The organism is Sphingopyxis sp. (assembly GCF_051861155.1).
GTDB lineage: Bacteria > Pseudomonadota > Alphaproteobacteria > Sphingomonadales > Sphingomonadaceae > Sphingopyxis.
Genome location: NZ_JBHYDE010000002.1, coordinates 1 through 111408, shown reverse-complemented (window position 1 = coordinate 111408; position 111408 = coordinate 1). Strand labels below are relative to the sequence as shown.

Sequence of the window (111408 nt, the reverse complement as noted above, 5' to 3'; positions counted from 1 at the left end):
TGCGCAAGCTGACCGCGACCGCGGTCAACCTGGCGACGCTGTGTCAGCAGGCGACGGGCATCGCGCTGATCATCGGTGGCTTCTATCTGTTCAACGCCGGCACCATATCGATGGGCGCGATCATCGCGATCGTTATGCTTGCCAGCCGATCGCTGGCGCCGGTCGGGCAGCTCGCGTTCCTGATGACGCGCGGACGACAGGCCTTCGTCACCTTGAACAGCCTGCAACAGCTGATGGATCAGGACGATGAGCGCGACAAGGGCAGCCGATCGATCACCCCCGAGGTCCGCGACGGCCGCTTGCAGCTCGACCATGTCAGCTTCTGCTACCCGGACACCGACCGCGAATCGCTTGCCGATGTAAGCTTGAGCATCGAACCCGGCGAGCGCGTCGGGCTGATCGGCCGCGTCGCGTCGGGCAAATCGACGCTCGGGCGCGTGTTGTGCGGTCTTTATGACCCCACCAGCGGCAGTTACCGCATCGATGGCCTGGAAAGCCGGCAATATGATCCGCACGATTTGCGCTCGACCTTGCGCTTCGTCGGGCAAGATGCCGAACTGTTCAGCGGCACGGTGCGCGAAAACCTGCTGGTCGGTGCCAGCGATGCCGACGACGCCGGCATCATCGACGCGGCGCGGCGGTCGGGTGCGGACGAATTTCTCGGCCGTGACGCGACCGGTTTCGATTTTCATATCGGCGAGCGCGGGTCGCGCCTGTCGGGCGGGCAGCGCAGCTTTCTGGTTCTCGCGCGCGCGTTGATGACCCCGGCGCACCTGCTGTTCCTCGACGAGCCAACCGGCGCGATGGACAGCCAGACCGAAAAGCATTTCGTCGATCGACTGCAGGCGGCGATCCCCACCGGCCAGACGCTGGTCATCGCAACGCACCGGATGACCGTGCTCGGGCTCGTCGACCGGCTGATCGTCATGGACAATGGCCGGATCGTTGCCGACGGCCCGCGCGACGAAATCCTTGCGCAGCGAGCCGCATCATGACCGCCGCGACCGCCCGGCGATATGGCACGGTGGCCAGCGACGACAATCGTCGGACGATCCTGTGGCTGGCCGCAATGGCAGCGGTAGTGACGCTGCTCACGTCGCGCACAATGTGGGAGCAGCTAATCTTGCTTGTCGGCGGCGACGGCCCGGATACCGCCTATAGCAGCCCCGACGCGCCGGTCATCACCGACCCCGAAATGGTGCGGCTCATCAAGCTGACCGAAGACCCCGGCGCGGCGCCCCTCTATCCGCCCGAAACGGCGATGACGCGCAACCAGGCGATCCCCTTTGCGACCGGGCCGGTCGCATCGGCGCGGCCGTTCCATCCGGTCACCGCCGATCAAAGGGCGGTCCTGACCGCGCTGCGCTGCCTGACCCAGGCGGTCTATTATGAAGCGGCCTATGAGCCTATCGCCGGGCGGCGCGCGGTGGCGCAGGTCGTCATCAACCGTGCGCTGCACCCCGCCTTCCCCAAATCGATCTGCGGCGTCGTCTATCAGGGCGTCAACCGTCCCGTCTGCCAGTTCAGCTTCACCTGCGACGGATCGCTGAACCGGCGTCCCAATCCCGCCAAATGGCAAGAAGCCGAAGATGTCGCGCGCGCCGCGCTCGGTGGCTATGTCGAAACCTCGGTCGGTCACGCCACCCATTATCACGCCAACTATGTGTCACCCTATTGGGCACCCAAGCTGGTCAAGATCGCGCAGCTGGGCGCACACATCTTTTATCGCTGGCCGGGCAAATGGGGCACACCGGGGGCGTTTTCGGGCCGCTACAGCGGGATGGAAGCCATCCCGACGATATTGGCGCGCAGCGCGGTGGTGCGCCCGCGCGACGGGGCCGATGGGCAGGGTCTGATCCAGGCATCGGCCGGTCGCACGCTCGACGCGCTGCAGGAGCGCCGCGCCGACAACGACACCGGCGGCCGCATCGACCCGTCGATCGGGTGGGAGCTGGCAATTCCCGAACCCGAGGAAACCAGCCGCGCCTCGCGCATGATGGCGCGCCAACAGGCCGGCGAATTCGACGTCGCGGCAAAGGAGAGTGGTTCATGATCAGATCGCGGCCTTATGTCGGCACGCGCCGGATCATCCTGGCATCGGGGGTCGGGCTGTTCGTCTTTGTCAGCTGGGCCAGCTTTGCCCAGGTCGATGAGGTCACCCGCGGCCAAGGGCGTGTCATCCCGTCAAGCAAGGCGCAGATCGTCCAGTCGTCCGAACCCGCGACGATTTTGGACATCGTCGTCCGGTCGGGCCAACCAGTCCGCAAGGGCCAGCTGCTGGTGCGCCTCGACGACACCGAATCCTCGTCGCAGCTCGGCCAGATCGCGGCCGAGAACCGCTCACTCGCGGCGCGCGCCGCGCGGCTCGGGCGCGAAGGCGGCGGCGCAGCGAGCGTCGATTGCAGCACCGCGGCCAGCGGCGTCCGGCAGGCCGAATGCAATCAGGAGGCCGATCTGCAATCGGTCCGCGCCGCAACGCAGCGCAGCCGCCGCATGGCGCTCACGGCCGCGGTCGAGCAGCGGCGCCGTGACTATGGCGAGGCGCAGGCAACGATCGCGTCGCTGCGATCGAGCTTGGCGCTCGCGCAGAACCAGGTCGAATTGCTGGCGCCGCTCGCGGCCAAATCGATCGTTCCGCAAACCGAATTGCTCAACGCCCAGCGCGAGGCGACCGAGGTGCGCGGCAAGCTGGCCGCGGCCGAGCAGGCGGCCTCGCGCGCCGCAGCGGCGATCAGCGAAGCGCAGGCGCAGGTCGCCGCCGCGGGGCTGGAATTCCGGCAGGAAGCGCTGGACGAGCGCAACCAGATCGTCGCCAAGATGGCGGTGAATTCGGAATCGCTGCGCGGTGCCACCGGGCGCCAGCAGCGCAGCGAAATCCGCTCGCCCGCGAACGGCATCGTCAACGATGTCCAGGTCACCACCGTAGGCGGGTTCGTCCAGGCCGGGCAGAAAATCATGCAGGTGGTGCCGGTCGGCGACAAATTGCTGATCGAGGCGCGCGTCGCACCGCGCGACATAGCGTTCATCAAGGTCAACGACCGCGCCAATGTGAAAGTCACCGCTTATGATTTTGCGGTCTATGGCGGCCTGTCGGGGCGCGTCGTCCAGATTTCGCCCGACAGCCTGTATGACGAGGCGACCAAGGAAGCCTATTTCACCGTCGTTGTCGAAACCGACGTCGCCTATCTGAAGAGCGGCCGTCGGCAGCTGCCGATCACTCCGGGGATGGTTTGCGATGTCGAGGTGCTGACGGGCAAAAAAAGCGTGCTGAGCTATTTGTTCAAGCCGTTCCTGCGCGCCCGGTCAGAGGCATTCACCGAGCGCTGAAAACTCTGCGGCATAGCCCAGCGAAAGGGCGCCGGAGTCCCCCACAGCGCCCTGCTCAATCTAGTGGAAACCCGCGCGGTTTAGGCCGCGCGGCCCGACAGAGGCGGCGGTCTAATCGCCGCGCGGACGGGCCTTACCTCGCGAAGATTTAGCTGCACCGGCTCCCCCAGGCCATTCTTGACCCCCCAGGTTGCCGCTTGGGTGCGGTTTTCGACGCCCAGCTTGCGCAGGATCGCCTTCACATGGACCTTGACCGTGGCTTCGCAGATGCCGAACTGCCGTGCGATCACCTTGTTCGCCATCCCGGCCATGATGCTTTCGAGGATTTCGATCTCGCGGTCGGACAGTCCGACCGACGCGGCGCTACTTTTCCAGTCGCCGCCGAGCGCGGCGGGCACCCAGCTGGTCAGATTGTTGACGAGTTGCGAAGGAAAGACCTTCTCGCCCAGCGCCGCCAATTTGATCGATTCGACCAGCGGGGCGCACAGGATTTCCTTGATGATGACGGCATCGACGCCAATCTGAAACGCTTCGACCACGTCTTCAAAGACATAATGATCGAACAGCAAGGCGAGCTTTGCGTCGACCTTTTTCCCCGCGAGCCGCCGGCAGGCGTCGAGCCCGAAATCGCTGTCGCCGCCATCGACCACGATGACATGGCAATCGACGTCGTCCTCAATGTTCCCTTGCGGGTCAAAGAGCGCCGACGCATTCGAAACCGATGCGCGGATCTGAAAGCTTTCGCCGGAAAGGATGTTGCGTAACCCCTCCCTCGCGATTTCATATTTCGCCAAGAGCGAAATCTTGATCAACTGCGACATTTCCGCCTCCCCTGAATTCTCAGTCAAGGCGACCCAACTTGTCTGGACTTCGGTCTAAACCCCAAATACCCTTTGATCTCCATCGCGGCGGACCCCTCCCCACGTTGAATATGTTAACCTTTTAGTTTGGTTATCCAATAACTACCTATAAGGTTATACAACTTAATGACAGATTCTACGAGGATTTTGATACATACCCACTAAGGGGTAGGATCGATTCCGGCGCGTCGCAGCTTCGCGCGTCGATCAATCACCGCAGCGCCAATTTAATTGCAGCAAATGCGGCATGTTATTTTTCGGCGCGACATCGGCGGTCCGCCTAGCCTTTCGGGTAGGCGGGCGGGCAGGCGGCGGCCCGAATTGGGCCGCATTCGCTAATAATAATGGTTAATGCGCGGTCACCGATCGATAAAGTGCCGGTTCTGGACGGCGTTCGATCGTGCGAGTCGCGGCGCGCGCGATGCTGCCAATCTGGCGATACCCGCGATCCGGGCGCAACAATTTGAAAATGCCGCACAAGCGATCCGCGTGGCCGGGATATGCTGCCAATCCGGCGTTATCTGGTCCCGCGCGCCGCCAGGCGCCCGAACATCCTGGGCAGTTCGTTGACGATCGACCTATGCGCAAAGGCAAGCTTGGTTCCGGCCAGCATCGCGAGTGTGGTTTTGAACGACCGGCGTTCGGCCGCGGCGGGTGCCGCGCTGGCAAACACCGCCGACGATGCCTTCACCGCGGTCGATGCCGCCATGACTATCGGAACCGCACTGTTGCGATAGCCGTGCACCCAGCGCCGGTTGCCGCTGAACGACAGGATCGGGCGCACCGCATTGGCCTGACGCCCGTCATAGATGCGGTCGGTCATATTATCGAGCACGACCCACCCGGCGCTCGACCGCACCAACAGGAACGCATGGTCGGCGTTGATGGCCAGGTCGCGCAGCAGGACGAGCTTCATGCGATCGTCGTCGATGCCCGCCGCACGCAGCATGTGCATTTTTAGGATCGCTAAATCTTCGCAATCACCGCTGCCGCGCCCGACCGTTTCGTCGGCGGTCGCCCAGAAATCGCGCTGCCGGTAATTGCGGTCGTCCTCGACATAGGCGATCTGGCGATTGACCCACAGGTTGATGCGTTCGAGCGTGGCGGCTTCGCCAAGGCCGCGGGTCACCGCGGCGCGATCGAGCTGCGCCTGCATCAGCCGCGCCGCCGGCGCTCGGCGCACGCGCGCCCAGCGATCGTCGAAACGGGTCGTTTCAACCGGGATCGCCAGCGTCCCAAGTTCGCTGTCGTCATCCAGCGCGGGCGCCGCGATCGCCGCGACCTGGTCGGTACAATCGATCCGTCGCGGCGAAGCAATTGAGGTTAGCGCCTGGGCAGGTTTGAAGAGGCGATCGGCACCCGCCGCCATAGCGCGCGCAGCAACCGACGTACCGCGCGCCGGCGTGATTTCGACGATCGGCGCCGGCCGCTCCTGGCTCATCCGCATCCGCTCGAGCGCGCTCGGCATATCGGGAGCGACCGGGCGCGGAGCGGCAACCGACGGCACGGACGATGGCAACGCCGCGGCGACATGGCAGCTATCGCCAAAGGCAAAATGCTTGGCATTGGCGGCTTTTGCGGTGGGTGCGCCGATCGCCGCATGCGCGGTCGCAGGCAACATCACGGCGGCAGCGGCGACTGCAAGGGCGGCAAAGCCGGTGAAGGCCGGAGGAGACAGGCGCGCGATCATGTCGCGAGCCATGCCGGAGCAAGGTGAGAATATGCTTCAGCGACATGGTTAACAGCGCGTTGACCATGACAAGGCGTCGATGCCGTGGCGCCCCGTTTACGCAGCGCTTATGGCGCTGCGGTCGGCCCCTAGTCAGCCATCGCCACGACCAGCTTGTCGGGAAAGGTCAGCGTGAACGCGCCGCCGCCGTCGGGGTGATTGGCGGCTGCGATGCCGATCCCCAGCGCGTCGGCGAAACCCTTGGCAATCGCCAGCCCCAACCCGCTGCCGCCGTGCCGGTCGGTGCCTGCACCCTGCGCAAAGGTATCGAAAATTGCAGTTTCGCTTCCCGGTTCCAGCCCGGCGCCGCGATCGCGGACGGTCAGCAGCAGCGCGTCGGGGGTGCGGCGTCCGACGATCGAGATCGGCCCCGCGTTGCCGCCGTGCTGGACCGCATTGGCGACCAGGTTGAGCAGGATATGATGGAGCAGCCGCTCGTCGGTCTTGACGAACGGCAGGCTGGCAGGAACCTGAAAATCGATATGATGCCCGCGCAGCATGTCTTTCAGGTCATGGACGACCCCGGCGACCGCATCGGTCAGGTCGACCGACGCCAGGCTGAGATGGATGCCGCCCGCGTCGATCCGCACCAGTTCGATCAGATTGTCGAGAAAGCGGCGCAGCCGCGACAATTCGGCGCGCGCCGTCGGCAGCGAGCGGGCGCCCGGATGTTCGGCGCCGATCGCCTCGATCGCCGCGGTCACCCCAGTCAGCGGGGTGCGCAGATCGTGGCCGATCGACGACAGCAGCGCGGCGCGCAGCCGGTCGCGCTCTTCGAGCACCGACAGGCTGCGCATCTCGTCCTCGAGATACAGGCGCTCGTGCGCGAGCGCCGCCTGCCCGATCAGGGTCGAGAGCAAAGTTGCCTTGTCGGCGGCGACCGGCGCGCTGTCATCGTCGCGCGCGATGCCGAGCACCGCGAGGACGCCGAGGCTGGTCTTGAGCGGGTGGAATTGCCAGTCGGACGCGAGCAAGGTGCCGGTGCCGCGCCCGGCGGGTTCGCCGCTGCTCCACGCCCATTCGGCGGCGGCCTGATCGATCGGCGAGATCACCGCCTCGCGCGGGCGGGCAACGATCGGGCTGAGCACATTGTCCGCCTCGGCAAGCATGACACAGCGCACGCCAAGCAGGCGCGACACCTCGTCGCAGGTCGCGGCCGCGGTCGCCTCGCGGTCCGACGCGCGCGCCAGCATCTGTCCGAACGCCGCCAGCGAGGCATTTTCCTCGGCGCTGCGTACCCCGATGCGCGCGCGCGTCCGCAGCCGTCCGGCAAGGTTGCTGGTGACCGCCGCCACCCCGGTCAGCACCAGCATCGTCAACACGCTTTGCGGGTCGGCGATGGTGAAGGTGTGGATGGGGTCGAGGAAAAAGAAGTTGAACGCCAAAGCGGCGGCGATGCTGGCGAACAGCCCGGGACGCAGGCCATAAAGCGTCGCGGTGACGATGACCGGGACCAGGTAGAGCAGATCGATCGCGCCGCGTCCGATCATCGGCTCGGCAAATTTCGCGAGCAGCGTCGTCGCCGCAATGAGCAGCAGCGACGCCGCATAGGCCTGCGGCCGCCCCCAGCCCCGTATCCAGCCGCGCCACCAGCTTTCGGCGGTCGCGGTCTGCGGCGACGGAATGACGTGCACCGCCAGATCCTGCGTGCCGCGAATGAGGCTTTCGACCACCGATCCGTGGCGCAGTTCGAACCACCAGCTGCGCTGCGAGCGGCCGATGATCAGCTGCGTCGCGCGCTGCGCCTCGATCTGGCTGCGCAGCCCGGCGATGACATTTTCCGATGGGATAGTCGCAATCGTCGCGCCGAGCGTCGCGGCGAGCGACAGCGCCGCGGCAATCCGGCGCCTGGTCTCCTCGTCGAAATTTTCGCTGCGCGGGGTTTCGATATGCACTGCGGTCCACGGCGCGTTCAGCCCATCGGCAAGCCGTTTCGCGGTCCGCACCAGCGCGTCGACCCCCGGCTGCTCGCTAATCGCCACAAGAATACGCTCGCCCGCCGCATAGGTGCCTGCAACGCCGCTGGCATCAAGATCGTGCAGCATCTGGCGATCGACGCTGAGCGCCGCGCGGCGCAGCGCCATTTCGCGCAGTGCCGACAGGTTCGGTTTGGAAAAGAAATGGCCGAGCGCGCGTGATGCCTCTTGCGGCACATAGACTTTGCCGTCTTTCAACCGGTCGATCAGTTCGTCGGGCGGCAGGTCGACGAGCTTGATCTCGGCGCCCTCAAACACGCTGTCGGGCACCGTTTCACGCACGCGGACGCGGGTAAAGCTGGCAACAACGTCGTTGAGGCTTTCGACGTGCTGGATGTTGAGCGTCGTATAGACGTCGATCCCCGCGTCGAGCAGTTCGGCGACATCCTGCCAGCGCTTGGCGTGGCGGCTGCCTTCGACATTGGTGTGGGCATATTCATCGACCAGCGCGAGCGCGGGGGCGCGGCGGAGCACGGCGTCGAGGTCCATTTCGGTCAGCGTCCGGCCGCGATATTCGACCTCGCGCCGCGCGACGATTTCCTGCCCGTCGAGCAACGCCTGGGTTTCGGCACGGCCATGGGTTTCGACCACCGCGACGACAACATCAACCCCGTCGCGTTTGAGCGCGGCGCCCTCGGCCAGCATCGCATAGGTTTTGCCGACCCCCGGCGCGGCACCGAGGAAAATCTTGAGCTCGCCGCGGTCCTCGCGCCGCGCCTGGCGCAGCAACGCCTCGGGCGAAGGTCGTTTTTCCGGGGAAACAGGGGTCGGCATACGCCGGGCTTAGCCGAAGGCGGGCGCCAGCGCCAAGCGCGCGACGTCCCGGCTTTATGGAAACTTTATGCCGATCGTCGGATTCGCCCGCGAAACTTTACGGCGAAGGGGCGTAGCGGCGCCCACATCCTGACCGGCTCCCGCTGGAGTCCCCTTCGCCGGAGAATATCCATGTCCGACATTTTGTGGCTCGGCCTCATCGCCCTGCTCTTTGCAGCGACGCTCGGTTATGCGCGCCTTTGCGACGGAGCGTAACCGATGAACAGCTCGCTGATCCTCGCCGGCGTCACTGCCGCCGCCCTCCTCGTCTATCTGCTCGCCGTCCTGTTGCGGCCCGAGCGTTTCTGATCGGAACCTGACATGACCGTCGCTGGCTGGGGCTTGATCCTCCTCTTCGTCGCCATCACCCTCGCGCTCGCCAAGCCGATGGGGATGTGGCTGTTTGCGCTCTACGAAGGACGCATCACCCCGCTGCACCGGGTGTTCGGCCCGGTCGAGCGCGGTTTTTATCGCCTCGCGGGGATCGATCCCCATGAGGAGCAGGGCTGGCGGCGTTACGCGCTGCACATGCTGTTGTTCAACGTCGTGCTGCTGCTGTTCACTTACGCGATCCTGCGGTTGCAGGGCGTGCTGCCGGGCAATCCGCAAGGATTTGGCGCGGTCGGCGCCGATGGCGCATTCAACGCCGCAGTCAGCTTTACGACCAACACCAACTGGCAGTGGTTCGCGGGCGAGACGACGATGTCGAACCTGTCGCAGATGCTGGGCCTGACGATCCACAATTTCCTGTCGGCGGCGACCGGCATCGCGATCGCTTTCGCGCTGTTCCGTGGTTTCGCGCGGCGCGAGATGAAGACGATCGGCAATTTCTGGGCCGATACGACGCGCGTCACCCTCTATCTGCTGCTGCCGATCTGCATCGTCTATGCGATCTTTCTGATCGCGAGCGGGGTGCCGCAGACGCTGGCGGGTTCGATCGACGCGACCACGCTGGAGGGCGTCAAGCAAACGATCGCGCTCGGCCCGGTCGCGAGCCAGGAAGCGATCAAGATGCTCGGCACCAATGGTGGTGGCTTCTTTAACGCCAACAGCGCGCATCCGTTCGAAAACCCCACCGCGCTCACCAACCTGGTCCAGATGCTGTCGATCTTTGCAATCGGCGTCGGAATGACCTGGTGTTTCGGCAAGGCGGTCGGCGACACCCGCCAGGGCTGGGCAATCCTCGCCGCGATGGGCGTGCTGTTCATCGCAGGGGTCACCGTCACCTATTGGCAGGAAGCCGCGGGCAATCCGATGCTGCACCAGCTGGGGGTTGCGGGCGGCAATATGGAGGGCAAGGAGGTGCGCTTCGGCATCGCCGCCTCCGCGCTGTTCGCGGTCGTCACCACCGCCGCCTCGTGCGGCGCGGTCAATGCAATGCACGACAGCTTTACCGCGCTTGGCGGCATGATCCCGCTGTTCAACATGCAGCTCGGCGAAATCGTCGTCGGCGGCGTCGGCGCGGGCATCTATGGCTTCCTGTTATTTGCGATCCTGGCGGTATTCGTTGCCGGGCTGATGGTCGGGCGTACCCCCGAATATGTCGGGAAAAAGATCGAGGCGCGCGAGGTCAAGCTTGCGGTGCTCGCGATCGCGATCCTGCCGCTCGTCATCCTGGGCTTCACCGCGATCGCCAGTGTCGTGCCCGCGGGCCTCGCAGGTCCGCTCAACAAGGGACCGCATGGCTTTTCGGAGATCCTTTACGCCTTCACGTCGAGCGCCGGGAACAATGGGTCGGCTTTTGCCGGACTGACCGCGGGCACGCCCTTCTACAACGGGATGCTGGGCGTCGCGATGTGGCTCGGGCGCTTCTTCGTGATCGTCCCGGCGCTCGCCATCGCGGGCAGCCTGGCCGCCAAACGGCATGTCCCCGCGACCAGCGGCTCTTTCCCCACCACCGGCGGGCTGTGGGTCGGGCTGCTCGTCGGGGTCATCCTGATCCTTGGCGGTCTCACCTTCCTGCCCAGCCTCGCGCTCGGTCCCATCGCCGATCACCTCGCGGTGACCAGCGGCCAGCTTTTCTGACGGATATACAGCCATGAACGCTCCCACTTCGATGTTCAGCGCCGCCCTTGTCATTCCCGCGATGCGCGATGCGGTGCGCAAGCTCGACCCGCGGCAGTTGGTCCGCAACCCGGTGATGTTTGTCACCGCAGTCGTCGCGATGCTGCTGACCGTTTTGCTCGTCATCGGCGAACCCGGTTTGCCGATCGGCTTTGAAATCCAGCTTGTCGTCTGGCTGTGGCTCACCGTGCTGTTCGGCACCTTTGCCGAGGCGCTGGCCGAAGGACGCGGGCGGGCGCAGGCCGCCTCTCTCCGCGCGACTAAGGCGGAACTGAAGGCAAAGCTAATGCTGGGGGTCGGCGATACGTATGAGATCGTCGCCGCGAGCCAATTGGAAAAGGGCGAGATCGTGCTGGTGGAAACCGGCGACCTGATCCCCGCCGACGGCGAGGTGATCGAAGGTGTCGCATCGGTCAACGAAGCCGCGATCACCGGCGAAAGTGCGCCGGTGATCCGCGAGGCGGGCGGCGACCGCAGCGCGGTCACCGCGGGCACGCGGGTGATTTCGGACCGCATCAAGGTGCAGGTTACCGCCGAGCCCGGACAGGGATTCCTCGACCGCATGATCGCGCTCGTCGAAGGCGCCGAGCGCCGCAAGACCCCGAACGAGATCGCGCTGACCATCCTGCTCGTCGGGCTGACGATCATCTTTCTGATCGCAGTATCGACGATCCCCGGCTTTGCGTCCTATGCAGGCGGTTCGGTGCCGGTGGTGCTGCTCGCGGCGCTGCTGATCACGCTGATCCCGACCACTATCGCAGCCTTGTTGTCGGCGATCGGCATCGCGGGCATGGACCGGCTCGTGCGCTTCAACGTGCTCGCCAAATCGGGGCGCGCGGTCGAGGCGGCGGGCGACGTCGATGTGCTGCTGCTCGACAAGACCGGGACGATCACCATCGGCGACCGTCAGGCGAGCGAGTTTCGCCCGCTTGCCGGGATCGAAATCGACCGGCTGGCCGAAGCCGCGCTGCTGTCGAGCCTTGCCGACGAAACCCCCGAGGGGCGCTCGGTCGTCGCGCTGGCACGCGAACGCTATGCGATCCGCGTCGAAACGCTGCCCGCGGGGTCGGAAGTCATTCCCTTCACCGCGCAGACCCGCCTGTCGGGGGTCGTCGTCGCCGGTGTCACGATCCAGAAAGGCGCGGTGGACTCGGTGCTGAAAGCGCATCCGCAGGGCGAAAACGCCGCGGTGGTCGAACTGCGCAAGATCACCGAAGAAATCGCGCGCTCGGGCGGCACCCCGCTCGCCGTCGTCCGCGATGGCCGTCTGCTCGGCGCGATCCACCTGAAGGACGTCGTCAAGGCGGGGGTGCGCGAACGCTTCGGCGAGCTGCGCAAGATGGGCATCCGCACCGTGATGATCACCGGCGACAACCCGCTGACCGCCGCGGCCATCGCCGCCGAGGCCGGGGTCGACGATTTCCTGGCGCAGGCGACCCCCGAGGACAAGCTGGCATTGATCCGCCGCGAACAGAGCGAAGGCCGGTTGGTCGCGATGTGCGGCGACGGCACCAACGACGCCCCCGCCCTCGCCCAGGCCGACGTCGGCGTGGCGATGAACACGGGGACGCAGGCGGCGCGCGAGGCGGGCAATATGGTCGACCTCGACAGCGATCCGACCAAGCTGATCGAGGTGGTTGGCCTCGGCAAGCAATTGCTGATGACGCGCGGCGCGCTGACGACCTTCTCGGTCGCCAACGATGTCGCCAAATATTTCGCCATCATCCCCGCGATCTTCGTCGTCCTCTATCCGCAGCTCGGGGTGCTCAACGTGATGGGGCTGGCGACGCCCGAAAGCGCGGTGCTGTCGGCGATCATCTTCAACGCGCTGATCATCCCGTGCCTCGTCCCGCTCGCGCTCAAGGGCGTGCGCTACCGACCGATGCCCGCGGGCCAGCTGCTCGCGCGCAACCTGTCGGTCTTCGGTCTTGGCGGCCTCGTCGCGCCGTTCGTCGGCATCAAGCTGATCGACCTCGCCGTGTCCGGCCTCAACCTCGCTTAAGGACAAATCCATGTTCAACGACCTCAAATCCGCCGTCCGCCCCGCGCTGGTGCTGACCCTGCTGTTCGCCGCGCTGCTCGGCATCGCCTACCCGCTCGCGCTGACCGGGATCGGCCAGACTCTGTTCCCGTCGCAGGCCAACGGCAGCCTGATCCGCGACGGCGACACCGTCATCGGCTCCGAACTGATCGGCCAGAAATTTGCCGGGCCGACCTATTTTCGCGGCCGCCCCTCCGCCGCGGGCGCCGACGGCTATGACGCCGCTGCCTCGGCTGGATCGAACCTCGGCCCCGCCGCCCAGGCGCTCACAGACCGCGTCAAGGCCGACGTCGCCACCCTTTCCGAAACGACACCGGGCTCCAACGTCCCGCCTGACCTGGTGACGACCTCTGCCTCGGGGCTCGACCCCCATATCAGCCCCGAGGCGGCTTTTTCGCAGGTGAACCGGGTTGCCGCGGCCCGCGGTCTTCCCGCCGCGCAGGTCCGGGCGCTGGTCACGGCCGCCGTCGAGCATCCGGCGCTAGGCTTTTTTGGCGAGCCGCGGGTCAATGTCCTGCTGCTCAATCGCGCCCTCGACCGCGCCCGCCCGCAAAGCTAAAGCGGTGCGATGCCGGGCCCCGCGAAAATCCTGATCGTCGAGGACGACGCGCATATCCGGCGGCTGCTGCGCGCGACGATGCAGCGCGCCGGGCATGAGGTGGCCGAGGCGGCCGACGCGCGCGCGGCGCTGGCGCTGCTCGACATCGAAAAGCCCGATGTCGTGCTGCTCGACCTTGGCCTGCCCGACCGCGACGGGCTCGAGCTGATCGGCCCGGTTCGCCAGCGGTCGGCGGCAACAATCATCGTCGTTTCGGCGCGCGACGACAGCGCCGAAAAGGTCGCGGCGCTCGATCTGGGCGCCGACGATTATCTGACCAAGCCGTTCGACACCGACGAACTGCTGGCGCGGATCCGGGCAACGCTGCGCCATCAGCGGGCGAGCGCGGCGGGGGAAGCGGTTTCGGTGATCGAAACCGGCGACCTGCGCATCGATCTGGACCACCGCCGCGTCGAGCGCGGCGGCGGCGAAGTGCATCTGACGCCCAAAGAATATGGCGTGCTCGCCGAACTCGCGCAGCGCCCCGACCGCGTGCTGAGCCATGCGCAGCTGCTCAAGGCGGTGTGGGGACCGGCGCATGCCGAGCGCGTCGAATATCTGCGGATCGCGGTGCGCGGCCTGCGTCAGAAGCTCGAGGCCGATCCGGCACGCCCGCGGCTGATCGTCAACGAACTCGCGGTGGGTTATCGCCTGTCGCTGCGCAATGCCAAGCCTGATTGATCAGCGCGCCTGCTGCGCCGCCAGGATGCGCAGGATGTTGCCGCTCCACATTTTTTCGATATCGCCGTCCGAATAGCCCGCCGCTTTCAGCTGCTCGGTCACCTTGGGCAACGCCGAAATATCCTCGATCCCGGCCAGGCCGCCGCCGCCATCCCAGTCGGCGCCGAAGCAGATATGGTCCACCCCGCCGACCTCGATCGCGCGCAGCACCATCGTCATATATTGCTCGAAATCGGCCGCCCATAGCGGCTCGACCTTGTCGAGCGCGCGCCATTTACGGTTGAGTTCGGCCTGCTCGGCGGGTGCCAGGGTGCCGATTCGCTCATATTGTCCGAACAGCGCGCCGCGTGCCGGGGTCATGTTCATATCCGACATGAAGATCGTCGAAATGCACATTGCGCCGCCCTTCGCCGCGAGCGCCTTGAGCCGCGCTTCGTCGAGGTTGCGCGGATGATCGTTCGCCGAGCGCAGGCTGGAGTGCGACAGGATAATCGGGTAGGCAGACAGCGCCAGCAGCTGGTCGAAGGCCGCATCCGAGGCATGGCTGGCGTCGATGACGATCCCCAGCCGGTTCATCTCTGCCACCCACCGTTGGCCGAGCGGACTGAGGCCGTTCCAGCGCGCCTCGCCAGTCGCGCTGTCGGCGAACTGGTTGGTCCTGGAATGCACCGGCCCCGCCATGCGGACACCCTTTTGGTGGAATTCGGCGAGCAGCGCGACGTCGTCGCCAAGCGGATAGCTGTTTTCCATCGACTTGAAGGCGATGAGCTTGCCCGCCTTGGTTAGCGTCCGCGCATCGGCTACTGTGCGCGCGGCGCCGATCGCATCGCCATGCTTGGTGATCGTCGCGTCGATCAGGTCCGAGCGCGCCCGCGCAAAGGCAAGCGCGTCGGCATAGCCCTTTGCATCGAGCGCCCCCTGTTCGGTGTAGATGACGAAAAAGCCGCCATCGAGATTGCCGTCCTGCATCCGCGGAATGTCGAGTTGGACCATATCGTCGGTCGGGCCGTGGCGGTCGGCAAAGCTCCACCCCTGCCGCTCGAAATGCAGTGGGGTGTCGAGGTGGGTGTCGAGCACCAGCATCCGGCTGTGCAGCGGTGCCTCGGGCGCCTTCGCCGCCTCCTCGCCGGTCGAGCAAGCCGATAGTGCGGTGGCGGTCAGCAGGATCGCGAAAGGCCTCACTTCTTCTCCCCCACCGGCTTCAGGTCGAGATCGTGATAATCCCAGCTAAAGTCAGCGATCTTGCTCACCGCCTTCATCGTCACGCCGGTCACCTTGCCGTCGGCATCGAGCGCGAAGGTGACATAAGCGGGTTCGATCGCCGGGTCATCGAAATCGGTGACGAAGCTGTCATATTGCCAATGTTTGAGCCGCCCCGCCATCCGCGGCGTCGAGCTGAAATCGATCGTCAGCCCGGTCGCCGCCGAGCCGACCACCACATCGCCATACCAAGGATCGCGGTACCGCCCGGCATAACCCGGCAGCGCAAGCGACGGCCCCGATTTGACCGGTGCGGCTTGCGTCTGCTTCAGATATTCCACCCCGCCCGCGAGGCGCGATTGATACCAGCTCTCCCATTTGTCGATCCAGCCATAGTCGGGTTGATCGAGATAATGGTCGAGCAGGTCGAAATAGAGGCCGAGGAGCATCCCGCTGTCTTCGCTGTTTATCATGATCGCAAAGCCGACATTTTTGTCGGGGATCATCACGACGCGGGTAATCGACCCAAACACGCCGCCGCTGTGCTGGACGATACGGTGACCGCGATAATCCTGTACCTGCCAGCCAAGGGCATAGGCTTGCTGGTTCGGCTGCGCGGGCTTCAGGCTGTCGGGCAGCGGGGTGATCGGCATCGGGGTGACCGGCGCCCACATCTCTTTGGCCTGCGCTTCGCTGAACAGCCGCTTGCCGTTCGGCAGCACCCCGTAAGCCAGCTGGACCTTGAGCCACGCCGCCATGTCGTCGGCGCTCAGCGCAAGCCCACCGGCGGGCGCGCCATTGCGGCCAAGTTCGTCACGTTCATCCAGCGCCTGCTGCGGACCCAGCCCGCGCAAGGCGCCCGAGAGACGCGCATGCGGCCATGAGCGGTTGGGAATGCGAAAGCGGTCCTCGCTGTCGCTCGTCCCGTCCTTCAGGCCGCCGGGGCGCAGGACGCGATCGCGCATGAACACCTCCCACGTCTGGCCGGTGACCTCCTCGATCAACTGGCCGGCGACGGCGTAGAGGATATTGTCATAGGCATAGGCCGAGCGGAAACTGGTCTGCGGCTTGAGGTAAGCGACGCGCTCGACGGTCTGCTTGCGGGTCAGGTTGGTGCGCGGCACGAACATCAGATCGCCCTGCCCTAGCCCCAGCCCGCTGCGATGGACGAGCAGGTCGCGGATCGTGATCTCGCGGGTCACCCAGGCATCGTGCATGCGGAACCACGGCATATGTTTGATGACCGGATCGTCCCACGCGATCTTGCCTTCGTCGACCAGGATCGCGAGCGCCGCGGCGGTCATCGCCTTGCCGGTCGACCCGGTCTGGAACAAAGTCTGTTTGTCGACCGGCGCGCGCTCGCCGAGCTTGCGAACGCCCCAGCCGCGCGACAGCGTCGTCTTGCCATCCTCGACGATCGCGATCGACACGCCGGGCGCGCCGATTTTCTGGCGCAAGGATTCGACCGTTTCCGCGATGTCTTTGGGCGGTTCGGCCCAGACGGGCGCCGCGACCGACAGCATCAACGTCACGGCAAGCAGGCGGACGACTTTCATGGCAGAGTCTCCATTCGAACGGGAGCGGGGCGCAGCAGGCGCCAGACGCCGATGGTCAGCAGCGGCGCGACAAAGACGATCAGGAACAACCAGGCGAGGAAGCGATAGCCGCTGGCAATCAGGTCGACGAGCCCGATGCGACCCGCGACAAACATGCAGCCGGTCAGGATGATCGCACCGATGATCGCGCGCGCGGTCGGCGTCAACGCGGGCCGCCCGCGGCTTTCGACCGCGCCCGAAATCCGTTCGTTGATCGCGTGCACCGCCCCCGCCCCGCTTTCGAGCAACGCGGCAAAGATCATCACCTGGAACAGGATATGGAACCCCGGCACCGTCATCTGGCGGAGCAGGAAATCGGACGGCAGCGTTTCAGCGCCGATCGCCGGATAAAAGGCCATCATCGCAACGAAGAACAGGATCGCGGGCAGCATCGACAGCGGCCCCGCGATCAGCCCTGCAACCACCGCGTCGCGCTGGCTGGTCAGGTGGCGCAGCACCGGCAAGATCACCACCGCGCCGACGATGTTGTAGCTGGCATAGGTCAGCCCGCCCGCCATCCAGTTGCCCGACGGTGGCGGTGCATTGGCGAACCCCTGCCCGATCAGACCGCCGAAACTGGCGAGCGCGAGGATCAGGAACAGGCCGTACACCGCGTAGAGCAGGAACGAGACATATTTGAACAACTGCTCGACCGCGCCGGTACCCCACGCCACCACCGCCACAATCGCGACCGCGAGCAGCACCGACCCCGCCACTTCGGGCCAGCCAAAGGTCGCGGCGCCGATCGCCCCCGCTGCGGCGCCGAACACCGCGAGGATCAGGACGACGAAGATCAGATACGCGACCTCGAAAGCAATCCAGCCGGGACCGAGAAGTCCTTTGAAGAAACTGCGATAATCATAGGCACCGAGCGACCGCGCGAGTGCAAAGGTGATCGCCGCAACGATGCTCCACACCAAAGTTGCGAGCAGCATCGCGGCAAGCCCGCCCCATGGCCCCGACGGCACGAAATATTCGGCCAGTTCGCGCCCGGTCGCGTACCCGCCGCCGATGATGACCGCTTTCAGCGCAAAACCGGGCAGCAGGAAGCGCTGGAACCAGCTCGACCCGCCGCCCGTCTCGCCCACACTCACGCGAGAATATTTTCAACGAGCGCGTCGAAGGAAACGCCGCCGCGGATCGGGTCGGTGACGGGCAGGCCGAGCCGCTGGCGCTCCGCCGCCATCAGCGCTTCGGCGGCGTCGGGGTCATAGCTGGATGTGTTGAGGCTGACCCCGCCGCAGCGGATCGCCGGGTTGGTGCGGCTACCGAGGCGTATCGTCAGGTCGATCACCTCCTCGATCGAGGGTAGCGCGAAACTTTCCATGCCCAGGATCACCTTGCGCGTCGGATCGTGGCAGACGACGAAGACGTCGGGCTGGCTGCCGTGGAGCAGGCCGAGCGACACCGCGGCATAGGCGGGGTTAAAGATCGACCCCTGCCCCTCGATCAGATCCCAATGGCTATCGGGCGCGTCGGGGCTGAGAATCTCTGCCGCGCCCGCCTCGAAATCCGAAACCACCGCGTCCATCGGCATACCGCCGCCGGCGATCATGATGCCCGTCTGGCCGGTGGCGCGAAAATCCGCGTCGATCCCGCGCAGGGCAAACGCGCGGTGCAGCGCCAGCGCGGTATATTTCTTGCCGAGCGCACAGTCGGTCCCGACCGTCAGCAGCCGTTTGCCGCTGCGTTTGCGGCCGTTGCCGATCGGGATCGACGGCGGCGGCGTCCGCACGTCGATGAGCCGCTGGCCGGTGCGCTTCGCCGCCTCCGCCAACGCGGGCAGGCTGCCCAATCGGACGTGCAGCCCGCTGACGATGTCGAGCCCCGCCTCCATCGCCTCGACCAGCGCGGCGATCCAGCTGTCGCCGATGACCCCGCCCTGGTTCGCCACCCCGATCACCAGCGAGCGCGCGCCCGCCGCCCGCGCCTCGGCGGGTGACATCGGCGGCAGGCCGGTGGTGACGGTACAGCCGCCGATCGTAAGCTCGCCGACGCAGCGGTCGGCCGCCCAGTCGGCCAGACCAAAGGCGGTCTTGGCATAGCCCGCCTCGGTCGTGTCGCCGAGGAACAGCAGATAGGGCTGCGGCAGGATCAGGCTGCCCTCCAGCCTGCCGATGGGCGCGTTCATCGTTTCCAACTCCTATCCGTTCAAAAGGCCATGTCGAGCGCGACACCAACGGTCCGCGGCTGAAGCGGCGAAATGCCAAGGAAGCTAGGCTGGTTGAGCCCGTTGGCAAAGGTCGATCGCGCCATCTCACCGTGATTGTCGAGCAGGTTGCGGGCATAAGCACGCAAAGTCCAATGGTCGTTGAACGTGATCGAGGCGTTGAGATCGACCGACGTATAGGGTTTGGCGGTCGCGACCAGCGGGTCGCTTTCGACCAGCGACAGCCGGTTGCTGGCGTGGCGAATGCCGGCGCCGAAGCTGCCCTTGTTGCCGTTACCCAGTTCGAATTCATAATCGGCGCGCAGCGCGCCGCTGAATTTCGGCACCGCGGGCAAGCGGTCGCCGTCGACGCCGCTGATGTCAGGCACATCCTCGCTGAGCGTGGCGTCGGTGTAGCTGCCGGTGGCGCTGATCGTCAGCCCGGGGGTCGGACGCAGCGCGAAGCTACCCTCGATCCCCTTGCTGCGCGCCTTGCCGCCATTTGCCCCGCCCGACACGCCGCCGAACGAGCGCACGACCTGGATGTCGGTCCAGTCCATCAGGAACAGCGCGACATCGACCGAAACCAAACGATCGGCGAAGTCGGCCTTCAGTCCGATTTCATAGTTCTTCATGCGGTCGGCATCGACCGTCGGCGGGACGTTAGGCACGATGACGTTCGGTCCGCCGGGGCGATAACCGGTCGCAAGGCGCGCATAGAGCATCGCGTCGTCGTTGATGTGGAACTGCGGGCTGATCGAATAGGTGAACACGCTTTCGGCCGATTCGCCGGGATCATCGGCCTGTGGGACGATGGCGCCCGAGCTGATCTGGCGGAAGGTCTGCTTATTGCGCGCCCAACGCAGCCCGCCGGTGATTTCAAACTGCTCGCTCAGCTTGAACGTGGCGTTGCCGAAGATCGCATATTCCTTGTACGTCGCGGGCAGCCCGACAATCGCCAGCGGGTCGAGCCCGGGGACGGGATTGCCCGCCATGTCGAACGAGCGGACAAGCTGCGAATTGCTCGTCGTCTCGTCGGTGAAGAAGCCGCCGATCAGCCACTCGAAGCGACCGCCACTCGGCGAAGCAAGCCGCACCTCTTGCGTCCATTTTTTGAGGCCGAGATCGAGCAGGAACGGGGTAATCCCCGGCGCCACCGCCCCGCCGGTGAGGAGCGGGAACAGCACGCCAAAGGCGTAGCTGGCATCCTGAACCTGTGCGCTTTGCGTCTTGCTGAAGGTCGTCGCCGAGGTCAGCGTGGCGACGCCGAAATCATAGTCGAGCGTTGCCGAATAATAGTCGAGATCGACGTCGAAGGATTCCGGGACAAAATTGTTGAACGAGCGTCCGTCGCCAAGCCGCGCACCGGTCAGATCGGCGGCATAGAGCGCGTTGCCCTCGGAATCGAGCGACTGCCAGATGCCAGCCAGCTTCACGCTGAATTCGGGGGTTGGAGTCCACAGCAGCGCCGCGCGACCGCCCCGCTGTTCATAGTCATTCTGATCGGTCAGCGCGGCGTTGTTGACGCTATCCACCCAGCCCGGCGTGCTGCGCCATGCAAAGCTGCCGCTGACCGCGAGCCTGTCCTGCACGATCGGCACATTGACCATCACTTGCGCGCCCCAGCCCAGCCCGTCGCCGCCCTTGATCGCAAAGCCCTCAACCCCAGCCTTGACGCTGAACGCATTGGTGTTCGGCTGGACGGTGACATATTTCACCAGCCCGCCGATCGAGCTGGCGCCATAAAGCGTCCCTTGCGGTCCCTTCAGCACTTCGATCCGTTCCAGATCATAAGGCATCAGATCGATCGTGAACGCCCCGGCGCGGTTGTAGATCGCACTCGACCCCACCGGCGCATCGTCCAGATAGATGCCGACGGTCTGGCTGGAATTAAGCGGCGCGACGCCGCGCAGCGTGATCGTGGTCTGGCCGGGCGTCCCGCTGTTGCTGACGTTCATGCCGGGGACGTATCCCGCATAGTCGACCAGCGATGCCGAGCCCTGTTGCTGAAGCTCTTCACCATTCACGACGGCGATCGAAATCGGCACGTCCTGCACATTCTGGACGCGCTTTTGCGCGGTGACGACGATCTCGCCCGCCGCTTCGACCGCGCCCGCTTCCTGTGCTTGCGCCGGCATCGCGGCGATCAATGCGGCCATGCTTGCCGCGAAATACAGTCCCTTGTTCATTGTCTTACCCCCAGACTTGCGCGAGCAGGCGGCGGAAATTGCCCCCCAGCACGGCCGTGATATTTTCGTTGGAATAGCCCCGGCGGATCAGCTCCTCGGTCAGGTCAAAGACCTTCAAAGGATGATCGAAGCCGTCGATGTCGATCTTGTCGCGAAAGGCGTAGCTGCCTTTGTAGCTACCCTTGAGCAGCGCATATTCGTCGGGCTTCATGTCGTCATAGCCGTTGAGGTCGGCGTCCGATCCGATGCCGACATGATCGATCCCGACCAGCTTGGCGACATGGTCGATATGGTCGGCCATATGCCCGACATTGGTCGGATCGGTCGTGCGGACGAACATCCGCACCCCGGTGATCCCCATCACCCCGCCCTTGGCCGCCAGCGCCTTGATCGCCGTGTCGGTCTTGACGCGCGGATGATCGACGAGCGCGCGCGCGTTGCTGTGGGTGATCGCAATCGGTCCCTTCGCGATCTCGATCGCGTCCAGGGTCGTTTTGTCACCGCAATGCGAAACGTCGACCAGCATGCGCTGCTTTTCCATTTCGGCGATGATCGCGGCGCCATAGTCGCTGACCCCGCCGTCGATCCGTTCGGTGCTGCCCGATCCGATCAAATTCTGGCTGTTATAGGTGAGCTGCGCGCAGCGCAGGCCGAGGCGACGGAACAGCGCGACATCCTCGATCTTTTCAAAATGCTCTGCATTCTGGATGCCCATGATGACGGCGCATGTCTTGTTCGCCTTGGCGCGATCGAGATCCTGAACGGTGTCGACGAGCGTGAACACATGGCTGTTGCGCCCGGCAAAGCCCTGCCACCCCGCGAGGAAGGTCAGCGCCTGTTGCTTGGCATCGGGGCCGCCCAGGCCGTAAGCGTTGTGAAAGCCGGTGATGCCGCTGGCGCGAAACTCCGCCGCTTCGGCATCGGTCAGCCGGTGCGCGACATAATCCTCCGCCAGCGTGATCTTGAGCGGCGCGAGCATGTCGATGACGAGCGACGCGGCGACCACATCGACGGCGCGGCGCGAATAGCGGCGGCCCGGCGCCGCGGCAAACGCATATGCCCCCCTGTTCACCATCGGCGCAGACAAGCCGGCGCCGACCGCGCCCGCGATGACCGCGCGGCGCGTTACTGCGAATGACCCGGTCATTCCAGCCTCCCTCTCAACCAAATTTCAATATGACGATTATTGTCCTAATCAGAAAATTGTCAACCCATTTAGGACATAATTTTGTCATCATCCCCAAATTTCTGGCGCGCAGTGAATCATCCCGCCGCGATATTCGACACCCGGCACCCGATCGCGCGCCAGGAAGGTCGGCCCGTCGAGGTCGACGATGTCGCACTGCTGGCCCAGCACAAACGACGGCGCCATCGACAGGCTGGTTCCCATCATGTTGCCCACCATCACGTCGAGCCCCAGCAGCCGCGCCTGCTGCGCGATCGCCAGCCCCTCGGTCAGCCCGCCGCATTTATCGAGCTTGATATTGACGACGTCGAAGCGGCCGACGAGCGTCGCGGTATCGGCGAGCGTCACCGCACTTTCGTCGGCGACAAAGGGCAGCGGCCGTTTCAGCCCGTCGAGATCGGCCTCGCGCCCGCGTTTCAGCGGCTGTTCGAGCTGCGCGACGCGGGTCTGGACCAGCACCGGCAGCAGTTCCGCCAGGGTGCGAATATCATAACCCTGGTTAGCATCGACCCCGATCCACGCATGCGGGCGCGCGGTGCGGATCGCGACGACGCGGGCGATGTCGTCGCCCAGATCGCCGGTGAGCTTGACCTTGATCGGTGCCTCCGGATCGATCGCCAGCGCCGCCTTTGCCATATTGCCCGCGCTGTCGGCACCGAGCGTCAGCGTCGAGGGCAGCGCGCGCGGCGGTTTCAGTCCCGCCAGCTCCCACACCGGTCGCCCCGCCTGCTTTGCCCCCAGATCCCAGAACGCGCAGTCGAGCGCATTCCGTGCGCCGCCCGGCGGCAGCAATTGCTGCAAATCGGCGCGCGTTGCGCCGCGTTCGATCGCGCCGCGCACCCGCGTTGCTTCGGCCAGCATATGGTCGATGTCGTCGCCCAGATAATAGACCCCCGCCCCCTCGCCGCGCCCGACATGCGTGCCATCGGACAGTTCGGCGACGAGCAGCGCGGTTTCGGTGAAGACATGCCCCGAAATGCGGAACGGCTGGTGGTAAGGAAACCGCTCGACCCTGAGGTCGAGCGTCAGTTCTTGCGTCATTTGCGTCGCCATCAATAGACCATCCCGAAGCCATAGAGGTGAAACACCAGCGTTACCCACACCAGTGGCAGCGCCGCTAGCACGAGCAGCACCGCGCCGAGCTTCATCGTCCAGCGGCGCTTGTCCTTGATCGTCAGCCACAGATGCCAGCCGGCAGTAGCCAGCAGGCCGAACGCCGCCACCGGAGTCAGGATACGCAGCAGATGGATCAGCCAGTCGAGCGGGCCGCCGAGGCTGCCGATGTCCGCCGAGAAAGCCGCGATGAGTCCGAGCCAGCCCGCCAGCGCCGCCAGGACCAGCCAGGCAAATACCCGCGACAGGCGGTACGCCCGCCGCGATTTGCCCTCGAGCGCGAAATCGGCCTTGAAACTGCGCCGCACCAGCGCCCGCACCGGCCACGCCAGCGCGGCGAGCAGCACGATGCCGAGCGCAGCGATCAGCGCCGGGTTGAGCCAAGCGGCATTGACGCTCGCCGGGGCGGGTTCGAACACCATGAAGGGCGAACCGGCATCGACGCTGAAGCGCACGACGCGGCCATCCTTGACCTCGGCGGCGAGCCGCTCGCCGGTGCCGCGGTCGCGCCACACAAAGGGTTCGACCTCGACCCAATCGCGCGCGCCGGCGCCGAGGCCATCGAGCGCGGGGAAGGTGATCTTGCCATCTTCGGTCAGCGTGATGCTCGCCTGCCCCAGCAGGCCCAGCAGGCTCATGAAGTTGGTGAACGATCCGCGGCTGCTGACATAATTGCCCACCATCATCTGCGCATGCTGGGTAGCGGTCTTGGCGTCGACGATCCCCGCCTTGTCCTCGCCAGGCAAATAACGATCGGCGAATTTGTGGAACAGCGCGCTGCGCACCGCCCCCGCATCGCCCTGCGTCCCGGCGCTGTTCATCGACACATAGACGCCGATGTCGTCCGCGGGGAACAGCCACAGATAGGAGTGGAACCAGACGGTATCGCCGCCATGCGCGATCGCGCGCCGACCATTGACCCATTGTTCGTAGAAACCGAGCGCCATGCTGTTGAGCGGACCAACCCCGGGCGCCTTGAAATCATGCATCTGTTTCGTGGTTTCCGGTTTCATCAGCCCGGCGCCGTCGTTGAGGTGCGCGATCATGAACTTGCCCATGTCGGCGCCGCTCGCCGACAGGCTGCCCGCCGGACCGGGGATGACGATCTCGAACGGCTTCGCCTTTTGCGTGACGTCGGGATAGCCCTTGGCCATATGCGGCGCGAGGCGTGCCGGCAGCGGCTGGCGAAAGGTCGAATGCGTCATGCGGAGCGGCGTGAAGATGTGATTTTCGATATAATTGTCAAACGGTTCGCCGCTGACGCGCTCGACGATATAGCCCGCCAGCGCCGTCGCATAATTGGAGTAAGCGGGTGTCGTCCCCGGCGCGAACACCCGCTGCGGCAGCGCCAGCGGCATCTGCTGCTTCAACGTCATCACCGCTTTCGGATCGCTGCTGATCAGGTGGCGCACCGATTCCTCGAACCCCGGGGTATGGGTCATGATGTTGCGCATCGTGACGGGCTTGCCCTGATAGGGCGGAATTTTGAAATCGAGATAGGCGTTCACATCCTTGTCGAGGTCGATCTTGCCCGCCTCGACCTGCTGCATCACCGCGGTCCAGGTCAGCAGCTTCGACACCGATCCGGGACGGAACATCGTCGTTTCGGGAAGCACCGGCGCGCGCTTGGCGACATCGGCAAAGCCATAGCCCTTTTGCAGCACGACTTGATCGCCGCGCACCACCACCACGACCGCACCCGGAATGCGCGCACGTTCGAGCGCATAGGGCAGATAGCCGTCCATCCACGCCTCCAGGTCGGTAGCATCGAGCGTCACGGGCCGGGCGGACGCCGCTGGAGCGGGCGCCGCAGCGGTATCGACTTTCTTCGCGGTCGGTGCGGGCAGCGGCCCCTGCGCCGCCAGCGGCAGTGCCGCGAGCGCCGCCAGTCCGATCATCGCCTTGCGGATGAAACGCATCACTTTCCCCTTTTGTCTGGCACGTCCTGTCTGACCTTGCAGCAAGCCGCGCGACGCCTTACCAAGGGCTAACAACTGTTAGCCCAATAGGGACATAATGATCCTGATTAGAAAATTGTCAAATATGGAATGGAAAAATTGATGGCGGCTCGCGCAGCCCCGCCCACACTCGGCACCGTAATGAAGAGCATTCGCTCGCGAAACGGCTGGACGCTCAAGGAGATGAGCGCGAAATCGGGCATCCCGGTGTCGACCCTGTCAAAGGTCGAGCATGACCGGCTGACGCTGAGTTACGACAAGCTCCAACAGCTCAGCCAGCGACTCAGCATCCGCATGTCCGACCTGTTTGCCGAGGATGAGGGCGACAGCGCGCCGCGGGTTACCGGTCGTCGCAGCGTCGGGACGATCGATCAGGCGGTGCGCGTCACCACCGACAATTATGACTATCATTACCTCTGCACCGACCTGCGCCAGAAACGGATGATCCCGATCATCACCCGCATCCGCGCCCACAGTGCGCGCGAATTCGGCGAGCTTGTTCGCCATCAGGGCGAAGAATTCATCTACGTGCTGGAGGGCGAGATCGAGATTCACACCGAATTTTACGACCCCGTTACGCTCAAGACCGGTCAGGGCATCTATCTCGATTCGTCGATGGGCCACGCTTATGTCGTCGCCGATGGGTTCGACGAGGCGCTGGTGCTCGGCGTCTGTTCCAGCGCCGACGACGGGCTGATGGATTCGCTGATGAGCCTGCACGGCTGACCCTCTTTTCGGAGAAAATTTATGGCACCGCCCCGGCGCTTCGTTCCTGCCCTGTCGCTGCTGTGCAGTTCGATGTTGCTGTCGGCGTCGGTTGCCGCGCAGGCGCCTTCCTATGACCTGATCATTCGCGGCGGCACGATCTACGATGGATCGGGCCAGCCGCCCGTCGTCGGCGATGTCGCTATCAAGGATGACCGCATCGTCGCCGTGGGCAAGGTAGCCGGAACGGCGAAAAGCGAGGTGCAGGCCAATGGCATGGCGGTGGCGCCGGGGTTCATCAACATGCTGAGCTGGGCCACCGAATCGCTGATCGTCGATCCCAAAAGCCAGAGCGACATCCGGCAGGGCGTGACGCTGGAGGTCATGGGCGAAGGCTGGTCGATGGGACCGCTGAGCCCGGCGATGAAGCGCCAAGAAACCGAGCGTCAGGGCGACCTCAAATTCCCCATCGAATGGACCAGCCTCGGCGACTATCTCGGCTATCTGGAAAAACGCGGCGTTTCGACCAACGTCGCAAGCTTTGTCGGCGCGGCGACGGTGCGCGTGCATGAACTGGGCGAAGGCGATGTCGACCCAACCCCCGAGCAGCTCGAACGGATGCGCGCGCTGGTGCGGCAGGCGATGAACGAAGGTGCGATGGGGGTCGGCAGCTCGCTGATCTACGCGCCAGGCTCCTACGCCGAAACCGACGAACTGGTCGCGCTGACCAGCGCGGCCGCGAAATGCGGCGGCATGTATATCAGTCACATGCGCTCCGAAGGCGACCGGCTGGAGGAGGCCGTCGACGAACTGATCGAAATCTCGCGCCGATCGGGCGCTCCCGCCGAAATCTATCATCTCAAGATGGCGGGACGCAGCAACTGGGGCAAGCTCGACGCGGTGGTGAAGAAGATCGAGGCCGCGCGCGCCGCGGGGCAACGGATCACCACCGATATGTACACCTACACCGCGGGCGCCACCGGGCTCGATGCGGCGATGCCGACCTGGGTGCAGGCGGGCGGGCTGGAAGCGTGGATCGAGCGGCTGAAGGATCCCGCCACCCGCGCGCGCGTTGCGGCCGAGATGAAGCATCCGGGCAGCGACTGGGAAAATCTCTATATCGGGGCTGGCGCCGACAAGATGATCCTGTCGGGCTTCAAGAACGAAAAGCTCAAACCGCTGACCGGCAAGACGCTGGCCGAGGTCGCAGCGATGCGCGGCAAGTCGCCCGAGGAAACCGCAATGGACCTGGTGGTCGAGGACGGCTCGCGTGTCGGCACCGTCTATTTCCTGATGTCGGAGGATAATGTCCGCAAGCAGATCCAGTTGCCGTGGATGAGCTTCGGTTCGGACGGCGCGTCGCAGGCGGCCGAGGGCGATTTCCTGAAATCGGGCGCGCACCCGCGCACCTATGGCAATTTCGCCCGCCTGCTCGGCCGCTATGTCCGCGACGAGAAGCTGATCTCGCTGGAACAGGCGGTGTACCGCCTGACCACCCTCCCCGCCGCGAACCTTGGCATCAAGGACCGCGGCGCGCTCCAGCCCGGCTATTATGCCGATGTCGTAGTTTTCGATCCCGCAACGATCGCCGACCGCTCGACCTTCGAGGATCCGCACCAATATTCGGTCGGGATGCGCGACGTGTTCGTCAACGGCGTCGCGGTGCTGCGCGGCGGCGAACATAGCGGCGCGACACCCGGGCGGGCCGTGCGCGGCGCGGGCTGGAACCGCTGCGGCTAGCATGTTGGACTAACCGCCTGTTTTGACGTCGCTTTGGACGCACGCGTTCAAAAGCGATCGGATATGCGCGCAAATTACCCGAAATTCGGCTTAAATCCGCCGCGCGCGGCCCGTTAAATGTCGCATGACCACCAAAGCAACACCATCGAACGAGCCGGTAGGACGGCTTTTGGATTGGCTGGGGCTACGCCGAACCCACGGCGCGCCCCCTGCAGGACGGCCCGCGCCGCCCGACGGCGGCGGCGGCACGCGCGATCTGGCCCAGCTGGCGCGGCACCAGCTGATCGGCACGATCATGGCGTTTCTGGTCGACAATGATCTCGACGTGTCGCCGGGCAATCTGCTGCTCGCGCACGCCGCCTTTTCGGGCATGAACCCGCATCTGGCGCGCCAGATCACCACGCGGTCGCAATCGGCCGACGGAATCACCCAGCAATGGCTGAACGAACTGGGCGAACAGAATAGCGGCCAGGCCGACCATGCCGATCTCGACCGCCTGATGACGCGGCTCGAAACCAATCTTGAATCCTTTCACGTCCACGCCAAGGAAGCGCGGACCGTCACCAGCGATTATGGTACCGAACTCGAACAGCATGTCGACGATCTGGAGCAGCTGCAGAAAACCGGGCGGATCGTCTCCAGCCTGGCCGACCTGGCCAAGGTCATGCTCGAACGCACGCGCAAGGCCGAGGATCATATGCGCAAGAGCGAGGACGAGGCCAAGGCGCTGCGCCGCAGCCTCGAACGCGCCAAGCGCGACGCCGAACTCGATTTCCTCACCGGCCTGCCCAACCGCCGCGCCTTTGAAATCCTGCTCGACCGCCATTTCAAGGAAGCGCGCGCCGCGTGCGAACCGCTCAGTGTCGCCTTTTGCGACATCGACGAATTCAAGAAGGTCAACGACATCCACGGCCATGAAGCCGGCGACCGGGTGATCAAGGCGATCGCCGACACGCTGGCGCGCATCTCCGACGACCGCTGCCACGTCGCGCGGCACGGCGGCGAGGAATTTGTCATGCTGTTCCGCGGCCTGACCCCGACGCAGGCCGCCGAGCGGCTCGACGAAGCGCGCGAACAGCTCGCCGAACGCCGCTTGATCAACCGCAAGACCGACGAACCGTTCGGACAGATCACCTTCTCGGGCGGGGTGGCCGACGTCTTTGGCTATGGCGAAACGCGCGGCGCGCTGAAGGCCGCCGACGATGCGTTGTACAAGGCGAAGGCGGGCGGGCGAAACCGCATCGAACTCGCCGACCCGGCATAACCGGTCCAGCTTCCCGCGAGGGGGCGGGACGCCGCGGGACAGAGCGCACCAGAGCGCGCTGCCCCGCGGCGATTGCCGTCTCAGACGGCCGGGCGCCGGGCGTAGATGCCAAAGCCTGCGATGACCGCATAGCAAAGCGCCGGGAGCAACATCGCGGTGGCAAGGCTGCCCGTCAGATCGGCGATTGCGCCGGTCGCGAGCGGCACGACGGCGCCGCCGAAGATCGCGACGTTGATGATCCCTGAGCCGTCTGCAGCGCGGCTGCCGAGCTTTTCCGACGCCAGGCTGAAGATAGTCGGGAACATGATCGAGTTCATCAGCCCGACCGCGAGCAGGCTATAACCAGACACGACACCGCTGCTGTTAGTCGAGATCAGGATCAGCGCGATTGCTCCCGCAGCGACGAACGCCAGCAGCTTGCCGGGGCTGATCACCCGCATCAGCGCCGAACCGATAAAGCGCCCGACCATGGCGCCGCCCCAATATAGTCCGATCAGCTTGCCCGCGGCCTGTTCCTGCAACCCCATCACGCCGGGCTGCATCAGATAGTTGACAACCAGCGAGCCGATCGACACCTCCGCTCCGACGTACAGAAAGATGCACAGCGCGCCGTAGCCGAAGCGCGGGCGCTTCAGCAAATCGACGCCAGCCAGCCCGGCGCTCGCCTCGTGCCGCTCGCCCCGCAAGCGATTGCGAAACAGCCACACCGCGCCCGCGACGACGGCAAGCGCCACCGCGATGCCAAGGTAGCCGTTGACGATCGCCTGGCTTTCGGCGGTGCGATAGGCATCAAGTTCGGCCCCCGAAAGCTGGTCGGCGCTCATCGTCGCCAGACTGCCAAGGATCAGAATCGAGCCGACGATCGGGAATATGGTGGTGCCAAGCGAATTGAACGCCTGCGCAAAGGTCAGCCGACTGTGCGCCGTTTCGGGCTTGCCGAGCAGCGAGATCAGCGGATTGGCAACGACCTGGACGATCACCACCCCGCTCGCCAGCACGAACAGCGCGAACAGGAACAGTTCGTAAACCGCATTCTGCGAGGCGGGGATAAACAGCAGACAGCCGACCATCATCGTCAGCAATCCGGCGACCGCACCGCGCATATAACCGATCTTCTTGACCAGCTTCGCACCCGGAATGCCGATCACCAGATAGGCGGTAAAGAAGCAGAACTGCACCAGCATCGCTTGGGTATAATTCAGCGTAAACAGCTCTTTGAGCTTTGGAATGATCACGTCGTTGAGGCTGGTGATACCACCGAAAATGAAAAACAGCCCCATCACGAACAGGCGCAGTTCGGGGGCATCGACATGCGTCCCCTCGCCTTCGCTCGCGACCGGATCGCTGCTCGATGTGACATCCGGCATCAACGCCATCCAATCTCTCCCCGATATGTTTTTTGGGCTAACCCTTATACCGGGTCTCGTCATTTAACTGCCGGTGGGCAAGGCAGATTCGTCCCCACGGCTTCGACATTCGTATTCAGCAGCGTGGCGGCAAAGCCGTTGCCTGCCTGCACCGACAGCGCATAGTCGACGCGTTGCAGATTGGCCCCGGCATCGGCAAAGCAGCGCAGCGGCACCCGGATCGTCGAGACCTGTCCCTTTGGCGCCGCATTCACCAGCGCCGAAACATCGAACGCCTTGCCGCCCAGCGCGACCTGCACCGGAGCCGCACCAAGCGCGTCGATCCGCCATTCGATTCGCAGCGCGAAGCTGTTGTTCAGCTGGCGCGACAGGTCGGCATAGGGGCCCGACAGGTGCAGCGCGGCGGGGCCGGTCCATATGAACGCCTTGCCATCCTCCTGCGCGCGCACATCGACCGACCGCGCCGCGATCAGCCCGCCGGGGCTTGCCGTTGGCGGCGATTCGACCGGGCGCGAGCCCCCGGCGTCGGTGACCGTCAGCGCCCACGGCGCGCGGGCGCGGCCGCCCGAGAAGAAATTCTCGACGTTCAGCGCCCGGGCAATATCGACGCGGAGTTCCTCGGACAGCGTCGCCACCGCGCGCGTATCGCCATATTTCAGGCCATAGCCGACCGCGAAAAGCGGCTTTTCCACCGGCGATCGCGCGTCGGCGGGCCAGGCGAACGGCAAGGTGCCGGTAAAGCCGCGCGCCGTCTTGCCATCCTTGCCCGCGACCAGCACGTCGGCGACGCCCGCGCCCTGCGACCCGGGCAGCCAGCCCGCGACGAAAGCGTCTGCGGCGTTGATTTCGGGGCTGGTGAACATCGGCCGCCCTGACAGGAACAGCGCAACGACCGGGACGCCCGCGGCCTTCAGCTGTTTTAGCGTCGCCAGGTCGGTCGCACCGGTCGGCTGGTAATCGAGCGTCGGCACGTCGCCCTGAAATTCAGCATAGGGATCCTCGCCGAACACGACGATCGCGACGTCGGGTTTTTCCTTGAACGCGCCATCGGCCGATAGCGTCGCGGTGCCGCCCGCGTCGCGCACTGCTTTGTCGAGGGCCTCCCAGATCGTCTGGCCGTTCGGGAAGTCCGAACGGACCACATCGGTCCCCTGCCAGCTGATCGTCCAGCCGCCCGACTGGATCGCCATATTGTCGGCCGCCGGGCCGGTCACCAGCACCCGCGCGCCGGGTTTGACCGGCAGCACGCCGCCATTGTTTTTGAGCAGCACCAGCGATTTAGCGGCCGCTTCGCGCGCGATGGCGAGATGGTCCGGGGCGCCGACGGCGGCGAAATTGCCGCGGCTGACATGGCCTTCGGCGAACAGCCCGAGCTTGTATTTGACGCGCAGGATACGGCGCACCGCATCGTCGAGGCGTGCCTTGCCGATCCGGCCGTCCTTCGCCTGCGCCAGTGTCGCGTCGTACAGCCCCTTCCAGCTGTCGGGCGCCATGAACATGTCGAGCCCGGCGTTGATCGACTGCGCGCAGTCGGTGACGCTGCATCCCGCAACCTGCCCGTGCCCGTTCCAGTCACCGACGACAAAGCCCTCGAACCCCATCTTCTGCTTGAGCGCGTCGGTCAACAGCCCTTTGTTGCCGTGGTGCTTGACGCCATTCCAGCTGGAGAAACTGGCCATCACGGTCAGCGCCCCGGCGTCGATCGCCGCGGGATAGCCTTGTCCGTGTTTCGCGATCAGTTCCTTCTCATCGATCCGCGCGTCGCCCTGATCCTTGCCCTCGAACGTCCCGCCGTCGGCGAGGAAATGCTTGGCCGTCGCCGCCACCTTGCTGGCGCCGATCGACCGCCCGCTGGCGAGGTCGCCCTGCAAGCCCAGCACCATTGCTCTGGCGTATTCGGCGACGAGCGCCGGGTCGGCGGCATAGCCTTCATAGCTGCGGCCCCAGCGCAGATCCTGCGGCACCGCCAAGGTCGGGGCAAAGGTCCATTCGATGCCGCTGCCCGCAATTTCGGCGGCGGTCACCGCGCCAATGCGCTGGATCAGCTCGGGATCGCGCGCCGCGCCCAACCCGATATTGTGCGGAAACAGCGTCGCGCCGGGGATATTGTTATGGCCGTGAACGGCATCGACGCCAAAGATGATCGGGATGGCGACGCCATTGGCCTGCGGGCGCAGCGACACGGCGCGAAAATCGCCGACCAGCTTCGCCCAATCGGCGGCGGTCGAGCGTTCATTGCCGTTCGGGCCGCTGTTGCCGCCCGCCAGGATCGAGCCGAGCGGCCAGGTTTCGAGATCCTTCGGCGTGACCGTGCTGATGTCGGCCTGGATCAGTTGGCCGACCTTTTGTTCGACCGTCATGCGCGCAATCAGCGCATCGATGCGCGCCTCGGTCACGGGATCGGAAATCGTCGCCGGGCTTTTCGCCGTCGGCCATAGATCGCGATGCACGGCAGCGGCATCACCGTCCGCAGTTGGCGTCGTCGCTGCGGCGGTTCCTGCCCAAAGCAGCGCGGTCGCCATGACCAATGCCTGTCGGCGCATCGTCTCTCCCATCCCTTACCTGATCGTCATTATGTGAACGTTATCAAATTTCATGTCGCATAGCGCGCGGGCGAAATCAAGCGCTCTGTTTTCAGGGGTGCGGGCGGATCCGCGGCATCGTCGCGAGCAGGAACACTGCGATCGCGGTCAGCGCCGCGAGCAGCAGGAACAGCGCGTCGAAACCAAAGCCCGGGACGAGCGAAATCGTCAGCCATGGCATGATCAGCGACGGCACGGTGTTGGTCAGGTTGAAAATTCCCAGGTCGCGCCCACGGCGGTCGGAGCGCGGCAGGATGCGCAGCGTCTGCCCGGCGTGGAGCGACAGGAAGACCGTCGTCGCGATCGCGAACACCAGATAGCTCGCCTTGGCAATGTCCGGCACCCCGGCGATCGCCATGCCGATCATGCCCAGACCCGACACCGCGGCGCTGAACACGAGCGGGCGGAACGGCTGGTCGTGGTCGTCGGCCCAGCGGCCGCTGACCAGTGCGATCGGCACCGCCAGCGTCAGCGCGATGCTGAACAGCCCTGCCTTTTCGCTGTCGTGCATGCCAGGGTCGATCGATCGGAACCAGAAATAGAGATAGGCGAACAACGCTGCCTCGGCGATCTGGACGAGCAGCCGCGCCAGCCACATGCGGATCGCGGGGCCCGTCGGGTGCGGTGCCGGCTCGCCCGCGATGCGCTCGGGCGGGGGCGCCGTGAGGTCGGCGAAGGCGCGTGGTCGCCCGAGTAGCAGCACCGGCAGCACTGCGGCCGCCACTAGCGCCGCGATCACCAGCAGCCGCCCCTCGTTGGGGACCAATCCCGGCCACGTCACCAGCGCGCCCGACCAGGCGCCCAGCGCGGGCGAGAAGGCCAGCAATCCGCCGAGCAGTCCCTTTTGGTCGTCGGGAACGCAATCGCCCGCCCACGCCGCCAGCGGCCCCAGCATCATGTTGAGCGCCAGCTGCCACGCGACGATGATCGCAACGAGTGTCCAGATATCCTGCGCCAGCGGCACCGCGAGCAGCAAAGCGATGGTCAGTGCCAGCCCGGTCAGCACAAAGCCGCGCCGGTTGCCCGTCCGGTCGCTGAGCCAGCCGAAGCCGATCCCCCCGACGCTGGCGGCAATCGCGCCGAAAAAGGTGACATAGCCCAGCGCCTGTACATCCGCCGTACCCGCCAGCTGCGTCATCCGCCCGGGCAGCCAGATCGTCAGGAACGGGACATAGGCGATCGCGCCGCCGGCCGCGGCGAGCGCATAAAGCAGCAGAAAGCGAAGCGACTGGCGGCGAGACCCGCCGGGTTCATCCATGGGCGGCAGGCGGGGCGGCGGTCGATCCGCGTTCGACCAGCCCGCCTTGCACCCGGGTCGGCTCGATCGGACGCGGCGCACCGCGCTGGGCGGCGATGATCAGTTCGACCGCGCGCGAGGCGGTTTCGGCGACCGGCTGATCGACCGCGGTCAGCGGCGGCTGGGTGAAACGAACGATCGGGGTGTTGTCGAAACTGACGATCGACAATTGCCTGGGCACGTCAAGGTCCAGTTCGCGCGCCACCTCCAGCGTTGCGAGCGCCATCTGGTCGCTGCTGGCGATGATCGCGGTCGGCGGATCGGCGCGGCTGAGCAAATGGCGCGCCGCGGCGGCGCCCGAGGCATAGGTGAAATCACCCTCGGCGAGCAGGCCTTCGGTTGCCAGCCCCGCCGCCGCCATCTCGCCTTGCCAACCGTCGACGCGCCAGCGGCTCAAACTATATTCGGGCGAACCCGGGATGAACCCGATACGCCGGTGGCCGAGATCGATCAGATGGCGCGTGGCGCGCCGCGCCGACCCTTCGTCGTCCATGGTCAGCGCGATCCCCTTGTCGCCGCCGCGCGACCCGATGCGCGCGAAAGGAATCTTCTGCTGGTCGAGCAGCCCGACGATCAGCGGGTTGTCCGAATGCGGCGGGGTCAGGATGACGCCGTCGGGTTGCAGCGCCGCAATCGCGGCGCGCAGTTCGCGTTCGACATGATCATTGTGCGTGTCGACCAACTCGAAAATCATGCGATAGCCATATTCGGCGCATTTCAACATCCCGCCGAGCAGCATCTGGTCGACCCAGTCGACCCCCTGCCGCCCGCGCCAATCGGCGATCGTGCGTTCGCGGTCGTTGATCGCCAGGATCAGATACGAGCGCGACCCGCTCATCCGCTGCGCCGCGATCGACGGCACATAGCCGAGCTTGTCGATCGACGCCTGCACCCGTTCCTTCATCTCGGGGCGGACGTTGGGCTCGTTGTTGATGACGCGGCTCACCGTTTGCAGCGACACCCCGGCGTCGGCCGCAACATGCTTGATCGTGACCGACTGCCGCCGACGCCCCATTATTCTGCCCCGCCCCCGCTGGTCCCGCAACGCGCCCTGCTAGCTTCATCCTCGCCGCATTGCCAGACGCGGACCCAATCTATTTCCATCGCTTTGGGATAGCCGCGCATGTCGACCCCCTTGATCCCGCGCCCTTCGGCCAGCCCGCCGCCGACGGCAAGGTTCAGGATCAGATGAAAGGGACGGTCGAACGGCGCCGCCGGATCGGCCGATCCGCTGGTGTGCCAGTCGCCCACGACCTGCGTCGCATAGGGCCGACCATCGACGGTCCAGGTGATGCGGCCCTTTTCCCAGACGATGCCGAATATATGAAAATCGTCCAGCTTGCCGGGCAGCGCGATCTCGTTGCTCTTGTGTGCGTTCTTCGGCCAGACGCCGCCGAAATGCAGCGTGCCGAGGATGCGGTTCTCGATCCCGCCGACGCAGCTGTCGCAGCGCACCCCCAGGTTCACCGCCTCCAATATGTCGATCTCGCCCGACGCCGCCCAGGTGCCATAGGCATGCCCCTCGGGCAGCATCCAGATCGCGGGCCATGTCCCCTGCCCCTGCGGCAGTTTGGCGCGCACTTCGATCCGGCCATAGGTCCACGCCGCCTTGCCGCGCGTCACCAGCCGCGCCGAGGTGAAGTCGCGCGCCGCGCGGGCGTTCGCCTTCCCTGGCTCGCCGCGCTGGGCCAGCGGAAAGGCCGGACCGCTCGCCTTTTCCTGACGCGCCGTGATGACCAGCTTGCCGTCTGCCACCGCCGCGTTGCGGCGCTTGTCGGTATAGCATTGGCGTTCGTTGTTGCCGCCGCCCCAACAATCGACGTCGAAGTCCCATTTGCTGCGGTCGATCGCGGCGCCGTCGAACTCGTCGGACCAGGCGAGCCACCAGCCGTCCGCGGCCGGCTCGCCCGCCGGTTCGTTGGCCGCCGCCGCGCCGCCGCCCGTCAGCGCGGCGCCCAGCAACAACAGGGACGCGCCGCGCATCATGCCCGCTGCGGCATTTCGGCGCCGCAATATTGCGCAACATAGGCGTGATGCTCGGGCAGCGTCGCCACCGTCTGCGCAATATTGTCGCGGATCGTCTGGAACAGCCGCTCGACCTCGTCGTCGCGCAGCTTCGCGGCGATGGGGTGATAGCTTTGCGGGTCGATCCCCTGCCCCATCATCACCTGGACCCAGCTATTCTCGGCGAACAGCTCCTCATATTTGCGGAACACGCGGCCGGTTTCGCGGAACAATTCGATCTTTTGCTGCAATGAATCCGGGATCGGCATGTTCGCGACATGGCGCCAGAACGGGCTGTCGCGGCGGTTGGTCGCCTTGTAATGCAGCACCACGAAATCGCGGATCTGTTCGATGTCCAGCCGCTGCTGGTCGTTGAACTCGGCGGCATCGCGTTCGCTGACCCGTCCGTTCGGCATCATCCGGATAAAGCGCAGCACCGCGCGCTGGATCAGGTGCACCGTCGTCGCCTCGAGCGGCTCGACAAAGCCCCCCGCCAGCCCGACCGCCACGCAGTTGCGATACCATTGCTTGCGCCGCACCCCGCCCTTGAACTTGATGTCGAACGGCTCGATCAGCGGCTCGCCGACGCTGCTCATCAACCGGTCATAGGCGGCATCGCGCGACAGATAGCCGCTGGCATAGACGATCCCGGCGCCCATGCGATGCTGCAGCGGAATGCGCCATTGCCAGCCGGCATCATGTGCGATCGCCTGCGTGTAGGGTTGCGGCGCGCGTTGATGTTTCGCCTGCACCGCGATCGCGCTGTCGTTGGGCAACCAGTGGCTCCAGTCCTCGAACCCGGCGTGCAGCGCGCCGTCGATCAGCAGGCCGCGGAAACCAGTACAGTCGACGAACATATCGCCTTCGATCCGCCGGTCGCCATCAAGATGCAGCGCGGCGATGTCGCCGCTTTCGCCATCGAGCTCGACCCGCGCGATCTTGCCCTCGACGCGTTTGCAACCGTCGGCCTCGGCCAGTTGGCGCAGGTAACGCCCGTACAGTGTCGCATCGACATGATAGGCGTAGTTCATACGGTCTTCGGGCAGGTGCGCAAACTTGCCCTCCATCGCGGCCACCAGTTCGAGGCAATAGTCGCTATATGGCCGGTCATGTCCGCGCTCGCGGGCGTTGAGCCAGAAATGCTGGAACCCCGCCGACCAGTGATCTTTCCCCGACAGGCCAAAGCTGTGGAAATAGCTGTCGCCGTCATGCTTCCAGTTATCGAACAGGATGCCCAGTTTGAACGTCGCCTGCGTCGCGCGCATGAATTCGGGCTCGGGGATGCCGAGGATGCGGTTGAAATTGACCAGCGGCGGAATCGTCGATTCCCCGACCCCGATCGTCCCGATCGCTTCCGATTCCACCAGCGTCAGGTCGATGGTGTGACCCATTGTGCGCGCGATCGCCGCCGCCATCATCCAGCCCGCGGTGCCGCCGCCCGCGATCACGACCCGCTGGATCGGCTTGTCCTGGTTCATCGGTTCAATGCTCTCAACAAAAAGGCGCGCAGCCGTCCGGCACTCTCGACAGTGAGCGGGGCCAGCACGCTGCGCGCGGGTTCGGGAATATGGTCGGTCACCCGGCCGTCGTTGGCGAAAACATAATGGTCGAACATCTCGCGCCAGATCGCCTTGTCGGCGGGCGGCAGGTCGCGGATCGCCAGGATCGCATGGTTCAGCGCCTCCTGCGGCTGGCCCAGCCACGCGGGGCTGCTGCGCCACCAATAATTGACCAGGATGTTGAACGGCGCCAGCCCCTCGACATGGTGCCACCACATCGACGGGATGAAGATCGCGTCGCCGGGATCGAGTTCGACCGTCTGCGCTTCGGCCATCGCGGCGACGAAGCCCGGATGCGCCGCCAGGTCGGGCGCGTCGAAATCGACCATGCTGACCGCGCGCCCCGCCGGGGTGTTGTCGATCGGCCCCAGATACAGGTTGCGAAACTGGCTGGGCGGGAACAGCGTGAAACGGCGGCGTCCAGCAGCGCAGCAGGCCAGATTGTCGGGAAAATCATTGTGCGCCGCAATCCGCGTGCGGGTGCCGATCCAGATGCTTTTTAACGGATCGCGGTCGCCCAGGTCGACATGGTTCGTCTCGTGCAGGCCCTCGAAATGCGCCGGTATGTCGATTGACGCCAGATAGACGGTGCGCGGATCGCCCTCGGCCTCGCTGGCGTCGATGCCCGCGAAAATATCGCCGAGCTTGCCCGTCCCGGTGCGAAAATTCATCGCCATGTCGGCATCGTAGAATAGCCGCCCGTCATGCCCCGGCGGTCCGATCGACACGGTAAAGGGCCGGTCGCGCGCATGATCCAGCAGATAGCGCCGCGCCTCCGCCGCCGATCGCCGGCCGGCCTCGACCAGCGGCCAGTCGGCGACCAACCCGCGCACGACAAACGGGGTGCGCGCGCCGTCCAGCAGGGCGTCCAGTCCCGCCGCGCGGTCCCAGTCGCGCTCGGGCACCCGCATCAGGCGGTCGTAGATGGCGCCGTCCCGATCAGCCAAGCTTGCGGTTCTTGCGGTCGACCAGCGCCGATAATTGCGACAGCGACGCCATCGCCATGAACATCGGCATCAAATGCCCCGCCGCATGCAATGCGCCGAGCGTTGCGGCGTCCAGCGCGCGCACCCGCTCCTCGTCGATGATGTGAAAGCCGACCAGCGAATGTTTTGACCCGTCGTCCAGCGTCACTTCGAGGCTGAAGGGTTCGAGCAGGTCGTGCGCAATAAGGGCGTCATAGAAAGCGCCGCTGCCCCGATACCCCTCATCGAGGTCGCCGAGCCGTTCGGCGATCGTCTCCAGAAACGGCGTCGCCATGCCATCGCCGTCGAACAGGCGCACGCCGTCGCCGGCGCCGGCAATGCGCGGATGGTCGAGGTCGATATGCACCTGCCCCGGCCCGTCGCCGTCCGCGGGTCGGCCGACCAGGAACGGCTGGATCGCCATCGCCAGCGGGCGATAGCGCGCGCCCCAGCGATCGCCGTCCAGGAACAGGTTTTCGCCGGTCTCGAACCCGAACAGCGCCAGCGCGGTGAAATCTTCGCGCCCGGCTTCGCGGCGGAACAGGATCGGGAAATGCGCCTGCACGCGGCGAAACTCGCTCGGCACGGTCAGCACCGCCATCATGTCATCGCCCAGCGCCGCGCCCGCCTCGGTGCGGACCCGCAGGTCGCGGTGGCTATGTTTGTCGAGCACGGCGTGGCGGGGCATCAAAACTCTTTCCTATTGCGCGGCCAGCGCGCCGGTTGGGCGCTGGAGCGCATCGAGATAATCGCGATTGACGGGCAAGGCGGCGGCAAGCGCGCGGGCGCGTTGGCGGATTTCAGCGAGCGACGCGGTGGCATGATCGGCGGGCGCCAGATCGGTCGGCACCGGAAAGCCCATGCCATAGAGGATATATTGGTGGCTTTCGGCCGAGAAAATTTCGTCGACGCGCGGAAAGTCCCACGCCGACGGCGGCTGGTCGCGCCACAGCTGCAACTGCTCCACCAGCCGCGACGGCAGATGAGCGGGATCGCGCTGCGCCAGCCAATAGGGCTCGGGGCGCTGGCTCAGGGCATAATGGAGCTTGAGGAAATCGACGATGCGGTCCCAGCGATAGCGGAACAGTTCGTTGAAGCGTTCGGCGTGGATCGGCATCGCCGCGCGGCGCGCGGGGAAATTGTCGATCAGCGCGCGGAGCGACAGCTCGATCATCACGATTGCCGATGCCTCCAGCGGTTCGATGAACCCCGCCGACAGGCCGATCGCAACGCAATTGCCCTCCCAAAACCGCGCGCGGTGGCCCGTCGGAAAGCTCAGCCGCCGCGCCGGAACATCAGGCGCATCGGGCAAGACGCGGGCGATATAGGCGCGCAAAGTCGCCTCGGCGGCATCGTCGTCCATGAACCGGCTGGCATAGACGCAGCCGATGCCGCGCCGCCCCGGAAGTCCGATGTCCCAGATCCAGCCCGCGGCGTGCGCGGTCGCGACGGTCTGCGACGCGATCGGGCTGCCCGGCGCCACCGGCACCTGCGCCGCGAGCGCGCGGTCGTTGAATAAAATGTCGCTGCGGTCGATCCACTCAACGCCGAGATGGCCGCCGATCAACAGCGCCGCATGGCCGCTGCAATCGATGAACAGGTCGCCGCCGATGTCACCATGCTGCCGCGTCGTGATCGACGCGATGCCGCCATCGCCGTCGCGTTGGACGCCGGTGACATGGTCGGCGATATGCCGGACGCCCAGCCGCTGTAACGCGTGCGAGGCGAGCAGCGCGGCAAATTTCCCCGCATCGAGATGATAGGCATAATTGGCCGCGCCCTGATAATCGGGCATCGACCGCTGGCGCGGCGCAAGGTCGAGATCGCAGACATGCGCCTGCGCGCACATCGCCGCAGCGAACGGTAGATCGGGCGCGTCCGCCTGCCACGCCGCCAGCAGCTCGCGCGTCGGCATCGCTGGCGGCGGGGTGAATGGGTGGAGATAGCGGTCATCCGCGCCGCCGGTGACCCAGCCGTCGAAGCGCGAGCCCTGTTTGAACGACCCATCGCACGCGGCCAGAAACTCGGCCTCGCCGATCCCGATGCGCGCCAGCGTTTCCCGCATCGTCGGCCAGGTGCCTTCACCGACGCCGATCGTCGGGATGTCGGGCGCTTCGATCAGGGTCACGGACAATCGCCCCGACGCCGCGTGCCGCGAAGCAGCGAGCAGCGAGGCCGCCAGCCAGCCGGCGGTGCCGCCGCCGACGATGACTATCCTCTCGATCGCTTTATCCATTGCCGTCGATCCTAAGCGAGCATCCTGCCGTCGTCACGCAAAAGAGCCGCCGCGGGGAAGGTGCGGCTCTCCTGCCTGCGACCCGGCGGGCGAAGTCCGTCCGCGTCAGAAGCTGAACCGGACCCCCGCCGCGTAGCGGGCGTAGCCGGGCGATGCGAAGGCGACGTTATTTTCCGACCGCAGGTGACCGCGGCGGCTTTCGCCGGTCAGGTTGATCGCCTCGACAAAGGCGGTCAGGCCCGGGATGAACTCATAACTCGCGCTGGCATCGATCTGCCAATATTCCTCGACATAGAAAGGGTTCGGCCCTGTTCCCGCCAGGAATTTGTCGCGCCAGTTCCACGCGACGCGCGCCTGAAGCGGACCCTTGTCATAATAGGCGACCGCGTTGGCGCTGTCGCTGAGCCCGGTCAGCGCGAATTGCGGCACCGTCGACGGCTGGCTGTTGTCATAGGTCGCGTCGCCCTTGACGATCGTATAGTTCAGCAGCACGCCGAAACCCGTGTCCCAGAAACTGTGCTGGAGCGCGAATTCGAAACCGTGGATCTTCGCCGACTGATCGCTGTTGATCGGGGTCGTGATCTCGAAGTTCAGCGGCGCATCCTCGCCCAGCCCGAAAATGTCGCCGGTCCAGAAACCGCTGGCGTCGAGCACCGGGTTACCACTGGCATCACGGTTTACGCGCACCGATGTCGGGTAATTGCGCAGGATGAAGTCGCGCAGCGAATTGGCCCCGGCATTGGCGCCGCGCGCCGCCACCGCGGCGCGATACCGCGGGCCGTCGGCGGGGTTGGTCAGCCCGAACGCAGTGTCGTCGACCCGCGTCGTCGACAGGAAATTCGAGACACGCTTGTGGAAAAAGCCTGCCGACATATAGCTTTCACGGTCGTAATACCACTCGGCCGACAGGTCGATATTCTTTGATTTATAGGGCAACAGGCCGGGATTGCCCTGGCTGCCGGTGCCGCCGCCAATGCGGAACAGCTGGTCGATCGTCCGCCCGCCCTGCATGCTCGCATAGTCGGGGCGCGTGATCGTGTGGCTGTACGACGCGCGCAGCTTCACATTCTCGATCGGTTCGATGTCGAAATCGACCGCGGGCAGCCAATGATCATAGCTGCCCTTGAAGCGGGTGAAATCGCTCGTCGGGCCAAAGATCACCCCGAATTCGTTCGCGGCAACCCAGCGCGTGCCGGTCGGGATCGGCACCAGCGCCGAGGCATCGACGATGGTGTCCTCATAACGCACCCCGGCGGTCAGATGCGCTTCGCCAGCGCCGACGTCGAACTTGGTCGACACCTGCACATAGGGCGAGAGCGTCTTTTCGGTGATGCGCCGGTCGGTGGTGTAATTGGCAAGGCAGGTGTCCGCGGACCCCGCGTTGTTGCAGGTGCCATAGAGGCCGTCGATCAGCCCGACCATCCGTTCGAAATCGAACTTGTAGAAGCTCGGGATGATATTCGCCGCGCCGTCCAGCCCCTTGAACTTGTCCGGCAGCGTTTCGAGCGTGAAGATGTCGTCGGGGATGTCCGACGCTGGCCCGGCGCCACCCCAGCTGTCGTTCTGGATGAAGCCATAAGCCGACCGCACCTTGTTCTCGATGTACGAAACGCCGAAATCGATGCTGTCGAGGAGGTCGCCGTCATGGTCGTAACGCCCGCGGAACTGCGCCTGGTTGATCTCGTCCCGGAAATAGGCGTTGCGGAACGCATTGCCCGTCGGAGTGATCAGCGACGCGTTGAGCGGGTCGGTTCCCGGCCGCATCTGGTATGAAATGACGGGCAGATAGGAATCGAAGTCGATCCGCTGGTTGACGACCCCGAACACCGCGTTGCCGACGGCTACGCTGGTGCCATATTTGTTCGTGGGCTTCGATTCCGCGGTCGAGTGATGGAAATCGAGCTCCATCGTCATGCCGCCGGGCGCATCCCAGGTGAGATTGCCGCCGAGCGACTTATTCTCGGTCCGGTTCGCCACCAGCGAGCCGCCGTACGACAGATCCTTGTTCTCGCCCGGCGCAAAGGCTTCCGAGTAGAAGATCGGGCCGGCAACCGGCCCGTCGGTCCACGCGCTCGACGTGTTATTATGGTTGAACCACACGCCGACATTGCTGTTGCGCACCTCGACGGTGTTGCGCGAATAGGTGTAATCGACCGTCGCGGTCAGGCTGTCGATCGGGCGGAATTGCAGCACCGCCTGGCCGTTGATGCGCTCGCGGTCGATGTCGTTGAGGTCGTAGGACGCGTTCTGCGCCACCTGATAGACGTCGGTCGGCCCGGGGCGGTTGGTAATCTGGCCGAAGCGCGTATCGGCAGGATCCTGAGTCAGCGATCCCCAGTTGTTTTCATTGCCCAGATAACCGTCGCGCCAGCCGACATTCGCGACGTTGACGCTCGCCTTGCGCTTCTGCCACGAGCCGGCGATCATGATGCCGATGCGGTCGTCGGCGAAGGTCGTGGAAAGGATCCCCGACACTTCGGGGGTGATCGGATTGCCCTCGTTGCGCGAGCTGTCATAGACGCCCTTGACCGCGATGCTGCCCGACAGGCCCGGCTTGTCGAGCGGGCGCGGCGTCTTGATGTTGATCGACGAGCCAATCCCACCCGACGCGATTGCGGCGCGGCCGGTCTTGTAAACCTCGACCCCCGCGACGCCTTCGGACGCCAGATTGGCGAAATCGAACGAGCGCGACGACGGCGCGCTGGCGCCGTCACCCAGCGACGAGGTTGGCATCTGGCGGCCGTTCAGAGTCACCAGGTTGAATTCGGGACCGAAGCCGCGAACGGTGACCAGCGAGCCTTCGCCGTTCGAGCGGTCGATCGACACGCCGGTGATGCGCTGGAGCGATTCGGCCAGGTTGGTGTCAGGGAATTTGCCCATGTCTTCGGCTGAAATCGCATCGACGACGCCCTGCGCCTCGCGCTTGATGTCGGCCGACGCCGCCAGGCTGGCGCGGATTCCGGTCACGACGATCTCGTCGCCATCGACGGCACCTTCCGCGGGCGCATCCTGCGCCATAGCGGTTTGCGCCGCGCCCATCAGCGACAGCGCCGACGTGCCGACCAGAAATTTCGCGAGCCAACGCTTATGAGATGCCTGCACCCCTTAACCCTCCCAATTTAGCCGTTCTTTATGACGGCATTTCTCTAATGTGAACGTTATCTAAATGGGAACGTTCTCATTGTCAATCCGCCGCGGGCGCGAATTGTGACAAACCAGCGGCTTTTGACGCCGCAATCGTATGCAAGCCCCTGACCCGGGACAGAGCTGGATCAGCGGCTCCAGCGCGCGAAGATCGCGGTCGGTAGCAACAGCCCGCGCGCCTCTTCGCGTACCGCCAATTCGCCGCATTCGACTTTGCCGGGCAGGTCGGCGAACAGCTGGGCCAGCAGCTCGCCAATCGCCAGCGCCGACATGCGCACGGCATAGACGGTCAGGAACAGCGCCCGGCTGTCGGCATCGAGCAGCTGGCGGCAATCGGCGAGCAGCGGCGCCAGTCCCTCTTCGATCTGCCAACGTTCGCCGGTCGGGCCGCGGCCGAATTTGGGCGGGTCGAGCAGGATCGCGTCATAGCGTTTCTCGCGCCGCACTTCGCGCGCGGTGAACTTGCCCGCATCATCGAGGATCCAGCGCACCGGCTTTTCCGCCATTCCGGCGAGCGCGGCATTCTCACGCGCCTGTCCCACCGATTTCTTCGACGCGTCGACATGCGTCACCGCCGCCCCCACCGCCGCGAGCGCCTGGCTGCCCACCCCGGTATAGCCGAACAGGTTGAGGAACGCGGGATCGGGCTTGTCGGCGACTTGCGCGCGCAGCCAGTCCCACACCGGCGCCATGTCGGGAAAGAAGCCCAGATGCCGGAACGGCGTGCATTGCGCGGTGAAGCGCGTCTCGCGCCATGTCAGCGGCCAGCCTTCGGCCGGAACCGGCGTGTTATAATACCAGCGCCCGCCGCCATCGTCGTCCGATGCGGGGATGAATTCGCCGTCGGCGGCTTCCCATTCGCTGGCGGGCAGCGCGGGCGCCCACATCGCCTGCGGTTCGGGGCGGATGAAGCGGTAGCGGCCATAGCGTTCGAGCTTGCGCCCGCCGCCGCTATCGACCAGCCCATAATCGTCCCACGCCTCGCCGACGAGGGTGACGAGGGGCAGCAGGTCAGCCACGCGCCGCTTCCGCCAGGACAAAGGCCTTCACCGCGTCATAATCGCCCGGCAGGCGCGCATAACGTTCCTCGCGGTCGAACAGATTGCCGAGCCGCGCGGGCAACGCCGGACGGACGCCGGTCGCGCGCTCGACCGCTTCGCGGAACTTCGCCGGATGCGCGGTCGCCAGCGTGACGACGGGAATATCGGCATCGATCTCCAGCGCGCGCGCTGCAGCGAGACCGACGGCACTGTGCGGATCGATGACCTGCCCGCCATGTTCCTGCGCCCAGCGCAGCGCGAGCGCCATCGCGTCGCCGTCGATGCTCGCGCTCGAAAACAGTCCGCGCGCCCCCGCCAGCATGTCTTCGGGGATCGTCATCGCACGGTTCTGGTCGAAATCGCGCATCATCGCGGTGATCGCGCCGCCGTCGCGGCCCGACAGGTCGAACAGCAAGCGTTCGAAATTGCTGCTGACCTGAATGTCCATGCTGGGGGTCGCGGTCGCAGTGACCGTCCCGGCGCTATAGTCGCCGCGGGTCAGCGCGCGGTGGAGGATGTCGTTGACGTTGGTCGCGACGACGAGCTTTGCGATCGGCAGCCCCATCTGCGCCGCAACATAGCCCGCGAACACGTCGCCGAAATTGCCCGTCGGAACGCTGAACGCGATCGGGCGGTCGGGACCGCCAAGGCGCACCGCAGCGTAGAAATAATAGACGATCTGCGCCATCAGCCGCGCCCAGTTGATGCTGTTCACCGCCGACAGCGTGACCTGGCCGCGCGCCTCTTCGTCGCCGAACAGCCGCTTCACCATCGCCTGGGCATCGTCGAAACTGCCGTCGATCGCGATATTGTGGACGTTGGGCGCCAGCACCGTCGTCATCTGGCGGCGCTGGACGTCGCTGACCCGGCCTTCGGGATGGAGCATGAAGATGCGGATATGTTCGCGCCCCGCGACCGCCTCGATCGCCGCCGATCCGGTGTCGCCCGATGTCGCGCCGACGATGGTGATGTCGGCGTCGCCGCCGCTCAGGAATTTTTCGAACAATTGTCCGAGCAATTGCAGCGCGACGTCCTTGAACGCCAGCGTCGGGCCGTGAAACAGTTCGAGCAGCCAGTGGCGATGGTCGAGCTGGACCAGCGGGGTCACCGCGTCGTGGCTGAAACTGCCATAAGCGGCGCGGCACAGGCTGCGCAATTCGTCTTCGCTCAGCACGCCCGCGACGAACGGTCGCATCACGCGCACCGCGGTTTCGGCATAATCAAGACCCGCCAGCGCGCGGATCTCGTCCACCGGCATCTGCGGCCAGTGCGCGGGCAGATAAAGCCCGCCGTCGCTGGCAAGGCCCGCCAGCGTGGCGGCACGAAAGTCGAGGGTCGGCGCAGCGCCGCGGGTGCTGATATAATCCATGACGCCAAAGCGCCTAGCGGCGAGCGGTCAAGGCCGCAAGCGGCGACGGACCGCCAGAATATAGATGATCAGCGCCGCGGCGGCGAACAGGAACCATTGCCCCGCATAGGCCAGATGGTTGTTCGGGGTATCATCGGCCGAGGGGACCGCGCTGGCGCGCAGCCCGGCCGCCGGCGTGTCGGCGATCAGCATCGCCCGCGCCGGCACCGCCTTGCCCGTCGCACGCGCGATCACCGTCGGCTGTTCGGGGCCCGGAACGATCGTTCCCTGCACGATGCCGCCGGCCCATTTGGGCGGGGTAAAATCGTCGCCGATCCCGACATCGACCAGCACCCCCGGCCCCTCCGCGCCGGTGCGGCATTCGGCGATCATGCGGATGCCTGCCCGGCCCTTGCGATCGGTGCCGCTGCGCGGATCCCAGCCCACCGCCTCAAGGCAGACGACGCTGCTTTTGCGATACAGAAAGGCATCGGCCACCGGCGGCAGTTCGGGATAGGCGACCAGCGACGACATCGCCATGTTGCGTTGATAAAGCGCGACCAGCGCCTCTTTCTCGCTCTTGCGCTGCAGCTGCCACACCCCGAGCGCGATCATCACCAGGACCGCCGCGAGCACGATGATCGTCGGGATCAGCGGCCAGCGCCGCGACGGGGGCGTCACAGGGTCAGTCATGCGGTTCGTCGGCCTGCCGGCCCTCGGCGGCTTGCCGCTGATGCTCGCTCGCCAATAGCGCGCCCTTGGCGACGCGCAGGCCATAGACCACCGCCGCGGCGGTCAGCGGCACCCACAGCAGGACATGGACCCAAAGCGGTGGCTGCACCGCGGCATCGAGCGCCAGCGCCAGCACGACGAGCAGCGCACCGATGATCAGGGTCAGAAACGCCGCGGGGCCGTCGCCGACATTATAGCGACCATAATCGAGCCCACAGGCGCTGCATTTCGCCTGAAACTTTACCGGCCCGTCGAACAGGGTCGGCGCGCCGCATTCGGGGCAGAGGCCAAAAAGGGCAGCGCGCCAGACCGGCGGCTGCCCCTTTGGAATATAGGCTTCGTCCGGCAATTTAGTGCGCGGCGATCGGCGCGCCCCAGCCGCCCCAGACATAGACGATGATGAACAGGAACAGCCACACCACGTCGACGAAGTGCCAGTACCAGGCCGCAGCCTCGAAACCGAAATGCTGCTGAGGGGTGAAGTGACCCTTGTAGGTGCGCACGAGGCAGACGATCAGGAAGATCGTGCCGACGAGAACGTGGAAGCCGTGAAAACCGGTGGCCATGTAAAAGGCCGAGCTGAAATTGCTCTGGCCGAAAGCGAACGGCGCATGGGCATATTCATAGGCCTGGATCGCCGAGAAGATCGCGCCGAGGATGATCGTCGCCCACAGGCCCTTCTTCAGCCCCTCGCGGTCGCCGTGGATCAGCGAATGATGCGCCCAGGTGATCGTCGTGCCCGAACAGAGCAGGATCAGCGTATTGAGCAGCGGCAACGAGAAAGCGTCGATAACCTCGATGCCCTTCGGCGGCCACTGGGTGATCGCATCGGCGCCATCCTGCCCGAACAGCGAGGTGACCGCGCCGTCGACATATTCGATCGGCACCGGAAACAAAGTAAAGTCAAACCACGCCCAGAACCAGCCGACGAAGAACATGACTTCGGACGCGATGAACAGGATCATGCCGTAACGCAGATGGAGCTGGACAACCGGGGTGTGGTCGCCGGCATGCGCTTCGTTGATGACGTCCGACCACCAGCTGAAAAAGGTGGCAATCACGCCCATGAAGCCGAGGCCGAGCACCCATTTGCCGACGCCGCCGAAATAATCGTCGTGCATGAACATCACGAGCCCGAAGAACATCACCAGCGCCGCGATCGAACCGATCAGCGGCCAGACGCTGGGGTTTACCAGGTGATAGTCATGATGTTTGGCACCGGACATTGCGTTTTTCCCGTTTTGCAGCCCCGGCGTCGCGATTCCCCATCGCCCGCCGGTCCTTGATATAGACTCTGATCGCGGCCTTAGCTCGCCTTTTTACCCTCGTCTACAGGGTGGAAGGTGTAGCTGAGGGTGATTTCCTGGATGTCGCGCGCGTCGGGATCGTCCATGATCTTGGGATCGACGAAGAACAGCACCGGCATGCGCATCTGCTGCCCCGGCTCCAACCGTTGTTCGGTGAAGCAGAAGCACTGGATCTTGGTGAAATATTTGCCCGCCTGCGTCGGCGTGACGTTGAACCCGGCGGTACCGACGATGGGCTTCGACGAGTTATTTTCGGCGATGAAGATCGCCATGTCGCGCGCGCCGATGCTGACCGTATCGGTCGGATGCTCGGGATAGAATTTCCACGGCAGCCCCGGCGACACATTGGCGTCGAAACGGACCGAAATGGTGTTCTTCAAAATTTTCGGTTCGGCGGCCGCTGCGACCGGATCGAAACGCTGCGTCGTGCCGCCAAAGCCCGTCACGCGGCAGAACAGATCGTAGAGCGGCACCGCCGCAAAGCCGAGGCCCGTCATAGCAACGACTAGCATCGCACAGAGAAAGGCCGTCTTCTTCATGCGAATATCTGCATCTTGGCGATGGTGATGAAGAAGAACAGGATTGCAAGCCCACCCAGCATCCACGCCATCATATTGGCGCGGCTGCGCTGGCGGCGGCGATATTCGACCTCGTCAAAAGGCTCGAGATTCGGATTTTCGGTCATAAGGGCCACCAATGGTCGGCAACAACGGCGCCGAAGAGAATGAAAAGATAGGCGATCGAATAAGCGAACAGACGTTTTTCGGGCTGCATCAGATCGCCCTCGCCCGTCGTGCGCGTCCCGACCTGCACCGACAGCGCCACGAACAGCGCCGACAGGATCGTCGCGGTCCAGCCATAAAGCGCCCCGGTGTAGCCGAGCGGCCACGGTGCAACCGCCGCCGCCGCCATGATCAGCGCATAGAAGAGAATCTGGCGCCGGGTCGATTTCTCGCCTGCGACCACCGGCATCATCGGAATACCCGCGGCGGCATAATCCGATCGCACGAACAGCGCGAGCGCCCAGAAATGCGGTGGGGTCCACAAGAAGATCAGCAAGAACAGCATGACCGGCAGCGGCGCAACGCTGCCAGTCGCGGCGACCCAGCCGATCAGCGGCGGAAAGGCGCCCGCCGCGCCGCCGATCACGATATTCTGCGGCGTCCGCGGCTTCAGCCACATTGTATAGACAAAGACGTAGAACAGGATCGATACCGCCAGCAGCAGCGTCGCCTGCCAGTTCGACGCAAACAGCATCAGGAACAGCGAAAAGGCGGCAAGGCCGATACCGAATTGCAGCGCCGTCTGCGGGTCGAGCCGCCCCGCGGGCAGCGGCCGTCCGGCGGTGCGCTTCATCTTGGCGTCCAGCCCCGCCTCATACCATTGGTTGAGCGCGCCTGACGCCCCTGCCCCCAATGCGATCGCGAGGATCGACGAAAAGGCCAGGACGGGCGGGACGCTGACCGGCGCCGCGAGCAGCCCGCACAGCGCGGTGAACACCACCAGCGACATGACACGCGGCTTGGTCAGCGCGAACAGGTCGCGCCAATCGGCGGGGAGTGCCGTTTCGCCGTGGGTCAGGCTTTGCGCCATATTTACTCCGGCCCGAAAATCGTGCGCCCCCTGCCGCCGAACGGCAGGAGGCAACACAAATCAGGCGATACGCGGCAGTTCGTTGAACTGGTGGAACGGCGGCGGGCTCGACAACGTCCATTCGAGCGTCGTCGCGCCTTCGCCCCACGGATTGTCGGCGGCCTTCTTGCCCGCGAACAGCGCATAAAGGATGTTCACGAAGAAGAAGATCATGCCGACGGCCATGATCACATAACCGAACGAAGAGATATAATGCCAATAGGCATAGGCTTCCGCATAGTCGGGGTAACGGCGCGGCATGCCCTGCTGGCCCAGGAAATGCTGGGGGAAGAACATGACGTTCACGCCGATGAAGAAGATCCAGAAGTGCAGCTGGCCGAGGAATTCATTGTACATCCGGCCCGACATTTTCGGGAACCAGTAATAGAAACCCGCGAACAGCGAGAACACCGCGCCCAGCGACAGCACATAGTGGAAGTGGGCGACGACATAATAGGTGTCGTGGAGGTTGGTATCGACGCCGCCATTGGCGAGCACGACGCCGGTCACGCCGCCGACCGTGAACATGAAGATGAAGCCGAGCGACCAGACCATCGGGGTCTTGAAGCTCATCGACCCGCCCCACATCGTCGCGATCCAGCTGAAAATCTTGATGCCGGTGGGGACCGCGATGACCATCGTCGCGGCGGTGAAATACATCTTGAGGTTCACGCTCATGCCGACGGTGAACATGTGGTGCGCCCACACGATGAAGCCGACGACGCCGATCGCGACCATGGCATAGGCCATGCCGAGATAGCCGAACACCGGCTTGCGGCTGAAGGTCGACACGATCTGGCTGACGATGCCAAAGCCCGGCAGGATCATGATGTACACTTCGGGGTGGCCGAAGAACCAGAAGAGATGCTGGTAAAGGACGGGGTCGCCGCCGCCGGCCGCATCATAGAAGGTGGTGCCGAAGTTGCGGTCGGTCAGCAGCATGGTGATCGCGGCGGCGAGAACCGGCAGCGCGAGCAGCAGCAGGAAGGCGGTGACCAGCACCGACCACACGAACAGCGGCATCTTGTGGATCGTCATCCCCGGCGCGCGCATGTTGAAAATGGTGGTGATGAAGTTGATCGCGCCCAAAATCGACGCCGCGCCCGCCAGGTGCAGCGAGAAGATCGCCATGTCGACCGCCGGACCCGCCGACCCGCTGGTCGACAGCGGCGCGTAAACGGTCCAGCCGGTGCCGGCGCCAAGCCCGCTGCCGCCCGGAACGAACATCGACCCGACCAGCATGATGAAAGCGACGGCGGTGAGCCAGAAGCTGACATTGTTCATGCGCGGGAAGGCCATGTCGGGCGCGCCGATCATCAGCGGCACGAACCAGTTGCCGAAACCGCCGATCATGGCGGGCATCACCATGAAGAACACCATGATCAGGCCGTGCGCGGTGATCATCACATTCCAGAAATGCTTGCCCTGGACGTCGCCGGCGGCGCCGTCGAAAAACTGCGCCCAGCCGGTCAGATACTGGATGCCGGGTTCGGCGAGTTCGAGGCGCATCATGCCCGAAATCACCCCGCCGACGATGCCGGCGATGATCGCGAAGATCAGATAGAGGGTGCCGATGTCCTTGTGGTTCGTCGACATGAACCAGCGGACGAAAAAGCCCGGGGTATCGTGATCATGGTCGTCATGCGCATGATCGGCATGGCCATGGGCAGGTGCAGTTGCGGCAATATCGGTCATCTGTCGGACCCCTTAATTAATTTTTGGCGGCCGGGGCGGCGGCGGGCGCCGCTGCCGGGGCAGCTTCGGGTGCGGCGGTCGGGGCGGCGGCCGGCGTCGCAGCCGGCGTTGCCGCCGCGGCAGGAGCAGCGGTCACCGGACCGGCGGGGTTGCCGCCCTTCGAGCGGACCCAGGCTTCCCATTTGTCGACCGGCAGCACTTCGACCGCGATCGGCATATAGCCATGGTCGACGCCGCACAGTTCCGAACATTGGCCGTAATAGACGCCGACCTTGTTCGCGGTGAAGGTGGTTTCGTTGGCGCGGCCGGGGACCGCGTCCATCTTGGTCCAGAAGGCCGGTACCGCAAAGCTGTGGATGACGTCGGCGCCGGTGATGATCAGCTTGACCTGGCGGCCGACGGGGACGACCATGCGGTTGTCGACCGCGAGCTGATACGGTTCGCCGCCGGCCTTGGCCTGCGCCTCGGGCAACATTTTCGACACATATTCGCCAATGCCCTGATCGGGATAGGCATAGCCCCAATACCATTGGTATCCGGTGACCTTGATCGTCAGCGCTTCCTTTTTCGGCGGTTCATATTGCGCTGCGAGCAGGCGGATCGACGGCACCGCGATCACCGCGAGGATCAGCACCGGAATGGCGGTCCAGATGATTTCGATGAAGGTGTTGTGCGTCGTCTTCGACGGCACCGGGTTCGCCTTGGCGCGGAAGCGGAACATCGCCCACAGCATCAGGCCAAGGACGATCAGCGTGATGATCGTGATCACCGGCAACAGGATGACATGGTTGAACCAATAGGCCTGCTCGCCGATCGGGCTGACCTGCGGCTGAAAATCGATGCCCTTGGCGACCGGCTGGCCGATCCCGGGGGTCGGCTTCATCGGAACATAGGTGGCGTCGCCAGCCGGGACGGCGGCGGTGGCCGTCGCCGGAGCCGCGGCCGGTGCCGCCGCGTCGGCGGCGACCGGCGCCGGATTCGCGGTGGCCGGCGCCGCCGCGGCGGCGGGGGCTTCGGCCGGGGCCGCTGCCGGTGCCTGCGCATAGCCGACGCTCACCGCGCCCAGCGACAAAGCCGCCGCAATTACAAGGGTTTTCAAGCTCTTCATAAGGATAGTGCCGCCCGTTGCCTGTTGTTCTTTTCCGCTTCGTCCCACCTGCGGCAGCGACCGGACATGCGTCCGGCCAGCCGGCAGACGGGCTGAATCTCGCGGGCGCTATAGACCCGCTTGCCGCTTGCCTCAAGCATCTCTAACACTATTTTGCGGCTGGATAATCTTCGCCGCCAAAACCCGGTCGCCCGCCATGGGCGACGCACTGGACAAAAGAACAATTCTCCCATGACCGATGATGAAATCCTGGCCGAATTCCGCGCCGCCGACGCCTTGCTTCAGGGGCATTTCCTGCTCTCGTCGGGGCGCCACAGCGAATATTATCTGCAATGCGCGCGCGTGTTAATGGACACCGAACGGGCTGGACGGCTCGCGGTCGCCCTCGCCGCGAAGCTGCCCCGCGACCTTCGGCAGGCGATTGACGTCGTGGTGTCGCCCGCGATGGGCGGGGTGATCATCGGCCATGAAATGGGCCGCGCGCTGGGCAAGCCCGCAATTTTCGTCGAGCGGCCGACCGGGACGTTCGAACTGCGCCGCGGCTTCACGATCGAACCCGGCGCCAAGGTGCTGATGGTCGAGGATGTCGTCACCACTGGCCTGTCGTCGCGCGAGGCGATGGCGTGCGTCGCGGCGGCGGGCGGCGACGTCATCGCCGAAGCGGCGCTGGTCGACCGGTCGGCGGGCAATGTCGATCTGGGCGTGCCCTTCTATCCGCTCGTCGCGATCAACTTCCCGACCTATGCCGAGGACGAACTGCCGCCCGAACTCGCCGCGACCAAGGCGGTCAAACCCGGGAGCCGCGCGAATTGAGCAGTCGGCTGCGCCTTGGCGTCAACATCGACCATGTCGCGACGATCCGCAACGCGCGCGGCGGCGAGCATCCCGACCCGGTGCGCGCGGCGGAAATCGTCGCCGCGGTCGGTGGCGACGGCATCACCGCGCATCTGCGTGAGGATCGGCGGCACATCCGTGACGACGACCTCGCGCGTATTCAGGCGGCGACCGACCTGCCGCTGAACCTCGAAATGGCGGCCACCGACGAGATGGTCGAGATCGCGCTGCGCCACAATCCGCACGCCGCGTGCATCGTCCCCGAAAAGCGCGAGGAGCGCACGACCGAGGGCGGGCTCGACGCCGCAGGCCAGCACAACCACCTCGCCCCCATCGTCGCGCGGCTGAACGACGCGGGCATCCGCGTCAGCCTGTTCATCGAACCCGACCCGCGCCAGATCGAGGCGGCGATGCGGCTGCGCGCGCCGGTCGTCGAGTTCCACACCGGCCGCTATGCCCATTGCGAGGGCGAGGCGCGCGCCGTGGAACTTCGCCGTATCGCCGACGCCGCGGCGCTGGCGTGGAAGAATGGCATCGAACCGCATGCGGGCCACGGCCTCACCTATGACAATGTCGTCCCCGTCGCCGCGATCCCGCAGCTCGCCGAACTCAATATCGGCCACTATCTGATCGGCGAGGCGATCTTTACCGGACTGGAAGACGCCGTGCGCCGGATGCGCGCGCTGATGGACGAGGCGCGCGGGTGAGCGTGAAAAATATCCGTCGCCCCCGCGAAGGCGGGGGCCGCTGGCAGTCTAATACTGCGCGGGCGGGGCACGCCGCCAGCGACCCCCGCCTTCGCGGGGGTGACGACCTGTTGGGATCGTCATGATCATCGGCCTCGGCTCCGACCTCTGCAATATCGAGCGGATCCAGAATTCGCTCGACCGCTTCGGCGAACGGTTCGAAAACCGCGTCTTTACCGACGTCGAACGCGCCAAGGCGGCGCGCCGGCCCTTCACCCGCGCGGGCACCTACGCCAAACGCTTCGCCGCGAAGGAGGCCTTTTCGAAAGCGGTCGGCACCGGCTTCAAGCGCGGCGTGTTCATGAAGGACATCGGCGTCGTCAACGCACCGTCGGGCGCACCGACGCTGGCGTTGACCGGCGGCGCGGCCGAACGGCTGGCGCAGATGGTCCCTGCGGGTCACACGGCCCATATCCACCTGACATTGACCGACGATCATCCCTGGGCGCAGGCGTTCGTCATCATCGAAGCGATCAAGGACTGACCGGATAATGGCGAAAAACAAGACGAGGGACGACGGAAGCTGGGGCAAGCTGATCCGCGACATCGTCGTGATCCTGCTGCTGGTACTCGGCATTCACAGCTGCGTGGCCAAGCCCTTTTACATCCCGTCGGATTCGATGATGCCGGTGCTGCGCAACGGCGACCGGCTGATCGTCAGCAAATACCCCTATGGCTGGTCCTATTCGTCGGTCAGCTTTCACCTCGCGCCCAAGATGGCGGGCCGCTGGTTCGCCAAGCTGCCCGAACGCGGCGACATCGTCGTGCTCGAACATCCGGTGACCCGGATCGACTATATCAAGCGCGTGATCGGCCTGCCCGGCGATACGATCCAGCTCACCAACGGCGAACTCAGCATCAACGGCAAGCCGGTGAAACGCGAAGTCCAGCCGCTGCTGGCGATCCCCGTCGATCCCAATTTGCCCAGCAGCGACAGCAGCCTCGATCGGTTCATCACCCGCGGCGCCGACGGGCGCGAGGTGCTGGAACTGCCGATTGTGCGCGAAACGCTGCCCGGCGGCGCGACGTTCGACACCATCGACATGGGCCCCGGCTATACTACCGACGATTACGGGCCGATCAAAGTGCCCGCCGACCATCTGTTCCTCATGGGCGACAACCGCGACGGCAGCGCCGACAGCCGGGTCGCGACCGATCAGAAGGGGCTGGGCGGCCCCGTCCCGTTCGATACGATCGCCGGCCGCGCCGAGATCATCAGCTTTTCGACCGACGGTACCGCCATATGGTACAATCCGCTCAGCTGGTTCAATGCTCTGCGCCCCGACCGCGCGGGAACCGACTTGCGGCCCGAACGTAGCAGCACAGCAAAATAGGGAGCGAAGTCATGGTGGAGCGGGTCGAGCGGAAAGAGCGAGCCCAGGCACGCGCCAAAGCCACCGCCGACGCCCCCGGCCCGACCGAGATTCGCAGCCACCTCGTCCGCACCGAGTTGCTAAAGGCCAGCGTGTGGCTCGGCCTCGCGCTGCTCATCGCCGCGTGTATCGTCCTGATCCAGCCAATCCTGCTGATCTTTGCCGCGATTGTCATGGCGGCCATCCTCGACGGCGGTACCCGCCTGCTCGGCCGTATTCTGCCGATCGGGCGCGGCTGGCGCCTTTTGATCGTCTGCCTCTCGGTCCTTCTCTTCATGATCTGGACCGCGATGTTCGCCGGGTCGCAGATCGCGGCGCAGGCCGTAAGCTTGCAAAGCGTGGTGATGGCGCAGATCGAGCGCGTCGCCGCTTGGGCCAGCGATCACGGCATGGGCAACTTCCAGCTCGATACCAAAACCATCTCGGACAATTTCGCCGGTACTTTTGGCCGCGTCACCGCTGCGGTCGGCACCGTTGTCGGCGGGCTGACCAGCCTGGTGATGATCCTCGTCCTCGGCGTGTTTATCGCGATCGAACCGCGGTTGTACGAGCGCGGTGTCGCGTGGATGTTGCCGATGAAGAACCGCGAGAATTTCTACATTACCACCGCACGGATGGGGTTCACGCTGCGCCGGTTGATGGCAGGGCGTCTGCTCGGCATGCTGGTCGAGGGGATCGGGACATGGCTCGCCTGCATGGCGGTCGGCATCCCGATGGCGGCCTTGCTCGGCCTGCTCACCGGCTTGCTCGCCTTCATTCCCAATATCGGTGCGATCGTCTCGGGCGTGCTGCTCGTGCTCGTCGGCTTCTCGGCTGGGACCGACACCGGGCTGTGGGCGATCATCATCTATCTCGTCGTGCAGACGGTCGACGGCTATCTGATCGTGCCGATGGTGGCGAAAAAGACCGTCGACCTCGCCCCGGCGCTGGTGCTGGGCGCGCAGATCCTGTTCGGCGCGCTGCTCGGCATCATGGGGCTGTTCCTCGCCGACCCGATCGTCGCGATGATCAAGGTCGCGCTGGAACGCGAGGCCGAACGCAATGCGGGGACGGCGCCGAAGGAAATGAAAACGGCAGGATAACAAACCGCCGCCCCCGCGAAGGCGAGGACAGCGATCGGCGTAGCGCAAGCTTTGCTGGCCGCCCTCGCCTTCGCAGGGGCGACGAATATTACGGCTGCGGCGCACCCAGCGGCGGACCGTCCGGGCCAGCGCCGCCCGGCGCCCCCTGCATCATCTGTTGCTGCTGCATCTGCTGCATCTGTTGCTGCATCGCGCGAACTTCGGCCTCCGAACGGAAATCGAGCAACTCAACGTCGAAATAGAGCGTGCTGTTTGCCGGGATCGGTCCCTTTGCTTCGGCACCGTAACCTTTTTCAGGCGGGATTGTGATCTTGTATTTTCCACCCTTTTGCATCTTTTTCAGCGCTTCACTGAAGCCTGGCACAACGCCGTTGACGGGCATCGGCGCCTGCTCTTGCTGATCGAATACCATACCGTCACCCAACCGACCGGTATATTTGATCAGAACGACATCACCGTCGGTCGGGCTTGCGCCCTCACCGGCCTTCACCACTTCGAAGTTTTGGAGGCGAGTGTGCCACGCCAAAGCGGCACCCGCGACGAGCAGGGCCAGCAGGCCGAACCACATCAGCCACAGGCCGCTTTTGCTCACCGGGCGTAGGGGAACCGTCGTCACGCTCATTATCGCTGATCCTTCCGTTGCTCGGCAGAGCAATATTGTCGCGCCCGCCTATAGGCGGAGCAGCGCGGGGCGGTCCAGCGTGAAGTTACGAGGCATGTAAGCCCGTCGTCATTGCGACCCCGGCGAAGGCCGGGGGAAGCAATCCAGCGCGGTTTAAGCTACCCTTGGATTGCCGCGTCGCTTCGCTCCTCGCAATGACGTCGGAAAAACGAAAAAGGCGCCGCGGTTGCCCGCAGCGCCTGTTTCACGATCAGGATCCTTAAAGGAAGGACGGGTCTTACTTGATCCCGTCGCGTTCCATCCGCTTGCGCTCCATCTTGCGGGCGCGGCGAACGGCCGCGGCGTGCTCACGCGCGCGCTTTTCGCTGGGCTTCTCGTAATGACGGCGCAGCTTCATTTCGCGATACACGCCCTCACGCTGCAGCTTCTTCTTGAGCGCGCGAAGGGCCTGGTCGACATTATTGTCGCGAACGATGATCTGCATACGCCGTGTCGTCTCCTGTTCGTCAAAACGATTTGGGCACCGGGTGAACCGGTTCGCCATAAACCGCCGATATTCGGGCAATAAAAAGAGCGCCGCGGTCACGCGACGTTCCGATGTGGGGCCACTAAAAGGATTCGCGGCGAAATGCAAGCCCCTGCGCGGCAAAACGCCCCCGCCGAGCTGCCGAACCGCCCCGCTCGCCTGCGGGATTGTGCGCCCCCCTTGCCTTATGGCATAGGTAGCAGGACGAAACTCACATGACAAAGGGACAGGCGATGGCGACCCAGCTCAAGCGCAACAGCAAATATAGCGAAGCCGAATGGACGGCGCGGCAGGAACTGGCTGCATGCTACCGCATTTTCGCGATGATGGGCTGGGACGAGATGATCTTCAACCACATCACGGTCAAGCTGGACGATCAGGAAGGCGCCTTCCTGATCAACCCCTATGGCATGCACTTCAGCGAGGTCACCGCCTCCAGCCTGATCAAGATCGACATCGACGGCAACAAGCTGGACGAAGATAATCCGTGGCACGTCAACAAGGCGGGGTTCGTCCAGCACAGCCTGTTCCACCGTGTCCTGCCCGACGCGCATGCGATCATCCACACCCACACCACCGCGACGGTCGCGGTGTGCGGCCTCGAAGGCGGGCTGCAACCGGTGAATTTCTACGCCTGCAACTTCATGGGCCAGCTCGCCTATCATGATTTCGAGGGGGTGACGGTGCGCGAGGAAGAGGGCGCACGGCTGGTCGAGCATCTGGGCGACAAGCGTATCCTGATGCTGCGCAACCACGGCCCGGTGGTGATGGGCAAATCGCTCTCCGACGCTTTCATCAAATATTGGGCGCTGCAGCGCGCGTGCGAAATCCAACTGGCGACGATGAGCATGGGCAAGCCGATCCTGGTCGACGAGGACGTCATCAAGGTCCACCAGCGCGATCTGTATATGGCGGCGATCCCTGGCCAGTCGGGCAAGGCCGAGTTCGACGCGATGGTGCGCAAGGTCGACAAGATCGACACAAGCTGGCGTGACTAATCCCGCGGCGACGTTAAATCTTCGCCGATGACGCGATTCTCAGTCAACGACCGTCCGGTCGAATATCGGATGGAACCCGAAACGCCTTTGCTGTGGGCGCTGCGCGACGCATCGAACCTGACCGGGACCAAATATGGCTGCGGCACCGGCGAATGCGGCGCCTGCACCGTCGACATCGATGGCGAATCCATCCGCAGTTGCATGGTCACGATCGCCGAATGTGAGGGTCGCTTCGTCACCACGATCGAAGGCCTGTCGCGCGACCGCAGCCATCCGGTGCAGCAGGCGTGGGTCGCCGAACAGGTGCCGCAATGCGGGTTTTGCCAGTCGGGGATGATCATGGCAGCCGCCGCACTGCTGCGGTCGAACAGCAACCCCAGCGATGCCGAAATCGATGCCGCAATCACCAACATCTGCCGCTGCGGCACCTATCCGCGTATCCGCACCGCGATCCGCCGCGCCGGCCGCGTGCTGCGCGGCGAGGAACGGATCGCCGCCGCGCCGCCGCCCGGCATCCGTCCCGACGATGCGGCGCGCGCGGTCCCCGCGCTGCGCCTGCCCCCCGGCACCTGAGCTTTCCCGTTCATGTAGCTGAACCGCAGGCAACAGCACGGTTCAGCCGCCGATCATCTTGCCGCCGGTAACTAACGATTCATCATCCCGGCTGGCATCTCCAGCGATCGGGACATGAGTTGGAGAATGGCGAGATGAAAAAGATGTTTGGAGGGTTGCTGATCGCTGCAACGATCCTGACCCCCATTGCCCCGGCCGCCGCGCAGGCGTCGGGCGAGCGCATTCAGCTGGCGCAGCGCGGCGATGGCGAGCGAGGGAATCGGGGCGACCGCGGGCCGCGCGGCCCCGAGGCGCGCCGCGGCAATTGGGGCGGCGAAGGTCGCAGCGAGCGTCCGCAGCGGCAGCAGGCCGAACAGCCGCGCGCCGAGCGCCAGCAGCGCAGCGAAATGCGCCAGCAACAGCGCGGGAATGACGAACAGCGTCAGGCCCAACGTCAGCAGTGGCAGCAGCAGCGCGGCAATGATCAGCAGGGCCAGCGCCAGTGGCAACAGCGCGGCAACGATCAGCAGCGGCAGGCGCAGCGTCAGCAATGGCAGCAGCGCAGCGATCAGCAGCGCCAGCAGCAGCAGGCCCAGCGCCAGCGCGGCGGCACTTATGACCGCAACAACGATGGCCGTATCGACCGCCAGTGGGACCGCAACCGCAACGGCGAGGTCGATCGGCGCTATGATCGCAACGACAATGGCCGCGTCGACCGCCGCTACGACCGCAATCGCAACGGCGATCTCGACCGCCGCTGGGATCGCAACAACAACAATCGCATCGATCAGCGCGACCGGCGGTACGATCGCAATCGCGATGGCCAGATCGATCGGCGCTACGACCGCAACAACAATGACCGGGTCGATCGCCGCTATGGCGACCGCCGCGGCAACTGGAACCGCTCGTGGCGCGATGACCGCCGCTACAACTGGCGCGATTACCGCCAGCAGTACGGCAGCCGTTACCGCCTGGGCGCCTATTATTCGCCGTACCGCAACCATCGCTACACGCGGTTCAGCATCGGCTTCAGCCTGGGCTCGCTGTTCTACAGCAGCCGCTACTGGATCAACGATCCGTGGCAGTATCGCCTGCCCCCCGCCTACGACGGCTATCGCTGGGTTCGCTATTACAACGATGCGATCCTCGTCGACACGTACAGCGGCGAAGTGGTCGACGTGATTCACGATTTCTTCTGGTAAGTCCTTTCGATTACCCGAAGACAAACTTGAGGGGCCGGCCCAGCCGGCCCCTCTTTTTATGCGCGGCCGACCTCTCCCATTAAGTAGCGGGTCGCGGCCCAGCTTCGTCATCCAGGCGAAGGCCGGGATGACGGCAAGAAAGGGTGGCCACTCTTTGCCTTCAGCCGAATGTCCGATTTCCTCCATCTCCCTGTTTCCTGACTTGCCCTCCCACACTGGGCGCGCCACGGTGGCGCATCAGTCAGGGGAAACAGGATGCGCAAAATCGGACTCGTCGCCGCGGTAACGCTGGCATTGTTGGGAACCGCCGCGGCGAACGCCAAGACCACCGTCGTCTATGCTGGCCGCGTCATCACCGACGCCGACAAGCCCGCGCAGGGGCCGTCGACGATCGTCATCACCGACGACCGCATCACCTCGATCACCGCGGGCCGTAGCGCCGCCCCCGCCGATGCCGAAATCGTCGATCTGGGCGACAAGACGTTACTCCCCGGCCTCATCGACCTCCACGTCCACCTGACCGGCGATCCCGGCGGCGATTTCCGCAGCGCAGCGGTCGAGCCCGACGAATGGGGCGTCGTCGTTGGCGTGAAGAACGCCGGCATCACGCTGCGCGCCGGGTTCACCACGGTGCGCGAAGCAGGATCGGCGCAATATACCGCTTACTCGCTGCGCCGCGGCACCGCCGCGGGTTTCGTCACCGGGCCGCGGATCATCGCCGCCGGTCCAGCGCTGTCGATCATCGGCGGGCATGGCGACGTCACCGGCTTTCGCGAGGATGTCCACGACGTGCTCGATCAGGGCTATACCTGCACCGGCGCGCTCGAATGCGCGGAGAAGGTGCGCAAGGCGTCGCGCGCGGGTGCCGACATCATCAAGATCACCGCGACCGGCGGGGTGTTGTCACAGCAAGGTCGCGGGCTGGAGGGGCATTTCACCAGTCCCGAACTGCAAAGCATCGCCGACACCGCCCACTCGCTGGGGCTGAAGGTGATGGCGCACGCGCACGGCGCGCGCGGCATCGAAGCCGCCGCGGCGGCGGGCATCGACACGATCGACCATGGCACCTTTGCCGACGATGCGGCGCTGAAGGTGATGAAGGCCAAGGGTACCTATCTGGTCCCGACACTGATGGCGTTCGAGGGCATCCGCGAGCGGCTGGGCAAAGGCATCTACACCCCGACCGTCGAGGAAAAGGTCCGCATGACGCTGGGCAGCGTCGGCAAGGCGGTGACGCGCGCCAAGGCGCTCGGCGTGCCGGTCGCCTTTGGTACCGACGCCGGCGTGTTCGAGCATGGCCGCAACGGCGGCGAGTTCGCGCTGTTGGTCAAGGCCGGGCTGACCCCGCGCGAAGCGTTGGCCAGCGCCACGACGGTTGCGGCAAAGGCGCTGTCGATGGACGGCGAAATCGGCCGCCTGGCCCCCGGTATGTCGGCCGACATGATCGCAGTCAGCGGCGATCCGCTGGCCGATGTGGCGGCGCTGGAAAAGGTCGATTGGGTGATGGTGCGCGGCCGGATCGCGGACTGAAACCTGTGCCTTGGACGCCGTCCCGACCGGAAAGCCCCTCCCCTTCAGGGGAGGGGTTGGGGTGGGAGCTCGCAGCGTAGCGCAAGGCCGACGGGCCCCACCCGCTGCGACTAAGCCAGCAAGCTGGCAAGTCTCGCTGCCCTCCCCCGAAGGGGAGGGGCTGAAGAGGTGCAATTACGCCGCCCGCCGCACCCGCCCGCGCGCCGGGGTCGCCGTCTTCGGCCCGATCAGCGTGTCCATATCGATCGCCTCGGCAAATTTCACCCCGACGCGGTTGCCCGCCGACCAGCGCGCCTCGGCGCTGAACGCCTGATCGGCGCCGAACTCCAGCGTCAGCGCGGTTCCCGGCGGCACGTTCCACAACCCCTCGACCAGCGCGCCGCGCGGTGACATGTTGCGGACGATCGCTTCATATTGATAACCGCCGCTTGCCACCTGGATCGTGCGAAAAATGGTCAGTCGCGGTTCGCGCGCGCTCTTGTATCCCCGCGCCTCGGCCCGCCCGCCGCCTTCGCGCAGCAGCGCCAGCACCTCGGCCAAGTCCATCGGACGCCCATAGATATAGCCCTGGACATGGCTGCACCCGAGCCCGCGGATCAGCGCCAGATCGTCGTGTGTCTCCACCCCCTCGGCAGTTGTTTCCATGTTGAGCGCGGTGGCCAGACCGACGATCGACGAGATGATCGCGGCGTTCATGCTGCTGGGGTCGGCCGCGCCGAGGACAAAGCTCTGGTCGATCTTGATCTTGTCGAACGGTGCTTTCTTCAGATAGCCGAGCGCCGAATATCCGGTGCCGAAATCGTCGAGCGCCAGCCGCACCCCGGTGCGTTTCAATTTCTGGAACATCGCGAGATTTTCGGGGCTCTCGTCGAGGAACACCCCTTCGGTAATCTCCAGCTCAAGCTGTTCGGGGCGGATCCCCGCCGCCGACACCGCGCTCAGGATCGTCGCGGGCAGTTTTTCATTGGCGAACTGGCGCGGCGAGACGTTGACCGCGACGCGGTAACCGGGACCGAGCAGCGCGATGCTCGCGCAGGCGGTACGGATGATCCACTCGCCGATCGGCACGATCAGATTCGATTCCTCGGCGATCGGAATGAATTTCGACGGGCTGATCATCCCCTCGGTCGCGTGGTGCCAGCGGATCAGCGCCTCGAACCCGGTGATCCGTTCGCTGCCGACGTCGACGATCGGCTGATAGAGCAGCCGCAGCTCGTCCTTGACCAGCGCGTCGCGCAGCGCGTCCTCGATCGCCTTGCGCTCGCTCGCCTGGTTGTGCATCGCGTCGGCATAGAAACGATAGACGCCGCGCCCTGCATCTTTGGCGGCGTAGAGCGCGAGGTCGGCGTTGCGGACCAGCGCCGATGCCGACACCCCCTGCCCGTCCGACACCGCGATGCCGACCGAACAACCGATCCGCACTTGCTCGCCCTCGATCGAAAAGGGCTTGGCGAGGCTGAGGATGATCGCATTGGCGATCCCGGCGAGCTTTTCGGGCTGGCTGAGCTGCGGCACGACGATCTGGAACTCGTCGCCGCCCAGCCGCCCGACCTGCCCCTTGTCGCCGACGATCTGGGTCAGCCGCCCGGCGACCTGTTGCAGCAACTGGTCGCCCACCGGATGGCCCAGCGTGTCGTTCACCGCCTTGAACCGGTCGAGATCCATCAGCAGCAGCGCGCAGGGTTGCGGCTGGCCGATATGATTCTTGAGGGCGCGTTCGAGCAGGTCGGTGATATGACGCCGATTGGCGAGGCCGGTCAGCGTGTCGTAACGCGCCAACTGGTTGATCTCGCGCTCCGAGCGTTTCTTGTCGGTCAAATCGGTGCCGCTACCGCGAAACCCCTGAAAATTGCCGAGCGCATTGCTGATCGGCTGGCCCGAAATCGACCACCAGCGTTCCTCGCCCGCGACCGCGGCCTGCACCGTCAATTCCTTGAACGGCGTGCGCGACGACAGGCTGAAACCAAGCGTGCGCTCCTCATTCTCGTCGTTGCCGATGCGCTTGCGGATGATGTCGGTGAACGGTCGGCCGACCAGGTCGGACGGCGCCTGTCCCAGCCGCGCGGCGACGGTCGCCGAAATATAGACGAGCTGGCCGTGGCGGTCGGTTTCCCAGAACCAGCCGCGCCCGGCGCGTTCGAAATCGCGCATCAGGTTGAGCGCGCGCTGCTGATCGCTGATCGACAGCCGCCGCGCGCGCGTCGCCCGGCGCTGGTGGCGGATGTCCTCGCGCATCATCACGATCAGCAGGCCCAGGAAGACAAACCCCGCGACCGCGAACGGCCATGATGCGATGCCGATTGCGCCGCCCAATGCGGTCGCCCCGGCAAAGGCGAAAAAGGCGGGCCGGACGATCGCGACCGCCGATGCGGCGACCAGCAGCGACCCGATCTGGATCGCGGTAAAGGCATCAAAGGTGTGACGGCCGTCGGGCACTGCGATCGCCGCGAACATCGCAGCGGCATTGAGCAGGCTGCCGAGCGCGATCAGCCCGGTCCCCACCATCACGAGCGGGCGCAATCTTCGCTGCAACCATGGGCGCGGTCGGCGCATCGCCTGACCCAAAATCGTCAGCACCAGGTCGCAAAACAGGCCCGTCGCCATCACCAGCCATTGCGACGGGTGGGCCAGAAAACCGGCGACCCCCGGCACGAACGCAAAGGTGAGGAAGGTCAGAACGCGGCCGATCAGTACATAATGCCACAGCTGCGCCACGCGCAGCAGGCGCGTCACGAACTCGGGCGAATCGAACATCGATTCTCCCATCGTCAACTCGCCCGCCCCCGGCCGGATGATGTTACGCCGAACCCCCAATTTCCCGCTTGTCCTGCTCGTCTGGTCCACCCGGTTCAGTGGCCAAATAGGAGTTGCCAAATCCTTACCACGGCGCAGCCGTTAACCCCGTTCTTGTGCCATTATGGACGCTATTCCGTTTCGCATCGCAACTTGTTATAGCATGTCCATGCCTGCCGTCCGCCTGCTCCCACCCGATCGCTTTTTCGACCGCAGCCAATGGGCGGCGATCACCGCCGCGTCACGCTGGCGCGGAATCTGGCTGGTCGCGCATGCGTGGATCGTCAGCATCGCGCTGGTCGGGGTGGCGGCATGGTCGCAAAACCCCGCCGCCTGGGCCGTCGCGATCGTCTTTGTCGGCGGGCGCCAGCTCGGCCTCGCCATCCTGATGCACGATGCGGCGCACGGTCTGTTGCACCCGGTGCGCAAGACCAACAATTTCCTCGGCCAATGGCTGACCGGCGCCGCGGTCGGATCGGACCTGATCGCCTATCGCACCTACCATCTTCAGCATCACAAATTCACCCAACAGGCCGAAGACCCCGACCTGGCGCTGTCGAAGCCCTTTCCGACCACCCGCGCCAGCCTGGGCCGCAAGATACTGCGCGATCTGACCGGCCAGACCTTTTTCAAACAGCGCCTGGCACAATTCGGCTTCGCGATCGTCGGGCTGAAAGCGATGCTGCGCGGCGAACAGGCCGAAAAGGGCCGCGCCAGCACCACCGCCGGAACGCCGTTCAACAAGCAGTCTGACGACGGCATGACGTCACCCCCGGTCGATCTCGCAGGCGCGATGGCGGTGGCGCGTGCGGTCGGGCGGTTCCTACTCGTCCAGGCGGTGCTGCTCGCCGCCTCGCTCGCGCTTTATGGCTGGACGCCCTACCTGCTCTGGCTCGCGGGGCTGGCGACGACCTTCCAGCTATATCTCCGCATCCGCAACATCGCCGAACATGCGTGCACCACAACCGGCAGCGACGATCCGTTCACCCATGCCCGCACCACCCACGCCGGCTGGCTCGCCCGCGCGACGGTTGCGCCATATTGGGTGAATTATCACTCCGAGCACCATCTGTTCATGGGGGTGCCCTGTTATCGGCTGGCCGAGGTGCATGCGATGCTCGGCCGCGCCGGGCGGCACGACGCAATGACGATCGCGCCCGGCTATGCCGCGGTGCTGCGGCAGGTGACCGCCAGGGGTTAGCTGCGCTCCTGCGCGACGAAGCGCACCCCGGCGCGGTCCTTTACCGTCGTTTCCGGGTCAAAGATCATTCCGTTCATCGCGATATAGACCCCGGGTGGCAAGATCTGCGCCGCCGCCAGCGCAAAGCCGACGTTGAATTCGGCATCGCTGGCGCGCACCGACGCGGGCTGCATCGCGCCCGTCATCACGATCGTCTTGCCCGCAATCCCCGCCAGCGCGCGGCCGGTGACGACCATCGTGTCGGTGCCGTGGGTCACCAGGACATGCGCGGCTTCGCTGCTCTCGACCGCCGCGCGGATCGCCGCGCGGTCGGCATCGTCCAGCTCCAGACTGTCCTTGCGCATCAGCTGCGTCACCCGGTGCGGGACATGGACATTATTCTCGCGCAGCAGGTCGGGAATCGCGGCGGGACCGATCTGGAACTCGGACAAGGCGTCGAAATAGACTTTGTCGATCGTCCCGCCGGTGGTGAAAATTTCGATCATGCCGTTTAAGCCAAAGCCTCGGCAATCAACCGCCGCGTATTGTCGATCCCGAACAGCGCGATAAAGCTGCCCATCCGCGGCCCGGCGCTCGATCCCAGCAGCGTTTCGTACAGCGCCTTGAACCAATCGCGCAGATTTTCAAAGCCATAGGCTTCGTTCTTGCCAATCTCATACACGATGTTCTGGATGTCGTCGGCTCCGGCGTCGGCGGGCAGCGCCGCCAGCTTAGCGTCGAGTTCGGCCAGCGCCGCGCCCTCGCCGCCCACCGGCTTGCGGCGGTTCAGCGTCGGCGCGACATAATCGCGGTTATACGCCATCGCATTGTCGATCAGCCGGTCGAGCTCGGGGTAGGTCGCGGCATCGGCGCCGTCGACATATTGGCCCAGGTAGCGCCAGATCTGGTCCTTCGACGCGTCCGCCCCCATCACCCCGACCAGATTGAGCAGCAAGCCAAAGGTCACCGGCAAGTCGGTGGCCGGAACATCCTGCCCGCGCGCGACATGGACGTGATGCACCGGATTGCCGAGCTTCTTGTCGGCATCCTGCGCCGGGTAATTGCCACGCATCTGCAGATATTCATCGACCGCCTTGGGAATCACCCCGATATGCAACTGCTTCGCCGCCTTGGGCTCGCGATAGGCGAAGAAGGCCAGACTCTCTTCGCTGCCATAGTCGAGCCATTGCTCGAGACTGAGGCCATTGCCCTTCGACTTCGAGATCTTCTCGCCCTTTTCGTCGAGGAACATCTCGTAAATCAGCCCCTCCGGCTTGCGCCCGCCCAGCGCCTTGGCGATCTTGCCCGACTGGACCCCGCTGTCGGTCAGATCCTTGCCGTACATCTCGTAATCGACGCCGAGGGCGACCCAGCGCATTGCCCAGTCGACCTTCCACTGCAGCTTGGCACCGCCACCCAAAATGCTGTGCGTGATCGTCTGGCCGTCGTCCTCGAACGACACCAACCCGGCATCGGCATCGACGACGGTCACCGGCACCTGCAAGACGACGCCCGACGTCGGGCTGACCGGCAGGATCGGCGAATAGGTCGCGGCGCGCTCGGCACGCAGCGTCGGCAGCATGATGTCGAGAATATCCTGATTGTGGCGCAGGACATTCTTCAACGCGTCGTCGAATGCGCCCGACTTGTAGCGCTCGGTCGAGCTGACAAATTCATATTCAAAGTCAAACCGGTCGAGAAACTCGCGCAGCATCGCATTGTTATGATGTGCAAAACTTTCGAACCTTCCGAACGGATCGGGTACGTCGGTCAGCGGCTTGCCGAGATATTCGGTGAGCATCGCGTGGTTCGGCACATTGTCGGGCACCTTGCGCAGCCCGTCCATATCGTCGCTGAACGCGACGAGCCGCGTCGACGCGCCGGTCATTTGCTCATAGGCGCGGCGCACCATCGTCGTGCGCAGCACTTCGTTGAAGGTGCCGATATGCGGCAACCCGGAGGGACCATAGCCCGTTTCGAACAGCATCGGCGCGCCGCCGGGCTTGCCATCGGGATAGCGTTTGACCAGCTTGCGCGCTTCCTCAAAGGGCCAGGCCTTGGACGCGAGGGCGGCAGCACGAAATTCGGTCACGACAATCTTCCGGTACGCGGGTGGCAGGGGCTCCGCCCTTTCCCGCTTTTGCGCGTTTTTGCAAGCGCGCGATGCGCTGCGATCAGCGCTAGTCGCGCGCCGCCGGGTCGAGCAGGATCGCCACCGACCCGCGTTTGCGCCCGGTATCGACATAGGCGTGCGCCGCCGCGATCGCGTCGAACGCATAGGTGCCATCGACCACCGGACGCAGCACGCCGGACGCGGTCAGATCGGCCAGTTCCTGCACATGCTCAGGCTTTTCGGAGGCAGGACCGGCGATGACCCGCCGCCCTTCGCGCCCCGGCGCCCCGATCGTCGCCAGCATGTCGGGCAGCCCCGCCGCGATCGCCGCAAAGCGACCTTTGGGGCGCAGCAAGGGCAGCGCCTCGCGCGACATCATGCTGCCCGCGGTTTCGAAAATGACATCATAGGCGCCTGGCTCGCCGCGAAAATCGGTGGTCGCATAATCGATCACCGCCCCCGCCCCCAGATCGCGCACCAGATCGGCGTTGCGTGCGCTGCACACCGCGATGACATGCGCGCCGCGATGGCGCGCGAGCTGGACCAGCGCCGATCCCACCGCCCCCGAAGCGCCGACCACCAGCACCCGCTCGCCGGGCTCCACGGCGGCAACCGCGAGGAAATCGAGCGCGGTGCTGCCCCCGAAACACAGCGTCGCGGCCTTGGCAAAGCTGAGGCCCTCGGGCTTAGGCGCGATCGGCCCGGTCTCGGCAATGCAGCGATATTCGGCATGGCACCCCATTTTCCCGCCCGGAAACGCCATCACCGCATCGCCGGGGCGGTAGCGGGTTACGGCCGCGCCGACCGCATCGACGATTCCCGCCATTTCGGTGCCCAAAATCGGTTGCCGCGGGCCGCGAAAACCCAGCCACGGGCGCGCGATGATACCGAGACCGGGAGGAAAGCGCGCGGCGCGAACCCGGCTGTCGGCCGACGTCACCGATGTCGCCATCACCCTCACCCGCACCTCGTCCGCCGCAGGCTCGGGCATCGGGACATCGCGAAATTCCAGCACCTCGGGACCGCCGTAGCGGGGGCAGACAATGGCTTTCATCGGCGAATCCTGACCTTGGGGACGGGGCGGCGCCTTTCTGCATGTTTCGGCGCGCTGCACCAGCTGCCGCCATGTACCGGGGCATCGCCGCCGCGCCAAAACATCGTTACCGAAAAATTTACCATCCGGGGCTTAGCATTATCGCATGAACGATCCGCGCACCCCGCAGCCCCGCCGTCAGGCCCGCACTGCCGTCACCCTCGATGTGACGGTCAACGGTGTGCTCAACTTCGTCGAAGGCCAGATCACCGATCTGTCCGAAGGCGGCGCGCGGATCGATGGCGCCAGCATGCCGGCGCGCTCGCGCTGCGAAATCCATTATGGCGGCCAGGTCACCTATGCGGTGGTCATGTGGTCCGAGGTCGACCGCATGGGCGTGCGTTTCCCTTATGAACTCACCCACGGCCCACTCTACACCGCCCTGAAACGCGCCCGCACCGCGTCGCTGATCGAGCCGTCGCAGATATTCCAGAGCAGTCGGCCCGTCACGTTCGGACGTCGCGGCCTCAACTGATCGTCAGAAGGGCGCGATCGCCACGCCCTCGCGCTCATTGTCCCAGATCATCGCCATGATCCGCCAGCCGCGGTCGGGATCCTTGAACAGCTGGATCGAATTGATCCCGCGCCGTTCGGGGGCCGCATCGTCGAGCGATGCGCGCGCTTCATAGGCGCTCCAGACATGGGCGATATTGCCCAGCACGTCGATCCGCCGCCCGATCTCGATCTCGAAAAAATCATTGGCGGCGAAAAAGGGCGCCGTGTCGCGCACATAATCGGCCAGCCCCATGCTGCGAAACGTCGCCCGCCCGTCGGCGTCGACCCAGGTCCGGATTTGCCGGGCGTCGGGATGAAAGCAACTCGCCTGTCGCGACCAGTCGCGCGGTCCCTTCGGTCCCGAAATCATCGCATACATCTCGTCGACCGCGGCGCCGATCGCCCGTTCTTCGCTCATCTCAGACCATCCCTTCCGCGCCCGATTCCAGGCTTTTGAACCGCCGGTTCTTTTCTTCGCGCCGACACAAAGAAGCAAGCGGTGCTTCGCCTGCCTTGCCGCGTTCGCCTTTTGTCCCTAATCTGGCGCGGTGGCGCCCGATCCCCTCTCCCTTCCCGCAATCCATGCGAGTCATGTCGGCATCTGGATCGCCGACGCGCACGGGCGCGTGCAGCGGGTTGGGCGCGGCGAAGCGATCGCGGCGGTCGCGGCGACCCCGCACCTGCTGCTCAATTCAACGCTGACCGGCGACCGGCTCGGCTATCCCGAACTGTCGGGGCTCGACCTGCTCGAACTCTTCGCTTTCCTCTATCCCGCGCGCTTTGCGGTGCCGACCCCCGCCGGGATTGCCGCGGCGATCGGCGTCACCCCGCCAAAGGCGGAGGACGACATCGCCGCTTCTCTGCCGCAAGCGGCCGCGGCGATGCTGGCCGGGATCGACGATCCCGCGTGGGCGGAACGCGAGGGCGCATGGCACGGAATGCAGGCGCTCGCCCGCCAGCGCTGGCCGTGGGCGCCGCTGGTCCAGCCGCGGCTGACCACCCCCGACGCCAATGAGCGCTGGCTGTTCGCGCGCCTGCCCGAATGGGAGGAAGCGCCACCGCGCCCCGCGCCGCGGCAGGTGCGCATCAATCCCGACGACGTTACCGCGCGGCTGGACCGGCTGACCGGCGACGGTGCCGAACGGCGGCCGGGGCAGCAGGAATATGCCAAAGCGACCGCGACGATCTTCGAACCGCGCGAGCGCAAGGACGCGCCGCAGATGCTCGTCGCCGAGGCAGGAACCGGGATCGGCAAGACGCTCGGCTATCTCGCCCCCGCCAAACAATGGATCGACCAGTCGGCGGGCAACGTCTGCATCTCGACCTTTACCAAGGCGCTGCAACGCCAGCTGTCGCGCGAGACCGAGCGGCTGTACCCCGACGCCGCGACCCACCGCGAAAAGGTCGTCGTGCGCAAGGGGCGCGAAAATTATCTCTGCCTGCTCAATCTGGAGGATGCGTTGCAAGGCGGCTTTTCGGGCCGCGCCGCAATCCTCGCGCAACTGGTCGCGCGCTGGGCCGCCTATACGCGCGACGGCGACATGGTCGGCGGCGATTTGCCCGGCTGGCTGCCCGCGCTGTTCCGCCGCAACGGCACCACCGCGCTGACCGATCGCCGCGGCGAGTGCATCTATGCGGGCTGCCCGCATTTCCGCAAATGCTTCATCGAACGCTCGGCGCGCGCCGCGACGCAGGCCGACATCGTCATCGCCAACCATGCGCTGACGATGGTGCAGGCGGCGCGCCCGCGCGACGGTGGCGCCCCCGCGACGCGGCTGATCTTCGACGAGGGCCATCATCTGTGGGACGCCGCCGATTCGATGTTCGCCGCGGCGCTGACGGGTCAGGAAGCGGTCGAAATCCGCCGCTGGGTGCTCGGGCCAGAGGGCAAATCGCGCGGTCGGCGGCGCGGACTGGCGGCGCGGCTCGCCGATGTCGCAAGCTATGACGAGGCGGGCGAGCGCGCGATTCAGGCCGCGATCACCGCAGCCGCCGAACTGCCCGGCGATGGCTGGCTTGGCCGGCTGGCCGAGAATGATCCGTGGGGCGCGATCGAGCGATTGCTCGCCGCAGTGCGCGGACAGGTGTATGCGCGCGCGGTCGATACCCGCACCGCCGACGCGGGCTATGGCCTCGAAACCGAGCTTGCCGATCCCGACGCCGCGCTGGTCACCGCCGCCGCGGCGGCGAGCGACGCGGTCGAGGCGCTGCTGCGCCCGCTGCTGGCGCTGGGGAAACGGCTCGACGCGCTGGTCGACGATCCGCCCGACTGGCTCGACGGGCAAGCGCGAGCGCGCGTCGACGGCGCGCGCCACAGCCTCGGCACCCGTGTCGATACCCTCGGCGGCTGGCTGTCGCTGCTCGGCCGCGTCGGCGGCCCTGCCAATCCCGATTTTGTCGACTGGCTCGCGATCGACCGATACGACGGGCGCGAGTTCGACACCGGTCTGCACCGCCACTGGCTCGACCCCGCGCGGCCGATCGCCGAAATCGTCTATCGCCCCGCGCAGGGCGTGCTGGTGACGTCGGCGACCTTGCGCAGCGGGCATGGCAGCCAAAATGCGCGGGGGGGCGGCTGGACCGAGGCCGACATCCGCACCGGCGCGCGCCACATGGATGGCGGGGTGCAACATTTCGCCGTCCCCAGCCCGTTCGACTATGCCCGGCAGTCGGAGGTCATCATCGTCACCGACATCGCGCGCGGCGACCTGCCCGCGCTCGCCGGGGCGTACAGCCGGTTGATCGAGGCATCGGGCGGCGGCGCGCTCGGGCTGTTCAGCGCGATAAGGCGGCTGCGCATCGTCCACGCCCGCATCGCCGACCGCCTCGCGCGCGCCGGGTTGCCGCTCTACGCCCAGCATGTCGATCCGCTCGACACCGGCACCCTCGTCGACATCTTCCGCGCCGATCCACACGCCTCGCTGCTCGGCACCGATGCGCTGCGCGACGGGGTCGATGTGCCGGGGGAATCGCTGCGGCAGGTGATCATGGAGGGGGTGCCATGGCCGCGCCCGACGATCCTGCACGCGGCGCGGCGCGCCGCGCAGGGCGGCAGTACCTATGACGACATGGTCATTCGCGGCCGCATCGGCCAGGCGTTCGGCCGCCTGATCCGCCGCGCCGACGATTTCGGCCAGTTTGTCATGTTGTCACCCAGCTTCCCCTCGCGCCTGCTCAGCGCTTTTCCCGAAGGCACCCCGATCCGCCGCCTGCCGCTCGACGAGGCGGTCAATCATGTCGCGGCGGCGAATGTCGAGCGCAGAAAAAGCGCGTTTCCAGCCTTTTCACCGTCATAAGTTTGCGGCACAAGGCCCGTCTGTTCAGGGGACGGCGCAACGGCGCGGGGAGAGATTTTGAAGACTTTGACGATCCTGCGCCACGCCAAATCGGGTTGGGATGTTCAGGTCGAGCGCGATTTCGACCGCCCGATCAACAAGCGCGGTGCCCGCGGCGCCGAACTGATCGGGCAATGGCTGAAGCGTCAGAAGCTGGCCGTCGACCGCATCATCGCCTCGCCCGCGGTGCGCGTCACCGAAACGCTCGACATCTTCCAGCCCGCCGCCGATTTGGGCTCGATCGAACCGCATTGGGACCGCCGCATCTACCTCGCCTCGGCCGCGACCTTGATCGACGTCATCCGCGACACCGGCCGCGATGCCGAACATCTGCTGATTTCGGGGCATAATCCGGGACTTGAGGATCTGATCCTGATGCTCGTCCCGGAATCGGGCGACGACGAACTGCGCGCCGAGGTCGAGGAAAAACTGCCGACGTCGGCCCTCGCCCGGCTCGAACTCGACATCGCCGACTGGCATGAGTTGGACACTGGCATGGCGCGCTTCACCGCCTTCATCCGCCCCCGCGATCTCGACCCGACCTTGGCGCCCGCGATGGATCACGACTGACAGATCATCCTCCCTGTGGCGAAGCCATGGGGCGGATTTCTCTTCATCGTCATCCCGGACTCGATCCGGGAACCATAGCTGCACTGTCGTCATGGATCCCGGATCGAGTCCGGGATGACGAGGGTATCGAAACGACCAATTGCGGGCGCGATCTCTAGAAGCGATTGCTGGCCGTTTCGAAATGCTCGTCGCTCGTCGTCCCTGATCCGTCGTCGTAAAGATAAAGCGTGACGGGACATTTTTGCTGGCTAGCCCAGACTACGGCTTGATGGACCGATACGCCCTCTAATTGGTCGTAATCTACGGCAATCGATACATCGGCTTCAGGCGCTTGGTCGGCATCAGAACAACTATTGTCATGTTCTACGGCTTCGATAATCGCGTTTACAGCTTTCCAGCGATAAACCCGCGTCCTTCGATCAACGATGTTCCAGATCATGCCCGTCGGATAATCTAAACAGAACGCCGCCGCCAGCGATGTCCGCTACCCACCCAAAAAAGCAGACGCCCTTAACCCTGCCAGGAGCACGGCCCCTGCGTCAATCCAGCGCCGCCGCCAATCGCTGCCGCAGCGCGATAAGTGCCGCGACCGGTACGCCGTGCGCCTGCCCCATCGCGCCATTGCCGCTCGCGCGTTCGGTGCGAGTTTCGGCAGTCGGCGCCGCGGCGGCCTTCGTCCCCGGCTCGGACAGCGCCTTGCGCGCACCCTCGACCGTGAACCCCTGCACATGCAGCAGATCATGGATGCGTTCGGCCAGCGCGACATCTTCGGCGCGGTAATAGCGCCGCCGACCCGAACGCTGCAGCGGCTTCAACTGCGAAAAGCGCGTTTCCCAATAGCGCAGGACATGCGTCGGCACGCCGATCCGCTCCGCCAGTTCGCCGATCGCGAGCATTGCGGCGGGCGCCTTGCCTGCGTCCCCGGGCACGTCAAGCCCTGCCATGGCCGAGGTCCGGCGGGTTAACCGGCAACGCGGCCACGCATCGTCTGGCTGGCGCGAAAGGTCATCACGCGGCGCGGCAGGATCGGCACCTCGATGCCGGTCTTGGGGTTGCGCCCCACCCGCTGCGCCTTGTCGCGCAGGACAAAGGTGCCAAAGCCCGAGATTTTGACATTCTGCCCGCCCGCCAGCGCGTCGGACATATGGTCGAGAATCGATTCAACGATCGTCGCCGATTCGTTGCGCGACAGCCCGATCTGCTGGTTGATGCGCGTCGCAATATCGGCTCGCGTAAGCGTTCCTGCGGTCATGATGGTCCCTTCCCCCTCGTGAAGCGAAAATGTTCGAACCGGTCCCGGACAGCCCCCACCGTTACGAGTCCCGTGCCCCTATGTAACAAAAGCGAATTAATCCGCCAAACTGAAACGGATGGAGCGAGGAGTTAATGCGGTGAAGCTGGCGTCAGACGCGCAGGACCGCGGCGCCCCAGGTAAAGCCGCCGCCCATCGCTTCCAGCACCACCAGATCGCCGCGTTTGATCCGCCCGTCGCGCACCGCAAGGTCCAGCGCCAGCGGCACCGATGCGGCCGAGGTGTTGGCATGCTGGTCGACGGTCAGCACAACGCGTTCGACGGGCAGGCCCAGCTTTTTCGCGGTCGCGTCGATGATCCGCTTGTTCGCCTGATGCGGCACGACCCAGTCGATCTGGTCGGGCGACAGCCCGACATCGGCCATCACTTCGCCCAGCACCGACGCCAGATTGGTGACCGCATGGCGGAACACTTCGCGGCCCTGCATGCGGACATGGCCGACGGTGCCGGTGGTCGACGGCCCGCCGTCGACATAGAGCATGCCCGAATATTGGCCCTCGGCGTGGAGCCGTGTCGCCAGGATGCCGCGGTCGTCGTCGACGTCCTGCGCCGACAACACGACCGCCCCGGCGCCATCGCCGAACAACACGCAGGTCGTGCGGTCTTCCCAGTCAAGGATGCGGCTGAAGGTTTCGGACCCGATCACCAGCGCATGTTTGGCGGCGCCGGTGCGCAGCATCGCGTCGGCGACCGACACCGCGTAGAGGAAACCCGAGCAGACCGCGGCAACGTCGAACGCGATACAATCGGGCGCGCCGATCAGCGCCTGCACCTTGGTCGCGCTGGCCGGGAAGGTGTTGTCGGGGGTCGCGGTGGCGACGATGATCAGCCCGATATCCGACGCTTCAAGCCCCGCCGCCGCCAGCGCCTGCTGCGCCGCCGCCGCGCCCAGCGTCGCCGTCGTCTCGTCGGGTTCGGCGATATGGCGAAAGCGGATGCCGGTGCGCTCGACAATCCATTCGTCGCTGGTATCGACGCGCGCCGCCAGCTCGGCGTTCGACACCCGGGTGCGCGGCAGCGCCGAACCGGTGCCGGCCAGGATCGCGCGCAGCGTCATGCCGCGTCGCCGCGGCGGAAATTCGCCAGATCTTCGGTCACCTGTCGCGTGATGTCCTTTTCGATCAACTCGGCGCACAGGTGGACGCAATTGGCGACCCCTTTTGCGTCGGCGCTGCCATGGCTTTTGAGAACGACGCCATTCAGGCCGAGAAACACTGCGCCATTATGATTATTGGGGTCGAGATGGTGGCGCAGCAGCTCGGTCGCGGGGCGCGAGATCAGGAAGCCGATCTTCGAGCGCGTCGAACTGGTAAAGGCGCGGCGTAGCAGGTCGGTGACGAACCGCGCCGTTCCCTCGATCGTCTTGAGCGCAATATTGCCCGAAAATCCGTCGTGGACGATCACGTCGACATCGCCGCGCGACAATTTGTCGCCCTCGATGAAGCCCGCGAACTCCATCGGCAGCCCCTTCGCGGCACGCAGCAGCCCCGCGGCATCGCGAATCTCGTCGGTGCCCTTTAATTCTTCGGTGCCGATGTTGAGCAATGCGACGCGCGGGCGTTCCAGCCCCATCGCGGTGCGCGCATAGGCGGCGCCCATCACCGCAAACTGCGTCAGATTGGTCGCGTCGCATTCGGTGTTGGCGCCAAGGTCGAGCATGACGACATCGTTGTCGCCGAGCGTCGGCAGCAACGCCGCGAGCGCGGGTCGGTCGATCCCCGGCATCGTGCGCAGCGCCAGCTTCGCCATCGCCATCAGCGCGCCGGTATTGCCCGCCGACACCGCGCCGCCGGCATCGCCGCGTTTCACCGCGTCGATCGCCAGCCCCATCGAGGTCGTTTTCGCCTTGCGCAGCGCCTGGCTCGGCTTGTCCTCGCCCGACACCACGCCGTCGGTGTGGATGATGTCCGACGCCGCGCGCAGATTCGGGTGGTTTTCGAGCGCCGCCTTGATCTGCACCTCGTCGCCGACAAGGATGAACCGCAGACCGTCGTGCTTGTGGCGCGCCATCGCAGCGCCGGCGAGCATCATGCGCACGCCGACGTCACCGCCCATCGCATCAATCGCGATTCGCGGTGTCAGTGCCATGTATTTGCGCTCCGGCTAAGGGTCAGGCGCCGACCGACACCACTTCGCGGCCATTATAATGGCCGCAGGCGTTGCAAAGGTTGTGCGGGCGCTTCAGCTCGCCACAGTTGGGGCATTCCTGAAAGGCTTCAACCTTCAGGCTGTCGTGGCTGCGACGCATGCCGCGCTTCGAGGGCGAGGTTTTTCGCTTGGGAACGGCCATGATATTTCCTGCATTCTCAATAGTGTGTCACGAATCGGCTACCCGGATTTGTCATCGCCGTTACCGGAAATGACTGGCCCGCCCGCCGTGCGAAACGCTGTTCCTGCCATATTCTGGCCTGAAGATCGTCCGCCGAAGGGTGCCTCAACGCCAGAAGGTGTCGGGTGCCGGATCGGGCGGGGCTATAGCGTTTTTGCCCGCAAAGGCAAGCCCTGTGGACGACAATGCGGAAGCAAAAGCGTCGCCCTTGCCGATCGCACGGCGCGATGCCACACAACGGCGAGCGCCGGGCGACAACAGCCGTGGCCGAATAGGGGGACGCATATGATAATCTTGCCGATCAGCCTGACGATTGCCGCCGGAGCGGCGCTGCTCAACCTGTGGCTGGCGATCCGTGTTGGCCGCGTGCGCACAAAGGAAAAGATTCTCATCGGCGACGGCGGCAGCGAACTGGTGACGCGGCGGATGCGCGCGCACAGCAATTTTGTCGAAAACACCGCCTTTGTGCTGATCCTGCTCGCGCTCGTCGAACTCGGCCTGGGATCGTCGATGTGGCTGTGGGGCGTCGGCGCGCTCTATCTGGTCGGGCGCATCCTGCACGCGGTCGGCATGGACGGCATGATGTGGGGCCGCATGGCGGGCACCATCATCACCATGCTCACCCAGCTCGGCCTCGCGCTCGGCGCGCTGGCGATCGTCTATCTGACACCGACCCAAATCACGACGACCGAGATCGAGGAAACGATGGTGGTCACGCCGAAGTAAACGCTCCGTCATCCCGGTCTTCGCCGGGATGACAATTTTACTGGCCCAATGCCATATCCCCGACAAACGGGTTAGTCCGCCGCTCGTGCGCGAAATTGCTGTGCGCGCCGTGCCCGGGCAGAAAGGTCGTGTCGCCGCCAAGCGGCCACAATTTCTGGGTGATCGAATCGAGCAATTGCTGGTGGTTGCCGCGCGGAAAATCGGTGCGCCCGATCGATCCCTGAAAAATCACGTCGCCGACGATCGCCAGTTTCGACGGCGCATGATGAAACACGACATGGCCGGGCGTGTGGCCGGGGCAATGAATGACGTCGATGACGAGGTTGCCGACGGTGACCGCATCGCCATCGACCAGCCAGCGATCGGGCTCGAACACCTCGCCGACCATGCCGAACCGCGCGCCGTCTTCGGCAAAGGCTTCGATCCAGAACCGGTCGTCCTCATGCGGCCCCTCGATCGGCACGCCCAGCTCCTTCGCCAGCATTCCCGCCTGCCCGCAATGGTCCATATGGCCGTGGGTCACCAGGATCTTCTCGACCTCGACCCCGGCCTGGCGCACCGCCTCTTTCAGTTTGGGCAGGTCGCCGCCCGGATCGACGAAGGCGGCCTTGTTCGTTTCGGTGCACCAAAGGAGGGTGCAATTCTGCTGAAAGGCGGTGACCGGCACGATCGCCGCGCGCATCGGGGGGGTGGGAGCGTTCATGCCCGGTGATGTGGGGAAAAGCGGTGCAAATGGCAAGCCGCCCCCGCGCATCGGCGCCGGTTTGACCGGGCGGCGCGACCGCCCTATTCCTTGGTGCCATGACCGACGCTTTTCTTCACGGTACCGTGCATGTCGCAGACACGGATATGCAGGCTGCGCTAACATCCGATGCAGCGACGCTAGCGCTGTGGGAAAGCCTGACCGCGCTCGGCCGCAACGAATTCATCTGCTGGGTCGACGATGCCAAACAGGCGAAAACGCGCGCGCGCCGAATCGAACGGACGGTGGAGGAGCTGCACGAAGGGAAAAAGCGGCCGTGCTGCTGGGTCGGGTGCATCCACCGCACCGACAAGGCGCCGAGCCGCTGGCAACAGGCGGTGCTGATCGACAAGAAGGCGAAGTAGCGCGCCTCAGCGTGCTAAAGAGCCTCCGCCTCCCCAAGCGAAGATGAGGGGATGCGGGTTCATTTAGAAGTCGTGTGCCGGTCTCAGCGCAGCGTCATCGTGTCGCCTTCGACATTCACCGCATCCAGCTTCGACAAATAGCTTTGGCCGAGCAGCGACACGCCCATGTCGGCGTCGATGACCGCCGCCTGCACCTGCCGCACTTCCAGGCCGTCGACCTCGACGCTGTCGAGCATCACCGTGCGCATCGGAATGTCGCCGCCCGCGGTGCGCGCGGTGCCGCTGACCGGCAGGCTGTCGACGTCGATCCCGATCGCTTCGGCATCGCGCCGTGTCAACGCGATGATCGACGCGCCGCTGTCGACCATCATCCGGATATTGGTGCCGTCGATATTGGTGTCGGCGTAAAAATGCGAATCGCCCGATCGACCCAGCCGCACCTCGCCGCCCGCCGAACGCGGCTTGCTGTCCGAGGAATCCCAGCCGCCGCGGCTGCGCTGCGTCGTCCAGTTGCTGTGGTCGCCCGCCTCGGCAGCAGCGCGGGCGTCGCTGCCCGGCGCGCGGCTGGCGACGCCCGCCATGCCGATCGATACCACCGCGATGGCCGCGGCCAGACCAAGGAAACGCCCGAACATGGCGCCGCTTGTCGCAAAATTGGGTTGGGGATTGGTTAAGCAGGCGGCTGTTCGATGAACGCCCGCCACGTCGGGGTATCGCCGCGTATGCTGTAAGCGATCCGCGCACAAGCATAGGGGCGATCCGCCCGATTGTCGGCATCGGCCGCGGTCGCCGGCCATTGGCCGCCAGCGCCGCCCGCCGACCAGCATACAAGCGCCTCCGCCTCTTGCCCCGCCTCGATCGCGCTGCGCTCATCCGCGCTCAGCGACGCAGGCGCGCTCCAGCCCAGAATCGCGCGGTTTGCAAACCCCTTCGAAAAAAAGGCATGGCGGAAGGGGCTATCGCCGTCGCGGAGCAAGCCAGCGACCCGCGCGCGCTCTTCGGCAGCCAGCCATTGCCCGCCCAGCAAAGGCACCCAGCGCGCCTCATCGCGCGACCGCAGCGCCGCCGCCAGCTCGTCCGCGGCCGCGGCAAAGCGCGGTGTCCACGCCGAATCGGCAGCGAGTGGGACGAGCTGCGCGAGCGGCGCGGGCGCATCGGCCTCGACCGACAATAATGGCGCAGGGGCACCGGTCTCGGTCGCGAGAGCGGGTGTGGCGAGTGCGGCAACGAGCGCCGACGAAATCAGGAAAGCGCGCATGACCGGACTATAGCAGACATCGCGGCGTCTGTCAGGCGCTCGCCGGCACCAGTGCACCGCGCATCCATCGCGGCGCGGTGGCGGCGGCGATGCTCTCAACCCGGCGATGCTCGACCGACCAGCCGAGTTCGGGATAGGCGATCATCTGCCGCTTTTCGTCGGCTTCGGCGATCGGCACCACGACCAGCCGCCGATTGACCTTTTGCCGCCAGTTCATCCGCGCGGTGTTTTCCTGTCCGACGTAGCAGCCCTTGGTAAAGCTGACCCCATTCAATTCGGCGGCGTTGCATTCGAGCCACAAGGTCGCACCGTCGCCGAGTTCGGCGCGACCTTCGGTCACGCCCAGCGCGAGCCGGTGGGCGCGCCAGGCATCATCGGCTCCCGCTTCCCCCGCCGCCGGGGCCAGCCAGCGCTGGCCGAGTTCGGGCAGCCGCGGATCGACGACGCCGACGTCGCCGCCGGGTGCCCAATGAACGCACAAAACAGGCTCGCGTTCGATCGTAATCGCGCGGCGGAGGCGATAGAGGGTCAGGCGTTTGGCCAGATCGCCCGCGGCATCGCGCTCGCAGTCGATCAGGATGTCGTCACCGTCGGCCCAGATCAGGAAATCGAACAGCGCCTTGCCCTGCGCGGAGAGCAGCGCCGCCCACACCGGCAGGTCGCCCGACGTGTCGTTGGTGACCAGCCCTTGCAGGAAGCCGCGGACATCGTCGCCCGACAGGCGGATCAAAGCGCGGTTGATGAGGGTGGTATTGGCCATGGCGATAATCTAGGGACGCGGCAGCCAAAACCAAGCACCATTTCACCCGCGAGAACCGCATGACCGACCGCCTGACGATCCGCCGCCCCGACGACTGGCACGTTCACCTGCGCGACGGCGCGATGCTGACCCACGTCGCGCGCTACACAGCGCGCCAATTTGCCCGCGCGATCGTCATGCCCAATCTGTCGCCGCCGGTGACGACCGCTGAGGAAGGTCGCGCGTACCGCGACCGGATCAACGCCGCGGTCCCCGCCGATCTCGACTTCACCCCGCTGATCGTCGCCTATCTGACCGACGCCACCGACGCGGACGAGATCGCGCGCGGCCATGCCGAGGGGGTGTTCACCGCCGCCAAACTCTACCCCGCCCACGCCACCACCGGCAGCGCGCATGGGGTCACCGACGTCGCCAACATCATGGGGGTGCTCGAACGGATGCAGGCCATCGGCATGCCACTGCTGATCCACGGCGAGGTCACCGACCATGACGTCGACATTTTCGACCGCGAGGCGGTGTTCATCGAGCGCACCTTGGAGCCGCTCGTCCGCGCCCTGCCCGCGCTCAAGATCGTGTTCGAACATATTACGACGGCGGAGGCGGCGCAGTTCGTCGCCGACGCCCCGGCCAATGTCGCCGCGACGATCACCCCGCAGCATCTTCACATCAACCGCAACGCGATGCTCGTCGGCGGCATCCGCCCGCACGCCTATTGCCTGCCCGTCGCCAAGCGCGAACATCACCGCCTCGCGGTGCGCGCCGCCGCGACTTCGGGCTCGCCCAAATTTTTCCTCGGCACCGACAGCGCCCCGCACGCGGTGCACACCAAGGAAGCCTCATGCGGCTGCGCGGGCATCTTCAACGCCCCCTTCGCGCTCGAAAGCTATATCACCGCGTTCGATCAGGATGGCGCGCTCGACCATTTCGAAGGTTTCGCCAGCGAGCATGGACCGAATTTCTACGGCCTGCCGCTCAATGAGGGCATGGTGACGCTGGAACGTGCGCCGGTGACCGTGCCCGATCGTTGCGGCGAGGTGGTGCCGTTCCACGCAGGCGAGACGCTGGGCTGGCGGCTGGCAACTTAACCCGTCGCCCCCGCGAAGGGCGTTTCAGAGTCACGTGCCTCTAAACGCGGCCGCTAGCGCCCGCAGCCAAAGAAGATGCGAAGACCTCTTGCAGCCCCCGCCTTCGCGGGGGCGACGAGATTTAGGCCACCGCCACCATCCGCTCCGCGCGCATCTTGCGCCACATATCGAAGCTGAACACCGCGATGCTGATCCAGATCAGCAGGAAACAGAACAGCTGCGCGGGCTTCAGCGGTTCGTTGAATACGAACAGCCCAAGCAAGAATGCGATGCTCGGCGCCAAGTACTGGACGAACCCCAGCGCCGCGTAGCTCATCCGCCGCGCCGCGGTCGCAAACAGCAACAGCGGCACCGCGGTCACCACCCCGGCCGCCGCGAGCAACCAGCTGATGTCACCGCCCGACCCGAATCCGCGCCCATCGCCGATCGACAGATAATAGCCCGCCGCTGCCAGCGACAGTGGCAATAACAGCGTCGTCTCGATCGCAAGGCCCGGCAGTGACCCGACCGGCACGATCTTTCGGAGCAGCCCATAGGTGCCGAAACTCAGCGCCAGCGTCAGGCTGATCCACAGCGTGTCGAGCGCCCCCGCGAGCAGGATCGCGACGCCAATCCCGGCAATCACCACCGCGACCGCCTGCAACCGCGACAATCGTTCGCCAAGGAAGATCATGCCGAGCAGCACATTGACCAACGGGTTGAGGTAATAGCCGAGGCTCGCCGCCAGCACATGGTCGGTGAACACCGCGTGGATATAGACCAGCCAGTTGAGCGCGATCAGCAGCGAACTGGCGAGCAGCAGGCGCAGCACGCGCCAATCCTTCAGCGCTGCGAGATAATCGCCGATCTGGCGCCGGAACGCCATGATGACGAAACACAGCGGTAGCGACCAGAGAATGCGCTGCGCCAGCACCTCGACCGGCGGCACCGTTTCCAGCAGCTTGAAGAACAGCGGGACAAAGCCCCAGATCGCATAGGCGCCCAGCGCATAGGGCAAGCCGCGCTGCGGGGTCGCCGCGGGGGCGGTCGGCTGATTCATGGGGAGAAACCTGCCTTTCGGCCGAAAATCAGATGATGCCGCCGCCCAGCATCAGGCGGATCACGCCGATGACGATCACGACGATGTTCAGATTGCGTCCGCTGGTGCTGCTCGACATCGCCCCCAGCGCGAGCCCGACCACGGCAAACGGTACGATCACCCAATTCGCCCAGCCGAGCAGCGGGATGAAGGCAAAAACGGCCAAAACCAAAGCGATGGCACCGATAACGAGCGAAGCGATGTTGAGCATGACCCAAGTGTCGCACGCCGCCGCCGACGCGGCAAGACCCTTTCGGTTCATCGATGATAACGCTCGGTTCGTCTTGTTGCTTCCCGTTCATGCAACGCGATCCGGGGATGGCTCGTTTTCCCGTCGAAGCGCCCAGAGCCGTCCAGGCGGCACAAGGCGCGGCACCAGGAAAGGATATAAGATGCGTAGTTTCAACAAAGGCCTGATGGGCGCCTTGGCCGCCGCCAGCGTCGCGCTGACCGCCCCGGCCTATGCCGGCATCGCGGCACCGGCCAAGGCCGAAGGCTTTCATCAGCTCGAACAATCGAGCGGCTTTCACAAGCGCAAGAAGCGTCATTACCATGACCAGCGCGTCAGTGCCGATACGCGGATCTGGCGCGACGGTGACGGTCGTTATCGCTGCAAGCGCGACAATGGCACCACCGGCCTGCTGATCGGCGGCGCCGTCGGCGGCCTCGCCGGCAACGAAATCGCCGGTCGCGGCGACAAGCTGCTCGGCACCGTGCTCGGCGCCGCCGGTGGCGCGCTGCTCGGCCGCGAGATCGACCGCGACAAATATCGCTGCCGCTAAGCGATAGAGACCCCGTTACGGGTGTGGGTCCGAGACCCCTCCGCCCGCACGCGTGATGGAGAGGGCGTCAACCTGGTCGTTGGCGCCCTCAACATCGTGCGCGCCATTCTTGGGGCTTGTCCCCCCGAACGTCTTGCCGCAGAAGCGATCCTCCTGACTTCGGGAGAGGATCATCATGCTCAACGGCCCCCTGCTCGTCACCCAGCGCCTCATCCTGCGCCCGCCCGCAACCGAAGATTTCGACGCCTTCGCCGAAATGTGCGCTGAACCCGACACGATGCGCTTCATCGGCGGCACCTGCCCGCGCGCTTCGGCGTGGCGGATGTGGTGCACGCTCGCCGGAGCCTGGCACATTCGCGGCTTTTCGATGTTCTCCGTGATCGAGCGCGAGAGCGGCGAATGGGTCGGGCGGCTCGGCCCCTGGGAACCCGACGGCTGGCCCGCGCCCGAGATCGGCTATGGCGTCCGCGCCAAATTCGCCGGCAAGGGCTATGCCTTTGAAGGCGCGGTCGCCGCGTGCGATTTTGCGGTCGAATTCCTGAAATGGCCCGAACTGATGCACAGCATCGACCCCGCCAACACCCGATCGCAGGCTCTGGCGGCCCGGCTCGGCGCGACCAACAGCGGCCCGACCCGCCTGCCCGCACCGTTCGAGGACGCACCGGTCGATGCGTGGGTGCAAAGCGCCGACGCGTGGCGGGTCAAGCGCAAGGACTTCCTGCCATGACCGATCAGCATATCGACCCCGAACGCGCGCAATTCGATGCGTTCAAGGCGCTGCCGCGCGACACGGTAATCCACATGCTCAACCTGGTCCGTTTCAAGGCCGCGGCGACCTACCCCGCCGATCATCCGCTCGCGGGCCAGGCGCTGACCGGGGCGGAAGCCTACGCCCATTATGGCACCGACAGCGGGTCGGTGTTCCAGCGCGTCGGCGGCCGGATCGTATGGCGCGGGACGATGGAAGCGATGGCAATCGGCCCTGCCAACGAGCGTTGGGACGCCATGTTCATCGCCGAATATCCCACCAGCGCGGCGTTTCTGGAAATGGTCACCGACCCCGTTTACCGACAAGCGGTGATCCACCGCCAGGCCGCGGTCGCGACCTCGCGGCTGATCCGCTGCAACCCGAAAGCGTCTCGCTCCGAGACAGTTTTCGGCTAACAAAGTCTTACCCGTTAACGCATTTTCTTTGCGCCTTTTTAACCAGGATCGGGCAATCCGGGTCAAAGATTAAGGGAGTGTTAGCGATGATGTTGCGCGGAAAATGGCTGATCACCGGCCTGCTGATGGCGGCGGCACCGCTCGCCGGTTGCCGGGACAATCCCGAAGCCAAGTCCGAACTCGCCCCGCTCGACGACGGGCTGACCAGCGCCGACCCGGCGGTCAAAGGCTCGCTTGAAGACAAGATCATGGTCGACCCCAAGCTCGCCGGCCAGTCGAACCAGAATGCCGTCGGCCCAGGCAACAAACCTGTCGACGGCGGGGTTCCCGGCGTGTCGGGCGGCAAGGCCGCGACCGCCGCCGAAGCCGCCGCGGCGCAGGCCGCGGGCAAATTGCTGACCGCCCCCAAGGCGCTGCCGTTCGAGGCTGGCTGCGACGGCTGCGACACCAAACAGCGCCCGGTAACCATCGGCGCGCTCGCGCGCGACCAATCGAAGGGCGCGTGCGACGCCAAGCTGACCTATGGCAATCAATGGGCCGACCGCCTGCCCGCCGCGTTCAAACTCTATCCGCGCGCCACGCTGCGCGAAGCCGCGGGCATCGCTGGTGGCAAGTGCAACATCCGCGTCGTCAATTTTCAGACCGCGGCGTCGATCCAGGGCGTGCTCGACTATTACCACACCATGGCAGTCCGCGCCGGCTACACCAGCGACCACCGCGTCAACGGCAGCGAACATATGCTGGGCGGCACCAAGGGCGACCTTGCCTATGTCATCATGGCACGCCGCGACGGTGGCATGACCGACGTCGACCTGGTGGCGTCGGGCGGGAAATAATATGGATCCTCCCTGCGGCGAAGCCATGGGGAGGAAACCAACAAAAAAGGCCCCGGTTTCCCGGGGCCTTTTTCTTATCGGACGAACAATTCGTCAGACCTTGTTGCCAAGCGCGCCTTCGACCTTGCCCTTCAAATTCTGGGCCTCGCCCTTGCGCTCCTGCGCTTCGCCTTCCTGGCGCAGACGCTCGTTGTCGGTCGCCTTGCCAATCGCCTGTTTGGTGTTGCCAGCGGCTTCGTTGGCTAGACCTTTGGCCTTTTCGGTGAGTTCACCCATGGAATTTCTCCTTGCTATTGGCCGAGGCGACGCTGCCTCTTGTCCAACCAACGGGCCATCAGCGCCAATGTTCCGCGCGTCCGACAAACTGTTCTGAAAAAAGGGTAATTGACCTGCGGCCCAAAGCAGGTTGAATGTCGGCATGCCATTTTCACGCCCGATCATGATCGCCGCAACCGTGCTGCTGCTCACCCCCGCTGGATTCGCCCAGCCCGCGCCGTCGCAAGCCGCTCCGCAAATGCAGCTGCGCGGCCTGACCGATGACGAGGCAAAGGCGCTGATCGCGAAAGTCGCTGACGCGCAGGCAAAGGTAAAAAAGAAGGACCAAGTCTTTTTCGAGCTGCTCTCAGGCGCGCCCGCATCTTATCCGATGACCCGCATCGCCCCGCGCGACGCCTTTCTCCGGCTGCCGCTCGCCAAGACATTCAGCGTCGAGCGCAAAACGACCGACAACAAGCTCTGGCAACCCTATCGGATCGTCGTGCTGCCCGATGGTCCCGGCAAATTGCTGTGGGATGTCGAAGTCGTGCTGGGCAGCAATGGTCAGATCGAACGGGTCGAAATGTTCTACCGCCCGCCCGCGCCGTTCTGATCGGCTCAGATCAACCCCGCCAGCGGGCTCGATGGGTCGGCATATTTGCGCAGCCCCATCCGCCCCGACAAATAGGCATCGCGCCCCGCCTCGACCGCCAGCTTCATCGCGCGGGCCATGCGGATCGGATCCTTGGCTTCGGCGATCGCGGTGTTCATCAGCACCCCGTCGCAACCGAGTTCCATCGCCACCGCCGCGTCGCTTGCGGTGCCAACGCCCGCATCGACCAGCACCGGCACCGATGCGCCCTCGACGATCAGGCGGATCGTCACGCGGTTCTGGATGCCCAGGCCCGACCCGATCGGCGCCCCCAGCGGCATCACCGCAACCGCGCCCGCATCCTCCAGCTGTTTCGCGGCGATCGGATCGTCGACGCAATAGACCATCGGCAGGAAGCCCTCTTTCGCGAGCACTTCAGTCGCCTCCAGCGTCTCGCGCATATTGGGATAAAGCGTCTTGGCCTCGCCCAACACTTCCAGCTTCACCAGATCCCAACCGCCCGCCTCGCGCGCCAGCCGCAGCGTGCGGATCGCGTCGTCGGCATTAAAGCAGCCCGCGGTGTTGGGCAGGTAGGTGATCTTCTTGGGATCAATATAGTCGGTGAGCATCGGCGCGGTCGGGTCCGACACATTGACCCGGCGAACCGCGACGGTGACGATCTCCGCCCCCGACGCCGCGACAGCGGCCGCATTCTGCTCAAAATCCTTATACTTGCCGGTTCCGACAATCAGCCGTGACGTGAAAGTCCGCCCGGCAACGCTCCAACTGTCGGTCAACAACCGCCTCCTACAAAATGTACGATTTCCAAGGCATCACCCTCGGCGAGCGCGATGTCGGCCAGCGTCGAGCGCGGCACGATTTCGCGGTTGCGCTCGACCGCGACCTTTTTGACGTCGAGGCCCAGCGAGGCGACAAGGTCGGCGATGCTGCCTTCGCGCACCTGCCTTGGATCACCGTTGAGGATGACAGAAATCACCGCGTACCCGCCTTGCTTTGCCTTTTGCCGAGCAGCCCATATAGGGGGAGCGTCCCTTGCCGCAACCGAAAGCCCCAGCATTGACCGACAAGCCGACCGTTTTTGTCTTTTCCGGCCCCAACCTCAACCTGCTCGGTACGCGTGAGCCCGAGATTTATGGCCACGACACGCTGAACGACATCCACGCGCGGCTGGAGGCGCAGGCGGCCGCGCTGGGATTGCGCGTCGAATGCCGCCAGACCAACCATGAAGGTGTGCTGATCGACTGGCTGCACGAGGCCTATGTCGCGGGCGCCAAGGCGGTGCTGCTCAACGCGGGCGGCTACACCCACACTTCGATCGCGCTCCATGATGCGATCAAATCGATCAAGGTGCCGGTGATCGAGGTTCATTTGTCCGACCCGATGAGTCGCGAAGAGTTTCGCCACATCAGCTACGTCGGCATGGCCGCGGTCGCCCATTTTGCAGGCCATGGCGCGAACAGCTATACGCTGGCGCTGGACGCCGCCGCGCGTCTCTGACAATAGAGCGCATCAAAAACGGGGTCAGGCCGCCGCAACGTCGGCGCCGCAACAACAGGAAAATTCTCATGGGTGACCATAAAGACAATGGCATCAACATCGATCCGGGCTATGTCCGCGCGCTCGCCGAACTGCTCGACGACACCGGCCTGTCCGAAATCGAGGTCGAGGACGGCGAACGCAAGATCCGCGTCGCCCGCACGCTGAGCGCGGCCGCCGCGCCCGTCGCTTATGCACCCGTCGCCGCACCGGCTGCGCCAGCTCCGGTTGTTGCTCCCGCCGCCGCGCCGGCCGCCGACAGCTTCGCCGGCGCGGTTAAATCGCCGATGGTCGGCACCGTCTATCTGTCGCCCGAACCCGGCGCGCCCAATTTCGCCGCCGTCGGTTCGGCGGTGAAGGAAGGCGACACCGTCCTGATCATCGAGGCGATGAAGGTGATGAACCCGATCGTCGCGCCGACGTCGGGCACGCTGAAGGCCGTGCATGTCGAGAACAGCCAGCCGGTCGAATTCGACCAGCCGCTGTTCACCATCGGCTGATCAACACATGGCCATTGAAAAGCTCCTGATCGCCAACCGCGGCGAGATCGCGCTGCGCATCCATCGTGCGTGCCACGAAATGGGCATCAAGACCGTCGCGGTCCATTCGACCGCCGACGCCGACGCGATGCACGTCCGCCTTGCCGACGAGGCCGTTTGCATCGGCCCGCCCGCGGCGAAGGACAGCTATCTCAATATCCCCGCGATCATCTCGGCGGCTGAAATCACCGGCGCCGACGCGATCCATCCGGGCTATGGCTTCCTGTCCGAGAACGAGCGTTTCGCCGAGATCATCGAAGCGCATGACATGATCTTTGTCGGGCCGAAGCCCGAGCATATCCGCACCATGGGCGACAAGGTCGAGGCAAAGCGCACCGCGGTGGCGCTCGGATTGCCCGTCGTTCCGGGTTCGCCCGGCGCCGTCACTTATGGCGACGAATGCCGCAAAATGGCCGAGGACATCGGCTATCCGGTGTTGATCAAGGCGGCGTCGGGCGGTGGCGGGCGCGGGATGAAGGTCGTCCCCGACGCGGGCAGCCTGGAAAGCCTGATGGGCCAGGCATCAAGCGAAGCCGCCGCGGCGTTCGGCGATCCGACCGTTTACATGGAAAAATACCTCGGCAATCCGCGCCATATCGAATTCCAGGTGTTCGGCGACGGCAATGGCAACGCCATCCATTTGGGTGAGCGCGATTGTTCGCTCCAGCGCCGCCACCAGAAAGTGCTCGAAGAAGCCCCCTCACCGATCATCTCGGCCGAGGAGCGCGCGCGCATGGGCGGCATCTGCGCCGATGCGATGGCCAAGATGGGCTATCGCGGCGCCGGTACGATCGAGTTTCTGTGGGAAAATGGCGAATTCTTCTTCATCGAGATGAACACGCGCATCCAGGTCGAGCATCCGGTGACCGAGATGATCACCGGTTTCGACCTTGTCCGTGAACAGATCCGCATTGCCGGCGGCATGGGCCTGTCGGTTCGTCAGGAAGACCTCGAATTCCGCGGCCACGCAATGGAATGCCGTATCAATGCCGAGGATCCGCGCACCTTCCTGCCCTCGCCGGGCAAGGTCACCAATTATCACGCCGCGGGCGGCATGCACGTCCGCGTCGATAGCGGGCTTTACGCCGGCTATTCGATCCCGCCCTATTACGACAGCATGATCGGCAAGCTGATCGTTTATGGCCGCAGCCGCGAAAGCTGCATGATGCGGATGCGCCGCGCGCTCGAGGAAATGGTGATCGCCGGGGTCAAGACGAACATCCCGCTGCATCAGGCCTTGCTCGCCGATCCCGACGTGATCCACGGCGATTACACGATCAAGTGGCTCGAGGAATGGCTGGCGCAGCAGGATGAGGCGTCGAAAGCCTAGTTCGCTATCGTCACCCCGGCGGAGGCCGGGGCCTCATAGACTGTTTCTGACGCACCACTGAGATCCCGGCCTTCGCCGGGATGACGGATATTATTCGCGATGCGCCCAGCCGTGCGCCACGTCACTTTCACTACCGTCCTTTTTTGGCTATGGACCTCAACCATGGTCAAAAACGTCTCTTTTTCTGCGCGTCCCGCCGCGACGCTCCTCCTCCCGCTGAGCCTGCTGGCCGCGCCCGCGCTCGCCCAGACCGGGGTGAAGGAGGATTCGGTCGTCCTGCAACCCGACAAGGTCGCCGACGATGCGCCGGTGATCGCGGCGCAGATCGCCTTGCCGACCTGGTCGGAAGAAAATGCCACCGCGCTGCTCAGCGTCATCGAAAAGATCGGCGCCGAGGGCCTGTTCGCCAAGGATTACAAGCCCGACACGCTCGCCGCGGCGATCCTGGCGAACGATCAGGCGCGGCTCGACAAGGTCGCGACCGACACCTTCCTGCTCCTCGCCACCCACCTGCGCGACGGGCGCACGCCAAATGCGGCGCGCAAACAATGGTTCATGGTCGATAGCGATGCCGACAGCGAGCCGCTGCTCGCGCTGCTCGGCACCGCGCTCAACGCCGGGTCGATCCGCGAAACCTTGCTCGGCCTCAACCCCGTGCATCCCGACTTTGCGGCGCTCAAGGCGTCGCTCGCCAAGGCTAAGGCGGGCGCCGACGCCAATGCGATCCGCGTCAACATGGAACGCTGGCGCTGGATGCCGCGCTCGCTCGGCGACCGCTATGTCGTCAGCAATGTTCCCGAATATCTGACCCGCGTCGTCCATGGCGGCACGATCATCGCGACGCACAAGGCCGTGGTCGGCAAGAATTCGACCCCGACGCCGCAGCTTAACCCGATGGCGACCGGCATCATCGTCAACCCGACGTGGACGCTGCCGCGCAGCATCATCAACGAAGGTATCGGCGCGACGATCGCGCGCAATCCCGCCTCGGCGCGCGCGCAGGGCTATACCTGGACCGGCAGCGGCAAGACGCTGTCGGTGGTGCAAAAGGCCGGGCCGAACAACGCGCTGGGCGTGATGAAGATGGAAATGCTCAACGAGCATGCGATCTACCTGCACGACACCCCGTCAAAGGGTGCGTTCGGCGCCGCGGCGCGCGCATTCAGCCATGGTTGTATCCGCACGGAACGCGCGCTGCATTTCTCGGGCCTGATGGCGGTGATGTTCGCGGGCAAAAGCCCTGAGGAGTTTGGCGAGGCGATCGCCAGCGGTGCGACGACACGCTTCGGCTTCGACAACCCCTTCCCCGTCTATGTCGCCTATTGGACCGTCGTCCCCGACGGCAAGGGCGGGATCAAGAAACTCGCCGACCTCTATGGCCGCGACGCGCCGGTGGTGGCCAGCTTTGCCCAGCCTGGCCGCCCCACCGCAACGATCATTGCCCCGACCGCCCCGCCGGTCGTGCCGACAATCGAAACGACCGCGCGCGCGACGACCCCGGGGACCAGTGGGGTGTATTGAAGAGGCGACCTTGCCGCCCCTCTCTTCTTCCCCTCCCTGATCGGGAGGGAAATTTGCGAGAACCGACCCAAAACAGGCATCGTCAGCGCAGCACGCCCTTCGCCGTCATCGCGCGGGCGTAGAAAATCAGGCCAAGCATGATGACCCAGATGACCCCGGTGACGATGACGGGGACATTCTGAAACAACTGCCGCAACGTGTCGCCGTTCAATATGTGCTGATAATAGGTCGAACCGGCGAGCCCGACGATCGACGCCAGATACGCGGTCAGCGCATGGCGCGAACGAAACAGCAAGAGCAACGAGCCGACAAATGCGCCGATCCCGCCGAGCGCCCAGCAGACATTGGCCCAGGCGGGAGCCCCCAGAATGAAGGTCCGCTGCGCTTCGGTGAGCGGTGACAGCCAAAATTCATTCTGCAAATTGGTCAGCGTAAAATCGACGACAGGAAATGCGTTCACCAGCAGCGAAAGTCCCCCGACGACCCACAGGTGCCACGGCGTTTTTGCAGCTTCGGTCATTTTCGTCTCCCCCCTCCAGAAAGATCAGGCGAAGCTATCACGCTTTGCCGGTGCCAGCAATGCAGTGATATAGTCGCGCAATACAGCAATGTTGCGATCGAAATAGCCGATGTCGCGGTACGTACGCGCCTGCATCACCGCGCCCTCCATCACCGTCAGCACAAACTCGCCCAGCGCCTGACTATCGCTGCCCGGCGGCAGGCGGTCGGCCGCGGCGTCGAAACACCCCGCGATCGCCGCTGCCCAATTGGTGAAGTTCGCCGCCATCAGCTCGCGCACCACCGGGTCGGGTTCGTGGATTTCCAGCGCTAGGCTGCCGATCGGGCAGCCATAGGTGCAGTCGGTGACGATCAGATGGGTGCGGTAACCGGCGAGCAGCGCAAAGATGCGGTCGATCGGGTCTTCGACGCCCTGCCAGTTCGGCGCGAGCAGATTATCCTCGATCCCGTCGCGATAGAATTCGAGCACGCCGACCAGCACGTCCTGCTTGCCCGGGAAGAAATGATAGAGGCTGCCGCTATGCACCTGGCTGCGCGAGAGGATGTCGGCGATCGACGTCGAGCCATAGCCCTTCTCCCAGAACAGCTCCATCGCGGTCATCAGGATGCGATTGCGGGTGTCGGTGGCGTTCATGTCCCGCCCTAGCCTGCGCGGTCATAGGCGGCGCGCAGCCAGCCGGCCACCTGATCGTCGGCGTCGGCATCGGCGGCGATCCGCACCCGGTGCGACACCATCGCGTTCCAGCTGCCCGCGAGTTCGAGCTTGCCGAGGGGCGCCTCGCCCTTCAGCGCCAGGCCGATGTCGAACCGATCCTTGGTTGACGGCTGGAGCAGCGCGAACTGCTTCTTGCGGCGCAGGCTGACATAGCCCTTCTTCGGCGCCAGCTCGACGTCACCGCCGAACCCCTGCACCAAAGCCACCAGCCGGTCGTATAGCGGCCGCCAATGCCCCCTGGCCCCGTCGAACGCCGCCGCGACCAGCACGTCGTCGTCCTGCGACACCGCCGCCGAGGCATTGGCGGCGTGGACGATCATGTTTGCATAACCATGACCCAGGCCGTGGGCCGATTTCAGGTGGTTCACAAGCGGCATATGCCCAGCGATGCCCGCAGCACGCGCGGTCGCAACCCATTCGTCGAGCCCCTTGCCGGTCTTGGCGCGCAGGCTTTCGCCCATCTTCTCGAATTCGTCGGCCATCACCGTCCTCCCTCTCCAAGATGACTTGATTGAACATTCAACCAAGCGATTTGTCAAGAGGCTTGGCAACGGGCAGCGGGCGCGCGATAGGCGCGGCCATGTGCGTCGTTGCTCTCGCTTGGCAGGTTCATGCCGATTGGCCGCTGATCCTGATCGGCAACCGCGATGAATTCCATGCGCGCCCTGCCGCACCGCTCAGCGAGTGGGACGACGGCAGCGGCATTGTCGCCGGACGCGATATTCAGGCGGGCGGCACCTGGCTGGGCGTCCATCGCCCGAGCGGCCGGGTCGTGGTGGTCACCAATGTGCGCGGCGCGATGCCCGATCCGGCGAAGGACTCGCGTGGCGCGCTGGTGGTCGACATGCTGCGAGGAACGGGTCGCTTCGCCGCCCCGGTCGCCGCCGACCTTGACCGATGCAACGCCTTCAACCTGTTTGCCGTCGGCGGCGGCCAGGCGCGGCTGCTGACCAACCGGCCGCAGCCCCGGATCGCCGCGCTCGGCCCCGGGGTCCATGCTCTCGCCAACGAACCGGTCGATACGCCCTGCCCGCGCGCCGAGCGCCTGCGGTCGGCACTCGCGGCGGTTGTCGATGCGCGTGCCGATCCCCAAGGCCTGCTCGACACGTTGACCGCGACCAGCGATCCGGCGCTGTTCCTGCGCGGCGACGTCTATGGCACCCGCGCCTCAACACTCTTGGCGGTGGCGACGGACGGCACGGCGAAGATGATCGAGCGCCGATACGAAGCGGGCGGCCGCCCCGTTGGAACGACCGCCCTGCAATATTCGATCGGCTGAGCCGGGCGCGCTTTACTTCGGCGCGATCACCATCAGCATCTGGCGGCCTTCGGTGCGCGGATGCGCTTCGACCTTCGCGATTTCCGACGTCAGTTCAGCGACGCGCTGCAGCACGTTCAGGCCAAGCTGGGTGTGGCTCATTTCGCGGCCGCGGAAACGCATGGTCATCTTGACCTTGTCGCCCTCCTCCAGAAAGTCGAACACCTTGCGCATCTTCACGTCGAAATCATGATCGTCGATATTCGGACGCATCTTGATCTCTTTGATTTCCTGCGTTTTCTGGCTCTTGCGCGCCAGGTTCGCCTTTTTCTGGGCTTCGTATTTGAACTTACCCACGTCCAGGAATTTGCACACCGGCGGATCGGCATTCGGGGATACTTCAACCAGGTCCAGCCCAACAGAGGCGGCCTGCTCGATCGCTTCGGCCGTCAGCATTACGCCCAGATTTTCGCCTTCCTCGTCGATCACACGGACCTTGGGCGAGGCGATGAATTCATTGTATCGCGGGCCGTTTTTCGGCGGCAGCGGCGCCATCGGGCGGCGGGTCATGGGCGGTGGTATAGCTGTATCTCCTGGTCGTGGACGGGTGGCGCGCGGAATCGGCGCGATTTACGCACGCCATGCTCATATAGTGAACGCGGGCGCGCCGTAAAGGCCGCCCATGACATCATGGCGACGCTTTTCGTGCGACTGTGGCGGCTAAGACACGGCGATGCGCGCCGCGCCTACCATTTGGTCGGCGCGGGATCGACGACGCGAAAACCGCCCGCGCCGATTTCGCTGACCTCGAGCGCGCGCTGGGCGATGCCGCGGTTGTTGAAACGGAAGATGCCGTCGATACCGCCGAACCCGTCAGTGGCGAGCAGCTTGTTCACCGGAAAGCTGGTGCCCGGTTTCCAGTCGCGCGCGATCCGCACGGTCAGCAGCACCGAGTCATACCCCAGGCTGGCGAGCCGGTACGGCGCCTTGCCGAAACGGGTGCGATATTTGCCCGCGAGTTGGCCGTACAGACCGTCGGACACGCTGGCGAACCACGACCCGCGCATCACCGCGCTGCTGCCCAGCGACGCGTCGGTGTTCCACAGCTCGGTGCCCAGGATCTGGCGCTGGCCGGTGCCCTTGATGACGGGCACGGCGCGGATCGCGTTGCCGCCGCTATCGGCAATCAGCACCGCGTCGATCGCGCCCGCATTGGCGATCCGCCGCGCCGCACCGGTCAGCGCGGTCGCACTACGGTCATAGCTTTCGACCGCGACCAGCGTGCCGCCGGCTTCGGCGACAGCGGTACGGAACGCGGCGACCGAGCGGTCGCCATAGACATTTTTCGGCACCAGCGCGCCGAACCGCTGATGCCCCTTGCCGCGCGCAAAGGCGACGACGCGCTCGACCGACTGGCCGGGGACAAAGCCCATGATGAAGACGCCGTTGCCCGCGACGCTGCTGTCGTTCGAGAAACTCAGCACCGGCACCTTGGCATCGCGCGCAATGGGCGCGACCGCGGCGACGTCTTCGCTGAGCAGCGGGCCGAGGATCAGCCGGTTGCCGTCGGCGACTGCCTGCCGCGCCGCCGCCGCCGCGCCGAGCGCGGTGTCGTAAGTGGTTATGCGGACGCGCTCGGTGCGCGAATCGAGCAGCGCCAGCGTCGTCGCATTGGCGATCGCGGTGCCGACGTCGGCGTTGGGGCCGGTCTGCGGCACCAGCAGCGCGACGCGGTGGCGATCGGTGTCGGTGGGCAGGCCGGGGCCGACATTGTCGGTCGGCGCTTCGGGCGGCGGCGGCGCAACGGGGCCATTGCCTTTCGGGACGACCTGACACGCGCCAAGCAGTCCCGCCAGCGCCACGGCACCGAGTCCGCGCAGCATGTGCCGCCGCGGCGATGCATATGCTTGGCGCGCGCCCATCTGGCAGTTGGGGGCAGTTTCTGCCATTTTCGGCGTCATGCCAGATTCGACCATCTCAAATTCTCCCTTGCCCGGTCTCTATATCGTCGCGACCCCCATCGGCAACCTTGGCGACATCACCGCACGCGCCGGGGCGATGCTGGCGCGCGCCGATGTGATCGCGGCAGAGGATACCCGCGTCACCGCGAAGCTGCTTTCACATCTTGGATTGCGCGTGCCGATGACCCCCTATCACGATCACAGCGACGAACGCACCCGCGCGACGCTGGTTGCGCGTATGGCGAGCGAAGTTGTCGTTTTGGTGTCGGATGCCGGTACCCCGCTGATTTCCGACCCCGGATATAAACTGGTCCGCGACGCGCGCGCGGCGGGGCGGCATGTCACCACCCTGCCCGGCCCGTGCGCCGCGATCGCCGCGATCACCCTGTCGGGGCTGCCCAGCGACCGCTTCCTGTTCGCCGGGTTCCTGCCGTCAAAGGCCAAGGCGCGCGCCGACACACTCGCCGAATTCGCGGGGTTGCGCGCCACATTGGTGTTTTACGAAAGCGGCCCGCGCCTCGCGTCTGCCCTTAGCGCGCTCGCCGAAGGTCTCGGCGACCGCGACGCGGCTGTCGCGCGCGAGATCAGCAAGATGTTCGAAGAATGCGTCACCGGCACATTGACCGAGCTCGCCGCACGCTACGCCGATGCGCCGCCGAAGGGCGAGATCGTCATCGTCGTCGGCCCGCCGGGCGAAGCGGCACCCGAAGCGGCCGACGACGCGACGCTCGCCGCGGCGCTGCGCGATGCGATGGTGGACAAGCCCGTCGCGCAGGCTGCGAAAGCGGTGGCCAAACGCTTCGGGCTCGACCGCCACGCCGTCTATGCCCGCGCCCTCGCGCTCAAGGATGCCGGTTGAAGCGCGCCGCCGCCGAAGCGCGCGGGCGCAAAGCCGAGCGCCGCGCCGCCTGGTGGCTGCGCCTCCACGGCTGGCGCATCTTGGGCGAACGGTTGCGCGTCGCCGCGGGCGAAGTCGATCTCGTCGCACGGCGCGGCCGCACCGTCGCTTTCATCGAAGTGAAATGGCGCGAACGCGCCGAGGATCTCGACCTCGCCATCGACCAATATCGCCTGCGCCGCGTCGCCGCGGCGGCGGAAATGCTCAGCCCCCGCTTTGCCCGTCCGCACGACGACATCCGCATCGACGTGATGCTCCTTGCGCCGGGGCGCCTGCCACGCCATCTGGTCCACGTCTGGCAACCTTGAGGAATAGCGAATGACCCTGCGCGCCGCGGTGCAAATGGACCCGATGGACGGTATCAACATCGGGGGCGACAGCAGCTTTGCCCTGATGCTGAAGGCGCTCGAACGCGGTTACACTCTCTATCATTACGACGTGCGCGGGCTGACGTGGGAGGCCGGACGGCTGACGACGAAGGCGCACCGCGTGCTCGACGTCAAGCGCGAGGCCGGGGCGCACTACAGTTTCGGCGACGAGGTCACCCTCGATCTCGGCCGCGATGTCGATGTCATCCTGATGCGGCAGGATCCGCCCTTCGACCTCGGCTACCTCACCGGCACCTGGCTGCTCGAACGGATCGCGAGCGAGACGTTGGTGGTCAACGACCCCGTCTCGGTGCGCAACGCCCCCGAAAAAGTCTTCGTGCTCGATTTTCCCGAATATATGCCGCCGACGATGGTCACCCGCGATCTCGATGCGGTGAAGGATTTTCAGGCGCGCTATGGCGCGGTCGTGATCAAGCCGCTGCACGGCAATGGCGGCAAGGCGGTATTCCGTATCGACGCCGATGGCAGCAACCTCGGGGCGCTGGTCGAACTGTTCGGACAGGTGTGGCCCGAACCCTTCATGGTACAGCAGTTCCTGCCCAGCGTCGCGCAAGGCGACAAGCGCATCGTGCTGATCGACGGCGAGGTTGCGGGGGCGATCAACCGGCGGCCCGGCGAAGGCGAATTCCGCTCGAACCTCGCGGTCGGCGGTTTTGCCGAAGCGACAACGCTGACCCCGCGCGAGCAGGAAATCTGCGCTGCGCTTGGCCCGGCGCTCAAGGAACGCGGGCTGGTGTTTGTCGGCATCGATGTGATCGGCGGCGAATGGCTCACCGAAATCAACGTCACCTCGCCCACCGGGATCGTCGCGATCGACCGGTTCAACAACAGCGATACGGCGGGTCTGATCTGGGACGCGATCAATCGAAGGATCGGCTGACGCGGCCCGCGCGTTACCCCTGCCATGACCGATTTCATCCTGACCCTGATCCAGAGCTGGGGCTATATGGGGATATTTATCCTCATGTTCCTCGAGAATGTGTTCCCGCCTATTCCGTCCGAAGTGATCATGGGGCTCGGCGGCATCGCCGTCGCCAAGGGACATTTCGATTTCTGGACGCTCGTCGCGGTCGCGGTCGCGGGGACGACCGTCGGCAATTGGGTGTGGTACGGCATCGGCCGCTGGATCGGCTATCAGCGGCTGAAACCCTTTATCGATCGCCACGGCCGCTGGCTGACCCTCGACTGGGCCGAGGTCGAACGGCTGCACGCATGGTTTCTGAAACATGGGCCGGGCATCGTCTTCGTTGCGCGCTTCATGCCCGTCGCGCGCACGATGGTGTCGCTGCCCGCGGGCATGGTAAAGATGAACCAGGCGAAATTCCTGGCTTGGACCGCGGCGGGATCGACGATCTGGATCACCGCGCTGGCCGGCGCGGGCAACTGGTTCGGCGGCCAGTTCGCCAATATGGACGCCTTTGTCGGCCCGGTGGCACTCGTCGCGATCGGATCGCTGGTGCTGCTGTATTTCTATCGGGTGGCCACCTGGAAGCCATCGAACCTCAGCGAAAAATAAAACTGCCCCTGAGCCCGTTCGTGTCGAGCGAAGTCGAGACACGCGAAGGCACACGAAAACTCAACGTCTCTCGACTTCGCTCGAGACGAACGGAAAGAGAAAAGCGCCCCCTAAGCCCGCGGATGCGCGCTGCGATAAATGTCGAGCAGATGCGCGGCATCGACCGCGGTGTAAACCTGCGTCGAGGCGAGGCTGGCATGGCCGAGCAACTCCTGCAAACTGCGCAAATCGGCACCGCCCGCCAGCAGATGCGTCGCGAAACTGTGGCGCAGCGCGTGCGGCGTCGTGCGCTCGGAAAGCCCCAGTGCGCGGCGCGCCGTCCGCACGCTGGCACGCACGACGCCGGGCGCGAGCGGCCCGCCGCGCACGCCGAGAAATAGCGGGGCGTCTTTGGCGATCGGATACGGACAGGCCTCGACATAGCGCGTCAACGCGCTGGCGACGGCAGGCAGGATCGGCACGACGCGCGTCTTGCCCCGTTTGCCGGTGACGCGCAGTGTCTCACCCAGCGGCAGAGCGGCGCCGGTCAGCCCAAGCGCCTCGCCGATGCGCAGCCCTGCGCCATAGAGCAGCAACAGCAGCGCGAAATCGCGCGCGCCGGTCCACCCCTGCCGCGCGCCATCCGCGACATCCTGCGCCAGCGCGAGCGCCTCGGTGGGCGAGACGGGACGCGGCAGCCCTTTCTTGACCCGCGGCCCGCGCAGCGGCGGCACGCTGGCGCCCGAACCGCCGACGAAGCGCAGGAAACCGCGCAAGGCCGACAGCTCGCGCGCCGCCGACGCATTGCCCAGCCCCTCGGCGCGGCGGTCGGCAAGATAGGCGCGTAAGTCGTTGGGGGTCAGTTTGGTCAGCATCGGGCCGTCGACCGCACCGCCGCGGTGCTCGGAAAGGAAAGCGCAAAAGCGCTCGGCGGTCGCGGTATAAGCGCGGCGCGTGTGCTCCGACCGGCGCTTTTCATGCGCCAGATGGGCATCCCAGTCGCGGATCAGATCGAGGCTCACTCAAAATCCCGTTCGTGCTGAGCTTGTCGAAGCACCGTTCTTTTCTTGACGGTGAAGGAAAAACGGTCCTTCGACAAGCTCAGGACAAACGGAGCTTGGAAAGCACTAATCCGTCCGCACGACCTCGGAAAGAATGGAGTCGAGCAGGAGAATACCGCCGTCGGTCACTGCCAGCCGGTCGCCGTCCTGCTCCATCAGCCCCTGACCGACCAACCGCGCCACGGCATCGGCGTCGACAAAGGCCGCGCGCCCCAGCCCGCTTCGCATCTCGATCCGCGCCAGATCGATTCCCTCGGTGAGCCTGAGCCCCATCAGCATCGCCTCGGTCGCGCGTTCGTGCGCGGGCAGATCGGCTTCAACCTTCAGTCCGTGGCCGTTGCGCGCCACCGCCGCGATGAAATTCTCGGGCTTCTTGTGCCGCTCGGTCGCCTGTCCCAGCCGCCGCCCATGCGCGCCGGGGCCGACCCCGGCATAATCGGCGTAACGCCAATAAGTGAGATTGTGGCGGCTCTCCTGCCCGATCCGGGCGTGGTTCGACACTTCATACCGTGGCAGTCTGGCAGCGCTGGTCATCGCCTGCGTCGTATCAAAAAGATCGGCTGCGGCATCGCCATCGGGGATCGTCAGGTCGCCCTTCGCCGCCAGCGTCGCAAAGCGCGTGCCGGGTTCGATGGTCAGCTGGTAGAGCGACAGGTGATCGGTGCCGAACGCCAGCGCCCCCGCCAGTTCGCTTTCCCACGCCGCCACCGACTGGCCGGGTCGCGCGTAGATCAGGTCGAAGCTGACTCGCGCAAAATGCTCTTGCGCGGTCGCAATCGCGCGCCGCGCCTCATCCTCGCTGTGCGCGCGGCCAAGAAAATCAAGCACTTGCGAATCAAAGCTCTGAACCCCGATCGACACACGATTGACCCCGGCAACCGCCAGATCAGCAAAATTGGCGACCTCGACCGAGTTCGGGTTCGCCTCCAGCGTGATCTCGACATCATCGGTCAAGCCCCACTCGGTCTCGGCCGCTGCTATCACCGCCGCGACGGTCGCGGGCGGCATCAGGCTGGGAGTGCCCCCACCGAAAAAGATCGACCCGACCGTGCGCCCCGGCAGCAACGCCGCCTCGTGCCGCAAATCGACGAGCAGCGCTTCGCGCCACGCCGCCTGATCGACACTCTCGCGGACATGGCTGTTAAAGTCGCAATAGGGACATTTTGACACGCAAAACGGCCAATGGACATAAAGAGCGAGCGGTTCGGCCATGCGCGCGGCCTACAAAGCCCCCGCCACCAGCTTGGCAAACGCATCCGCCCTGTGGCTGATCGCATGCTTTTCCGCCGGATCGATTTCCGCATAAGTCAGTGTGTTACCGGTCGGAACAAACACCGGGTCATAACCAAAGCCCAGCAACCCGCGCGGCGGCCAGGTCAGGCTACCCTCAGCCCGCCCCTCGAACACCTCGGCATGGCCATCGGGCCATGCGAGCGCGAGGGTGCAGACGAAGCACGCGCTGCGGTCGACGCCCTCGCCCTGTTCGGCGAGCAAGCCTTCGACCTTGCCCATCGCCATATACCAGTCGCGGCCGGGCTCGCCCTCGAACGCCTGCCGCTCGGCCCAGTCGGCGGTGTAAACGCCGGGGCGCCCGCCCAGCGCGGCGACTTCGAGTCCGCTGTCGTCGGCCAGCGCGGGCAGCCCCGCCGCCGACGCACTCGCGTGCGCCTTCAGCAGCGCATTGTCGCGGAACGTCGTGCCCGTTTCCTCGGGCTCGGGCAGGCGCAGGTCGCCCGCGGACACCGGTTCGATCCCGAACGGTTCCAGCAGCGCCCGAATCTCGCGCACCTTGCCCGCATTGTGGCTGGCGATGACGAGTTTACCGGGGGTGAGTTTGCGGGTCATGCGATGAATCTTTCCCTTCTTTCGTCACCCCGGACTTGATCCGGGGTCCATTGCAGCAAGGCCGAATGGATGCCGGATCAAAGTCCGGCATGACGAAGGATTTTAGCGCCCCGTCGCCTTGTCCTGCGCCGCGAAAATCTCACCGCAACCGATGCGCGCCAAGCGCAGCAACCGCAGCAACCCTTCTTCGTCATAGGTCGCGCCCTCGGCGCTCGCCTGCACTTCGACGATCTGGCCGCGCCCGGTCAGCACGAAATTGCCGTCGGCTTCGGCCACCGAATCCTCGTCATAATCCAGGTCGAGCACCGGGGTGCCGTTGTAGATGCCGCACGAAATTGCGCCGACCTTGTCGACGATCGGATCCTCGGCAATCGCCTTGGTTTCCAGCAGCTTGTCGACCGCGATCCGCAGCGCGACCCACGCACCCGAAATCGACGCGGTGCGGGTGCCGCCATCGGCCTGGATGACGTCGCAATCGATGATGATCTGCCGCTCGCCGAGCTTTTTCATGTCGACCACGGCGCGCAAGCTGCGTCCGATAAGCCGCTGAATTTCCTGGGTCCGCCCCGACTGCTTGCCCTTCGCCGCTTCGCGGCTGCCGCGGGTGTGCGTCGCGCGGGGCAGCATGCCATATTCGGCGGTGACCCACCCCTGCCCCTTGCCGCGCAGGAACGGCGGCACCTTCTCATCAACGCTGGCGGTCACCAGCACCTTCGTATTGCCAAAGCTGACGAGGACGCTGCCCTCGGCATGGATGGTAAAGGCGGTTTCGATGGCGATCGGGCGCATCTGATCGGGGGCGCGGCCGGATGGGCGCATGGGGGATTCTCCTGTGATTGTGTGCGGCGCGCTTAGCGGCGAAGCGAGGCGAGCGCAAATCCCCTCTCCCTTTAAGGGAGAGGGCTCCGGTGCTTGCCCCCGCGCCCCCGCGTCCCTAAATCCTCCCCATGACCACCGCGCCGATCACCGAACTCACCACGCGCGCCCGCGACGTGTTCCGGCTGGTCGTCGATGCCTATCTGGAAACCGGCCAGCCGGTCGGGTCGCGCACCTTGTCGAAGCTCGCGGCGCTCAACCTGTCGCCCGCTTCGATCCGCAACGTCATGCAGGATCTGGAGGAGTTCGGCCTGCTCGCCAGCCCGCACACCAGCGCGGGACGCCTCCCCACCGAACAAGGGCTGCGCCTGTTCGTCGACGGCATGATGCAGGTCGCCGAACCCAGCGCAGAGGACCGCGCCCAGATCGAGACTTCCCTTTCGGACGCCGGCCCGATCGAAAGCGCGCTGGCGCAGGCGACCTCGGCGCTCTCCGGCCTGTCGGCCTGCGCCGGGCTTGTGCTCGTCCCCAAGCATGAGCGTATCCTCAAGCAGGTTGCCTTCGTCCCACTGTCGGCGAACCAGTCGCTCGTCGTGCTCGTCGCGGGCGACGGCGCGGTCGAGAACCGCGTCATCGACACGCCCCCCGGGCTCGACCCGTCGGCGCTGGTCGAGGCGGGGAACTATATCAGCGCGATGCTGGCGGGCCTGACGCTGACCGAAGCGATGGCGCGGGTACGCCATGAAATCGAGGCTGAGCGCATCGCGATCGACCGCGCCGCGCAGGATCTGGTCAGCCGCGGCCTCGCCATCTGGTCGTCCGACGGTGCCGACCGCCCGGTGCTGATCGTGCGCGGCCAGGCCAATCTGCTCGACGAGAATGCGGTCGGCGACCTCGACCGCGTCCGCCAATTGCTCGACGAACTCGAAACCAAGCAGGAGATCGCAGGGTTGCTCGACAGCGCGCGCGACGGCAGCGCGACCCGCATTTTCATCGGCTCCGAAAATAAATTATTCTCGCTTTCGGGCTCTTCCGTGATAGCGGCGCCCTATCGCGGATCGGACGGGCGCGTGGTCGGCGTGGTCGGGGTCATCGGCCCCACCCGCTTGAACTATGCCCGCATCGTTCCCATGGTGGATTTCACCGCACAATCGCTCTCCAAACTGATACGATAAGGCTTATGACGAACATCGAAAACGACACCCCGGTCGACGACAGCGCGACCCCCGAAACCGACGCCCCCGAAGCGGCCACCCCCGAAAATGATGAGGTCGCCCAGCTGACCGAACAGCTCGCCGCGGTGCAGCAGGATCTGCTTTACGCCCGCGCCGAGACGCAGAATGTCCGCCGCCGCGCCGAGAAAGAGGTCGCCGACGCGCATGCTTATGCCGCGACCAAATTTGCGCGCGACATCCTGTCGGTCGCCGACAACCTTGGCCGCGCGCTGGCTGCGCTCAGCGAAGAGCAGCGCGCCGACGATGCGATCAAGCCGCTGATCACCGGGCTCGAAGCCACCGAACGCGAATTGCTCAGCGTCTTTGAACGCAACGGCATCACCCGCATCGCCGCGATCGGCCTGCCGCTCGATCCCAACCAGCATCAGGCGATGCTGGAAATCCCGAGCGAGCAGACGCCGGGCACGATCGTGCAGGAAATGCAGGCGGGGTATATGATGAAGGACCGGTTGCTGCGCCCCGCGATGGTCGCGGTGGCAAAGGCGGGGTAGTCACCCCCCCCTTGCGGGGAGGGGATCAAAGGGTGGGGGTAGCGGCGCGTCTGCGCCGCATGAGAATTTGCGACATCAAGGTCAGGGACAGGGTCTCTTTGCGCACAAGTGCGCAGACCCCCACCCCAAACCCCTCCCCGCAAGGGGGAGGGGTTCAAGCGTTAAGCCGCCTTGCGCAGCTTCATCAGCTTCTTCAGCACCATCTCGCGCTTCAATCGCGACAGATGGTCGATGAACAATATGCCCTCCAGATGGTCATGCTCGTGCTGGATGCACGTCGCCATCAGCCCGGTCATGCGTTCCTGATGCGGCTTGCCGTCCTCGTCCTGCCAGTCGACGGTGACTTCGGCGGGGCGCGTCACATCGGCATATTGTTCGGGGACCGAGAGGCAGCCTTCCTGATAGACGCTATGCTCCTCGCTCTCGTCGGAGAAGACGGGGTTAATGAAGACGCGCGGCTCGCGGATCACCTTCTTGCCCTCTTCGTCCTCGGGATCGGGTTCCTGCAGATCGATGACCAGGATGCGCTTCGCCACCCCGACCTGAATCGCCGCCAGCCCGATGCCGGGGGCGTCGTACATCGTCTCGAACATATCGGCGACCAGCTGCTTCAGCTCGGCGTCGAAGGTTTCGACGGGCTTGGAAATGATGCGCAGCCGGGGATCCGGGGTCTCTATGATAGGGAGTAGGGCCATGGGGTGCAGGTATGAATGCGCAAAGGGAGAGTCAAGGCTAGGCGCGAGCGGAGAGGTCGCCTAGGTTGCTCCCAAGATGTCCAAACTCCTGTCCCAGTCTTGCGCCGCGCTCGGTTCGTCAACGCCGGTCGTTGAATTGACGACCACGGGCACTGAAGATTGGCCAGTTTGGAACCGCTTTCTTACCGTCAATGGCGCCTCAGCCATGCAAATCGGCAATATCTGTGGGACGTGCAGCTTCTTTTTCGAACGACTGGAAACAGCCACCCGACCAGCAACAGATTTCATGCGTACGGAGCTCTCCAAGGGCTTGGTCGAGATTGATCCGGTGCTGGTCGAGAGCTTCGGCGCGTTGCTATTGAAGGGGGAGTATCTCCTCGCGCTGATCGAATGCGTTCCGGCGCGCGTCGAGCAAGGTACGCCCGACGACTATTTGTCGCATACGAACAGGACGCGGATGACGATCCGATGGAACCAAATACACATTACTACCGATTGAAAGATCGTTCGGCGATCGTGTTGGATAAGGATCAGGATGGCGATCCGGAGCTGGGTTTCGAGTTCATCGTTCCGCTCGCCCAGTCGCTTGATAAAGCTACTTTATCATCTCATCGTGAGAGGCTGATCGCGGGAGAGCGTCCCACGGCGGTGTCACTGTCAGTTCTCGACATCAAACAACCTCACGACGGCCTCGCCCATTGGTGCATGGCTCACTATCTTCTAGACGGTCACCACAAGGTCGAGGCGGCCGCCCAAGAAGCAAAACCCATCACGTTGCTGGCCTTCATTCCCATAGACGGCGGAATATCGCGGAAAGAGCATATATCCGCTTTTTTGTCGTCCTACCTGCGATAGTACTAACCCACCGGACGCCGGGCGCGCAGCGCCTGCGCCAGCGTCCCTTCATCGAGATAATCCAGCTCGCCCCCCACCGGCAGACCATGCGCCAGCTGGGTCAGCCGCACCGGATAGCCCTCCAGCCGCTCGGCGAGATAATGCGCCGTGGTCTGCCCCTCCAGCGTCGCGTTCATCGCCAGCACGACCTCGTCGATGCCGCCCGCCGCGACGCGCGCGACCAGCGCGTCAATGCTGAGATCCTGCGGGCGGATGCCCTCCAGCGCCGAGAGCCGCCCGCCCAGCACATGATATTTGCCGGGGAAAAGCCGCGACTTGTCGAGCGCCCACAGGTCGGACACCTCCTCGACGACGCACAGGCTACGCGCATCGCGGCGCGGGTCGGCGCAGATCGCGCAGGGATCGTGGGTATCGACATTGCCGCAAGTGCCGCAGGTGACCAGCCGTTCGGACACCGTCTGCAGCGCCGCGAGCAGCGGCACGAACGCACTCTCGCGCTTCTTCATCAGATGCAACACCGCGCGCCGCGCCGACCGCGGGCCGAGGCCAGGGAGACGGGCGAGTTGCTGAACGAGGGCTTCGATTTCGGTGGAGGCCATGCACAGCACCTATCGCGGCCCGCGCGGACGCACAACAATCCTCTCCCCTTGCGGGAGAGGATGCCGCAGCTTGGCGCAAAGCGCCTAGCGAAGGCTGGAGAGGGGGTGCGACGGTGCAGCCCCCTCTCCCGCTGCGACTAGCCAGCAAGCTGGCAAGTCTCGCTCCCTCTCCCGCAAGGGGAGAGGGACACTTGCGCCATTCCGAAACCTCCGCCAAAGCCCGCAGCCATGCGTATCGCCTTCATGGGAACGCCGCCCTTTGCGGTGCCGACGCTCGCTGCGCTGCACGCGGCGGGGCATGACATTGCCGCGGTCTATACCCAGCCGCCGCGCCCGGCGCAGCGCGGCAAGAAATTTCAGAAAAGCCCGGTTCAGGTGTGGGCCGAAGACCATGGCCTGCCCGTCCGCACCCCGAAGAGCCTGAAGACCGAAGAAGCACAGGCCGAATTCGCCGCGCTGGACCTCGATGTCGCGGTGGTCGCCGCGTACGGCCTCATCCTGCCGTCCGCGATCCTCGCTGCGCCGCGCGAAGGCTGCCTCAACGTCCATGGTTCGATCTTGCCGCGCTGGCGCGGCGCCGCGCCGGTGCAGCGCGCCATATTGGCGGGCGATGTGGAGACCGGGGTGACGATCATGCAGATGGACATCGGGCTCGACACCGGCGCGATGCGACTGATCGAGCCGACTCCGGTGGGGCGCAAGACCGCGGGGGTGCTGACCCACGAACTCGCCGAAATGGGCGCGCTGATGATGCGCCGCGTCCTCAGCGACCTCCACGCCTTTCCGCCGGCGCCGCAGCCAGAGGACGGCGTCACCTACGCCGCCAAGATCGACAAGAGCGAAGCGCGGCTCGATTTCCTGGTGAGCGCGGCGCAGGTCGAACGGCAAATTCGCGCGTTCAATCCGATGCCCGGCGCGTTTTTCGAGCTGGAGGGTGAGCGGTACAAGATATTGGCCGCCGAAGTCGTCCATCCCGCCGATACGGTCGCGGGCGCCGCCCCCGGCGTGACGCTCGACGACGCGCTGACTATCGCCTGCAACCCGGGAGCGATCCGCGCGACGCGGGTGCAGCGGGCGGGGAAGCCTGCGATGGAGGCGGGCGAATTGCTGCGCGGACGGGGAATTCCGGCGGGGACGCGGCTAACCTAATCCCCTCTCCCATTTAGAGAGAGGGTTGCGCAGCCTTGGCAGCTTGCTGCCTAGGCGACGCTGGGTGAGGGGTTGTGTCCTCACGATAGCGCACACCCCCTCACCCGCTGCGACTAGGTGGCGAAGCCACCAAGTCTCGCTGCCCTCTCCCGCAAGGGGAAAGGGTCATAGGGTGTCTCGACTTCGCTCGACACGAACGGCTAAGGGGGCGGCAATGACCCGCTTCGCCCTCACCATCGAATATGACGGCCGCCCCTTCATGGGCTGGCAGCGACAGGCGCACGGCCCCAGTGTCCAGCAGGCGATCGAGGAGGCGATCCACCGCTTCACCGCCGAGACGGTACAGGTGTTCAGCGCCGGCCGCACCGATGCCGGGGTGCATGCCATCGCGATGCGCGCGCATGTCGACATCGCCAAGCCGCTGACCCCGTTCAAACTGACCGAGGCGCTCAACGCACAGCTGCGCCCCGCGCCGATCGCCGTGCTCGCGGCGGAGGTCGTCCCCGACGACTGGCACGCGCGCTTTGCCTGTACCGGGCGCAGTTACGAATATCGCATCGTCAACCGCCGCGCGCCGCTGACGTGGGACAAGGGGCTGTCGTGGCAGGTCGCGCGCCCGCTCGATGCCGATGCGATGCACGCCGCGGCGCAGCAGCTGATCGGCCTGCATGACTTCACCACCTTCCGCTCGGCGCATTGCCAATCGCAAAGCCCCGTCAAGACGCTCGATAAGCTGACCGTCAGCCGTCACGGCGAGGAGGTGATCATCGAAGCCGCGGCGCGCAGCTTCCTCCACCATCAGGTGCGATCGATGGTCGGGTGCCTGTCGCTGGTCGGGCACGGCCGCTGGTCGGCGCGCGATTTGAAGGATGCGCTCAATGCCGCCGACCGCAACGCGCTGGGGCTGAACGCGCCGCCGGATGGGTTGTATTTTGTGGGTGCCACTTACCCCTAGTCGTCATTGCGAGGAGCGTAGCGACGCGGCAATCTCCCGCTGGCGTCCGAGCGAAACGATAGCTGGGGATTGCTTCGCTCCGCTCGCAATGACGACAACGAAAAGGGGCGGCCCTCTCGGACCGCCCCTTCCCTTTATCGCTAACCCGCGCGCTTACACTTTTTCAGCGTAATACAGCGGCGCATGCTCGTTGAGGATCTGGAGGATCTTCGCCTGCGCGGTCTTTTCGTCGCTTTCTTCCATGGCGCCCAGTTCGCGCGCGAGGCGGCTCGATGCCGCTTCAAAGATCTGACGTTCCGAATAGCTCTGCTCGGGCTGGTCGTCGGCGCGGAACAGGTCGCGGGTCACTTCGGCGATCGACACCAGGTCGCCCGAATTGATCTTCGCTTCATATTCCTGCGCGCGGCGCGACCACATGGTGCGCTTGACCTTCGGCTTGGTGGTCAGCACCTGCAACGCTTCCTTCAGCGTCTTGTCCGACGACAGCTTGCGCATCCCGACGCCTTCGGCCTTGTTCGTCGGCACGCGAAGCGTCATTTTTTCCTTTTCGAAGCGCAGGACATAGAGTTCGAGCTGCATCCCGGCGATCTCCGACCGCTGCAACTCGATGACGCGCCCCACGCCATGTTTGGGATAAACCACATAATCGCCGACTTCGAACAAGAGCGTGTTCACGGACATGCAAATTCCTTTTCTTGTGCCTTGACCCCGATCTGAAAGTGCGACAACAGCGGCGCATCCCGCCCTCTAGCCAAGGGGGATTTACAATCGCTCGGCGCTAGCCAGTCAGAGTGACAAGGGATATGGCTCCATCGGAACGCCGTGCAATGCCCCAGCCCGCGATGGGAAGAGGCAGTATGTCGGCGCGTTGATATTTATTATAACAGATTCGCAACAAAATTGCCACCCCCGCGCGGAAATGCGCGGCCGGGCCGCTTGACGGCGCCCGACAGCCGTTTCACGCTGGGACAAAATGCGGGCTCGAACCCCAGGAAGAGGATGGCGATATGGATGGTCAATGCTGGTGGATCACGGGCGCATCGTCGGGAATCGGCGCCGCGCTGGCGCGGGCGCTGGCGGCGCGCGGGGCAAGGCTGATCCTGTCGGGCCGCAATGTCGCGGCGCTCGAAGCTGTCGCCGCCGATTGTGCCACCGATACGCTGGTGCTGCCGTTCGAGGCGACCGACTATGCCTCCCTCCCCGCCATCGCCGAACAGGCATGGGGCTGGCAGGGCCGCATCGACGGCCTCGTCAACAACGCCGGCATCTCGCAGCGCAGCCTGGCGATCGACACCGACTTTGCCGTCTATCAACAGATTGTTGCGGTCGATCTGCTCGCCCCGATCGCGCTGACGCAGCAGCTGCTGCCGCGCATGATCGGCGCTGGCGGCGGCCAGATCGTCGCGATCTCCAGCGTCGCGGGGATCGCCGGGGTGCCGCTGCGCAGCGCCTATTGCGCGGCGAAGCACGGCCTGATCGGCTATCACGACAGCGTGCGCGCCGAAAATGCGCATCTGGGATTGAAGGTGCTCGTCGTCGCGCCGGGATCGGTCCAGACCAACGTCAGCCGCAACGCGCTCAACGCCGACGGCAGCGTCCGCGGGGAAAGCGACGCCGCGATCGACAACGGCCTGTCGCCCGATTTCGCCGCCGCGCAGATATTGGCGGCGGTCGATGCCGGGACGCGCGAACTGGTGGTGGCCGAAGGCGCCGAGGCGGCGATTGCCCAAATGCGCCGCAGCGACCCCAATGCGCTGTTCGACCGGATGAGCGCGATGGTCCAGGCGGGCTATGCGGCGCAGATGAAGGCAACGGGCGCGAGCTGAGCGACGGCTTACGACCGGAAGTGGTCGGAAAGCCCCTCCCCTTCAGGGGAGGGGTTGGGGTGGGGGCCAGCGGCCTTGCGCAAGGCCGCTGGCCCCCACCCCCAGCGCCAAACCAACCCAGTGGGAAATAAGGCATCCCCTAACCGGTGGACAGGGCCCCCCCCGGG

Annotated in this window: 113 protein-coding genes (1 of these 113 only partly in view); 48 read left to right on the top strand and 65 right to left on the bottom strand. The window is 65.3% G+C overall.

From position 1 onward, the window contains the following. The 3 genes in view from ACTIFP_RS03895 to ACTIFP_RS03885 are tightly spaced (each overlapping or abutting the next) and all read left to right on the top strand, a layout consistent with a single transcriptional unit that may run on beyond the window. On the top strand, positions 1–995 hold the final stretch of the coding sequence (locus ACTIFP_RS03895) for a type I secretion system permease/ATPase (RefSeq protein WP_439567403.1). Its footprint begins 1192 nt before the window's first position; 995 of the gene's 2187 nt are visible here — the last part of the coding sequence; its start codon lies off the left edge, out of view; its stop codon occupies positions 993–995. Then, positions 992–2053, top strand: coding sequence for a cell wall hydrolase (locus ACTIFP_RS03890; RefSeq protein ID WP_439567402.1), 1062 nt, complete (start codon positions 992–994; stop codon positions 2051–2053). Before ACTIFP_RS03895 ends, ACTIFP_RS03890 begins: the two co-directional genes overlap by 4 nt. Further along, positions 2050–3327, top strand: coding sequence for an HlyD family type I secretion periplasmic adaptor subunit (locus tag ACTIFP_RS03885; RefSeq protein WP_439567401.1), 1278 nt, complete (start codon positions 2050–2052; stop codon positions 3325–3327). The genes ACTIFP_RS03890 and ACTIFP_RS03885 overlap by 4 nt, the downstream gene beginning before the upstream one ends. Positions 3328–3407: 80 nt before the next feature. Here the strand turns inward: ACTIFP_RS03885 and ACTIFP_RS03880 are convergent, their stop codons facing one another. The 3 genes from ACTIFP_RS03880 to ACTIFP_RS03870 all read right to left on the bottom strand — a co-directional run bounded on the left by ACTIFP_RS03880 (position 3408) and on the right by ACTIFP_RS03870 (position 8666). Then, the gene (locus tag ACTIFP_RS03880) at positions 3408–4148 is read right to left on the bottom strand and encodes a LuxR C-terminal-related transcriptional regulator (protein WP_439567400.1); all 741 of its coding nucleotides are present in this window, start codon (positions 4146–4148) and stop codon (positions 3408–3410) included. A gap of 556 nt (positions 4149–4704) precedes the next feature. Further along, on the bottom strand, positions 4705–5889 hold the full coding sequence (locus ACTIFP_RS03875) for a transglutaminase-like cysteine peptidase (RefSeq protein ID WP_439567399.1): 1185 nt from the start codon (positions 5887–5889) through the stop codon (positions 4705–4707). Positions 5890–6005: 116 nt separating this feature from the next. Further along, positions 6006–8666, bottom strand: a complete 2661-nt coding sequence (locus ACTIFP_RS03870; protein WP_439567398.1) for a DUF4118 domain-containing protein — start codon at positions 8664–8666, stop codon at positions 6006–6008. A gap of 258 nt (positions 8667–8924) precedes the next feature. Between ACTIFP_RS03870 and kdpF the strand changes: the two genes are divergently transcribed. Genes kdpF through ACTIFP_RS03845 form a run of 5 tightly spaced genes read left to right on the top strand, consistent with a single transcriptional unit; the run spans position 8925 to position 14089 of the window. Next, positions 8925–9014 carry a K(+)-transporting ATPase subunit F gene (kdpF, locus tag ACTIFP_RS03865; RefSeq protein WP_439567397.1) on the top strand — a complete coding sequence of 30 codons (90 nt, stop codon included), beginning with the start codon at positions 8925–8927 and terminating at the stop codon, positions 9012–9014. Between the two features lie 12 nt (positions 9015–9026). Next, positions 9027–10730 carry a potassium-transporting ATPase subunit KdpA gene (gene kdpA, locus ACTIFP_RS03860; RefSeq protein ID WP_439567396.1) on the top strand — a complete coding sequence of 568 codons (1704 nt, stop codon included), beginning with the start codon at positions 9027–9029 and terminating at the stop codon, positions 10728–10730. A gap of 13 nt (positions 10731–10743) precedes the next feature. Further along, positions 10744–12771 carry a potassium-transporting ATPase subunit KdpB gene (gene kdpB / locus ACTIFP_RS03855; RefSeq protein ID WP_439567395.1) on the top strand — a complete coding sequence of 676 codons (2028 nt, stop codon included), beginning with the start codon at positions 10744–10746 and terminating at the stop codon, positions 12769–12771. A 10-nt stretch (positions 12772–12781) separates the two neighbouring features. Further along, a complete protein-coding gene (kdpC, locus tag ACTIFP_RS03850; protein ID WP_439567394.1) occupies positions 12782–13369 on the top strand; it encodes a potassium-transporting ATPase subunit KdpC in 588 nt (195 codons plus the stop codon). A gap of 9 nt (positions 13370–13378) precedes the next feature. Then, positions 13379–14089, top strand: a complete 711-nt coding sequence (locus tag ACTIFP_RS03845; protein WP_439567393.1) for a response regulator — start codon at positions 13379–13381, stop codon at positions 14087–14089. On the opposite strand, the gene ACTIFP_RS03840 is transcribed toward ACTIFP_RS03845, so the two are convergent. The 8 genes from ACTIFP_RS03840 to ACTIFP_RS03805 form a co-directional block, all read right to left on the bottom strand. Then, the gene (locus ACTIFP_RS03840) at positions 14090–15271 is read right to left on the bottom strand and encodes a dipeptidase (protein ID WP_439567392.1); all 1182 of its coding nucleotides are present in this window, start codon (positions 15269–15271) and stop codon (positions 14090–14092) included. It abuts the gene before it with no gap. Then, complete coding sequence (locus ACTIFP_RS03835; RefSeq protein ID WP_439567391.1) at positions 15268–16845, bottom strand: serine hydrolase; 1578 nt, start codon at positions 16843–16845, stop codon at positions 15268–15270. The genes ACTIFP_RS03840 and ACTIFP_RS03835 overlap by 4 nt, the downstream gene beginning before the upstream one ends. Then, positions 16842–17978 (bottom strand): YkvI family membrane protein, encoded by a 1137-nt coding sequence (locus tag ACTIFP_RS03830; RefSeq protein ID WP_439567390.1) that lies wholly within the window; start codon positions 17976–17978, stop codon positions 16842–16844. Before ACTIFP_RS03830 ends, ACTIFP_RS03835 begins: the two co-directional genes overlap by 4 nt. Next, positions 17975–19015 (bottom strand): DUF1611 domain-containing protein, encoded by a 1041-nt coding sequence (locus ACTIFP_RS03825; RefSeq protein WP_439567389.1) that lies wholly within the window; start codon positions 19013–19015, stop codon positions 17975–17977. The genes ACTIFP_RS03830 and ACTIFP_RS03825 overlap by 4 nt, the downstream gene beginning before the upstream one ends. Positions 19016–19035: 20 nt before the next feature. Continuing rightward, on the bottom strand, positions 19036–21222 hold the full coding sequence (locus ACTIFP_RS03820) for a TonB-dependent receptor (protein WP_439567388.1): 2187 nt from the start codon (positions 21220–21222) through the stop codon (positions 19036–19038). Positions 21223–21226: 4 nt separating this feature from the next. Then, the gene (locus ACTIFP_RS03815; RefSeq protein ID WP_439567387.1) at positions 21227–22369 is read right to left on the bottom strand and encodes a dipeptidase; all 1143 of its coding nucleotides are present in this window, start codon (positions 22367–22369) and stop codon (positions 21227–21229) included. An 87-nt stretch (positions 22370–22456) separates the two neighbouring features. After that, positions 22457–23449 (bottom strand): dipeptide epimerase, encoded by a 993-nt coding sequence (locus tag ACTIFP_RS03810; protein WP_439567386.1) that lies wholly within the window; start codon positions 23447–23449, stop codon positions 22457–22459. A gap of 11 nt (positions 23450–23460) precedes the next feature. Then, positions 23461–25440, bottom strand: coding sequence for a serine hydrolase domain-containing protein (locus tag ACTIFP_RS03805; protein ID WP_439567385.1), 1980 nt, complete (start codon positions 25438–25440; stop codon positions 23461–23463). A 141-nt stretch (positions 25441–25581) separates the two neighbouring features. Between ACTIFP_RS03805 and ACTIFP_RS03800 the strand changes: the two genes are divergently transcribed. The 3 genes from ACTIFP_RS03800 to ACTIFP_RS03790 all read left to right on the top strand — a co-directional run bounded on the left by ACTIFP_RS03800 (position 25582) and on the right by ACTIFP_RS03790 (position 29188). After that, a complete protein-coding gene (locus tag ACTIFP_RS03800) occupies positions 25582–26205 on the top strand; it encodes a helix-turn-helix domain-containing protein (protein WP_120218241.1) in 624 nt (207 codons plus the stop codon). Between the two features lie 21 nt (positions 26206–26226). Further along, entirely contained in the window at positions 26227–27924 is a 1698-nt protein-coding gene (locus ACTIFP_RS03795) for an N-acyl-D-amino-acid deacylase family protein (protein ID WP_439567384.1), read from the top strand. A 124-nt stretch (positions 27925–28048) separates the two neighbouring features. Further along, positions 28049–29188, top strand: a complete 1140-nt coding sequence (locus ACTIFP_RS03790) for a GGDEF domain-containing protein (RefSeq protein ID WP_439567383.1) — start codon at positions 28049–28051, stop codon at positions 29186–29188. An 80-nt stretch (positions 29189–29268) separates the two neighbouring features. Here the strand turns inward: ACTIFP_RS03790 and ACTIFP_RS03785 are convergent, their stop codons facing one another. From ACTIFP_RS03785 to coxB, 20 genes are all read right to left on the bottom strand, one after another. After that, positions 29269–30564 (bottom strand): sugar MFS transporter, encoded by a 1296-nt coding sequence (locus ACTIFP_RS03785; protein WP_439567382.1) that lies wholly within the window; start codon positions 30562–30564, stop codon positions 29269–29271. A gap of 50 nt (positions 30565–30614) precedes the next feature. Beyond that, the gene (locus tag ACTIFP_RS03780; RefSeq protein WP_439567381.1) at positions 30615–33098 is read right to left on the bottom strand and encodes a glycoside hydrolase family 3 N-terminal domain-containing protein; all 2484 of its coding nucleotides are present in this window, start codon (positions 33096–33098) and stop codon (positions 30615–30617) included. A gap of 91 nt (positions 33099–33189) precedes the next feature. Further along, positions 33190–34395 carry an MFS transporter gene (locus tag ACTIFP_RS03775; protein ID WP_439567380.1) on the bottom strand — a complete coding sequence of 402 codons (1206 nt, stop codon included), beginning with the start codon at positions 34393–34395 and terminating at the stop codon, positions 33190–33192. Beyond that, a complete protein-coding gene (locus ACTIFP_RS03770; protein ID WP_439567379.1) occupies positions 34388–35449 on the bottom strand; it encodes a LacI family DNA-binding transcriptional regulator in 1062 nt (353 codons plus the stop codon). Before ACTIFP_RS03770 ends, ACTIFP_RS03775 begins: the two co-directional genes overlap by 8 nt. Then, positions 35449–36417: a glycoside hydrolase family 16 protein gene (locus ACTIFP_RS03765; protein WP_439567378.1), complete on the bottom strand. Its 969-nt coding sequence runs from the start codon at positions 36415–36417 to the stop codon at positions 35449–35451. The genes ACTIFP_RS03770 and ACTIFP_RS03765 overlap by 1 nt, the downstream gene beginning before the upstream one ends. Further along, positions 36417–37916: a tryptophan halogenase family protein gene (locus ACTIFP_RS03760; protein WP_439567377.1), complete on the bottom strand. Its 1500-nt coding sequence runs from the start codon at positions 37914–37916 to the stop codon at positions 36417–36419. The genes ACTIFP_RS03765 and ACTIFP_RS03760 overlap by 1 nt, the downstream gene beginning before the upstream one ends. Continuing rightward, entirely contained in the window at positions 37913–38944 is a 1032-nt protein-coding gene (locus tag ACTIFP_RS03755; protein ID WP_439567376.1) for a cupin-like domain-containing protein, read from the bottom strand. Before ACTIFP_RS03755 ends, ACTIFP_RS03760 begins: the two co-directional genes overlap by 4 nt. Next, the gene (locus tag ACTIFP_RS03750) at positions 38937–39650 is read right to left on the bottom strand and encodes a SapC family protein (protein WP_439567375.1); all 714 of its coding nucleotides are present in this window, start codon (positions 39648–39650) and stop codon (positions 38937–38939) included. Before ACTIFP_RS03750 ends, ACTIFP_RS03755 begins: the two co-directional genes overlap by 8 nt. Before the next feature lie 12 nt (positions 39651–39662). Continuing rightward, positions 39663–41198: a tryptophan halogenase family protein gene (locus ACTIFP_RS03745; protein WP_439567374.1), complete on the bottom strand. Its 1536-nt coding sequence runs from the start codon at positions 41196–41198 to the stop codon at positions 39663–39665. A 105-nt stretch (positions 41199–41303) separates the two neighbouring features. Beyond that, positions 41304–44300: a TonB-dependent receptor gene (locus ACTIFP_RS03740; RefSeq protein ID WP_439567373.1), complete on the bottom strand. Its 2997-nt coding sequence runs from the start codon at positions 44298–44300 to the stop codon at positions 41304–41306. Between the two features lie 170 nt (positions 44301–44470). Continuing rightward, a complete protein-coding gene (locus tag ACTIFP_RS03735; RefSeq protein WP_439567800.1) occupies positions 44471–45349 on the bottom strand; it encodes a class I SAM-dependent methyltransferase in 879 nt (292 codons plus the stop codon). Positions 45350–45353: 4 nt separating this feature from the next. Beyond that, positions 45354–46751, bottom strand: coding sequence for a threonine synthase (gene thrC, locus ACTIFP_RS03730; protein ID WP_439567372.1), 1398 nt, complete (start codon positions 46749–46751; stop codon positions 45354–45356). 27 nt (positions 46752–46778) lie between these two features. Continuing rightward, complete coding sequence (locus tag ACTIFP_RS03725; protein WP_439567371.1) at positions 46779–47423, bottom strand: SURF1 family protein; 645 nt, start codon at positions 47421–47423, stop codon at positions 46779–46781. After that, positions 47416–47811: a DUF983 domain-containing protein gene (locus tag ACTIFP_RS03720; RefSeq protein ID WP_439567370.1), complete on the bottom strand. Its 396-nt coding sequence runs from the start codon at positions 47809–47811 to the stop codon at positions 47416–47418. Before ACTIFP_RS03720 ends, ACTIFP_RS03725 begins: the two co-directional genes overlap by 8 nt. Position 47812: 1 nt before the next feature. Then, positions 47813–48688 (bottom strand): cytochrome c oxidase subunit 3, encoded by an 876-nt coding sequence (locus ACTIFP_RS03715; RefSeq protein WP_439567369.1) that lies wholly within the window; start codon positions 48686–48688, stop codon positions 47813–47815. 80 nt (positions 48689–48768) lie between these two features. Further along, a complete protein-coding gene (locus ACTIFP_RS03710) occupies positions 48769–49281 on the bottom strand; it encodes a cytochrome c oxidase assembly protein (RefSeq protein WP_439567368.1) in 513 nt (170 codons plus the stop codon). Positions 49282–49304: 23 nt separating this feature from the next. After that, positions 49305–49454 carry a hypothetical protein gene (locus tag ACTIFP_RS03705; protein WP_439567367.1) on the bottom strand — a complete coding sequence of 50 codons (150 nt, stop codon included), beginning with the start codon at positions 49452–49454 and terminating at the stop codon, positions 49305–49307. After that, complete coding sequence (locus tag ACTIFP_RS03700) at positions 49451–50362, bottom strand: heme o synthase (protein ID WP_439567366.1); 912 nt, start codon at positions 50360–50362, stop codon at positions 49451–49453. The genes ACTIFP_RS03705 and ACTIFP_RS03700 overlap by 4 nt, the downstream gene beginning before the upstream one ends. Before the next feature lie 60 nt (positions 50363–50422). Continuing rightward, positions 50423–52096: a cytochrome c oxidase subunit I gene (ctaD, locus tag ACTIFP_RS03695; protein ID WP_439567365.1), complete on the bottom strand. Its 1674-nt coding sequence runs from the start codon at positions 52094–52096 to the stop codon at positions 50423–50425. A gap of 16 nt (positions 52097–52112) precedes the next feature. Further along, positions 52113–53204 carry a cytochrome c oxidase subunit II gene (gene coxB, locus ACTIFP_RS03690; protein WP_439567364.1) on the bottom strand — a complete coding sequence of 364 codons (1092 nt, stop codon included), beginning with the start codon at positions 53202–53204 and terminating at the stop codon, positions 52113–52115. 231 nt (positions 53205–53435) lie between these two features. Between coxB and pyrE the strand changes: the two genes are divergently transcribed. From pyrE to ACTIFP_RS03665, 5 genes are all read left to right on the top strand, one after another. After that, positions 53436–54017 (top strand): orotate phosphoribosyltransferase, encoded by a 582-nt coding sequence (pyrE, locus tag ACTIFP_RS03685; RefSeq protein ID WP_439567363.1) that lies wholly within the window; start codon positions 53436–53438, stop codon positions 54015–54017. After that, positions 54014–54745, top strand: a complete 732-nt coding sequence (locus ACTIFP_RS03680; protein WP_439567362.1) for a pyridoxine 5'-phosphate synthase — start codon at positions 54014–54016, stop codon at positions 54743–54745. Before pyrE ends, ACTIFP_RS03680 begins: the two co-directional genes overlap by 4 nt. Before the next feature lie 121 nt (positions 54746–54866). Further along, positions 54867–55268 carry a holo-ACP synthase gene (gene acpS, locus ACTIFP_RS03675; protein ID WP_439567361.1) on the top strand — a complete coding sequence of 134 codons (402 nt, stop codon included), beginning with the start codon at positions 54867–54869 and terminating at the stop codon, positions 55266–55268. A gap of 7 nt (positions 55269–55275) precedes the next feature. Continuing rightward, positions 55276–56118 carry a signal peptidase I gene (gene lepB / locus ACTIFP_RS03670; RefSeq protein WP_439567360.1) on the top strand — a complete coding sequence of 281 codons (843 nt, stop codon included), beginning with the start codon at positions 55276–55278 and terminating at the stop codon, positions 56116–56118. An 11-nt stretch (positions 56119–56129) separates the two neighbouring features. Further along, a complete protein-coding gene (locus ACTIFP_RS03665; protein WP_439567359.1) occupies positions 56130–57239 on the top strand; it encodes an AI-2E family transporter in 1110 nt (369 codons plus the stop codon). Positions 57240–57327: 88 nt separating this feature from the next. Here the strand turns inward: ACTIFP_RS03665 and ACTIFP_RS03660 are convergent, their stop codons facing one another. Together ACTIFP_RS03660 and rpsU are read right to left on the bottom strand one after the other, a co-directional pair. Continuing rightward, a complete protein-coding gene (locus ACTIFP_RS03660) occupies positions 57328–57861 on the bottom strand; it encodes an FKBP-type peptidyl-prolyl cis-trans isomerase (RefSeq protein ID WP_439567358.1) in 534 nt (177 codons plus the stop codon). Between the two features lie 277 nt (positions 57862–58138). Further along, positions 58139–58345, bottom strand: coding sequence for a 30S ribosomal protein S21 (gene rpsU, locus ACTIFP_RS03655; protein WP_037510267.1), 207 nt, complete (start codon positions 58343–58345; stop codon positions 58139–58141). Between the two features lie 275 nt (positions 58346–58620). On the opposite strand from rpsU, the gene ACTIFP_RS03650 reads away from it, so the two are divergent. The 4 genes from ACTIFP_RS03650 to ACTIFP_RS03635 all read left to right on the top strand — a co-directional run bounded on the left by ACTIFP_RS03650 (position 58621) and on the right by ACTIFP_RS03635 (position 62669). Then, complete coding sequence (locus tag ACTIFP_RS03650) at positions 58621–59385, top strand: class II aldolase/adducin family protein (protein WP_439567799.1); 765 nt, start codon at positions 58621–58623, stop codon at positions 59383–59385. Positions 59386–59412: 27 nt separating this feature from the next. Beyond that, positions 59413–59958, top strand: a complete 546-nt coding sequence (locus tag ACTIFP_RS03645) for a (2Fe-2S)-binding protein (RefSeq protein WP_439567357.1) — start codon at positions 59413–59415, stop codon at positions 59956–59958. A gap of 134 nt (positions 59959–60092) precedes the next feature. Continuing rightward, positions 60093–61139: an RcnB family protein gene (locus ACTIFP_RS03640; RefSeq protein ID WP_439567356.1), complete on the top strand. Its 1047-nt coding sequence runs from the start codon at positions 60093–60095 to the stop codon at positions 61137–61139. Between the two features lie 255 nt (positions 61140–61394). Beyond that, positions 61395–62669, top strand: coding sequence for an amidohydrolase family protein (locus ACTIFP_RS03635; protein WP_439567355.1), 1275 nt, complete (start codon positions 61395–61397; stop codon positions 62667–62669). A gap of 174 nt (positions 62670–62843) precedes the next feature. On the opposite strand, the gene ACTIFP_RS03630 is transcribed toward ACTIFP_RS03635, so the two are convergent. Then, complete coding sequence (locus ACTIFP_RS03630; protein WP_439567354.1) at positions 62844–65423, bottom strand: EAL domain-containing protein; 2580 nt, start codon at positions 65421–65423, stop codon at positions 62844–62846. Between the two features lie 202 nt (positions 65424–65625). Between ACTIFP_RS03630 and ACTIFP_RS03625 the strand changes: the two genes are divergently transcribed. Then, positions 65626–66663 (top strand): fatty acid desaturase family protein, encoded by a 1038-nt coding sequence (locus tag ACTIFP_RS03625; protein WP_439567353.1) that lies wholly within the window; start codon positions 65626–65628, stop codon positions 66661–66663. Here the strand turns inward: ACTIFP_RS03625 and ACTIFP_RS03620 are convergent. The 3 genes from ACTIFP_RS03620 to ACTIFP_RS03610 all read right to left on the bottom strand — a co-directional run bounded on the left by ACTIFP_RS03620 (position 66660) and on the right by ACTIFP_RS03610 (position 69809). Next, a complete protein-coding gene (locus tag ACTIFP_RS03620) occupies positions 66660–67148 on the bottom strand; it encodes an asparaginase domain-containing protein (protein WP_439567352.1) in 489 nt (162 codons plus the stop codon). The genes ACTIFP_RS03625 and ACTIFP_RS03620 overlap by 4 nt on opposite strands. A gap of 5 nt (positions 67149–67153) precedes the next feature. Beyond that, on the bottom strand, positions 67154–68734 hold the full coding sequence (locus tag ACTIFP_RS03615; RefSeq protein ID WP_439567351.1) for a lysine--tRNA ligase: 1581 nt from the start codon (positions 68732–68734) through the stop codon (positions 67154–67156). Between the two features lie 88 nt (positions 68735–68822). Next, positions 68823–69809, bottom strand: coding sequence for an NAD(P)-dependent alcohol dehydrogenase (locus tag ACTIFP_RS03610; protein ID WP_439567350.1), 987 nt, complete (start codon positions 69807–69809; stop codon positions 68823–68825). A gap of 145 nt (positions 69810–69954) precedes the next feature. On the opposite strand from ACTIFP_RS03610, the gene ACTIFP_RS03605 reads away from it, so the two are divergent. Continuing rightward, positions 69955–70323: a PilZ domain-containing protein gene (locus tag ACTIFP_RS03605; RefSeq protein WP_439567349.1), complete on the top strand. Its 369-nt coding sequence runs from the start codon at positions 69955–69957 to the stop codon at positions 70321–70323. 3 nt (positions 70324–70326) lie between these two features. On the opposite strand, the gene ACTIFP_RS03600 is transcribed toward ACTIFP_RS03605, so the two are convergent. Then, positions 70327–70761, bottom strand: a complete 435-nt coding sequence (locus tag ACTIFP_RS03600; protein ID WP_439567348.1) for a hypothetical protein — start codon at positions 70759–70761, stop codon at positions 70327–70329. Between the two features lie 130 nt (positions 70762–70891). On the opposite strand from ACTIFP_RS03600, the gene ACTIFP_RS03595 reads away from it, so the two are divergent. Together ACTIFP_RS03595 and ACTIFP_RS03590 are read left to right on the top strand one after the other, a co-directional pair. Beyond that, positions 70892–73639, top strand: coding sequence for an ATP-dependent DNA helicase (locus tag ACTIFP_RS03595; RefSeq protein WP_439567347.1), 2748 nt, complete (start codon positions 70892–70894; stop codon positions 73637–73639). A gap of 57 nt (positions 73640–73696) precedes the next feature. Then, positions 73697–74248, top strand: a complete 552-nt coding sequence (locus tag ACTIFP_RS03590) for a SixA phosphatase family protein (protein ID WP_439567346.1) — start codon at positions 73697–73699, stop codon at positions 74246–74248. A gap of 154 nt (positions 74249–74402) precedes the next feature. On the opposite strand, the gene ACTIFP_RS03585 is transcribed toward ACTIFP_RS03590, so the two are convergent. The 6 genes from ACTIFP_RS03585 to rpmF form a co-directional block, all read right to left on the bottom strand. Then, positions 74403–74687 (bottom strand): hypothetical protein, encoded by a 285-nt coding sequence (locus ACTIFP_RS03585; protein ID WP_439567345.1) that lies wholly within the window; start codon positions 74685–74687, stop codon positions 74403–74405. A 100-nt stretch (positions 74688–74787) separates the two neighbouring features. Continuing rightward, a complete protein-coding gene (locus ACTIFP_RS03580) occupies positions 74788–75192 on the bottom strand; it encodes a MerR family transcriptional regulator (RefSeq protein ID WP_439567344.1) in 405 nt (134 codons plus the stop codon). A gap of 17 nt (positions 75193–75209) precedes the next feature. Next, positions 75210–75500, bottom strand: coding sequence for an integration host factor subunit alpha (locus ACTIFP_RS03575; protein ID WP_439567343.1), 291 nt, complete (start codon positions 75498–75500; stop codon positions 75210–75212). 151 nt (positions 75501–75651) lie between these two features. Then, positions 75652–76617 carry a beta-ketoacyl-ACP synthase III gene (locus ACTIFP_RS03570; RefSeq protein ID WP_439567342.1) on the bottom strand — a complete coding sequence of 322 codons (966 nt, stop codon included), beginning with the start codon at positions 76615–76617 and terminating at the stop codon, positions 75652–75654. After that, positions 76614–77648 (bottom strand): phosphate acyltransferase PlsX, encoded by a 1035-nt coding sequence (plsX, locus tag ACTIFP_RS03565; RefSeq protein ID WP_439567341.1) that lies wholly within the window; start codon positions 77646–77648, stop codon positions 76614–76616. The genes ACTIFP_RS03570 and plsX overlap by 4 nt, the downstream gene beginning before the upstream one ends. 22 nt (positions 77649–77670) lie before the next feature. Continuing rightward, positions 77671–77850, bottom strand: coding sequence for a 50S ribosomal protein L32 (rpmF, locus tag ACTIFP_RS03560; RefSeq protein WP_011541714.1), 180 nt, complete (start codon positions 77848–77850; stop codon positions 77671–77673). Between the two features lie 324 nt (positions 77851–78174). Here rpmF and ACTIFP_RS03555 point away from each other — a divergent pair, with 324 nt between their 5' ends. Then, entirely contained in the window at positions 78175–78615 is a 441-nt protein-coding gene (locus ACTIFP_RS03555) for an MAPEG family protein (protein WP_439567340.1), read from the top strand. A 37-nt stretch (positions 78616–78652) separates the two neighbouring features. Here ACTIFP_RS03555 and ACTIFP_RS03550 read toward each other — a convergent pair whose 3' ends face one another. Then, positions 78653–79318: an MBL fold metallo-hydrolase gene (locus ACTIFP_RS03550; RefSeq protein ID WP_439567339.1), complete on the bottom strand. Its 666-nt coding sequence runs from the start codon at positions 79316–79318 to the stop codon at positions 78653–78655. Positions 79319–79416: 98 nt separating this feature from the next. On the opposite strand from ACTIFP_RS03550, the gene ACTIFP_RS03545 reads away from it, so the two are divergent. Further along, positions 79417–79722 (top strand): YdeI/OmpD-associated family protein, encoded by a 306-nt coding sequence (locus ACTIFP_RS03545; RefSeq protein WP_439567338.1) that lies wholly within the window; start codon positions 79417–79419, stop codon positions 79720–79722. An 83-nt stretch (positions 79723–79805) separates the two neighbouring features. On the opposite strand, the gene ACTIFP_RS03540 is transcribed toward ACTIFP_RS03545, so the two are convergent. Genes ACTIFP_RS03540 through ygfZ form a run of 3 tightly spaced genes read right to left on the bottom strand, consistent with a single transcriptional unit; the run spans position 79806 to position 81740 of the window. Beyond that, positions 79806–80357, bottom strand: coding sequence for a retropepsin-like aspartic protease family protein (locus ACTIFP_RS03540; RefSeq protein ID WP_439567337.1), 552 nt, complete (start codon positions 80355–80357; stop codon positions 79806–79808). A 35-nt stretch (positions 80358–80392) separates the two neighbouring features. Further along, positions 80393–80980, bottom strand: a complete 588-nt coding sequence (locus ACTIFP_RS03535) for a hypothetical protein (RefSeq protein WP_439567336.1) — start codon at positions 80978–80980, stop codon at positions 80393–80395. 31 nt (positions 80981–81011) lie between these two features. Next, the gene (gene ygfZ / locus ACTIFP_RS03530) at positions 81012–81740 is read right to left on the bottom strand and encodes a CAF17-like 4Fe-4S cluster assembly/insertion protein YgfZ (RefSeq protein WP_439567335.1); all 729 of its coding nucleotides are present in this window, start codon (positions 81738–81740) and stop codon (positions 81012–81014) included. A gap of 59 nt (positions 81741–81799) precedes the next feature. Here ygfZ and pyrC point away from each other — a divergent pair, with 59 nt between their 5' ends. Continuing rightward, positions 81800–82825, top strand: coding sequence for a dihydroorotase (gene pyrC, locus ACTIFP_RS03525; RefSeq protein WP_439567334.1), 1026 nt, complete (start codon positions 81800–81802; stop codon positions 82823–82825). 121 nt (positions 82826–82946) lie between these two features. On the opposite strand, the gene rarD is transcribed toward pyrC, so the two are convergent. Further along, positions 82947–83864 (bottom strand): EamA family transporter RarD, encoded by a 918-nt coding sequence (rarD, locus tag ACTIFP_RS03520; RefSeq protein ID WP_439567333.1) that lies wholly within the window; start codon positions 83862–83864, stop codon positions 82947–82949. Positions 83865–83892: 28 nt separating this feature from the next. After that, on the bottom strand, positions 83893–84114 hold the full coding sequence (locus ACTIFP_RS03515; protein ID WP_293704331.1) for a hypothetical protein: 222 nt from the start codon (positions 84112–84114) through the stop codon (positions 83893–83895). Between the two features lie 181 nt (positions 84115–84295). Between ACTIFP_RS03515 and ACTIFP_RS03510 the strand changes: the two genes are divergently transcribed. From ACTIFP_RS03510 to ACTIFP_RS03495, 4 genes are all read left to right on the top strand, one after another. Then, positions 84296–84685 (top strand): glycine zipper 2TM domain-containing protein, encoded by a 390-nt coding sequence (locus ACTIFP_RS03510; RefSeq protein WP_439567332.1) that lies wholly within the window; start codon positions 84296–84298, stop codon positions 84683–84685. Positions 84686–84860: 175 nt separating this feature from the next. Next, a complete protein-coding gene (locus ACTIFP_RS03505) occupies positions 84861–85412 on the top strand; it encodes a GNAT family N-acetyltransferase (protein ID WP_439567331.1) in 552 nt (183 codons plus the stop codon). Next, positions 85409–85849, top strand: coding sequence for a DUF1330 domain-containing protein (locus ACTIFP_RS03500; protein WP_439567330.1), 441 nt, complete (start codon positions 85409–85411; stop codon positions 85847–85849). The genes ACTIFP_RS03505 and ACTIFP_RS03500 overlap by 4 nt, the downstream gene beginning before the upstream one ends. Before the next feature lie 86 nt (positions 85850–85935). Continuing rightward, a complete protein-coding gene (locus tag ACTIFP_RS03495; protein WP_439567329.1) occupies positions 85936–86685 on the top strand; it encodes a hypothetical protein in 750 nt (249 codons plus the stop codon). A gap of 93 nt (positions 86686–86778) precedes the next feature. Here ACTIFP_RS03495 and ACTIFP_RS03490 read toward each other — a convergent pair whose 3' ends face one another. Continuing rightward, positions 86779–86961 (bottom strand): CsbD family protein, encoded by a 183-nt coding sequence (locus ACTIFP_RS03490; RefSeq protein ID WP_137752951.1) that lies wholly within the window; start codon positions 86959–86961, stop codon positions 86779–86781. Between the two features lie 163 nt (positions 86962–87124). Here ACTIFP_RS03490 and ACTIFP_RS03485 point away from each other — a divergent pair, with 163 nt between their 5' ends. Next, on the top strand, positions 87125–87553 hold the full coding sequence (locus tag ACTIFP_RS03485; RefSeq protein ID WP_439567328.1) for a hypothetical protein: 429 nt from the start codon (positions 87125–87127) through the stop codon (positions 87551–87553). 5 nt (positions 87554–87558) lie between these two features. On the opposite strand, the gene ACTIFP_RS03480 is transcribed toward ACTIFP_RS03485, so the two are convergent. Further along, positions 87559–88329 (bottom strand): thiazole synthase, encoded by a 771-nt coding sequence (locus tag ACTIFP_RS03480; RefSeq protein ID WP_366652625.1) that lies wholly within the window; start codon positions 88327–88329, stop codon positions 87559–87561. Next, positions 88326–88529: a sulfur carrier protein ThiS gene (gene thiS, locus ACTIFP_RS03475; protein WP_439567327.1), complete on the bottom strand. Its 204-nt coding sequence runs from the start codon at positions 88527–88529 to the stop codon at positions 88326–88328. The genes ACTIFP_RS03480 and thiS overlap by 4 nt, the downstream gene beginning before the upstream one ends. Before the next feature lie 80 nt (positions 88530–88609). Here thiS and ACTIFP_RS03470 point away from each other — a divergent pair, with 80 nt between their 5' ends. From ACTIFP_RS03470 to ACTIFP_RS03455, 4 genes are all read left to right on the top strand, one after another. Continuing rightward, positions 88610–89050 carry a type II 3-dehydroquinate dehydratase gene (locus ACTIFP_RS03470; protein WP_439567326.1) on the top strand — a complete coding sequence of 147 codons (441 nt, stop codon included), beginning with the start codon at positions 88610–88612 and terminating at the stop codon, positions 89048–89050. A gap of 68 nt (positions 89051–89118) precedes the next feature. Then, positions 89119–89589 (top strand): acetyl-CoA carboxylase biotin carboxyl carrier protein, encoded by a 471-nt coding sequence (gene accB, locus ACTIFP_RS03465; RefSeq protein WP_439567325.1) that lies wholly within the window; start codon positions 89119–89121, stop codon positions 89587–89589. A 7-nt stretch (positions 89590–89596) separates the two neighbouring features. Next, positions 89597–90958, top strand: coding sequence for an acetyl-CoA carboxylase biotin carboxylase subunit (gene accC / locus ACTIFP_RS03460; RefSeq protein WP_439567324.1), 1362 nt, complete (start codon positions 89597–89599; stop codon positions 90956–90958). 162 nt (positions 90959–91120) lie between these two features. Continuing rightward, positions 91121–92479, top strand: a complete 1359-nt coding sequence (locus ACTIFP_RS03455) for a L,D-transpeptidase family protein (RefSeq protein ID WP_439567323.1) — start codon at positions 91121–91123, stop codon at positions 92477–92479. An 82-nt stretch (positions 92480–92561) separates the two neighbouring features. Here ACTIFP_RS03455 and ACTIFP_RS03450 read toward each other — a convergent pair whose 3' ends face one another. The 3 genes from ACTIFP_RS03450 to ACTIFP_RS03440 are packed head-to-tail and all read right to left on the bottom strand — an operon-like array spanning position 92562 to position 94195. Next, entirely contained in the window at positions 92562–92999 is a 438-nt protein-coding gene (locus tag ACTIFP_RS03450) for a hypothetical protein (protein ID WP_439567322.1), read from the bottom strand. A 24-nt stretch (positions 93000–93023) separates the two neighbouring features. After that, the gene (locus tag ACTIFP_RS03445; protein WP_439567321.1) at positions 93024–93632 is read right to left on the bottom strand and encodes a TetR/AcrR family transcriptional regulator; all 609 of its coding nucleotides are present in this window, start codon (positions 93630–93632) and stop codon (positions 93024–93026) included. 8 nt (positions 93633–93640) lie between these two features. After that, positions 93641–94195 (bottom strand): DUF4287 domain-containing protein, encoded by a 555-nt coding sequence (locus ACTIFP_RS03440; protein ID WP_439567320.1) that lies wholly within the window; start codon positions 94193–94195, stop codon positions 93641–93643. Between the two features lie 98 nt (positions 94196–94293). On the opposite strand from ACTIFP_RS03440, the gene ACTIFP_RS03435 reads away from it, so the two are divergent. Further along, positions 94294–94992: an NRDE family protein gene (locus tag ACTIFP_RS03435; protein WP_439567319.1), complete on the top strand. Its 699-nt coding sequence runs from the start codon at positions 94294–94296 to the stop codon at positions 94990–94992. Positions 94993–95004: 12 nt separating this feature from the next. Here ACTIFP_RS03435 and infC read toward each other — a convergent pair whose 3' ends face one another. Both infC and ACTIFP_RS03425 read right to left on the bottom strand, forming a co-directional pair. Continuing rightward, on the bottom strand, positions 95005–95541 hold the full coding sequence (gene infC, locus ACTIFP_RS03430; RefSeq protein ID WP_439567318.1) for a translation initiation factor IF-3: 537 nt from the start codon (positions 95539–95541) through the stop codon (positions 95005–95007). A gap of 176 nt (positions 95542–95717) precedes the next feature. Then, positions 95718–96854, bottom strand: a complete 1137-nt coding sequence (locus ACTIFP_RS03425; protein WP_439567798.1) for a penicillin-binding protein activator — start codon at positions 96852–96854, stop codon at positions 95718–95720. A gap of 76 nt (positions 96855–96930) precedes the next feature. Here ACTIFP_RS03425 and rsmI point away from each other — a divergent pair, with 76 nt between their 5' ends. The 4 genes from rsmI to ACTIFP_RS03405 are packed head-to-tail and all read left to right on the top strand — an operon-like array spanning position 96931 to position 99735. Next, positions 96931–97791: a 16S rRNA (cytidine(1402)-2'-O)-methyltransferase gene (rsmI, locus tag ACTIFP_RS03420; protein WP_439567317.1), complete on the top strand. Its 861-nt coding sequence runs from the start codon at positions 96931–96933 to the stop codon at positions 97789–97791. After that, positions 97788–98138 carry a YraN family protein gene (locus ACTIFP_RS03415; RefSeq protein ID WP_439567316.1) on the top strand — a complete coding sequence of 117 codons (351 nt, stop codon included), beginning with the start codon at positions 97788–97790 and terminating at the stop codon, positions 98136–98138. The genes rsmI and ACTIFP_RS03415 overlap by 4 nt, the downstream gene beginning before the upstream one ends. 10 nt (positions 98139–98148) lie before the next feature. After that, entirely contained in the window at positions 98149–99099 is a 951-nt protein-coding gene (gene gshB, locus ACTIFP_RS03410; protein ID WP_439567315.1) for a glutathione synthase, read from the top strand. A 24-nt stretch (positions 99100–99123) separates the two neighbouring features. Further along, complete coding sequence (locus tag ACTIFP_RS03405; protein ID WP_439567314.1) at positions 99124–99735, top strand: DedA family protein; 612 nt, start codon at positions 99124–99126, stop codon at positions 99733–99735. 110 nt (positions 99736–99845) lie between these two features. Here ACTIFP_RS03405 and ACTIFP_RS03400 read toward each other — a convergent pair whose 3' ends face one another. The 4 genes from ACTIFP_RS03400 to rph form a co-directional block, all read right to left on the bottom strand. Further along, positions 99846–100736 carry a tyrosine recombinase XerC gene (locus ACTIFP_RS03400; RefSeq protein WP_439567313.1) on the bottom strand — a complete coding sequence of 297 codons (891 nt, stop codon included), beginning with the start codon at positions 100734–100736 and terminating at the stop codon, positions 99846–99848. 105 nt (positions 100737–100841) lie between these two features. Then, positions 100842–101987, bottom strand: coding sequence for a radical SAM family heme chaperone HemW (hemW, locus tag ACTIFP_RS03395; protein WP_439567312.1), 1146 nt, complete (start codon positions 101985–101987; stop codon positions 100842–100844). A 9-nt stretch (positions 101988–101996) separates the two neighbouring features. Further along, entirely contained in the window at positions 101997–102620 is a 624-nt protein-coding gene (gene rdgB, locus ACTIFP_RS03390) for an RdgB/HAM1 family non-canonical purine NTP pyrophosphatase (protein ID WP_439567311.1), read from the bottom strand. Between the two features lie 102 nt (positions 102621–102722). Continuing rightward, positions 102723–103439, bottom strand: coding sequence for a ribonuclease PH (rph, locus tag ACTIFP_RS03385; RefSeq protein WP_439567310.1), 717 nt, complete (start codon positions 103437–103439; stop codon positions 102723–102725). 128 nt (positions 103440–103567) lie between these two features. Between rph and hrcA the strand changes: the two genes are divergently transcribed. Together hrcA and grpE are read left to right on the top strand one after the other, a co-directional pair. Further along, entirely contained in the window at positions 103568–104611 is a 1044-nt protein-coding gene (hrcA, locus tag ACTIFP_RS03380) for a heat-inducible transcriptional repressor HrcA (RefSeq protein WP_439567309.1), read from the top strand. A gap of 5 nt (positions 104612–104616) precedes the next feature. Then, on the top strand, positions 104617–105162 hold the full coding sequence (grpE, locus tag ACTIFP_RS03375; RefSeq protein WP_439567308.1) for a nucleotide exchange factor GrpE: 546 nt from the start codon (positions 104617–104619) through the stop codon (positions 105160–105162). A gap of 161 nt (positions 105163–105323) precedes the next feature. Here the strand turns inward: grpE and def are convergent, their stop codons facing one another. Next, a complete protein-coding gene (def, locus tag ACTIFP_RS03370; protein ID WP_439567307.1) occupies positions 105324–105857 on the bottom strand; it encodes a peptide deformylase in 534 nt (177 codons plus the stop codon). 76 nt (positions 105858–105933) lie between these two features. Between def and ACTIFP_RS03365 the strand changes: the two genes are divergently transcribed. Together ACTIFP_RS03365 and ACTIFP_RS03360 are read left to right on the top strand one after the other, a co-directional pair. Beyond that, positions 105934–106356 (top strand): hypothetical protein, encoded by a 423-nt coding sequence (locus ACTIFP_RS03365; RefSeq protein ID WP_439567306.1) that lies wholly within the window; start codon positions 105934–105936, stop codon positions 106354–106356. Beyond that, positions 106326–106712, top strand: coding sequence for a hypothetical protein (locus ACTIFP_RS03360; protein ID WP_439567305.1), 387 nt, complete (start codon positions 106326–106328; stop codon positions 106710–106712). Before ACTIFP_RS03365 ends, ACTIFP_RS03360 begins: the two co-directional genes overlap by 31 nt. 2 nt (positions 106713–106714) lie before the next feature. Here the strand turns inward: ACTIFP_RS03360 and recR are convergent, their stop codons facing one another. Continuing rightward, the gene (gene recR, locus ACTIFP_RS03355) at positions 106715–107311 is read right to left on the bottom strand and encodes a recombination mediator RecR (protein WP_439567304.1); all 597 of its coding nucleotides are present in this window, start codon (positions 107309–107311) and stop codon (positions 106715–106717) included. Between the two features lie 228 nt (positions 107312–107539). Between recR and fmt the strand changes: the two genes are divergently transcribed. Both fmt and truA read left to right on the top strand, forming a co-directional pair. Beyond that, a complete protein-coding gene (fmt, locus tag ACTIFP_RS03350) occupies positions 107540–108460 on the top strand; it encodes a methionyl-tRNA formyltransferase (RefSeq protein ID WP_439567303.1) in 921 nt (306 codons plus the stop codon). 214 nt (positions 108461–108674) lie between these two features. Further along, the gene (gene truA / locus ACTIFP_RS03345) at positions 108675–109415 is read left to right on the top strand and encodes a tRNA pseudouridine(38-40) synthase TruA (RefSeq protein WP_439567302.1); all 741 of its coding nucleotides are present in this window, start codon (positions 108675–108677) and stop codon (positions 109413–109415) included. Positions 109416–109568: 153 nt separating this feature from the next. Here truA and ACTIFP_RS03340 read toward each other — a convergent pair whose 3' ends face one another. Then, positions 109569–110096, bottom strand: a complete 528-nt coding sequence (locus ACTIFP_RS03340; RefSeq protein ID WP_037511307.1) for a CarD family transcriptional regulator — start codon at positions 110094–110096, stop codon at positions 109569–109571. A gap of 326 nt (positions 110097–110422) precedes the next feature. Between ACTIFP_RS03340 and ACTIFP_RS03335 the strand changes: the two genes are divergently transcribed. Beyond that, positions 110423–111241: an SDR family NAD(P)-dependent oxidoreductase gene (locus tag ACTIFP_RS03335; RefSeq protein WP_439567301.1), complete on the top strand. Its 819-nt coding sequence runs from the start codon at positions 110423–110425 to the stop codon at positions 111239–111241. The last annotated feature ends 167 nt before the right edge of the window (positions 111242–111408 follow it).

What these genes read in the sequence shown, in the direction of transcription:
- ACTIFP_RS03890 (WP_439567402.1), top strand. Translation starts at nt 992, where the DNA reads ATGACCGCCGCGACCGCCCGGCGATATGGCACGGTGGCCAGCGACGAC.
- ACTIFP_RS03885 (WP_439567401.1), top strand. Translation starts at nt 2,050, where the DNA reads ATGATCAGATCGCGGCCTTATGTCGGCACGCGCCGGATCATCCTGGCA.
- ACTIFP_RS03880 (WP_439567400.1), bottom strand. Translation starts at nt 4,148, where the DNA reads ATGTCGCAGTTGATCAAGATTTCGCTCTTGGCGAAATATGAAATCGCG.
- ACTIFP_RS03875 (WP_439567399.1), bottom strand. Translation starts at nt 5,889, where the DNA reads ATGGCTCGCGACATGATCGCGCGCCTGTCTCCTCCGGCCTTCACCGGC.
- ACTIFP_RS03870 (WP_439567398.1), bottom strand. Translation starts at nt 8,666, where the DNA reads ATGCCGACCCCTGTTTCCCCGGAAAAACGACCTTCGCCCGAGGCGTTG.
- kdpF (WP_439567397.1), top strand. Translation starts at nt 8,925, where the DNA reads ATGAACAGCTCGCTGATCCTCGCCGGCGTCACTGCCGCCGCCCTCCTC.
- kdpA (WP_439567396.1), top strand. Translation starts at nt 9,027, where the DNA reads ATGACCGTCGCTGGCTGGGGCTTGATCCTCCTCTTCGTCGCCATCACC.
- kdpB (WP_439567395.1), top strand. Translation starts at nt 10,744, where the DNA reads ATGAACGCTCCCACTTCGATGTTCAGCGCCGCCCTTGTCATTCCCGCG.
- kdpC (WP_439567394.1), top strand. Translation starts at nt 12,782, where the DNA reads ATGTTCAACGACCTCAAATCCGCCGTCCGCCCCGCGCTGGTGCTGACC.
- ACTIFP_RS03845 (WP_439567393.1), top strand. Translation starts at nt 13,379, where the DNA reads ATGCCGGGCCCCGCGAAAATCCTGATCGTCGAGGACGACGCGCATATC.
- ACTIFP_RS03835 (WP_439567391.1), bottom strand. Translation starts at nt 16,845, where the DNA reads ATGAAAGTCGTCCGCCTGCTTGCCGTGACGTTGATGCTGTCGGTCGCG.
- ACTIFP_RS03825 (WP_439567389.1), bottom strand. Translation starts at nt 19,015, where the DNA reads ATGAACGCGCCCATCGGCAGGCTGGAGGGCAGCCTGATCCTGCCGCAG.
- ACTIFP_RS03820 (WP_439567388.1), bottom strand. Translation starts at nt 21,222, where the DNA reads ATGAACAAGGGACTGTATTTCGCGGCAAGCATGGCCGCATTGATCGCC.
- ACTIFP_RS03815 (WP_439567387.1), bottom strand. Translation starts at nt 22,369, where the DNA reads ATGACCGGGTCATTCGCAGTAACGCGCCGCGCGGTCATCGCGGGCGCG.
- ACTIFP_RS03810 (WP_439567386.1), bottom strand. Translation starts at nt 23,449, where the DNA reads ATGACGCAAGAACTGACGCTCGACCTCAGGGTCGAGCGGTTTCCTTAC.
- ACTIFP_RS03805 (WP_439567385.1), bottom strand. Translation starts at nt 25,440, where the DNA reads ATGCGTTTCATCCGCAAGGCGATGATCGGACTGGCGGCGCTCGCGGCA.
- ACTIFP_RS03800 (WP_120218241.1), top strand. Translation starts at nt 25,582, where the DNA reads ATGGCGGCTCGCGCAGCCCCGCCCACACTCGGCACCGTAATGAAGAGC.
- ACTIFP_RS03795 (WP_439567384.1), top strand. Translation starts at nt 26,227, where the DNA reads ATGGCACCGCCCCGGCGCTTCGTTCCTGCCCTGTCGCTGCTGTGCAGT.
- ACTIFP_RS03790 (WP_439567383.1), top strand. Translation starts at nt 28,049, where the DNA reads ATGACCACCAAAGCAACACCATCGAACGAGCCGGTAGGACGGCTTTTG.
- ACTIFP_RS03785 (WP_439567382.1), bottom strand. Translation starts at nt 30,564, where the DNA reads ATGGCGTTGATGCCGGATGTCACATCGAGCAGCGATCCGGTCGCGAGC.
- ACTIFP_RS03780 (WP_439567381.1), bottom strand. Translation starts at nt 33,098, where the DNA reads ATGCGCCGACAGGCATTGGTCATGGCGACCGCGCTGCTTTGGGCAGGA.
- ACTIFP_RS03775 (WP_439567380.1), bottom strand. Translation starts at nt 34,395, where the DNA reads ATGGATGAACCCGGCGGGTCTCGCCGCCAGTCGCTTCGCTTTCTGCTG.
- ACTIFP_RS03770 (WP_439567379.1), bottom strand. Translation starts at nt 35,449, where the DNA reads ATGGGGCGTCGGCGGCAGTCGGTCACGATCAAGCATGTTGCGGCCGAC.
- ACTIFP_RS03765 (WP_439567378.1), bottom strand. Translation starts at nt 36,417, where the DNA reads ATGCGCGGCGCGTCCCTGTTGTTGCTGGGCGCCGCGCTGACGGGCGGC.
- ACTIFP_RS03760 (WP_439567377.1), bottom strand. Translation starts at nt 37,916, where the DNA reads ATGAACCAGGACAAGCCGATCCAGCGGGTCGTGATCGCGGGCGGCGGC.
- ACTIFP_RS03750 (WP_439567375.1), bottom strand. Translation starts at nt 39,650, where the DNA reads ATGCCCCGCCACGCCGTGCTCGACAAACATAGCCACCGCGACCTGCGG.
- ACTIFP_RS03745 (WP_439567374.1), bottom strand. Translation starts at nt 41,198, where the DNA reads ATGGATAAAGCGATCGAGAGGATAGTCATCGTCGGCGGCGGCACCGCC.
- thrC (WP_439567372.1), bottom strand. Translation starts at nt 46,751, where the DNA reads ATGGATTATATCAGCACCCGCGGCGCTGCGCCGACCCTCGACTTTCGT.
- ACTIFP_RS03725 (WP_439567371.1), bottom strand. Translation starts at nt 47,423, where the DNA reads ATGACTGACCCTGTGACGCCCCCGTCGCGGCGCTGGCCGCTGATCCCG.
- ACTIFP_RS03715 (WP_439567369.1), bottom strand. Translation starts at nt 48,688, where the DNA reads ATGTCCGGTGCCAAACATCATGACTATCACCTGGTAAACCCCAGCGTC.
- ACTIFP_RS03710 (WP_439567368.1), bottom strand. Translation starts at nt 49,281, where the DNA reads ATGCTAGTCGTTGCTATGACGGGCCTCGGCTTTGCGGCGGTGCCGCTC.
- ACTIFP_RS03705 (WP_439567367.1), bottom strand. Translation starts at nt 49,454, where the DNA reads ATGACCGAAAATCCGAATCTCGAGCCTTTTGACGAGGTCGAATATCGC.
- ACTIFP_RS03700 (WP_439567366.1), bottom strand. Translation starts at nt 50,362, where the DNA reads ATGGCGCAAAGCCTGACCCACGGCGAAACGGCACTCCCCGCCGATTGG.
- ctaD (WP_439567365.1), bottom strand. Translation starts at nt 52,096, where the DNA reads ATGACCGATATTGCCGCAACTGCACCTGCCCATGGCCATGCCGATCAT.
- coxB (WP_439567364.1), bottom strand. Translation starts at nt 53,204, where the DNA reads ATGAAGAGCTTGAAAACCCTTGTAATTGCGGCGGCTTTGTCGCTGGGC.
- pyrE (WP_439567363.1), top strand. Translation starts at nt 53,436, where the DNA reads ATGACCGATGATGAAATCCTGGCCGAATTCCGCGCCGCCGACGCCTTG.
- acpS (WP_439567361.1), top strand. Translation starts at nt 54,867, where the DNA reads ATGATCATCGGCCTCGGCTCCGACCTCTGCAATATCGAGCGGATCCAG.
- lepB (WP_439567360.1), top strand. Translation starts at nt 55,276, where the DNA reads ATGGCGAAAAACAAGACGAGGGACGACGGAAGCTGGGGCAAGCTGATC.
- ACTIFP_RS03665 (WP_439567359.1), top strand. Translation starts at nt 56,130, where the DNA reads ATGGTGGAGCGGGTCGAGCGGAAAGAGCGAGCCCAGGCACGCGCCAAA.
- ACTIFP_RS03660 (WP_439567358.1), bottom strand. Translation starts at nt 57,861, where the DNA reads ATGAGCGTGACGACGGTTCCCCTACGCCCGGTGAGCAAAAGCGGCCTG.
- rpsU (WP_037510267.1), bottom strand. Translation starts at nt 58,345, where the DNA reads ATGCAGATCATCGTTCGCGACAATAATGTCGACCAGGCCCTTCGCGCG.
- ACTIFP_RS03650 (WP_439567799.1), top strand. Translation starts at nt 58,621, where the DNA reads ATGGCGACCCAGCTCAAGCGCAACAGCAAATATAGCGAAGCCGAATGG.
- ACTIFP_RS03645 (WP_439567357.1), top strand. Translation starts at nt 59,413, where the DNA reads ATGACGCGATTCTCAGTCAACGACCGTCCGGTCGAATATCGGATGGAA.
- ACTIFP_RS03640 (WP_439567356.1), top strand. Translation starts at nt 60,093, where the DNA reads ATGAAAAAGATGTTTGGAGGGTTGCTGATCGCTGCAACGATCCTGACC.
- ACTIFP_RS03635 (WP_439567355.1), top strand. Translation starts at nt 61,395, where the DNA reads ATGCGCAAAATCGGACTCGTCGCCGCGGTAACGCTGGCATTGTTGGGA.
- ACTIFP_RS03630 (WP_439567354.1), bottom strand. Translation starts at nt 65,423, where the DNA reads ATGTTCGATTCGCCCGAGTTCGTGACGCGCCTGCTGCGCGTGGCGCAG.
- ACTIFP_RS03625 (WP_439567353.1), top strand. Translation starts at nt 65,626, where the DNA reads ATGTCCATGCCTGCCGTCCGCCTGCTCCCACCCGATCGCTTTTTCGAC.
- ACTIFP_RS03620 (WP_439567352.1), bottom strand. Translation starts at nt 67,148, where the DNA reads ATGATCGAAATTTTCACCACCGGCGGGACGATCGACAAAGTCTATTTC.
- ACTIFP_RS03610 (WP_439567350.1), bottom strand. Translation starts at nt 69,809, where the DNA reads ATGAAAGCCATTGTCTGCCCCCGCTACGGCGGTCCCGAGGTGCTGGAA.
- ACTIFP_RS03605 (WP_439567349.1), top strand. Translation starts at nt 69,955, where the DNA reads ATGAACGATCCGCGCACCCCGCAGCCCCGCCGTCAGGCCCGCACTGCC.
- ACTIFP_RS03600 (WP_439567348.1), bottom strand. Translation starts at nt 70,761, where the DNA reads ATGAGCGAAGAACGGGCGATCGGCGCCGCGGTCGACGAGATGTATGCG.
- ACTIFP_RS03585 (WP_439567345.1), bottom strand. Translation starts at nt 74,687, where the DNA reads ATGATCTGGAACATCGTTGATCGAAGGACGCGGGTTTATCGCTGGAAA.
- ACTIFP_RS03580 (WP_439567344.1), bottom strand. Translation starts at nt 75,192, where the DNA reads ATGGCAGGGCTTGACGTGCCCGGGGACGCAGGCAAGGCGCCCGCCGCA.
- ACTIFP_RS03575 (WP_439567343.1), bottom strand. Translation starts at nt 75,500, where the DNA reads ATGACCGCAGGAACGCTTACGCGAGCCGATATTGCGACGCGCATCAAC.
- ACTIFP_RS03570 (WP_439567342.1), bottom strand. Translation starts at nt 76,617, where the DNA reads ATGACGCTGCGCGCGATCCTGGCCGGCACCGGTTCGGCGCTGCCGCGC.
- plsX (WP_439567341.1), bottom strand. Translation starts at nt 77,648, where the DNA reads ATGGCACTGACACCGCGAATCGCGATTGATGCGATGGGCGGTGACGTC.
- rpmF (WP_011541714.1), bottom strand. Translation starts at nt 77,850, where the DNA reads ATGGCCGTTCCCAAGCGAAAAACCTCGCCCTCGAAGCGCGGCATGCGT.
- ACTIFP_RS03555 (WP_439567340.1), top strand. Translation starts at nt 78,175, where the DNA reads ATGATAATCTTGCCGATCAGCCTGACGATTGCCGCCGGAGCGGCGCTG.
- ACTIFP_RS03550 (WP_439567339.1), bottom strand. Translation starts at nt 79,318, where the DNA reads ATGAACGCTCCCACCCCCCCGATGCGCGCGGCGATCGTGCCGGTCACC.
- ACTIFP_RS03545 (WP_439567338.1), top strand. Translation starts at nt 79,417, where the DNA reads ATGACCGACGCTTTTCTTCACGGTACCGTGCATGTCGCAGACACGGAT.
- ACTIFP_RS03540 (WP_439567337.1), bottom strand. Translation starts at nt 80,357, where the DNA reads ATGTTCGGGCGTTTCCTTGGTCTGGCCGCGGCCATCGCGGTGGTATCG.
- ACTIFP_RS03535 (WP_439567336.1), bottom strand. Translation starts at nt 80,980, where the DNA reads ATGCGCGCTTTCCTGATTTCGTCGGCGCTCGTTGCCGCACTCGCCACA.
- ygfZ (WP_439567335.1), bottom strand. Translation starts at nt 81,740, where the DNA reads ATGGCCAATACCACCCTCATCAACCGCGCTTTGATCCGCCTGTCGGGC.
- pyrC (WP_439567334.1), top strand. Translation starts at nt 81,800, where the DNA reads ATGACCGACCGCCTGACGATCCGCCGCCCCGACGACTGGCACGTTCAC.
- rarD (WP_439567333.1), bottom strand. Translation starts at nt 83,864, where the DNA reads ATGAATCAGCCGACCGCCCCCGCGGCGACCCCGCAGCGCGGCTTGCCC.
- ACTIFP_RS03515 (WP_293704331.1), bottom strand. Translation starts at nt 84,114, where the DNA reads ATGCTCAACATCGCTTCGCTCGTTATCGGTGCCATCGCTTTGGTTTTG.
- ACTIFP_RS03510 (WP_439567332.1), top strand. Translation starts at nt 84,296, where the DNA reads ATGCGTAGTTTCAACAAAGGCCTGATGGGCGCCTTGGCCGCCGCCAGC.
- ACTIFP_RS03505 (WP_439567331.1), top strand. Translation starts at nt 84,861, where the DNA reads ATGCTCAACGGCCCCCTGCTCGTCACCCAGCGCCTCATCCTGCGCCCG.
- ACTIFP_RS03500 (WP_439567330.1), top strand. Translation starts at nt 85,409, where the DNA reads ATGACCGATCAGCATATCGACCCCGAACGCGCGCAATTCGATGCGTTC.
- ACTIFP_RS03495 (WP_439567329.1), top strand. Translation starts at nt 85,936, where the DNA reads ATGATGTTGCGCGGAAAATGGCTGATCACCGGCCTGCTGATGGCGGCG.
- ACTIFP_RS03490 (WP_137752951.1), bottom strand. Translation starts at nt 86,961, where the DNA reads ATGGGTGAACTCACCGAAAAGGCCAAAGGTCTAGCCAACGAAGCCGCT.
- ACTIFP_RS03485 (WP_439567328.1), top strand. Translation starts at nt 87,125, where the DNA reads ATGATCGCCGCAACCGTGCTGCTGCTCACCCCCGCTGGATTCGCCCAG.
- accB (WP_439567325.1), top strand. Translation starts at nt 89,119, where the DNA reads ATGGGTGACCATAAAGACAATGGCATCAACATCGATCCGGGCTATGTC.
- accC (WP_439567324.1), top strand. Translation starts at nt 89,597, where the DNA reads ATGGCCATTGAAAAGCTCCTGATCGCCAACCGCGGCGAGATCGCGCTG.
- ACTIFP_RS03455 (WP_439567323.1), top strand. Translation starts at nt 91,121, where the DNA reads ATGGTCAAAAACGTCTCTTTTTCTGCGCGTCCCGCCGCGACGCTCCTC.
- ACTIFP_RS03450 (WP_439567322.1), bottom strand. Translation starts at nt 92,999, where the DNA reads ATGACCGAAGCTGCAAAAACGCCGTGGCACCTGTGGGTCGTCGGGGGA.
- ACTIFP_RS03445 (WP_439567321.1), bottom strand. Translation starts at nt 93,632, where the DNA reads ATGAACGCCACCGACACCCGCAATCGCATCCTGATGACCGCGATGGAG.
- ACTIFP_RS03440 (WP_439567320.1), bottom strand. Translation starts at nt 94,195, where the DNA reads ATGGCCGACGAATTCGAGAAGATGGGCGAAAGCCTGCGCGCCAAGACC.
- ACTIFP_RS03435 (WP_439567319.1), top strand. Translation starts at nt 94,294, where the DNA reads ATGTGCGTCGTTGCTCTCGCTTGGCAGGTTCATGCCGATTGGCCGCTG.
- infC (WP_439567318.1), bottom strand. Translation starts at nt 95,541, where the DNA reads ATGACCCGCCGCCCGATGGCGCCGCTGCCGCCGAAAAACGGCCCGCGA.
- ACTIFP_RS03425 (WP_439567798.1), bottom strand. Translation starts at nt 96,854, where the DNA reads ATGCTGCGCGGACTCGGTGCCGTGGCGCTGGCGGGACTGCTTGGCGCG.
- rsmI (WP_439567317.1), top strand. Translation starts at nt 96,931, where the DNA reads ATGCCAGATTCGACCATCTCAAATTCTCCCTTGCCCGGTCTCTATATC.
- gshB (WP_439567315.1), top strand. Translation starts at nt 98,149, where the DNA reads ATGACCCTGCGCGCCGCGGTGCAAATGGACCCGATGGACGGTATCAAC.
- ACTIFP_RS03405 (WP_439567314.1), top strand. Translation starts at nt 99,124, where the DNA reads ATGACCGATTTCATCCTGACCCTGATCCAGAGCTGGGGCTATATGGGG.
- hemW (WP_439567312.1), bottom strand. Translation starts at nt 101,987, where the DNA reads ATGGCCGAACCGCTCGCTCTTTATGTCCATTGGCCGTTTTGCGTGTCA.
- rdgB (WP_439567311.1), bottom strand. Translation starts at nt 102,620, where the DNA reads ATGACCCGCAAACTCACCCCCGGTAAACTCGTCATCGCCAGCCACAAT.
- rph (WP_439567310.1), bottom strand. Translation starts at nt 103,439, where the DNA reads ATGCGCCCATCCGGCCGCGCCCCCGATCAGATGCGCCCGATCGCCATC.
- hrcA (WP_439567309.1), top strand. Translation starts at nt 103,568, where the DNA reads ATGACCACCGCGCCGATCACCGAACTCACCACGCGCGCCCGCGACGTG.
- grpE (WP_439567308.1), top strand. Translation starts at nt 104,617, where the DNA reads ATGACGAACATCGAAAACGACACCCCGGTCGACGACAGCGCGACCCCC.
- def (WP_439567307.1), bottom strand. Translation starts at nt 105,857, where the DNA reads ATGGCCCTACTCCCTATCATAGAGACCCCGGATCCCCGGCTGCGCATC.
- ACTIFP_RS03365 (WP_439567306.1), top strand. Translation starts at nt 105,934, where the DNA reads ATGTCCAAACTCCTGTCCCAGTCTTGCGCCGCGCTCGGTTCGTCAACG.
- ACTIFP_RS03360 (WP_439567305.1), top strand. Translation starts at nt 106,326, where the DNA reads ATGGAACCAAATACACATTACTACCGATTGAAAGATCGTTCGGCGATC.
- recR (WP_439567304.1), bottom strand. Translation starts at nt 107,311, where the DNA reads ATGGCCTCCACCGAAATCGAAGCCCTCGTTCAGCAACTCGCCCGTCTC.
- fmt (WP_439567303.1), top strand. Translation starts at nt 107,540, where the DNA reads ATGCGTATCGCCTTCATGGGAACGCCGCCCTTTGCGGTGCCGACGCTC.
- truA (WP_439567302.1), top strand. Translation starts at nt 108,675, where the DNA reads ATGACCCGCTTCGCCCTCACCATCGAATATGACGGCCGCCCCTTCATG.
- ACTIFP_RS03340 (WP_037511307.1), bottom strand. Translation starts at nt 110,096, where the DNA reads ATGTCCGTGAACACGCTCTTGTTCGAAGTCGGCGATTATGTGGTTTAT.
- ACTIFP_RS03335 (WP_439567301.1), top strand. Translation starts at nt 110,423, where the DNA reads ATGGATGGTCAATGCTGGTGGATCACGGGCGCATCGTCGGGAATCGGC.